The organism is Pseudomonas sp. 31-12 (assembly GCF_003151075.1).
Taxonomy (GTDB): domain Bacteria; phylum Pseudomonadota; class Gammaproteobacteria; order Pseudomonadales; family Pseudomonadaceae; genus Aquipseudomonas.
In genome coordinates, this window is record NZ_CP029482.1 from 1432870 (window position 1) to 1546796 (window position 113927).

The following is a 113927-nucleotide window of genomic DNA, read 5'->3' on the forward strand; positions in this document are numbered from 1 at the left end:
CGGCAAAACACGCGTTGTTTCTGCTGTTTCGCATCGGCAACGAACGTTATGCCTTGCAGGCGCGCGAAGTGGCCGAGGTGCTGCCGCGCCTGCCGTTGAAGCCGATTGCCAAGGCACCGGACTGGGTCGCCGGGGTGTTCGCCTATCGCGGCACGGTGGTGCCGGTGATCGACCTCAGCGCGCTGACGTTTGGCGAGCCGGCGCAAGCCCGCACCAGCACGCGGTTGGTGCTGGTGCACTATTGGCCGGATGAGGAAACCCCTGCACAGTTGCTCGGACTGATTCTGGAGCAGGCCACCGACACCTTGCGCTGCAACCCGGCGGACTTTAAACCCTATGGCCTGGACAATCGCCAGGCGCCTTACCTGGGGCCGGTCCGAGAAGATGCCCAGGGTTTGCTTCAATGGGTGCGGGTGGCCGATCTGCTCGATGATCAGGTGCGCGCACTGCTGTTTCCTTCGCCACCGCTGGACCCGGCGCTGCTTGAGGAGCGGCCATGAGCAGCGATCAGCGTTTTTTCGACTTCCTCAAGGAACGCATCGGCCTCGACGTGACGTCGGTGGGCCCGGCGATCATCGAACGCGCAGTGCGCCAGCGCAGCACCGCTTCCAGGGCGCTGACGGCCGATGAGTATTGGCACACGCTGCAAGGTTCGCGAGACGAACAGCAGGCGTTGATCGAAGCAGTCATCGTTCCCGAGACCTGGTTTTTCCGCTACCCGGAATCCTTCGCGACTTTGGCGAAACTGGCGATCCAGCGCTTGGCCGAGATCAACAACATGCGCGCGTTACGGATTCTCAGCCTGCCGTGCTCCACGGGCGAGGAGCCGTACTCCATCGCCATGGCCTTGCTCGATGCCGGACTCAAGCCGCATCAGTTCAAGGTCGAAGGCATGGACGTCAGCCCGCTGTCGGTGGAAAAAGCCAAGCGCGCGCTGTACGGCAAGAATTCGTTTCGTGGCCAGGACATCGAGTTTCGCGAGCGGCATTTCAGTGCCGAAGAAGAGGGCTACCGCCTCGACGAGCGTGTGCTGGAACAGGTGCGTTTGCAGGTCGGCAATCTGCTCGATCCGGCATTGTTGGCCAGCGAGCCGCCTTACGATTTTGTGTTCTGCCGCAACCTGCTGATCTATTTCGATCTGCCCACCCAGCAGCAAGTCTTCGAAGTGCTCAAACGCCTGACGCATGTCGACGGTGTGCTGTTTATCGGCCCGGCCGAAGGCAATTTGCTCGGCCGTTTCGGCATGCGCTCGATTGGCATCCCGCAGTCTTTTGCGTTCAGCCGCCAGAGCGCGCCGGCGCCCCAGCCTGTGCCGGTTTTTGTACCGGCGCCGCTGCCCGTGCGCCAACCGGTGCGCAGCGTGACACCGCCGCCCGTGCGCAATCGTCCGTTCACCACCGTCGCGCCGCTGCCCAACACGCCGAAAACGGCTATCGCGGACGCTGCCGCGCTGCTGGCGAACATTGCCGCACTGGCCAACGAAGGCAAAAGTGCCGACGCCCGCGCGGCCTGCGAAACGTATTTGCGCAGTCACGAACCGGTGGCCCAGGTGTTTTACTGGCTGGGACTGCTCAGTGATGTCGGCGGCAGAGTCCTCGAAGCCCAGGGTTTTTATCGCAAGGCGTTGTACCTCGAACCGCAACACCCCGACGTGTTGATGCACCTGGCTGCCTTGCTGCAATCCCAGGGCGACTCGGCGGGTGCCAAAAGATTGCAGGACCGCGCCGCCCGCAGCGAGCGCGCCGCCGACAGTGAGCGTAAACGATGAACGCCTCCGACACCTTGAGCGTTACCCGTGAAGATGCCCAGGCCATCGATGACTGCTGGAACCGCATCGGGATCCACGGCGACAAATCCTGCCCGCTGCTGATCGAACACATTCACTGCCGCAACTGCGCGGTGTATTCAGCCGCTGCCACGCGCTTGCTCGACCGCTACGCCTTGCAACAGGACGATCGCGAGCAGGTCTCGGTGGCGGTCGAAATCGACGTGAAAACCCGCTCGCTGCTGATGTTTCGTCTCGGCGAAGAATGGCTGGGCCTGGCCACCCGCAGCCTGGTGGAAGTCGCGCCGCTGCAAGCGATTCACTCGTTGCCGCATCAGCGCTCCCGGGCGTTGCTCGGCGTGGCGAACGTGCGCGGTGCGTTGGTGGCGTGCCTGTCGCTGGTGGAGTTGCTCGGTCTCGATGGCTCCGGCAACGTGGCCTCTGGCGCGCGGGTGATGCCGAGGATGCTGATCATTGCCGCTCACGGCGGGCCAGTAGTGGTGCCGGTGGACGAAGTGGACGGGATTCACGCCATCGACGAGCGCATCCTTGAGGCCGCTTCGCAGTCCGGCACCCAGGCCAGCGCCAGATACACCCGGGGTGTGTTGCAATTCAAGGGTCGCAGCCTGCGTTGGCTGGATGAAGAACAGCTGTTGTCCGCCGTGACCCGGAGCCTCACATGACCCCCGAGCAAATGCGCGACGCCTCGTTGCTGGAGCTGTTCAGCCTCGAAGCCGAAGCCCAGACCCAGGTGCTGAGCGCGGGTCTTTTGGCGCTCGAACGCGATCCGACCCAGGCCGATCACCTTGAATCGTGCATGCGCGCGGCTCACTCGCTCAAAGGTGCGGCGCGGATTGTCGGCGTCGATGCCGGCGTCAGCGTCGCGCATGTGATGGAAGATTGCCTGGTCAGCGCGCAGGAAGGGCGCTTGTACCTGCGGCCCGAGCACATCGACGCCTTGTTGCAAGGCACCGATTTGCTGATGCGCATTGCGACGCCGAATAACAACCCGGGGCCGACGGATATCGAAGCCTATGTGGCGTTGATGGCGCGGCTGCTGGATCCGCTGGCGTTGGCCGCACCGATCAGCACGCCGATCGCACCGTTCATCAGCGAGTCCGAACCTGAAGCGCTCGCGCCAACGGTCGAAGCACTGATTCCGGTCGCCGAACCACCACCGCTAGAGCCAGCGAAAAGAACCCGGCGCACCACAGATACTGGCGAACGGGTGCTGCGCGTCACGGCCGAACGCTTGAACAGCCTGCTCGATTTGTCGAGCAAATCCCTGGTGGAAACCCAGCGACTCAAGCCGCACCTGGCCACAATGCAGCGCCTCAAGCGTATGCAGAACAATGGCCTGCGGGCGCTGGAAAACCTCAATGTGCACCTCAAGGAACACGCCTTGAGCCTCGAAGCCCAGGAAGCTTTGGGCGATGCCCGACGGCTGCTGGCCGAGGCGCAGCAAGTGCTGGTGGAAAAAAACGCCGAGCTGGATGAGTTTGCCTGGCACGCCAGTCAACGGGCGCAGGTGTTGTACGACACCGCGCTGGCCTGTCGCATGCGGCCGTTTGCCGATGTGTTGGGCGGGCAAGTGCGCATGGTTCGCGACCTCGGACGCAGTCTTGGTAAACAGGTGCGGCTGGAGATCGAGGGTGAGAAAACCCAGGTGGATCGTGACGTCCTGGAAAAACTCGAAGCGCCGCTGACGCACTTGCTGCGCAACGCCGTCGATCACGGCATCGAGTCCCCCGAGCAACGTTTGCTGGCGGGTAAACCTGAAGAAGGTCTGATTCGTCTGCGCGCCTCCCATCAAGCTGGCTTGTTGGTGCTGGAACTCAGCGATGACGGCAACGGCGTCGATCTGGAAAAGGTCCGCCGCAGCATCATCGCGCGGCAGTTATCCCCCGCTGAAACGGCTGCCCAGTTGAGCGAAGAAGAGCTGCTGACGTTCCTGTTCCTGCCGGGTTTCAGCCTGCGCGACACGGTGACCGAAGTGTCCGGGCGCGGTGTCGGCCTGGACGCGGTTCAGCACATGGTCCGTCAGTTGCGCGGCGCGGTGGTGCTGGAGCAGACGGCGGGCGAGGGCAGCCGTTTTCACCTCGAAGTGCCGCTGACGCTGTCGGTGGTGCGCAGTCTGGTGGTGGAGGTCGGTGACGAGGCGTATGCGTTTCCGCTGGCGCACATCGAGCGCATGTGCGACCTGGAGCCGGCGGACATTGTTCAGGTCGAAGGGCGTCAGCACTTCTGGTACGAAGGCCGGCACGTCGGGCTGGTTGCCGCCAGTCAGCTGTTGCAGCGCCCGGCGAGCGCGAGCAGCCAGCAAACCCTGAAAGTCGTGGTGATCCGCGAGCGTGAGGCGATTTACGGCGTGGCGGTGGAGCGGTTCATCGGCGAGCGGACGTTGGTCGTATTGCCGCTGGACGAACGTCTGGGCAAGGTGCAGGACATTTCCGCCGGGGCTTTGCTCGACGACGGGGCGGTGGTGCTGATCGTCGACGTCGAAGACATGCTGCGCTCGGTGGACAAGCTGCTCAACACCGGGCGCCTGGAGCGAATTGCCCGTCAAGGCAGCCAAGTCGTCGAGGCGGCTCGCAAACGGATTCTGGTGGTCGACGATTCGTTGACCGTTCGCGAGTTGCAGCGCAAGTTGCTGCTCAATCGCGGTTACGACGTGGCCGTGGCGGTCGACGGTATGGATGGCTGGAACGCGCTGCGTTCGGAGGATTTCGATCTGCTGATCACCGACATTGATATGCCGCGCATGGACGGCATCGAACTGGTGTCTTTGTTGCGCCAGGACAATCGCCTGCAATCGCTGCCGGTTATGGTGGTGTCCTATAAGGATCGCGAAGAAGACCGTCGTCGTGGACTGGACGCCGGAGCCGACTATTATCTAGCCAAAGCCAGTTTTCATGACGACGCCCTGCTTGACGCAGTGGTTGAGCTCATCGGAGGAGCGCGGGCATGAAAATAGCGATCGTCAACGACATGCCCATGGCCGTGGAGGCCCTGCGCCGCGCCCTGGCATTCGAACCGGCGCATGAAGTGGTCTGGGTCGCCAGCAATGGCGCCGAGGCGGTGCAGCGTTGCGCCGAATATACACCGGACCTGATCCTGATGGACCTGATCATGCCGGTAATGGACGGCGTGGAGGCTACCCGGCGGATCATGGCCGACACGCCTTGTGCCATCGTCATTGTTACGGTCGACCGTCAGCAGAACGTGCACCGGGTGTTCGAGGCCATGGGGCACGGCGCGCTGGACGTGGTCGACACCCCGGCCCTCGGTGCCGGCAATGCCCAAGAGGCGGCGGCGCCGTTGTTGCGCAAGATCATGAACATTGGCTGGCTGATTGGTGACAAGGGCAATCGCGAACGACCGGCCCCCAGCCCGCTGCGCAGTTCGGCCTCGCGCCAGCGCCTGATCGCGATCGGCTCGTCCGCCGGCGGTCCGGCGGCGCTGGAAGTCTTGCTCAAGGGCCTGCCACAGGACTTTTCGACCGCGATCGTGTTGGTGCAGCATGTGGACCAAGTGTTCGCCGCTGGCATGGCCGAGTGGCTCAGCAGCGCCAGCGGCTTGAACGTACGACTGGCCCAGGAAGGCGAGCCGCCGCAGGCCGGCACGGTGTTGCTGGCGGGCACCAACCATCATATTCGCTTGCTGAAAAACGGCACGCTGGCCTACACCGCCGAACCGGTCAACGAGATCTATCGGCCCTCGATCGATGTGTTTTTCGAGAGTGTGGCCAGTTACTGGAACGGCGATGCCGTGGGCGTTTTGCTCACCGGCATGGGGCGCGACGGCGCGCAGGGGCTTAAACTCATGCGCCAACAGGGCTACCTGACCATCGCGCAGGACCAACAAAGCAGTGCGGTTTACGGAATGCCGAAAGCGGCAGCGGCCATCGATGCCGCCGTGGAAGTTCGCCCACTGGAAAAGATAGCGCCACGATTGCTGGAGATTTTCCCCAAATGATGACTTTTCGCAGCAATCCTGGCCCAAGCAGTATTCAGGTGACCGCACATGACTGACTTACAGCTCGACGACTTCAAGACCGACGAGAACGCCGCTATGGTGCTGTTGGTGGACGATCAGGCGATGATCGGGGAGGCGGTGCGCCGCGGGTTGTCGAACGAAGACAATATCGACTTCCACTTCTGCGCCGATCCGCACCAGGCCATTGCGCAGGCGATCCGTATCAAACCGACGGTGATCCTGCAGGATCTGGTGATGCCCGGCCTGGACGGCCTGAGCCTAGTGCGTGAATACCGCAACCATCCGGCGACCAAGAACATCCCGATCATTGTTCTCTCGACCAAGGAAGACCCGCTGATCAAGAGCGCGGCGTTTGCGGCCGGGGCCAATGATTACCTGGTCAAGCTGCCGGACAACATCGAACTGGTGGCGCGCATTCGCTATCACTCGCGTTCCTACATGACGCTGTTGCAGCGCGATGCGGCCTACCGCGCGTTGCGGGTCAGCCAGCAGCAATTGCTCGACACCAACCTGGTGTTGCAGCGGCTGATGAACTCCGACGGCTTGACCGGGCTGTCGAACCGCCGGCACTTCGACGAATACCTGGAACTGGAATGGCGCCGTTCGCTGCGCGATCAGAGCCAGTTGTCGCTGTTGATGATCGATGTCGACTACTTCAAGTCCTACAACGACAGTTTTGGCCACCTCGAAGGCGATGAAGCCCTGCGTAAAGTTGCCACCGCGATTCGCGACGCCAGCGCCCGGCCGTCGGACCTGCCGGCCCGTTACGGCGGAGAAGAGTTTGTGCTGGTGCTGCCCAACACCACACCGGGTGGCGCGCGCCTGGTGGCGGAAAAACTTCGCATGACTGTGGAAGCGCTGAAGATTCCGCACATTGTCCCCAGCGAAGGCTCAAGCCTGACCATCAGCATCGGCCTGTCGACCATGATCCCGCAGCCGGGCAGCGATTGCCGGCAACTGATCTCGGCGGCGGACAAGGGGCTGTACCTGGCGAAGAACAATGGGCGTAATCAGGTAGGGATTGAGTGAGGATTGGTTGGGATTTTGTGCTGCGGCTTGAATCCACCCCTCACCCCAGCCCTCTCCCCAGAGGGGAGAGGGGGAAAGGGAGCAGATCTTCAAGCTTTTCAAAGCCTGAGTTCGACTCGGAATTTCAGGTCGATGTAACTCTAAGAACAACTCGGTCAGTCCCCTCTACCCTCTGGGGAGAGGGTTAGGGTGAGGGGAGCGATCTCAAGCCAGGCAAATAACCTCAATCCATTCGCCCCTAAAGCCGCCAGGCGGGCTGCCGTGACAGCTTGATTACGTTATACTCGCCGGCTTTCAAAAGTTCGCCAACGAGTGCTGCCCGCCATGGAAATCAACCCGATCCTTAACAGTATCAAGGACCTGTCCGAGCGCTCCGAAACTATTCGGGGGTATCTTTGACTACGATCAAAAGCATGAGCGTCTGACTGAAGTCAATCGCGAGCTTGAAGATCCGGCTGTCTGGAACAACCCGTCGTACGCTCAGGAACTGGGCCGCGAGCGGTCGCTGCTGGCTCAGATCGTCGAAACCCTCGACGAAATGCACAGCGGTCTGGCCGATGCCAAAGATTTGCTGCTGATGTCCGCCGAAGAAGAAGACCAGGCCGCCGTCGATGACGTCGCTGCCGAAGTCGAGCGCCTGCGCGAGTCGCTGGAAAAACTCGAATTCCGTCGCATGTTCAGCGGTGAGATGGACGCCAACAACGCCTACCTGGACATCCAGGCCGGCTCCGGCGGTACCGAAGCCCAGGACTGGGCCAACATCCTGCTGCGCATGTACCTGCGCTGGGCTGACAAACGCGGTTTCGACGCGACCATCATGGAGCTGTCGGCCGGTGAAGTCGCCGGGATCAAGGGCGCCACGGTCCACATCAAGGGCGAATACGCCTTTGGCTGGCTGCGCACCGAGATCGGCGTGCACCGTCTGGTGCGCAAGAGTCCGTTCGACTCCGGCAACCGTCGCCACACCTCGTTCTCGGCCGTGTTTGTGTCGCCGGAAATCGATGACAACATCGAAATCGACATCAACCCGTCGGACCTGCGCATCGACACCTACCGCTCCTCGGGTGCCGGTGGTCAGCACGTAAACACCACCGACTCGGCCGTACGGATTACTCACGTACCGACCAACACCGTGGTCAGCTGCCAGAACGAACGCTCCCAGCACGCCAACAAAGACACCGCGATGAAAATGTTGCGGGCGCGCTTGTACGAGCAGGAAGTGCAGAAACGCAACGCCGCCTCCCAGGCCCTGGAAGACACAAAGTCGGACATCGGCTGGGGTCACCAGATTCGCTCTTACGTGCTCGATGCGTCGCGAATCAAGGATTTGCGCACTAACATCGAACGCAGTGACTGCGACAAGGTACTCGACGGCGATATCGACGAATACCTGGTGGCGAGCCTGAAACAAGGGCTGTAAACCGTCAGTCAAGACCTTAAGTCCCCTGCCCTCGGTGGGGGCAACGAACCTGTGATGGAATTTTTAAAGACATGAGCGACCTACAACTCGACCCGCAAGCCCTGCAACAGGAAGAAAACTCCCTGATCGCCCTGCGCAAGGAAAAGCTTGCTGCCGAGCGCGCCAAGGGCAATGCCTTCCCCAACGACTTCCGCCGCGACAACTACTGCGAAGACTTGCAGAAACAGTACGCGGACAAGACCAAGGAAGAGCTGGCAGAGGCTGCGATCCCGGTCAAGGTTGCCGGTCGCATCATGCTCAACCGTGGCTCGTTCATGGTGATCCAGGACATGACCGGGCGCATCCAGGTCTACGTCAACCGCAAGACCCTGTCCGAAGACACCCTGGCCGCGGTGAAAACCTGGGACATGGGCGACATCATTGCAGCCGTTGGCACCCTGGCCCGTTCCGGCAAGGGCGACCTGTACGTTGAAATGACCGAAGTGCGCCTGCTGACCAAGTCGCTGCGCCCGCTGCCGGACAAGCACCACGGCCTGACCGACACCGAACAGCGCTACCGTCAGCGCTACGTTGACCTGATCGTCAACGAAGAGGTGCGCCAGACCTTCCGCGTGCGTTCGCAAGTGATTGCGCACATCCGCAGCTTCCTGATGAAGCGCGACTTCCTCGAAGTCGAAACGCCGATGCTGCAAACCATCCCGGGCGGCGCTGCGGCCAAGCCGTTCGAGACGCACCACAACGCGCTGGACATGGAAATGTTCCTGCGTATCGCCCCTGAGCTGTACTTGAAGCGCCTGGTTGTCGGCGGCTTCGAGAAAGTGTTCGAGATCAACCGCAACTTCCGTAACGAAGGCGTTTCGACCCGTCACAACCCTGAGTTCACCATGTTGGAGTTCTACCAGGCATACGCCGACTACGAAGACAACATGGACCTGACCGAAGAACTGTTCCGCGAACTGGCGCAGCTGGTTCTGGGCAGCACCGACGTGCCGTACGGCGACAAGTTGTTCCACTTCGGCGAACCGTTCGTGCGTCTGTCGGTGTTCGACTCGATCCTCAAGTACAACCCCGAGCTGACCGCTGACGACCTGACCGACATCGAGAAGGCTCGCGCCATCGCCAAGAAGGCCGGCGCCAAGGTGCTGGGCTTCGAAGGTCTGGGCAAGTTGCAGGTGATGATTTTCGAAGAGCTGGTCGAGCACAAGCTGGAGCAGCCGCACTTCATCACCCAGTACCCGTTCGAAGTGTCGCCGCTGGCCCGTCGCAACGACGAGAACCCAAGCGTTACCGACCGTTTTGAACTGTTCATCGGTGGCCGCGAAATCGCCAACGCCTATTCCGAGTTGAATGACGCGGAAGACCAGGCCGAGCGCTTCATGGCTCAGGTGGCCGACAAGGACGCGGGCGACGATGAAGCCATGCACTACGACGCCGACTTCGTTCGCGCGTTGGAGTACGGCATGCCGCCAACGGCGGGTGAAGGGATCGGCATCGACCGCCTGGTGATGTTGCTGACCAACTCACCGTCGATCCGCGACGTGATCCTGTTCCCGCACATGCGGCCGCAAGCGTAAGTGTTTCGATAAAAAAGCCGCCTGAAATGGGCGGCTTTTTATTGCCTGTCTGGTACAAACGTATCAAATGGTTACTTTTGAAGTAAGAGAGGAATACCTGTCGTGAACCGTGCAATTGCTCAAGAAGGTGCAGCGGGCGTCGCCACTGCGGTCGCTGAAAGCGTTCAGTACCAGGGTCGCAAGGCCAGCCGACAGGGCAGCGAGCAGCGTCGACAGGAGATTCTCGATGCGGCGATGCGCATTGTCGTGCGTGATGGCGTGCGGGCCGTGCGTCACCGTGCGGTTGCCGCAGAGGCCGGTGTGCCGCTGTCGGCCACCACTTATTACTTCAAGGATATCGATGACTTGCTCACCGATACCTTCGCCCAATACGTCGAACGCAGCGCCGCGTTCATGGCCAAGCTGTGGGTGAACAACGAGGGTCTGCTGCGCGAGATGGTGGTCAGCGGCGACGGCAGCCCCGAGTCGCGCTCGCAACTGGCGGACGACATTGCGCGGTTGATGGCGGACTATGTGCACCGGCAACTGATCAACCGCCGCGAACACTTGATGGCCGAACAGGCGTTCCGCCAGGAAGCGCTGCTGAACCCGCGCCTGGCGCTGTTGGTGCGTTCACATCAGCAAATTCTGCTACAGGGCACGTGCCAGCTTTTCCAGGTATTGGGTTCGCGCGAACCGCAACAGGATGCCAAGGTGTTGACGGCGATTATCGGACGGATGGAATATCAGGGCCTGCTCAACGACGCCGAGCCTGTCGCCGAGGCTGAAATGCTCGGTATCCTGACTCGCTACATGCACCTGGTATTGGCCTCGGTGTAATTCCCTGCGGGACTGCGATCCTGTGGGAGCGGGCTTGCTCGCGAAGGCGGTGTGACAGTCGATGTAAATGTTGAATGTTACATCGCCTTCGCGAGCAGGCCCGCTCCCACATTGGATCGGTGGCCACCTGGGGATCGCGTGTGTTCATAGGGAGTGTTAAATGAAAGCCTGGCGTGTCGTTGTGATCGCCTTGTCGTTCCTGCTGCTCAGTGGCTGTCTGGTGACCTTCAAGGACCCACTGCCCGCCAGCGACCCCGCGCCCAAAGGTTTGCTGGGCAAATGGACCAGCACCAACGCCTGGGGCGAGCCTATGAATCTGGAACTGACGCGCCTGGGCGACAATCGCTATCAGGCAGTCGGCTACTTCAAGGCCACACCCAAGGAGCGCGAAGCCTATCCGTTTACGGTGTCGCGTCATGGCAGCCGCTGGTACTTGTCGGCGAAGGTGCCGGCGCAGTTCGGCGGGCATTTCATCATCGCCGGGTTTGAACTCACCGATAAACACGAATTGGTGATCTACAACCTCGACCTCGAGCAAATCAATCAAGCCCTCGGACAAGAAGCCCTGAGCGGTGAAGGCTTCCAGACCGATGATGGCGACGGCGTCTTGATCAACAACAGCATGGACCAGGTCTTTGCCTACCTCGATGATCCGGCCAATTCCGATGTCTTCGTTGAGGCGGTGCGTTATCAGCGCCTGGCCAAAGCCAAATAGATCCAGCACGTAACGGTTTTTCTACAGGAGTTTCGGGTGGACGATTACCAGCAGACGATACGCATTTTGTCCGATCGCATTGTGCTGGCGCAGACGCCGATTCGCGTCCTCGATGCGGTCAAGTGGGACGACAGCATCCGCAAGGGTTTCCTCAAGGCCAAGGGCAAGGAAATGCCGGCGGTGGACCGCGACTATTACCTCAATCGGCCACTGTCTTTCGATTCCAGCAAAGTGAAGCTGGAATTCCAGAACATCGAGCGTGACATCACCCGTCAGCTCGGCCAGTTCAACCCGGTCGGCCAGATCATGCGGCGCATGTGCAAGGAATACCGGATGGTGGTGCGCATGCTCGAAGCGCGCGGCACCGAGGATTTCGGGCTGATTTCCCAGGAGTTGTACGGCGCCGCGTCCGACGCGTTCCACGCCGGCGACCCGACGCTGTCCGACCTCGGCCTGATGCTCTCCGATTACCTGAACAACATCGATGGCCGGGGCGACCTGAAGGACGAGCCGAAAACCCTCACCGCCAAGGATGCCGTGCATCTGCTGCAAACCCGGCTGAGCAAAGTGTTTGGCGAAGCCGAGGAAACCATTCGGGTGTTCGAGTCCGACGGCATCGTGGCCGATGCGGCGGCCGGTGCCGACTACATCAAGATTCGCACCGACGCGATGTTCAACGAACGTGACGTGCGCGCCCTGGAGGTGCATGAGGGGCTGGTCCACGTCGGCACCACGCTCAACGGGCTGAACCAGCCGATCTGCACTTTCCTGTCCAAAGGTCCGCCGTCGTCGACAGTGACCCAGGAAGGCCTGGCGATCCTGATGGAAATCATCACCTTCGCTTCCTACCCGAGCCGCCTGCGCAAACTGACCAACCGCACCCGAGCCATTCACATGGTGGAGGAGGGCGCGGACTTCTTGCAGGTCTTCGAGTTCTTCCGCGAGCAAGGCTTTGAAATGGCTGAAAGCTACGGCAACGCCAGTCGGGTGTTCCGTGGTTCGATACCGACCGGCCTGCCCTTTACCAAAGACTTGTCCTACCTCAAGGGCTTTATCATGGTTTACAACTACATTCAGTTGGCCGTGCGTAAAGGCAAGCTTGAGCAGATTCCGCTGCTGTTTTGCGGCAAGACCACGCTGGAAGACATGCGCACCCTGCGTCAGTTGGTGGACGAAGGACTGGTGGTGCCACCCAAGTATTTGCCGGATCAGTTCCGCGACCTGAACGCACTGTCGGCGTGGATGTGCTTCTCCAACTTCCTCAACCACCTGAGCCTGGACCGGATCGAAGCGGATTACTCAAACATCTTATAAGGCAGGTAAGGTCCCTGTGGGAGCGGGCTTGCCCGCGATTGCGGTTTAACATTCAACATTGATGTCGCCTGACACACCGCTATCGCGGGCAAGCCCGCTCCCACAGGTTTATTGTTTCTCCACCAGACCCTGTTCCAACCTATTTTTCGCGAGGTTTCAACGGATGAGAATCCTCGGCATCGTCTGCCTTCTCCTGACCCTGAGCGGTTGCAGCTCCCTGCTGTTCTACCCTGAACCCGGCCAGTTGTTCACCCCGGAAAAAGCCAGGCTCGAATACCGTGAAGTAACCCTCACTACCGCCGATGGCCTCCGGCTGAACGCTTGGTGGCTACCGGCGAAAAAAAGCGTCGAGGTCAAAGGCACCGTCCTGCACCTGCACGGCAATGGCGGCAATCTACCGATGCATCTGGGCGGCAGTTGGTGGTTGCCGAAAGAAGGCTATCAAGTGCTGCTGATCGACTATCGCGGATACGGTTTGTCCGAAGGTGAACCGAGTTTGCCGGCGATCTATCAGGACATCGACGCTGCCTTCAAGTGGCTCGACCAGGCGCCGGAAGTCAAAGGCAGGCCGCTGATCCTGCTTGGCCAGAGTCTTGGCGGATCGATGGCGGTGCATTACCTGGTTCAGCACCCCGAACGTCAGAAACAACTCAAGGCCTTAGTTCTTGATGGCGTGCCCGCCAGCTACCGCAGCATCGGCCGCTTTGCCCTGAGCAATTCCTGGCTGACCTGGGCGTTCCAGGTGCCGCTGTCGTGGCTGGTGCCGGACGGCGACAGCGCGATCAATTCCATGGCGCAGCTCAACGGCGTGCCGAAACTGATCTATCACAGCATCGACGATCCGATCGTGCCCCTTTCCAACGGCATCCGTCTGTATCAAGCTGCGCCGCCGCCGCGCGTGCTGCAATTGACCCGCGGTGGTCATGTGCAGACATTTGCCGACCCGGTCTGGCGCAAGGTCATGCTGCGTTATCTCGACGACCCGCAGCATTTCAACGGCCTGCGCCGATTGGGTGAAATACCCAATTACCCGGCCCCCCCGAATTCAAAAGATGAACCCTCAGAGAGTCCGCAATGAGTGAAGAACGTAACGCCATCCCGCTGATCATCACCGGTATCTGCAGCATCCTCGGCACTGTTGGGGCCTTGTGGTACTACGGCTACCTGCACTTCGCCAAACCCGAAGATGCGCTGCTGCTCAGCGACTTCACCATGATCAAGACCGTGCCGGGTGAAGACTACAAAGTCTCCCTGGAGCCTGCCTCGCAGGTGGCCCAGTGCATCGACGGCGTGCTGGTGATGTTCGACACCGAACAGAAAGGTCTGACCGGCGTACTGGTCAACAACAAGAAAAAAGCCGTGCGCTGCATGGGCGAAGAAACCCCGCAGAAACTCGAGGAATAACCAATCCGGAATTCACTAAAGATCCGCTGTGGGAGCGGGCTTGCCCGCGATGAGGCCGGCACTTTCACCCTCATTGTTGCCTGACAGTCTGCTATCGCGGGCAAGCCCGCTCCCACAGTTTCTTTGAAGACCAAAAAAGCCCCGCCTGATCGACTCAGGCGGGGCTTTTGTGTTTCAGCAGGCGAAGCTTAGTTCGAGCTGATGGCCGAACGCGGGATCACGGGCTGGTTGTCGTTGGAAATGGTTACTTCCACACGACGGTTCATTGCACGACCCGAGGTGCTGGTGTTTTCAGCAACCGGGTATTCCTTGCCATAACCCTGAGCAACGATGCGCGCTGGATCAACGCCCATCTTCACCAGCGCCATGCGCACGGAACCGGCACGACGCTCGGACAGCGACTGGTTGTGGCTCGCGGTGCCGGTGCTGTCGGTGTAACCCTCGACGATCACTTTGCGATCAGCGTTTTCCTGAAGGAACTGCGCCAGTTTGTTGATGTTCACCAGACCGCTGGATTTCAGGTCAGCACGGTCGGTGGCGAACAGCACATCACCGAAAGTCACCAGCGTACCGCGATCGGTTTGCTTGGCGTTGAGGCTGTCCTGCAGCTGCTTGATCTGCTGATCGCGAGCATCGAGACGCGCCTGGGCACGTTGCGCCGATGCGTTTTTCAGGTTGGCTTCAGCGGTGCGCAGGGCGATGGTCTGCTTCGCCACTTCAACACGCTGATTGGTCAGGTAGGCCAGCTGATCGACCTCGTTCTGATCTTTCTTGTCCAGATAAGCCTTGTCAGCCTTGTCCAGGTAATCGCTGGCGTCTTTGGTTTCCAGTGCCGCGACCTTACTGGCTTGCGGATTGGCTTGCAGGCCGCTGTAGTTGGTGCGGGCCTGTTCCAGGTTCGCGTTAGGCGGGGTGGAGCAGGCAGCCAGTGCAACGCTTGCGGCCAGGAGAGCGGGGATCATCAATTGTTTACGCATAATAATTCGTCCTTTCTATCGATAAGAGCTTCAGAGGTCTGGATGCGCGCTTACTGCACAGTGCGCTGACTTTCCTGACGCAGTTCCTGAACCCCTTTCTGAGAGTCCTTCACAGCTTGTTCGGCTTTCATCGCCTGAGCTTTGCGTTCAGCTACGCGAGCGTCCCACTCAGCTTGCTCGGCCAGCACTTTGGCCTCGGCATACTTCTCGTCGTGCATGGCGATTTCGGCTTGTTTGAGCTTGTCTTGCGCGGACTTCATTTCCACGGCAGCAAATTCGGTACCGCCGGCGCTGACGGCGCCATTCACTGCTGATTGGGTCACGGCGAATTGCTCGGTCGGCGGGTTGCCGGCACAACCGGCCAGTACGAAGCTGCTGCCGATTGCAAGGGCAGCCAGTTTCAAACCGCGCAGTTGATTGAACGAGGTCTTGGCAGTGCTGATCTTCATGGTCTTCAACTCCATTGGTATAACTCCTGAAAAACTTAAAAATCCATGCTGGGCAAGGAGCCGTAACCGTCAATTTCCGGGGTGTTTTGAAACGGCCGTCCCAGGCGTGGTTACTGGCTGTGACCCGAGGCGTTTTTCAAAAGTTCAGAGAAGATGGCCTATCGCCCGAAAATAATTTGACCGAACGGACAAGGCTCTAAATCGGGAACTTTGGCGATGTGCAGCGGTATACCCGACCTGTTGAAGGCTTGGGGTACGCAATTTTTGAAGGGGGTACGCAGGTCAATGTGGGAGCGAGTCTGCTCGCGATTGCGGTTGAACATTCAACATTTCTGTTGGCTGACACACCGCTATCGCGAGCAGGCTCGCTCCCACAGGTATTGGGGGAAATCAGTGTTTCTGCTTGTCGTCACCGGATGACAAATCGTGCAAGTGACGACGGGACAGCGCGAGGAAACGCGGGGTCGGGCCGACGTCTTCGTACAGCGGATCACCTTCTTCATCGGTGGCCACCACAGTCGATCCTTTCACGTACGGGAAGCTCTTTTCGAGTTCTTCCAGCGCAGCGCCGATCAGCTCGCCAAGCAGTTCTTCGGGCTGGCGTTTGGGGTACATCTCGGTAATCGCCGCCAGCCGTGCGGCCGCTTCCATGTCCAGATGAATCCTGTAACCGGTGTCGGTCAGGCGACCTTTTGCGTTTTCTTCCCAATGCAGGGCAAGTTCGCGGATTTTCATAAAAACCTCAATTCGCTCCTGCTCGTGGCAGGCGGTGTGAGAGCCCGCCAATGGTCGGCGGCAAGCCGTTATACGGCTTACTCTTCAGACTAGCTCGAACCCACAAGGTTTAATGTCCCTTCGTCGTCTGCTTGTAAGAAGCGCTTTAGAGCGGCACTCTCTGTGATCAGAGCATGGCATTCAAAGACACCCGGATTTTCGCTGGAGAACTGCTGATGACCGATATTGATGCACGCTTGCGCGAGGACGTTCACCTGTTGGGTGAGCTGTTGGGCAACACCATTCGTGAACAGTACGGGGACGGCTTTCTCGACAAGATCGAGCAGATCCGCAAGGGCGCCAAGGCCGACCGTCGCGGTTCGATGGACGCTGAACTGAGCGCCAGCCTCAACCAATTGAGCGAAGAAGAGTTGTTGCCGGTGGCGCGGGCGTTCAACCAGTTTCTCAACCTGGCCAATATCGCCGAGCAATATCAGCTGATTCACCGTCGCGAAGAGTCGCAACCGGCCCCGTTTGAAGCGCGAGTGCTGCCTGAACTGCTCGCGCGCCTGCGCGCCGAAGGCCATAGCGCCGAATCCCTGGCCCGGCAACTGGGCAGGCTTGAGATCGAACTGGTCCTCACTGCGCACCCGACCGAAGTGGCGCGCCGCACGCTGATCCAGAAATACGACGCCATCGCCGCGCAACTGGCCGCCCAGGATCATCGCGACCTGAGCACCGCCGAGCGCGAGCAGATCCAGGCGAAGTTGCAACGTTTGATCGCCGAAGCCTGGCACACCGAAGAAATCCGCCGCACTCGACCGACGCCCGTGGACGAAGCCAAATGGGGCTTCGCGGTGATCGAACATTCGCTGTGGCAAGCGATCCCCAATTACATGCGTAAGGCCGATAAAGCCCTGCACGCCGCCACCGGCCTGCATTTGCCATTGGAAGGCGCGCCGATCCGCTTCGCCTCGTGGATGGGCGGCGACCGCGACGGCAACCCGAACGTGACGGCCGCCGTGACCCGCGAAGTGTTGCTGCTGGCGCGCTGGATGGCCGCTGATTTGTACCTGCGCGATATCGATCACCTCGCCGCTGAACTGTCGATGCAACAGGCCAGCGATGCGCTGAAAGCCAAGGCTGGGGACAGCGCCGAACCTTATCGAGCGGTGCTTAAACAGTTGCGTGAACGTCTGCGCGCGACGCGTAACTGGGCGCATGCCTCGTTGACCGCCACCACCCCGGCAACCGCCGATGTGTTGCACAACAACCGCGACCTGCTGGATCCGCTGGAGCTGTGCTACCAGTCTTTGCACGAGTGCGGCATGGGCGTGATCGCGGATGGTCCGTTGCTCGATTGCCTGCGTCGGGCAGTGACCTTCGGCCTGTTCCTGGTACGGCTCGATGTGCGTCAGGATTCGTCCCGTCACACGGCGGCGATGACCGAAATCACCGACTACCTCGGCCTCGGTCGCTACGAAGACTGGAGCGAGGAGGAGCGCATCGCCTTCCTGGTGCGTGAACAGAACAACCGTCGGCCGTTGCTGCCGGCGTATTTCAAACCCTCGGCCGACACCGCCGAAGTGCTGGCAACGTGCCGGGAAATTGCCGCCGCCCCGGGGGCGTCGCTCGGCTCTTATGTGATTTCCATGGCCGGCGCTGCATCGGACGTGCTCGCCGTGCAACTGTTGCTCAAGGAATCCGGCGTGTTGCGGCCAATGCGCGTGGTGCCGCTGTTCGAAACCCTTGCCGACCTCGACAACGCCGGTCCGGTGATTGAAAAGCTGTTGCTGCTGCCGGGCTATCGCTCGCGCCTGCAAGGGCCGCAGGAAGTGATGATCGGTTATTCCGATTCGGCCAAGGACGCCGGCACAACGGCAGCGGCCTGGGCGCAATATCGGGCACAGGAACGTTTGGTCGATATCTGCCGCGAGCAGCAAGTCGAGCTGTTGTTGTTCCACGGTCGCGGCGGCACCGTGGGGCGCGGCGGTGGTCCGGCGCACGCGGCGATTCTGTCGCAGCCACCCGGTTCGGTAGCGGGACGTTTCCGTACCACCGAGCAGGGCGAAATGATTCGTTTCAAATTCGGCCTGCCGGACATCGCCGAGCAGAACCTCAATTTGTACCTGGCGGCGGTGCTGGAAGCGACCTTGCTGCCGCCCCCGCCACCGGAACCGGCCTGGCGCCATCTGATGGACGAATTGGCCGCTGACGGGGTCAAGGCTTACCGCGCCGTGGTGCGGGAAAATCCGCAGTTCGTCGAGTATTTCCGTCAGTCCACCCCGGAACAGGAATTGGGCCGTTTGCCGTTGGGTAGCCGCCCGGCCAAGCGTCGCGCGGGGGGTATTGAGAGCCTGCGCGCCATTCCATGGATCTTCGGCTGGACCCAGACGCGCCTGATGCTGCCGGCCTGGCTCGGCTGGGAAGCAGCGCTGAGCAAGGCGCTGGAACGCGGCGAAGGTGAACTGCTGGGGCAGATGCGTGAACAGTGGCCGTTCTTCCGTACGCGCATCGACATGCTGGAAATGGTCTTGGCCAAAGCCGATGCCGACATCGCCCGATCCTACGATGAGCGTCTGGTCGAGCCGGATTTGCTACCTTTGGGTGCGCATTTACGCGACCTATTGTCGCAGGCGTGCGCCGTGGTCCTCGGGCTGACCGGTCAGTCTCAGCTACTGGCACATAGCCCAGCCACCCTCGAATTCATCCGCCTGCGCAACACCTACCTCGACCCGCTTCATCTATTGCAGGCCGAACTGTTGGCCCGTTCGCGGCAACAGGAAGTGGCGCAGGGCAGCCCGGTAGAACAGGCGCTGCTGGTGTCTGTGGCGGGGATTGCTGCCGGATTGCGAAATACCGGCTAAGGTTTTCGTCGTGGGGGAAGGCGCCCGACGCGAGGTTCGGGTGCCGGCGGGCGAGGGGCGGAAAAGGTCTGCCAGGCGACAGTTAATGATGGGGTTGCGACTTGGGGTACCCCGTCGCAAGGTCACGCAAGGCGCGGGTTTCTCCGACTTTCGGCGGCTTGTGTGGTCCGGGCCTGCTGTGTATCTTGATCAGCCTTTGACCGTTTGGGCGGTCACGACCCTGTTTTTGAGATTGGCCCCACGAGGCGAATCCGTTGTTATCTATATAAAAATTGAGGAGCACATCGATGCGCGTCATTCTGCTGGGAGCTCCCGGGGCCGGTAAAGGTACTCAGGCAAAGTTCATCACCGAAAAGTTCGGCATCCCGCAAATCTCCACCGGCGACATGCTGCGTGCAGCGGTCAAGGCTGGCACCGAGCTGGGCCTGATCGCCAAGAGCGTCATGGACAGCGGTGGCCTGGTTTCCGATGACCTGATCATCAATCTGGTCAAGGAACGCATCAGCCAGGCCGATTGCGCCAACGGTTTCCTGTTCGACGGTTTCCCGCGCACCATTCCCCAGGCTGAAGCCCTGGTGAAAGCCGGCGTCGAGCTGGACCACGTATTGGAAATCGACGTTAAAGACGAAGACATCGTCCAGCGTATCGCTGGCCGTCGTGTTCACGAGGCCAGCGGCCGCGTGTACCACATCGTCTACAACCCGCCGAAAATTGCCGGTAAAGACGACATCACCGGTGAAGAGCTGGTACAGCGCAAAGACGACACCGAAGAAACCGTGCGTCATCGCCTGTCGGTCTACCACGCCCAGACCGAGCCTCTGGTGAAGTTTTACCAGGAGCTGTCCGTCGCTCAAGGCAAACCGAAGTACAGCCACGTCGAAGGTATTGGCTCGGTTGAAGCGATCACCGGCAAGGTGCTTGAAGCGCTGAACTGAAAAGACTGATCCGCTTCATCTTCTACGGCCCGCTTGCGGGCCGTAGTTGTTTATACTGGCGCACTTTTTCTGACCTCTCTTACGGAAACATCGATGAGCACCTTGCTGGCCCTGGACACCGCGACTGAAGCTTGCTCCGTTGCCTTGCTGCATGACGGCAAGGTCACGAGCCATTACGAGGTGATCCCGCGCCTGCATGCGCAGAAACTGTTGCCGATGATCCAGCAGTTGCTCGCCGATGCCGGGACCACCCTGCAAGCGGTCGATGCCATCGCATTCGGTCGCGGGCCGGGTGCATTCACCGGCGTGCGGATCGCCATTGGCGTGGTGCAAGGCCTGGCGTTTGCACTGGATCGCCCGGTGCTGCCGGTGTCCAACCTGGCGGTGCTGGCGCAGCGGGCGTATCGCGAACACGGCGTGAGCCAGGTTGCGGCCGCCATCGATGCGCGGATGGATGAAGTGTATTGGGGTTGCTACCGCGAAACGGCGGGCGAGATGCGCCTGGTCGGTAATGAAGCGGTGTTGGCGCCGGAAGTGGCGGCGTTACCGGCCGATGCCAGCGGTGAATGGTTCGGCGCTGGCACGGGTTGGGGATATGCCGAGCGCATCGCCGTCAACCTGAGCGGGCAGGACGCGGGCATGTTGCCCCATGCTGAAGACCTGCTGACGCTGGCGCGGTTTGCCTGGGAACGCGGCGAGGCGATTGTGGCGGATGAGGCTCAACCGGTGTATCTGCGCGACAAAGTGGCGACACCGAAAGCGCGTTAATCCCAATGCTTTTGTGGCGAGGGAGCTTGCTCCCGTTGGGTTGCGAAGCGACCCCAGGATTCCATCAGCAACACCGAGTCGGCAGGTTTTGCGACTGCTGCACAGCCGAACGGGAGCAAGCTCCCTCGCCACAATGAACATTCCAACTGCAGCCAATCGTCGATTTATCCCCCCGCGTTTAAACCTTTTCGTATTTCTGTGTTCTAGTTATCACTCGGCGGTTTGCGAAGTGGGTTATGTGCCACTAGACTGCCACTACTGATACCGGACATGTACTCCATGCGTATAGACGGCGTTTCCTCCCAGTCCTACCCCATCAAGCGCAAGCCCCGCAAAGGCTCGGTGGCGGATGACGACTACGTCGATATCGACGGCGAGCTGGAAATCCCGTCCGAAGAGCAAATGGCCGCCCGTGCCGCCAAAGCCTCCGCGCAACGCCTGAGCAACCTTCCGGCCCGTCAGCAAGACATGATCTACCACCGCGCCATGAGCAAAAGCGTCGCCACGGCACTCGCCAGCTACCTGAGCACTGCCGGTTTTGTCGATTGGGATACCGATGTAATGGGCCTCGACCTGTACATCTGATGTTGCTGCCTTACTACCTCGGCTGCCCGTCCTGGAGTGAAAACGCCTGGCGCGATTATCTGTATCCGCCGGACGCCAAATCCGCCGACTTTCTGAATCTATATTCCCAAGTATTCAACGCCGTAGAAGGCAATACGACCTTCTACGCGAGCCCGGCTGCCAGCACGGTGCAGCGCTGGGCCGAGACCATGCCCGAACACTTTCGCTTCACCGCCAAGTTTCCCGGCGACATCAGCCACGGCGGTGACCTGCGCGAGCAACTGACCGCCGCCGACACCTTCCTGCAGTTGCTCAGCCCACTCGGTGAGCGGGTTTCGCCGCTGTGGCTGCAACTGTCCAAAAGCTTCACCCCGCACCGATTGCCCGAACTGGCCGGCTTCATCGATGCGCTTGAGCGACCGCTGGCGGTTGAAGTGCGGCATGACGAGTTCTTCGCCAAAGGTGATAGCGAGCGAGTGCTCAATCGTCTGCTGCTGGACCGTGGCGTCGAGCGCATTTGCCTTGATCCACGAGCGCTGTTCAGCTGCACGTCGACCGATCCATCGGTGCTTCACGCCCAATCGAAAAAGCCCAGGGTGCCGCCGCGTCCGGCAGCGTTTACCCAATTCCCGCAGGTGCGTTTCATCGGCCATCCACAGCTTGAGGCGAACGATCCGTTCCTGGAGCCCTGGGTCGAGAAAATCGCCGTGTGGATCGAAGAGGGCCGTACGCCCTACATCTTCCTGCACACCGCCGATAACCTGCTGGCCGCGAAACTGGCGCAACGTTTCCACGCAAAACTGATGCTGCGTTTGCCTGGCTTGCCGCCGTTGCCTGAGCTATACAGAGAGCCCGCCGCCGAGCAACTTGGCCTGCTCTGAGGCGGACTCGTCCCCCATTCAGGAGCCTGCCAATGGATGCGCAAACCCTTCGAGCCCAAGCGTTCAAAGCACTGCACGAACGCGAGGGCGCTTTTGTCATTCCCAATCCGTGGGACGCCGGCTCGGCGAAGATGCTCGCCAGCCTGGGGTTCGAGGCGCTGGCGACCACCAGTGCCGGTTATGCCTTTTCCAACGCGCGGCCCGATGGCGGGTTGACGCTGGACGATACGCTGGCGAACGTCCGGGCGATTGTCGCGGCAACCGACTTGCCGGTGGCGGTGGACCTGGAAAACGGTTTTGCGGACGATCCGGCCGAATGCGCGCAAAGCATTTTGCAGGCTGCGGCGGCCGGTGCTGTTGGTGGTTCGATCGAAGATGCCACCGGCCGTGAAGACGCGCCTATCTACTGCTTCGAACATGCCGTGGCGCGCATTGAAGCCGCCGTTGCAGCGGCACGCAGCTTGCCTTTCCCTTTTATGCTGACCGCCCGTGCCGAGAATTTCCTGCACGGCAATCCTGACCTGGCCGATACCATCCGCCGTTTGCAGGCATTCGCCGAGGCGGGCGCCGACGTCTTGTATGCGCCGGGTCTGCGCAGCGCTGACGACGTGTTGGCGGTGGTCCGCGCCGTAGCGCCGAAACCGGTCAACGTGTTGATGTCCGGCGGACTCAAATTGACGGTCGGGCAGTTGAGCGAGATGGGCGTCATACGCATCAGCGTCGGTTCCGCCCTGGCCTTGGCGGCCTACGGCGAGTTTTTCCGCGCGGCCGAAGAGATCAAGACGTCGGGCACTTTCGGATTCACGTCGCGGTCCATGCCCTATGCGCAGGCCAATCAATTGTTCAAAGGCTGACGATGCGGTTTAGGTGGTGGCTGTTGTTGATGCTGTTGATCATCGGGGCGGCGGGCGTGAGCGTCTGGCGCGGCTGGATTTCGCTGCCGCCCCAGTGGAACCCTTGGGCACCGCTGGACGTGAAGGCCAAGCCGAACGTTCTGACGCGCTACAAACTGATGCGCCTGCGTGATGATCCGCAATTGTGTGATCAGGCCTTGAGCAGTTCCGGGTTGCGGGTCACGCATCAGGCCGACAGCCCCGGCGCGACGTGTCCATTGATCAACACCTTGCGTGTGCAGGGCGGCGATGTCGCGCTAAGCAGCAGCTTCCTCGCCAGTTGTCGCCTGGCGGTGTCGTTTGCCCTGTTCGAACACCATGCCCTGCAACCCGCCGCACAAGCGGTGTACGGGCAGTCCGTCAGCCGGGTCGATCACCTCGGCAGCTTTGCCTGCCGCAACGTCTACGGCCGCGAAAACGGCAGGCGAAGCCAGCACGCCAGCGCCGATGCGCTGGATATTGCCGGTTTCCGCCTGGCGGACGGTCGGGCCATCAGCGTGCTCAAGGATTGGCCGAAGGATAATCAGGACGCACGGTTTCTGCGCCAGGTTCGCGATGGCGCCTGTGGCTTGTTCAGTGTGGTATTGAGCCCGGACTACAACGCCGCCCATCGCAATCACTTTCATGTCGATGTCGGGCCGTGGTGGGTGTGTCGCTGAGGGTTTTTTGTTGAAGGTCAGGCGGCGATGCGCAGGTTCTGCAGGACGATCGGGCGAGCCCAGCCGTTATCGAAGTCGAGTTGTTTCTGTTGCTCCACCAGTTCTTCGGGGGAGAACGGCGGGAACGGTTTGTCCAGCAGGTCCATTTCGAATTCAGCGATCGGCAAACGCAGCGGGCGCGGTTGTGGCGCTGGGCCGGCTTCTGGCAGGGGCTGGCCGGCAGTGAGCACGATCGGACGCACCCAGCCACTTTCGAAGTCTTGTTGTTTCTGTTGCGCGACGATTTCTTCGGCCGGGAACGGCGGGAAAGGTTTGTCGGCCAGGTCCATTTCGAACTCGGCGATCGGCAGGAACAGCGGCTCGGGTGGCTTGACTTCGGTTTCTTTCACATCGCATTCGCGCTGGCTGACGATGTGCGCCAACAGCTCACTGCCGACGGTAGGCTCGACCGGGCTTTCAAGATCAACCGGTGGAAAAGTCCCACACGCCGGCACCACATCGGTCGACTGTTCGGCCAGGGCCTGGGCAAAAAAATCTTGCCACAGGTGACTGACGCCGCTCAGTGCTTGCGAGTTTCGCAGGCCATAATCGCCATGACGCGATAGGTAGCCTACGGATGTGGATTGAATGCCTGACATTTTTCTCGGTCGACGCTCAGCTCTGGCAAAATGCTCGTTAGTTTTGTTATCGGCCGTTTTTGCCGATCATTAATTTTTTGAGCGTGTTTTCCCATGATTGAGCAACCTGCGGCCTGCCGCATCCACGTCGAGGCCTCGGCCCCGGCGTTTCAGCCACAAGCCGAGCAGTGGGCCGAACGCCTTGGCTTGCCTTTGCATGTGGATGACGGCGAGTTTGCCTTGCAGGTGGGCGAACAGGGTTTGCAGCTGCAACAGCTCGGGCCGGACGCACCCGGGCCGGTGCGGGTGGACTTCGTCGAAGGTGGTGCGGCGCATCGCCGGTTGTTCGGTGGTGGCACCGGGCAGATGATCGCCAAGGCGGTTGGCATTGCCCAGGGCGTACGTCCGCGGGTGCTGGATGCCACGGCGGGGCTGGGCAAGGATGCGTTCGTGTTGGCGAGCCTGGGCTGCGAGATGAGCCTGATCGAGCGCCAGCCGCTGATTGGGGCGTTGCTTGAGGATGGGCTTGCCCGTGGCGCGGAAGATTTCGACGTGGCACCGATTGTGGCGCGGATGAAGTTGCTCAAGGGCAATTCGATCGAGGTCATGCGCAACTGGGAAGGCGAGCCGCCACAGGTGATCTACCTCGACCCGATGTTTCCCCATCGTGAGAAAACAGCGTTGGTGAAGAAGGAAATGCGCCTGTTCCGGCCGTTGGTTGGTGATGACCCGGATGCGCCGGCACTGCTCGAAGCCGCGTTGGCACTGGCCAGCCATCGGGTGGTGGTCAAGCGCCCGCGCAAGGCGCCGTGTATTGCGGGGCCCAAGCCGAGTCATGCGCTGGATGGCAAATCCAGTCGGTATGACATTTATCCGAAGAAAGCGCTCAAGCCCTGAGACCGCGTCGCCCCCTTCGCGAGCAAGCCCGCTCCCACAGGGATCTATGCAACGCCGTAGATCCCTGTGGGAGCGGGCTTGCCCGCGAAGGCGCCAGACCAGACAACCAAAATCTATCAGGCTGTCTCAGGCCTATAGGCCCGCATAAACAACCCCACCACTTCCCGCACATGCTCCTCGGCCGCATCGCCGGTCACCGGCTCGCCGCAGCCATACAGCAAGCGGAAATTCCCGGCGCCCTTGAGCAGGCAGAAGAAATGCTCGGCTGCATTGCGCGGTTTATCAATGCTCAACGCGCCGCTCTGATCAACCTTGGTCAGCAACCGCTCCATGCCATGCAGCATGCGTTGCGGTCCGGCCTCGAAGAAGATCAGCGAGAGTTTCGGGTCCTGGCTGCCCAGGGCCATCATCAGCCGATGCAGGTTCACCGATTCATCGCTGTTGATCAGCTGATGAAAGCCGCGCGCGATGTTCAGCAGCACCGTTTCTACCGAAATGCCGTCCGGCAACTCAAAAAACAGCGTGGGCAACTGCTCTTCGCACTTGGCCATTACGGCGGCGGAGAACAGCGTCTCCTTGTCGTTGAAATGGCTGTAGACCGTCAGCTTCGACACGCCGGCTTCAGCCGCCACGGCATCCATGCTGGTGCTGGCGTAGCCATTACTCAGAAACAGAATTTTCGCCGCATCGAGGATGGCCTGGCGCTTGGCCAGATCCTTGGGACGGCCCGGACCGTTGGGTGCTGAAAGATTGTTCGACATTCTTCGCTTTAATACTGGACTGGTGAGTTTGCTATTAATAACATACTCGCCAGTATAATTATTCCAAGCACCATTAGCGAAAGGTCCTTCACCATGTTCCGCTATGCCTTGCCCCTCGCGTTGCCAGTCAGCCTGGCGTTTTTATTGTCTGCGTGTGGCCACGAAGAGGCGCCCCAAGTTACCGTTCGCCCGGCCATGGTCGTGCAGCCAGAGCCTTCGGCCCAGGCAATGGAAAGTTTTCCCGGTGAAGTACGGGCTCGTTATGAGCCGGACCTGGCGTTTCGCATTGGCGGCAAAGTCAGCCGACGATTGGTTGAAGAGGGGCAGCGGGTCAAGGCCGATCAGCCACTGGCCGAACTCGATCCTCAGGACGTACGCCTGCAACTGGAAGCCACCCGTGCCCAAGTGGCCGCCGCCGAGGCCAATCTGAGTCTGGTGCGCGCCGAGCGTGATCGCTACAAGACCCTGATGGACCGTCAGATGGTCAGCCGTTCGCAGTACGACAATGCCGAAAACCTTTACCGATCCGGTGAAGCGCGCCTCAAGCAAATCAAAGCCGAATTTAACGTGTCGACCAATCAGGCCAGCTACGCGGTGCTGCGTGCACCCCAGGATGGAGTGGTTGCTAAACGCGCAGTTGAAGTCGGACAAGTGGTGGCGGCCGGGCAAACCGTGTTTACCCTGGCCACCGATGGCGAGCGCGAAGTGTTGATCAGCCTGCCGGAACAAAGCTTTGGCCGCTTCAAGGTCGGTCAGCCGGTCTCGGTAGAGCTCTGGACCCAACCCGATCAGCGTTTCGCCGGACGCATCCGGGAGCTGTCGCCGGCTGCCGATCCAAAGTCGCGCACCTTCGCTGCCCGGATTTCATTCACTGGCGGCAAGGTCCCGGCCGAACTGGGCCAGAGCGCCCGGGTGTTCGTCCAGACCGCTGACGTGATACCGCTGTCTGTGCCGCTGTCGGCACTGACGGCGGAAAACGGCGCGACCTACGTCTGGGTCGTCAACGCCAACAATACCTTGAAGAAAACTCCGGTCCGGGTCGGTGCCTTCGGCGAGAAAACCGTCCCGGTGCTCGAAGGTCTGAGTGCCAGCGACTGGGTGGTGGCCGCTGGCGTCCATGTCCTGCTCGAAGGGCAGCAAGTGCGCCCGGTGGATCGCTCCAACCGCGTGGTCAATCTGGCGGACAAGGAGTAATCCCCGATGGGTTTCAATCTTTCCGAATGGGCGCTGCGCAATCGCCAGATCGTACTGTTCCTGATGCTCTTGCTGGCCGTCGTCGGCGCGCTTTCCTACACCAAACTCGGCCAAAGCGAAGACCCGCCGTTCACCTTCAAAGCCATGGTGATCCGCACCAACTGGCCGGGCGCCACGGCGCAGGAAGTCTCGCGCCAGGTCACCGAGCGCATTGAAAAGAAGCTGATGGAAACCGGCGAATACGAGCGCATTGTCTCTTTCTCGCGCCCCGGCGAATCCCAGGTGACCTTCATTGCCCGTGACTCCATGCATTCGGTGCAGATTCCGGACCTGTGGTATCAGGTCCGCAAAAAGGTCAGTGACATTCGGCACACTTTGCCGCCGGGCATTCAGGGGCCGTTTTTCAACGATGAGTTTGGCACTACCTTCGGCAATATCTACGCGCTGACCGGCGACGGTTTTGATTACGCGGTGCTCAAGGATTACGCCGACCGCATCCAGATTCAGCTGCAACGGGTCAAGGATGTGGGCAAGGTCGATCTGCTCGGGCTGCAGGACGAGAAGATCTGGATCGAGCTCTCCAACGTCAAACTCGCCACACTCGGTTTGCCATTGGCCGCCGTGCAGCAAGCACTTGAAGAGCAGAACGCGGTGTCCACGGCCGGGTTCTTTGAAACCACCAGCGAGCGATTGCAGCTTCGGGTTTCGGGGAATTTTCAGACCGTCGACGAGATCAAGAACTTCCCGATCCGCGTTGGTGATCGCACCTTCCGCATCTCCGATGTGGCCGACGTGCGTCGCGGCTTCAACGATCCGCCGGCACCGCGCATGCGTTTCATGGCGGAGAACGCCATCGGTCTGGCCGTGGCGATGAAGGATGGCGGCGACATTCTGGTGCTGGGCAAGGCGCTGGAAATCGAGTTCGACCGCATCCAGAAAAACCTCCCGGCCGGCATGCAGCTGCGCAAGGTTTCCGATCAGCCTGCCGCAGTGAAAACCGGCGTTGGCGAGTTCGTTCAAGTGCTGGTGGAAGCCCTGGCGATTGTGTTGCTGGTGAGTTTTTTCTCCCTCGGCGTGCGCACCGGCATGGTGGTGGCGCTGGCGATTCCGTTGGTGCTGGCGATGACCTTCGCCTGCATGTATTACCTCGGCATCGGCCTGCACAAGATTTCCCTCGGCGCGTTGGTTCTGGCACTGGGCTTGTTGGTGGACGACGCAATCATCGCCGTGGAAATGATGGCGATCAAAATGGAGCAGGGCTTCGACCGCATCAAGGCGGCCAGTTACGCCTGGACCAGCACCGCGTTCCCAATGCTCACCGGCACCCTGATTACCGCTGCCGGGTTTCTGCCGATCGCCACTGCGCAGTCGGGCACCGGCGAATACACGCGCTCGATCTTCCAAGTGGTGACCATCGCGCTGTTGGCCTCATGGATTGTCGCGGTGGTTTTCGTGCCATACCTGGGGGAAAAACTTCTGCCGGACCTGGCGAAAATTCATGCCGCCAAACATGGCACCGGTCAGCCCGACCCTTACGGCACGCCGTTCTATCAGCGGGTCAGGCGTTTGGTGGAGTGGTGCGTGCGCTGGCGTAAAACCGTCATCGTGCTGACCGTGGTGTTGTTCATCGGCTCCATCGTGCTGTTCCGCTTTGTGCCGCAACAGTTCTTCCCGGCTTCGGGGCGGCTCGAGTTGATGGTCGATCTGAAACTCGCTGAAGGCGCGTCCCTGAGCAACACCGCCGACGAGGTCAAACGCCTTGAAGCGCTTCTGAAGGATCACGCCGGCATCGACAACTACGTGGCCTACGTCGGCACCGGTTCGCCGCGTTTCTACCTGCCGCTGGATCAGCAACTGCCGGCGGCGAGCTTTGCCCAGTTTGTCGTCCTGGCCAAGACCATCGAGGAGCGCGAAACCCTGCGCACCTGGCTGATCGAAACCCTCAACGAACAATTCCCGACCCTGCGCTCACGGGTTACACGCCTTGAAAATGGTCCGCCGGTTGGCTATCCGGTGCAGTTCCGGGTGACCGGCGAGCACATCGAGGAAGTCCGCGCGCTGGCCCGCAAAGTGGCGGCCAAGGTTCGCGAAAATCCGCATGTGGTGAACGTCCATCTGGACTGGGAAGAGCCGAGCAAAGTCGTCTACCTGAACGTTGACCAGGATCGCGCCCGGGCGCTGGGCGTGAGCACGGCGAACCTGTCCAAGTTCCTGCAAAGCTCCCTGACCGGTTCCAGCGTCAGCCAGTACCGCGAAGACAACGAGTTGATCGAGATCCTGCTGCGCGGCACCTTGCACGAGCGCACCGAACTGTCATTGCTGCCGAGCCTGGCGGTGCCGACTGACAATGGCCGCAGCGTGGCGCTGTCGCAGATCGCGACGCTGGAATATGGCTTCGAAGAAGGCATCATCTGGCACCGCAACCGCCTGCCGAACGTGACGATCCGCGCTGACATCTACGGCAAGGAACAGCCGGCGACGCTGGTGCAGCAAATCATGCCGACCCTCGATCCGATTCGCGCCGAACTGCCGGACGGTTACTTGCTGGATGTCGGCGGCACGGTGGAAGACTCTGCCCGTGGCCAGAACTCGGTGAAGGCCGGCGTGCCGCTGTTCATCGTGGTGGTGCTGACCTTGCTGATGCTGCAATTGCGCAGCTTCTCACGCACGGTGATGGTGTTCCTGACCGCGCCGCTGGGCTTGATCGGCGTGACGCTGTTCCTGATGGTGTTCCGCCAGCCGTTCGGATTTGTGGCGATGCTCGGGACCATCGCGCTGTCCGGGATGATCATGCGTAACTCGGTGATCCTGGTGGACCAGATCGAGCAGGACATCGCCGCCGGGCTCAAGCCGTGGCAAGCAATTATCGAAGCCACGGTGCGGCGTTTCCGGCCGATCGTGTTGACGGCACTCGCGGCAGTGCTGGCGATGATCCCGTTGTCCCGCAGCGTGTTCTTCGGGCCGATGGCGGTGGCGATCATGGGCGGGTTGATCGTGGCGACGGCGCTGACGCTGCTGTTTTTGCCGGCGTTGTATGCGGCGTGGTTCAGGATCAAGAAAGAGTCGGTGTAATCTCGGCGGCCTTCGGGCCGCCCGCTCTCTTGCTGACGTTCACCGCTCTAAATTGTGGGAGCGAGCCTGCTCGCGATGGCGTCGTGTCAGGCAATACAATTTCGCAAATGGACGACCGCTTTCGCGAGCAGGCTCGCTCCCACAGTTAATCTTCTGAATACAAATACCGTGTACGACACAAAACCCTGTGGGAGCGGGCTTGCCCGCGATGGCGATCTGGCAGGCGACTATGTTTAAAGATCTGCCAAAACATCAGAACCTTCCCACGAAATTTTCAGGTTGTCTGTCGGAAGCGCGATCTCTAGGCTTTTGGGTGTCGCTGCAAAAAGCAGCGACCGGGTTTCGCAGCCCGGTTAAACTTCAGACGCACAGCGTCCACCATCCGAAAGCGGGCGTTTTTTTATGCCTGTGTTATGGCGGCTGTGCGCGGGAGATCTTCGGGTCTGCCGGGTTCCTGAAGTCCCGGTCTGCGAACCTGCGTACAGCTGCCACCTTATGTTCGTTTCGCAGCGAACGGTGACAGCTCCACTACTTCAGGAGTTACACGATGATTAAAGACAGCCCAAATCCTCCATACACGGAAGCAGAACTGGAAAAAGAAACCGACCCGGTTTCCCCCCTACGCCTTTCTCGATTCCAAAAAACTCCACGACGCGGCAATTCGCGCTCTTGATCACTATTTGGCGCCACCACCCGAAAAAAAGGCTAAAGCTGACCGTCGTTCCAGCTCGGTTTCCGTCATCGCCCCCAACGTTGATTCCGAAACCCTTTTGGCTCACGCCTGCGAAACCCTCGCTTCGGCAAATGGGATGGCCAGTGAGTTAGCCTTCGGTCTGAACGGACCGAAATGCAATCTTATGTTGGCGGTTCAACAGATGATTTCGCTGGCGGAGTTATCGGTAAATCGCGTTCTGGATCAGGTTGATCCGCACCAGTAGCGCAAACGGAAAAAGCCCACTGACCTGTAAAGACCAGTGGGCTTTTTTGCGAGTTTCAATTGCCTGGAATTAAAGCGTACCAAAGACCTTCTTCGCCAGACTCGTCGCCGCAGCCGCCGGATTCTGGCGGATGGTTTCTTCCTGTTTACCGATCATCTCGAACAAACCGTTCAACGCCTGCTCGGTCACGTAGCTTTCGATGTTGGCGTTCTTCGCATCCAGCACGCCCATGGTCGCTGCCTGGCCCGCGAAGGTGTTGTATTGCTTGGCCAGGCCGACCTGGTCGGTGGCTTGTTTGACGATAGGGAGGAACTTGACGCGAATCTGTTCGCGGCTGGTTTTGCTCAGGTATTGGGTGGCCGAATCGTTGCCGCCGCTGAGAATCCCTTTGGCGTCCTCGACGCTCATCTTCTTGACCGCGTCCACCAGAATTGGCTGGGCTTGGGTCACGGCGGTTTCCGCCGCTTTGTTCATGCTGGTTTCCAGCTGAGTGACCTGGTCGCCCATGCCGAACTGTTTCATTTTGCTGGCGACTTTGCCCAGTTTGCCCGGCAGTTCGATTTTCACGTCCGGGTTGTTGCTGAAGCCGCCCGGCGTGCCGAGTTGTTTGACGGCCAGCTGCGCGCCTTGGGTCAGGGCGTCTTTGAGGCCGCCGGTAGCGTCCTTTTGCGACAGGTCATTGAGCGACAGCGCCAGCGCGCTGGCGGAGATCATCAAGCCTGCGAAAAGGCCGGCGAAGCGAAGGGTAGGGCGGAGCATGGCGGCTTCCTTGTTCAAAAAGAGAAATTAGCGAACGGCGTCGACGCGGATTTTCAGGGGTTGCGGATCGCGGCCATCAAGCTGCACGGCGTGGTGTTCGGTGGTGATGAACATCAGCTTGCCGTCGACTTCGATGCGCGCGCTGACCGAATAGCGATGACCAGGTTTGACCTGGGCCGGATCGTAACTCAGATGAAACGGCAGTGGCACCTGGCCTCTGACCGGGCCTTTCTGTTCATTGAGGATAACGGCGGGCGCATCCGCGAGGGACACGTCCTGCAGGCTGATGCTCAAGGTGGCGCTCGCCGGCAGGGCGATGCGTTGGAGGTAGAAGACTTCGCCATCGAGGCTGGTTTTCGCGGCAGGTTGCAGGGTCTGGCAGGCGCTGAGCAAAGCAGCCAGTCCCAGAAGCGAGCATTTTTTCATGAATTTGATCCTTGTCCCTGGCGCCCGAAGAAGACCGGCGCCAATGACAATTTAACGGATTTTTTCAGCTCAAGACTTAGAAGTTACTGTCTGGTTTCGTACGAACGTTGCGGACAATAACGTCCTCGGGACGGAGGTGGTCGACACCCAGTTGCACTGCGTGATCCTTCGTGGTCGCGAAGATCACTTGTTCGGTGGTTTCGATCCGCGCACGGATGGCATAGCGGTGATCAGGCAGGACATCGGCAACCTTGTAAAGCAAGTTAAAGTCCAAGCCCGTTGTCTCTGCGTTAGGGATGACTTGCCTTGCGAGTTCTTTGGCCGGAACGTCTGTGGAAGTGACATCCAGCAGATTGACGTGAAGTGTCGAGTTGGGCGGTAATTGAATTCTCAGTAGATAGTGCACGGTACCACCGATGCTCTTTTCATATTCGTTGCTCATTTTGATTTCCTTATCAGATTAATCGTCGGGAATGACGAATTGCCAGCATATCGTCGAGAGCCGCGAACGCTATGTAGGGTATTTCCTTACTTGTTGAACGAATAGGCTGCGAAATAGATGGCGCGCGACAAATTACATTTTTCGACTGTCTTTCAAGTCGTGCTGAAGGGCTTCAATACAACGGAGCCCGGATAGACCGCTATTGAATTCAGGTATTCGTTTTCAGTGGCGGTCAGGGTGTAGCGTTTACCGGGGACGACAGTGGCTGGATCGTATTCCAGGTAAAACGCCTGCGCCTGATTTTCGCTGATATGTATCTGAGTGACGAGGGCTTGGGTGTCGTCGTGCTCGTGGGCGGCAACGGTGACGGCGTGTTCGGGTTCGACCGTTCGAGGTGCTTGCGCCTGTATGTAGAGACGGCCTATCGGGCTCAGGTGCAGGATCTGTCGGTGCGGCGCGTGGTGGACGATCACGAAGTAGTCCAGGTCAATCAACAGGGGAACTCCGTTATGGGTCATGTTGATGGTCACAAGGTATTTGACGCTGATATCGGAATAGTTGTGTGGGAACGAAAAGTTCCAGGATCCGCTGTACAGGTTTGGTGTACGCGATTGCGCCACGTTGATGGGGAAGGAGGAGTTGGCAGTTTGCACGCCTATAAAGGTTTCGCCGTTGCCATCGTCTGGGGGCAGAAAGTCTTCAGGCAAACTGAAAGTGAGGGTGACGTAGTTGCTAGTGTTTTCAAGCGGGGTCATCGCGATATCTATATCGGAACTTAAGAGGGTCTCTATTAATTCATAATTGACAGATTATAAGAACATCCGTGTTCTTATAGTCATTGTCAGAAAGTTACAGCCGACTGCAACTAAGCCTGGTCCGCCGCATCTTCACTTCGATGCAAGGCCACCTGGCGGATCGACAACCGGATCTCCGCAGGCAGCACCCGTTTGGCCGCACCTTCCGCCAGTTCACCCAGCAACTCGTGATAGCTCAACTTGCCGGCTTCGTCGCGCTTGAGCACGTCGAGATCCAGCATCGTCTGAATGAAGTGGCGGAACAGACTCTTGTCGAAGAACTCCGGGGCATTCAGGCCATGGAGGATCGACAGGCGCTGAGCCATGACGGTGCACAGGTCTTCCAGTTCTTCGGCGCTGATGCTGTTCTGGCCGCTGTTGAGCAGCAGGGACACGGTCATGTAGAAGCGTTGCAGCGTCTGGGCGATGCTCTTCGACAACAACGTCAGCAAGACAAAATGCCGTGAGCTTGGTGCCGGGCGCAGGTAAACGTCGTTCTCGAAACGCAGCAGACCTTGCTCGACGAACGCGTCGAGCCATTGATCGATCACGCCATCCAATTCATCCAGCGTCCAGCGAATGAACAGCTCCGATTGCAGGTACGGATACAGCGCCCGGGTGTAGCGCAGGATCTGTTCGCGGCTCATGCGCGACGCGCTCTGGAAGAAACTCGCGAGCAGCGCCGGCAAGGCGAAGATGTGCAGCACGTTGTTGCGGTAGTAGGTCATCAGGACGGCGTTCTGCTCGTCCAGATACAGAATCTTGCCCAGCGCATCGCTCTGTTCGGACAGCAGGTCCATGTCCTTCACATGCTCGATCAGCGCCCGGCCATCTCCTTCCGGCAGCGTAGTGTGCGGCGAGTACGGAACCTTGCGCAGCAGCGCCAGATACAAATCCAGCACCCGCGCCATGGCGCGATCATCCAGGGCCAGACGGGTGGTGGACAGCAGCGCCAGGGCCACCAGATTCACCGGGTTGATCGCCGCCGCTTCGTTCAGATGCTGCGCGACTTTCTCGCCGAGACGGTTGGTGGTTTCGTTGAGCCAGGCCGGTTTGAACTGCGGGCCGAGTTCCTGTTTACGCCAGTCGGGCTGTTCGCTGTCGAGGAATTCCGCGAGTTTGATCGGCTCGCCGAAGTTCACCGCCACTTGGCCGAAGCGCTGCTTGAGCGCGCCGATGACTTTGAAGATGTCGAAGATCGATTCTTTCTTCTTGCTCGCGCCGCGCAGTTCGCCGAGGTAGGTCCGGCCTTCCAGCACACGCTCGTAACCGATGTACACCGGAATGAAGACGATGGGCATGCGCGACGAACGCAGGAAACTGCGCAGGGTAATCGCCAGCATCCCGGTCTTCGGTTGCAGCATGCGCCCGGTGCGCGAGCGGCCGCCCTCGACGAAGTACTCGACCGGGAAACCTTTGGTGAACAAGGTGTGCAGGTATTCGTTGAACACCGAGGTGTACAGCGGGTTGCCCTTGAAGGTGCGGCGCATGAAGAACGCGCCGCCACGCCGCAGCAGGCTGCCGATCACCGGCATGTTGAGGTTGATCCCGGCGGCGATGTGCGGCGGGGTCAGGCCGTTGCGAAACAGCAAGTAAGACAGCAGCAGGTAGTCGATGTGGCTGCGATGGCACGGCACGTAGATCACTTCGTGACCCTGAGCAACTTTCTGCACGCCTTCGATGTGGTTGACCTTGATCCCGTCGTAGATCTTGTTCCAGAACCAGCTCAGCACCACTTCCAGGAAACGGATTGCGGTGTAGGTGTAGTCCGAGGCGATCTCGTTGCCGTAGCGCAGGGCCTGGGCCTTGGCTTTCCCCGGGGAGATGTTTTCCCGTTCGGCTTCGTCGAGGATCGCTTGCTTGACCAGCGGCTGATTGAGCAAGCCTTTGACCAGGTTGCGACGGTGGGAAATGTCCGGGCCTATCACCGCGGCCTTGAGGTTGCGGAAGTGCACGCGCAGGATCCGCTGGGCCATGCGCACGGTGCGCTCGTGGCCTTTGTTGTGGTCGATCAGTTCGCGCAAGTGAATCGGTGCCGAGAACTGCACGCGGGTCTTGCGCCCGAGCACGATGATGCTGAGCAACCGACGCAGGCGCCCAGTCACGGCCCAGCTGTCGGCGAAGAGCAGTTTCCACGGGCTCGATTCGCTGTCCGGCGACTGCCCCCAGAACACGCTGACCGGAATGATCTGCGCGTCTTCGGCGGCATTCTGGCTCAGGGCGCTGACCAGGCGGGTCAGGGTGGGCGGCGCACCGCGTTTGTCCTGGCGGCCGAGCCAGTCGGGCTCCGGCGTGAGGTAGAAAAACGCGGCGGGTTCCACCAGGTTGCCTACCGACACGGGCAGCACCGGGCGGGGCAGGCCGGCCTTGCTGCATTCGGTGTCGACCACGGCCAGGTCGGTCAGCGAAGGGTTTTGCAGGACGTAGAACACCGGACGGCTGCGGTCGAGGTTGAGGGTGAACGACGACTGATTGATCGTCTCCGAGCGAACCCAGAGATAGAGCAGTCGGCGCAGGGTGCCAAACACAAGACGGCGGAACGGGGAACGGGTCATACGGCTTCTGCGTGAGTGGATAAAACCAAGCAAATGCTTGGGCGGGCGATAGTGTGCCGGATTCGCCGAAAATCGGCAAAAAAGCGGCTAAGTAAAGTTGGGTTGAGAGTTTTGGCGCCTGTCATATACTCGGCGGCTCAACAATAAAAAGAAGGGGGTATCGACTCATGGCTACGCGCGAAACCGGCAATGTGAAGTGGTTCAACGACGCCAAGGGCTACGGCTTCATCCAGCGCGAGGACGGGGTGGACGTGTTCGTGCACTACCGCGCGATTCGAGGCGAGGGGCATCGTTCGCTGGCTGAAGGTCAGCAGGTTGAATACGCCGTGGTGACGGGCGAGAAGGGGTTGCAGGCTGAGGATGTGGTGGGGCTGTAACCCCACCCTCCAGATCACCGAAACCCCTGTGGGAGCGGGCTTGCCCGCGAAGACGGCTGCACATTCGATATTGATGTGACTGACACACCGCAATCGCGGGCAAGCCCGCTCCCACAGGTTTTGTGTACAGACTTTAAACAGTTTTCCAGGTGATCTCTTCTTCACCGTCGGCGCTGATGCGCATCCAGCGATCCGCTGTTTCCTCACCTTCTTCCTCGACCCACGTACCCGGCGCACAACGCACTTCGACGTTCAGCGCGGCAAACGCAGCGCGGGCGCAGGCGATGTCGTCTTCCCACGGGGTCTGGTCGCTGTCCAGGAACAGGCTGTTCCATTTGCCGACGGCTTTTGGCAGCCAAGTGACGGGCACGTTGCCGGCCTTGCACTTGTAGGTCTGGCCCTTCTTGACCCATTCACTGCACTGGCCCAACGCTTCGCTAAGCCAGTCTGCGACGGCCTTGTAGTCGACGTCGGCGTCTTTCAGGTAAATCTCGATATCGGGTTGGCGCATGGATGTCCTCACTGCGGGTCTGAAAAATCCATTCGCGGATTTAGCCGGCCTCGAGCCGTTGCTCAAGACCAAAAATTATTGAAGTACGAAATAATCGTAGCGCATCGACACGGTGACCTCGAACGGCTCAACCTGCTCGATGACCGCCGCTCGGCGTTCGGCACTGGCGCGCCAGCCATGGGGCGTCATGGCCAACAGGTTGGCGCGATCCTGACCCTTTGAAAGCGTCAGTTTGAATTCCAGGGTTTCGCTGTGTTGCAGCGCCATGCCTTCCGGCACTAGGGCCAGATGCTTGTCGTCGGTGTATTCACGGACTTCGTCGTACAGCCGCTCGCGCAATTCCATCAGATGGCCGCTGGTCGGCCCGACTTTCATCAAGCCGCCGCCGGGGCTGAGCAAGCGCTTGGCTTCCTCCCAATCCAGCGGACTGAAAACGCTGGCGAGAAACTGGCAACTGCCCGAGGCCAACGGGACCCGCGCCATGCTGGCGATCAACCAGGTCAGCTGCGGGTTGCGTTTGCAGGCGCGTTTGACCGCTTCCCGGGAGATATCCAGCGCGTAACCGTCAGCGTTGGGCAAGGCCTCGGCGATTTGCGCAGTGTAGTAACCCTCGCCACAACCGATGTCCAGCCAGCGCTGCGGCGCATATTCAGCAGCCAGCTCTGCCAGGCGCTTTGCCACCGGTGCGTAATGGCCGGCGTTCAGGAAGTCGCGACGGGCTTCGACCATGGCGAGGTTATCCCCAGGGTCGCGGCTGTTCTTGTGCTGCACCGGCAGCAGGTTCAGGTAACCCTGCCGCGCACGGTCGAAACGATGCCCGGCGGGGCAGGCCACGCCGTTGTCCACCGCGTTCAGCGGTTCGCTGCAGATCGGGCAGGCGAGCATCAGGCGAGCAACTTGATCAGGGTCTGGTAGTAGATTTCGGTCAGCACGTCGAGGTCGGCAGCCAGTACGCGCTCGTTGACCTGGTGGATCGTCGCGTTGACCGGGCCCAGTTCAACCACCTGAGTGCCCATGGTCGCAATAAAGCGTCCATCGGAGGTGCCACCGCTGGTGGAGGCTTTGGTGTCGCGACCGGTTACGTCCTTGATGCTTGAAGCGACGGCATCCAGCAACGCACCCGGTTCGGTCAGGAACGGTAGGCCGGACAGCGCCCAGTCGATGTGCCAGTCCAGGCCATGTTTGTCGAGAATGTCGGCGACACGCTTTTGCAAGCCTTCAACGGTGGATTCGGTGGAGAAGCGGAAGTTGAACACCGCCACCAGATCGCCCGGAATCACATTGGTCGCGCCAGTGCCGGAATTGACGTTGGAAATCTGGAAACTGGTCGGCGGGAAGAAATCGTTGCCATGGTCCCAATGCTCGGCGGCCAGTTCGGCCAGGGCTGGGGCGGCGAGGTGGATCGGGTTCTTCGCGAGATGTGGATAGGCCACGTGACCCTGCACACCGCGTACGGTCAGCTTGGCGCCGAGGGAGCCACGACGGCCGTTCTTGACCACGTCACCCACCAGGGTGGTGCTCGACGGTTCGCCGACGATGCACCAGTCCAGACGTTCCTTACGGGCGGCGAGGCGTTCGACCACTGCCTTGGTGCCGTGGTGCGCCGGGCCTTCTTCGTCGCTGGTGATCAGGAAAGCGACCTTGCCTTTGTGGTCCGGGTAGTCGGCGACGAAGCGCTCGGCCGCCACTGTCATCGAGGCGAGGCTGCCTTTCATGTCCGCCGCGCCACGGCCGCAGAGCATGCCGTGTTCGTCGATCAGCGCGTTGAACGGGTCGATCTGCCAGGCGGACACCGGGCCGGTCGGCACCACGTCGGTGTGACCGGCGAAGCACAGCACCGGACCGTCGTGTTTGCCGTGGGTGGCCCAGAAGTTATCCACATCTTCGATGCGCATCGGTTCCAGGGTGAAGCCGGCATCGCCCAGGCGCTGCATCATCTGCTTCTGGCAATCGGCGTCAACCGGCGTCACGGACGGACGGCGGATCAGGTCGATGGCGAGTTGAAGGGTCGGCGAAAGGTCGGCGTGGGCCGTCATGGAAAACTCCGGAAATCTTGAATATGGGCGCGGACTAAATGTGGGAGCCAGCCTGCTGGCGATGGCGGTGTGTCAGTCAACATAAACGTTGATTGTTACATTGCCATCGCCAGCAGGCTGGCTCCCACAGGGATGGATATCACGCCAAGCCCTGCAAAATGGCGGTTATCTTAAAGCAAAACGGCGACCATTGGCCGCCGTTTAGTGCATCTGTAGAGATTTAGACTGCCGGTGCCGTCTCTGTCGCGACCACCGGTTTCGGCAGCGAAGACAGGAACGCCATGATCAGCGCCGCCAGGTACGGCAGCGACTGAACCAGCAACATGGTCACCCAGAAGCGCATGTCGTTGCTCGGCATGCCGTTCACCAAGTAAATCCCCAGTGCCGCGCCCCACAACAGCAGCATGATGAACACCTCTTCGCGCGCCTCCGAGATCGCCACCCAGAAACCGTGGTTATCGGCGTTCTTCGGTGTGCGGAAAAACGGAATGCTGCTGGTGAAGAAGCCGTACAGCACCGCTTTGGCGATGGTGTGCGACAACGCCAGGCCGGCCAGTGCCGCGCAGAACGCATCCTTGAGGTTGACCCCCACTGCACGGCGGTAGAGGAAGATGATCTTGCCGACCTTGAACACGAACAGCGCCAGTGGCGGGATCGCGAAAATCAGCAACGGCGGATCGACCCGCTGCGGCACGATGATCATCGCCGCCGACCACAACAAGGCGCCCACGGTGAAGAAGATGTTCATGCCGTCCGCGACCCACGGCAACCAGCCCGCGAGGAAGTGGTAACGCTGGCCACGGGTCAGCTCGGTGCCCTTGCCGCGAAGCAAGCTGGTGGTGTGACGCTTGATGATCTGAATCGCGCCATAGGCCCAGCGGAATCGCTGTTTCTTGAAGTCGATAAAGGTATCGGGCATCAGGCCTTTGCCATAGCTGGTGTGGTAATACGCCGCCGACAGGCCTTTCTCGAACACGCGCAGACCCAACTCGGCGTCTTCACAGATGCACCAGTCGGCCCAGCCCAGTTCCTCGAGCACAGAGCGTCGGGTCATCGTCATGGTGCCGTGCTGGATGATCGCGTCACGGTCGTTGCGGGTGACCATGCCGATGTGGAAGAAGCCTTTGTATTCCGCGTAGCACAGCTTTTTGAAGGTGCTTTCGTTCTGGTCGCGGTAATCCTGTGGCGACTGCACCACGGCGATTTTCGGATCGGCGAAGTGCGGCACCATGTGCTTGAGCCAGTTCGGGTCGACGCAGTAGTCCGAATCGATCACCGCAATGACTTCGGCATCCTTGGCGGTGTGCGGAATCAGATAATTCAGTGCACCACCCTTGAAACCGGCCAACGGCGCGACGTGGAAGAACTTGAAGCGCGGGCCGAGGGTTTCGCAGTAATCGCGCACCGGTTCCCAGACCGCCGGGTCCTTGGTGTTGTTGTCGATGATCAGGACTTCGAAGTCCGGATAGTCGAGGTTGGCCAAGGCGTTGAGGGTCTGTTTGACCATCTCCGGCGGCTCGTTGTAGCAAGGGACGTGGATCGATACCTTCGGTCTGTAGTCCGATTCGCCGACCACCGGCAGGAATTCACGCCGGCGCTTGTGGGTCCAGACCGCCTCGGCCAGTTCATGCGCCTCGGTCAGTAGCACGATAAAGACCCCGAGTGCGCCGAGTGCGAGTAGGCCCCCGACCGTCAGGCTGAACCAGGTGCTGTATTGCAGGCTGTAGTCGTAACCGATCCACACCAGCACCGATCCGCAAAGGAAGGCGATAAAGGTCAGGAAGGTGCGGCCGCGTTGACGCAGGGCCGAGCCGTCGATCATCAGCAGGGTCAGGGACAGCAGCGCCAGGACCACCGAACCGACCGCCAGCACGCGCCATTGCGGGATCGCAACGACCGGGCCTTCGAAGTTGAATTTCTGCTGGCGTGCGGCGTTGAAAACACCCCAGTAAGCGCCCACCGAACCTTCGTCGCTGGCCTTCCATGGTTGGTCAAACGCTTCGATCACGAAGTAGTTGAAACCCTGGCGGTTGAGCTTGTTGACCAGTGTGCGCAGGTAAATCGCCTGGTCTGCCGGCGATGCATCGGCACCGCCGCGCATACGACCGTTGCTCGGCCAGCCGACTTCCGACAGCAACAGCGGTTTTTTCGGGAACATTTTTTTCAGATCACGGGCACGGTCCAGTACGAACTGCCCGGATTGCTCCATCGGCACATGTTCCCAGTACGGCAGGACGTGGGCAGCGATCAGGTCGACGTGCTTGGCCAGGCTCGGGTTTTCTTCCCAGACGTGCCATTGCTCGGACGTGGTCACCGGCACTTTCACCGCCGCGCGAACGCGATCCAGAATAATGCTGAGTTCTGCAGCGGTAATTTCCTTACGGAAGATCGCCTCGTTGCCTACAACCACGCGAACCACGCTGCGGGAGGTGTTGGCGAGTTCGATGGCGCGCAGGATCTCACGCTCGTTGCGCTCCTCGTCCGGGCTGATCCAGATACCGAGGGTGACCCGCAGACCGAATTCTTCCGCCAGTTTGGGGATGTCTTGCAGGGAGCCGTCGACCGAGTAAGTACGGATGTTGTCCGTCAGCTTGCTCATGATCTCCAGGTCGCGACGCATTTCATCGTCGGTCGGATACTGCTCTTTTTGTGGGTACTGACCCTGCTGGAACGGCGAGTACGAAAAGCCGGAGATCTGCTCAGGCCAGTTGGGAGCGGTGACCGGGCGATTGATCAGCGCCCAGAAGCCGGTAAACAAGGCTGCGATGGCGAGCACCACGACCAGGTTGAGTCCAAATTTACGCGATGACATAGTTATTTCAGGTTCCAAAGGCTGTGGAACGAAGGACCGGTCGGCGTGTGCCAAGGGGCGCGCATCCTACACCGGGCATTCCTTGAGCGTATAGCTGGCAGGGAAATGCCCTACGTTTGGCAATCCCGTTTCGCATAAGTTCTTTCGCTTGTCGCGGTAACTTAGATCTTGTTGCAGTACTAGCCCTATAATGCGCGCCGGTTTTTGGGGTAATGGTCATGAGTACAGAAGATCCGCGGTTTGCAGGCATCGCCCGTTTGTATGGCATCGACGGCCTGGAGCGCCTGCGCGCAGCCCATGTGGCGATCGTCGGCGTCGGTGGCGTCGGTTCCTGGGCGGCGGAAGCCATCGCCCGGTGTGGCGTGGGCGAGATTTCGCTGTTCGACCTCGATGACGTCTGCGTCAGCAACGCCAACCGTCAGTTGCACGCGCTGGACAGCACCGTCGGCAAACCCAAGGTCGAGGTGATGGCCGAGCGTTTACGCGGTATCAACCCGGACTGCACGGTGCACGCGGTGGCGGATTTCGTCACGCGCGAAACCATGGCCGAGTACATCACGCCGAACATCGACTGCGTGATCGACTGCATCGACAGCGTGAATGCGAAAGCGGCGCTGATTGCATGGTGCAAACGCCGCAAGATCCAGATCATCACCACCGGCGGGGCGGGCGGGCAGATCGACCCGACGTTGATCCAGGTCTGCGACCTGAACCGGACTTTCAATGATCCACTGGCGTCGAAAGTGCGCTCGACCCTGCGCCGGGACTACGGCTTCTCGCGCACCGTCACGCGTCATTACAGCGTGCCGTGCGTGTTTTCCACCGAACAACTGCGCTACCCGAAGCCGGATGGCAGCATTTGTCTGCAGAAGAGTTTTGTCGGCGATGGAGTGAAGCTCGACTGCGCCGGCGGGTTTGGCGCGGTGATGATGGTGACGGCGACGTTCGGCATGGTCGCGGCGACCAAGGCTGTGGATAAGATTGTGGCGGGTGTGCGGCGGCCGGCGGATCGGGTCAAACCTCAAGTTTGATGGTGTGGTTGATGGCCCTCTTCGCGAGCAAGCCCGCTCCCACGTTGGAATGCATTCCCCTGTGGGAGCGGGCTTGCTCGCGAAGGCGATTAGCCTGCCAACTCATTCATTCGCTGTAATACAGCATTGAGACCATTACTGCGCGAAGGCGACAGTTGCCGCGAAAGCCCAAGCTGACTGAACCACTCCGGCAAATCCACCTGCCGCAACTCATCCGCCGACAACCCGTTGACCCGCGCCAGCAGCAAGGCCACCAACCCGCGGATCAACCGTGCATCGCTGCTCGCCGCAAACTGCCAGTGACCGTCATCCAGCGAACCCACCAACCACACCTGGCTTTCACAGCCATGCACACGGTTGGCGTCGATTTTATCCACATCGTTCAAGGCAGGTAGACGGTCGCCCCATTGCATCAGCAACCGCGCCCGCTGTTCCCAGCCCGGCGCATTCTGAAAGGTTGCTAGTGCGATAGCGGCATCGGCCGGCAAGCTCATCGCAACAACTCCAGCGCCTGATCCAGCGCTTCAAAGAATCGCTCCAGATCTTCAGAGTCGTTGTACAGCGCCAACGACACCCGGATCGCCCCGGCCAGCTCGAAGCTTTTGAGCAACGGCATCGCGCAGTGATGTCCGGCGCGCACCGCGATCCCCTGTTCGGTCAGCAAATGCGCCAGATCAGAGTTATGCACACCCTCGACGACAAAACTGGCCAACGCCAGTTGCGGCCTGCCCAGCAGCCGAATGCCATTGCGCGCTTCAAGACCTTTCAACAAATAGTCATGCAGCGCCGCTTCATGGGCAGACACGGCGTCCTGATCAAGCCCCGCCAGATAATCCAGCGTTGCCCCCAGACCGATCACGCTGGCAATCGGGGGTGTGCCTGCCTCGAAACCCAATGGGGCAGGGCGAAAGCGTGAACTGTGGTAATCCGCATCCAGCACCATCTCGCCGCCAAACTGCCAATGGCGCAGTTGTTTGAGCGCTTCATGGCGACCGAACAGCACGCCCAGACCATCGGGGCCATAGAGCTTGTGGCTGGAGAACACATAAAAGTCGCAACCCAGCGCCTGCACGTCATGCCGGCCATGAACCACGCCTTGCGCGCCATCGACCACGGTCAATGCGTCGTGCGCCTTGGCCATCGCCAGCAAGGCGGGCAAGGGCTGCCAGGCGCCGAGCACGTTCGATAGCTGACTGACCGCCAGCAAACGGGTGTGCGGAGTGATCAATTGCGCGGCGGCATCAAGGTCGATCAAACCGTCAGCGTCCAGCGGCAGAATCACCAGTTTCAAGTCGCGACGCAGAGCCAGTTGTTGCCACGGCAGCAAGTTGGCGTGATGCTCCAGGGCGCTGATGACAATCTCATCGCCCGGGTTTAATAAGTGCTCCAGGCCATACGCCAGGAGGTTCAGCGCGGAAGTCGCGCCGTGGGTAAAGATGATTTGCCCGCAATCGCCGGCATTCAGCCATTGGGCGACTTTGCTGCGGCTGGCCTCGAACGCCTGGGTGGCATGGGCGCCGGGCAAGTGTTGCGCCCGGTGCACGTTGGCCGCGCCATTGGCGTAGTAATGCGCCAAAGCGTCCAGCAGGGCTTGAGGTTTTTGCGTGGTAGCGGCGTTGTCCAGATAGGTCTGGTCTTGCCGTTGCAGCGCGGCGATGGCCGGGAAGTCGGCGCGCCAGGGAGAGGGAATCATCATGGTGTTCGGCCCTGTTGAACATGGGCGGATATGCGCCGGACCTGTGGGAGCGGGCTTGTGTGGCGAGGGAGCTTGCTCCCGCTCGGCTGCGGAGCAGTCGCAAAGCTTTTGGGGCCGCTTCGCGATCCAGCGGGAGCAAGCTCCCTCGCCACACAAGCCCGCTCCCACAGGTGTTTATGTGACGCTTAGTTGTGAGCGTGCAGCGCTTCGTTCAGTTCGATCGCCGATTTGTGGGTTTTGCATTCCACGGCACCGGTTTCCGAATTGCGGCGGAACAGCAGGTCAGGCTGACCCGCCAGTTCACGGGCCTTTACGACTTTGACCAGCTGATTTTTTTCATCCAGCAGCGCGACTTTGGTACCGGCAGTCACGTACAGGCCCGACTCGACGGTGTTGCGATCGCCCAACGGAATGCCGATACCGGCGTTCGCGCCGATCAGGCAGCCTTCGCCGACCTTTATCACGATGTTGCCGCCGCCCGACAGGGTGCCCATGGTCGAGCAACCGCCGCCCAGATCCGAGCCCTTGCCGACGAAGACGCCAGCCGATACACGGCCTTCGATCATGCCCGGGCCTTCGGTGCCGGCGTTGAAGTTGACGAAACCTTCGTGCATCACGGTGGTGCCTTCGCCGACGTAAGCACCCAGACGAATACGCGCCGCGTCAGCGATACGCACGCCGGCCGGAACGACGTAGTCGGTCATTTTCGGGAACTTGTCTACCGAGAACACTTCCAGCAACTCACCGCGCAGACGGGCTTCCAGCTGATGCTCGGCCAGTTCGGCCAGGTCGATGGCGCCCTGGCTGGTCCAGGCCACGTTCGGCAGCAGCGGGAACACGCCCGCCAGGTTCAGGCCATGCGGCTTGACGAGACGGTGGGACAGCAGGTGCAGTTTGAGGTAAGCCTCAGGCGTGGAGGTCAACTGAGCGTCTTCGGCCAGAATGGTCGCGACCAGCGGCTTGTGGCTCTCGGCCAGACGGGTCAGCAAAGCAGCTTGTGCAGCGTCGACGCCTTTCAGCGCTTCTGCCAGTTGCGAAGCCTGAGCGGTGGTGAAGGCGATAGCCTGATTGCCTTCGGCGTAGCCCAGAACTGGTGCGATAGCCGCGACCAGTTCGGCCGATGGGTTAAGCAGTGGCTGTGCGTAAAACACTTCCAGCCATGCGCCTTGACGGTTTTGAGTGCCGACACCAAAGGCCAGGCTGAACAGGGTAGTGGACATGTTGATACCTCTAACAAAATGGAACGGGCTGCCTTACTTGAGCGCTGCCGCGTAGATATCTGGCTTGAAGCCAATCAGGGTTCGGTCACCGAGATCGAGCACCGGGCGCTTGATCATCGAGGGTTGTGCGAGCATCAGTTCGATCGCTTTCGCTTGGTCGAGATCGGCTTTGCGTTCGTCGTCGAGTTTGCGAAAGGTTGTGCCTGCACGGTTCAACACCACTTGCCAGCCGTGCTCGTCGCACCATTGGTTCAGGTGTTCACGGTCGATTCCGGCCGTCTTGTAATCATGGAAGTCATAGCTGACAGCGTGTTCATCGAGCCAGGTGCGCGCCTTTTTCATGGTGTCGCAGGCTTTGATGCCGAAAAGGTGCAACGTTTTGCTTGAAACGGTCAAGGAATTGCCCCCTTTGCAGGTGCTGGAAATTAAAGGTGACGGATTATGCCATGACCGAGCGGTTTCGCGTCGGCCGTGGTTGTCATGCCACCGCAAAACCTGTGGGAGCGGTGTGTCAGGACGATGCGGCATGGGCTCAACAGCCAGCCCGCAGTCTAAGTAGCTAATATGGCACTTCAATGCTGTCAATCGCCTGGGCGCCGCGTTTTATGCAAACCGCCTGCAACGTCCGGGTTCGCTTTGGTTGGCAATAACAGGCGTGTATCACTGGCCAACGCCGATGTGGCGTTCGTAAAAGGCGCCGCGGGCGCAGCGCCTGGAGTTGTATAGTCTCTGTCGTCATCACCAGATGGGTGATGACGTATTACAAGAGGTGTCGTGTGGGCCGGATTTGAGTGAGACCAATCCAGGATCGGTCAAATAGGCCTCCAAGGCCAATAGCGAGGTGACTCAGGCTGCTGGGCCTGAATCAGACGGCGTCGATCGATCGAAACTTCGGATAGGCTTTGCGCATGACTCGCCTGTCCAGCATGCTGATTTTTGTGTTGATACCCACCTCCCAATCCTCAGTCGTCAACTCGTTCGGAACCGGGTAGTGCATGATCGAATCCTTATCGTAGGGGCCCGATAAATAGTCGCTGCCTTGAAGGGGCGTCAGGACATTAAGGTCCGTGTCTTCATCGGTCCACCCATAGTTGGTTTTATAAAATTCGTAGACTTTCGGTTTGTCCCAGGGAATGTTTGCCTTTGGGTGTTGCTGCTCGTGCTTTAGCCCCAGTGCGTGACCGAACTCGTGCAGCACGGTTGCTTCGAATTCTGGATGGTCCATTTCAATGTTCAGATTCAGCGTCGGCTGGTGTTGTTCGTACAACAGCGCATCGGTTCCCACTGCGGAGTCGTTGGTTGCGCTGTATGTGGAAATCCTGATCTCGCTTTCACCGTCATCAACAAATTCGAAGTGCAAGTTGACTGAGGGTTGCCATTGTTTGATCAACGCTTCGATGGCTAGCCGTTTCGTTTGAGTTGGAGTATCCACGAACGCGATTCTTAACGTCCGGCCGTTACCCCAGAATTTGCTCCAGATGCCGATGGCGCGCTTGGTACGTCGACCCGCAGAAGAGGGTTGGGCGTTGCGGGGGTTTTCCAGGATGGCTGCGTCGTAAGAGGCGAGTTCATCAATGGGGTGGATTGTTTTGCATGGAGTAATAGAGTGCATGATTAACTTACTTGTCGTTCGCTTGCTGAGGTTTTGTCCGTTGGCGTAAGAACAGGGACTTTGTTTTTGATGGCCATAACAAATTAACTGCGTTCTGTGAAAGCCGGCAACTTACTCATTGTCAGGATGCGGATAAGCCTTCGCCATGAAAGCCTTGTCTTTTTCGCTGAGATCAAAATTGAGAAAAACCTGGAAGTCACCTTCGGTCCAGGATTGCTGGATGACGTAGTGCATGATTGACTTTCGGTCGTACTCTGAATAAACGCTTGCGTCGGGGGCTGCGCGATCCAGGTACCATTGGTGCAGTCTTTCTCGCGTCACTCTGGCGCGGTAGTTGTCTTCTTCAGGGTTGTCGGTTATTCCATGTTGCGCATAAAGGGCTGACGTGTTCCAGGGGATGTTTGCCGTCGGGTGGGTCTGCTCATGTTCTGCCCCCAGCATATGTCCGAATTCATGCATCACATTGGCTGCAAAATAACGAGCGTGGATGGGTGAGTGTGGCCAGAGCCTCATTGTCGGCTCATCTGCAGATAACAGTGCATCTGTGCCGACTTTAGACGAGAACGTTCCTTCCTCGCTCAGTATGCGGATGTCGCCTTCTTTACCTTCGACGAATTCGAATTTCAAGTTGATGTGCGGCAGCCAATGGTTGGCTGCAAAGATGGTCGCGGCTTTAAATTCTTCGGTGCCATTGAGAAAGGCGATGCGAAGAGTGCGGCCGGGAGGCCAGAACTTGGAAGGATTTTTCTTGGCCCACATTATTTTGCAACTCCTGGGGAAACCTGAGTTGGCGTGTGTGCTGTATTTGCAAAGTGACAGAGGGCGTCGAAGTCTTTGGGCGCTGTTATAGAAAAAGTTACGCTGTAATCCATGGTCTAACTTCCTTGTTTGATTAATAGGGGTGCGGCTTTTTACGGAAGTAGAATTTAGTATTGGTGACAGGTTTAGTAAAGTGGAAAACTTGCGGGTGTGTTACTTGGTGTTGTTAGAATTGTCGGGTATTGCACTCGACAAACAATATGGCTTTGTAAACGCTGTAGTGTCTTATGATGGAGTAGAGCTGGTTGTATTGAAGTCGGATCTGGTCATACAAGTTGCCGTGCCAGATTGACTGGCACGGCTTCATGGATTACTGCTTGCGGGTAATAAACGCGCGAATACGTTCGGCGGCTTCCACGCATTCCGCCAGAGGCGCGACCAGCGCCATCCGCACCCGACCGGCGCCTGGGTTGACGCCATCCACCTCACGGGACAGGTAAGAACCCGGCACTACCGTCACATGTTCTTCAACAAACAGATCACGGCAAAACGCTTCGTCGTCGCCTTCAACATTCGGCCACAAGTAAAAACCGCCGTCTGGACGCTGCACGTCCATCACTGGACCGAGGATCTCCAGCACCGCATCGTACTTCTCGCGGTACAGCGCTCGGTTGGCGCGTACATGCACTTCGTCATTCCACGCGGCGACGCTGGCCAGTTGGGTCTGAACCGGCATGGCGCAGCCGTGGTAGGTGCGATAGAGCAGGAAACCTTTGAGGATGTCGGCATCACCGGCGACAAATCCTGAGCGCAGGCCTGGCAGATTGGAGCGCTTGGACAAGCTGTGGAACACCACGCAGCGCTTGAAGTCCTTGCGGCCCAGTTCCACGCAGGCACTGAGCAGACCGGCCGGCGGGGTCTGTTCGTCGAAGTACAGTTCGCTGTAGCACTCGTCGGCGGCAATCACGAAGTCGTATTCGTCAGCCAAGGCGATCAGCTTCTTCAGGGTGTCGACTGGAATCAGCGCGCCGGTCGGGTTGCCTGGTGAGCACAGGAACAGGATCTGGCAGCGTTTCCAGATGTCTGGCGAAACAGCGTCGAAATCCGGGTTGAAGCCGTTTTCGTCCAGGCATGGCAGGTAATGCGGCTTGGCCCCGGCGAGGAACGCTGCGCCTTCGTAGATCTGATAGAACGGGTTCGGGCTAACCACCAGGGCGTCTTCGCCACGGTTGACCACGGTCTGGGTGAAGGCAAACAGCGCTTCGCGGGTGCCGTTGACCGGCAGCACGTTGCGCGCCGGGTCAAGCCAGCCGGTCGGAACGTTGAAGCGGCGTTCGCACCATGCAGCGATGGCTTCACGCAAAGCCGGGATGCCGAGAGTGGTCGGGTACACGGCCATCTGATCCAGATTGCTTGCCAGGGCTTCGGCGACGAAGCTTGGCGAACGGTGCTTCGGCTCGCCAATGGACAGCGCGATGGCGCGCTTGTCCGGGTTTGGCGTGACGCTGCCGAGCAGGGCGCGGAGCTTCTCGAAGGGGTAGGGCTGCAACTGGTTCAGAGCGTTGTTCATGGGGGCCTCTTCTAATGTGGGATCGAGCTTTTGTGGTGAGGGGATAAATTCCCTCACCACAAAAGCTCGATCCCACAGGGAAAGTTGGTTAGTTCAAATACTCAAGCGTGACAATTTGATATCGGGTTCGTTACTGACAGTCAGCTGTTCAACGATCGCATCCTGCAAGCGGGTGCACAGCAACGGGTCGGACAGCGGATGGTTGTTCGCGTCGGTGATGAAGAACACGTCTTCCACGCGTTCGCCGAGGGTCGCAATCTTGGCGTTCTGCAGCGACAGGTCGAACTCGAGGAAGATCGTGCCGATTCGCGCCAGCAGCCCCGGGCGATCCGGCGCGCTGAGTTCCAGCACTGTCACCGGGCGCTGCGCGTCATTGTGGATCGTCACCTGTGGCGCAAACGCAAAATGCTTGAGCTGGCGCGGCACGCGGCGCTGGATGATGGTCGGGTAGTCGTCCGGATTGCGCAACGCTTCGGTCAGGCCTTCGCGGATCTGTTTGACCCGTGCCGGGTTATCGCCGATCGAGTCGCCGTCAGTGTCGAGCACGATGTAGGTGTCGAGGGTGAACTGGCTGCTGGAGGTGATGACCCGGGCGTCGTGAATGTTCAGGTTGAGCTGATCCATCGCGGCCACAGTCACGGCGAAGAAGTCATGCTGGTCAGGTGCGTAGATGAAAATCTGCGTACCGCCCTCGAATTCGCGCTGGGTGGTTTCCTTGATCAATACCAGCGGCCCGCCATCGGCTGGTTGCTGGAGGATCGCGTCACTGTGCCAGGCGACGTCGCCGGCGGTGTGACGCAGGAAATAGTCATCGCCCAATTGCGACCACAGCTGTTCGACATCGTCCGGATCGGTGCCGCCGCGCACCAGAATGTCCAGGGCGGCGCTTTGGGTCTGACGGATCTGCATTTCGCGGTCCACCGGGTTTTCCAGGCCGCGGCGCAAGGCGCGCTTGGTCTCGGTGTAGAGCTGGCGCAGGAGGCTGGCACGCCAGGAGTTCCACAGCGTCGGGTTGGTGGCGTTGATATCGGCGACGGTCAGCACATACAGATAGTCGAGACGGGTTTCGTCGGCGACGGCCTGTGCAAAGTCGTGGATCACCTGCGGGTCGGACAAGTCCTTGCGCTGGGCGGTGGTCGACATCACCAGGTGGTTCTGCACCAGCCAGACGATCAGGCGGCTGTCCCACACCGGGAGCTGGTGGCGCTGGCAAAAGGCTTCGGCATCCACCGCACCGATTTCCGAGTGATCGCCATGCCGACCCTTGCCGATGTCGTGGTACAGCCCGGCCAGATAAATCAGCTCGGGTTTGGGTAGCTTGGCCATGAGCTTGCTGGCCAGCGGGAATTTTTCCGACACTTGCGTGTACTGCAACTTGCGCAGGTGCTTGATCAGATTCAGGGTGTGGGCGTCGACCGTATAAATGTGAAACAGGTCGTGCTGCATCTGCCCGACAATGAAGCCGAACTCCGGCAGATAACGCCCAAGGATGCCGTAGCGGTTCATTCGGCGCAGGTTGCGGTGGATGCCGATCCTGCACTTGAACAGCTCGATAAACAGACTGGTGTTGCGGATGTCATTGCGGAAATCGTCATCGATCAGGTGACGGTGTTCGCGCAGCAGACGAATGGTATCGGCGCGCACGCCTTTGATTTCCGGCTGCTGGGCCATCAGCACGAAGATCTCGAGCATGGCGAACGGCGTGCGGCGGAACACGTTGTCGTTGCGCGCTTCGATATAGCCATCGTGCAGCTGGAACCGCGAGTTGATCGGCTGCGGCGGCGCTTCGTCCTCCGGGGCGAGGATGACTTCTTCGAAGTGCTGGATAATCAAGTCGCTGAGCTGGGCAATGCTCATGACCACCCGGTAATACTGCTGCATGAAGTTTTCGATGGCTTGCTTGGCGTCATCGCCCTCGAAACCCAGCAGCCCGGCAATCGATCGCTGGTGGTCGAACAGCAGGCGGTCTTCGGAGCGCCCGGCGAGCATGTGCAGCGCGTATCGGACCTTCCACAAAAACTCCTGGGACGAGGCCAGCAGGGCGTTTTCGCTTTCGACCAGGAAGCCTTCACCGGCCAGGGCCCGCAGGTTCAGGGTGCCGTATTCGCGGCGGGCCACCCACAGAATCGTCTGAATATCCCGCAGGCCGCCAGGCGAGCCTTTGACGTTGGGTTCCAGGTTGTATTCGGTATCGTTGTATTTGTGGTGACGGGCCTTTTGCTCGGCGCGCTTGGCCAGGAAAAAGTCCTTGCTCGGCCACATGTGCGCGGTACTGGTGACGTCGAGCATGCGCTGGCGCAAACGCTCGGGGCCGCAGATGGTACGGCTCTCCATAAGGTTGGTGACGACTGTCAGGTCGGCGCGGGCCTCGACGGCGCATTCGTCGACCGAGCGAACGCTCTGACCGACTTCCAGGCCGATGTCCCACAACAACGTCAGAAAACGCTCGATGGAGTCACGGAAAACTTCGTGATCGGCGCTGTCCAGCAGGATCAGCAGGTCGATGTCGGAATAAGGGTGTAACTCGCCGCGACCGTAGCCGCCGACCGCGACCAGCGCGATGTCGGCGTCTTCGCTCCAGTTGAATTGCTCCCAGGCCTTTTGCAGGATGTTATCGACGAACCAGGCGCGATCCTCGATCAGCCGGCGAATGTCCCGGCCGCTGCGAAAGCGCCCGTCGAGCACCTCGCGGGCCTGGCGGATCGCCTTCTTGAAGGCCGCGATCGGGCTTGCCTTCAAGGCCAGTTCAGCCTGGAACTGGCCGCGGTCGAAGAGTTCGGGATCCACCTGCGGCATCGATTGGCTTTCCTATCTATCTATAAGGCTGGGAGCTGCCTGGGGGCGGATCAGGCCGAAACGCGCGGGATGGTGTCATCGGCGCGCAGGGTGAAGATCTCGTAACCGGTGTCTGTCACCAGCAGGGTGTGTTCCCACTGGGCCGACAATTTGCGGTCCTTGGTGATCGCGGTCCAACCGTCGCCCAAGACCTTGGTGTCAGCCTTGCCCTGGTTGATCATCGGCTCGATGGTGAAAGTCATGCCTGCTTTCAGTTCCATGCCGGTGCCGGCGCGGCCGTAGTGCAGGATCTGCGGCTCTTCGTGGAATACCTTGCCGATACCGTGACCGCAGAACTCACGAACCACCGAGAAACCGTTCTTTTCAGCGTGTTTCTGGATGATTTCACCGATGTCGCCCAAGCGGCAGCCGGGTTTGACGATCTCGATGGCCTTGTACATGCATTCCTGAGTCACCTGCGACAGGCGCTCGGCCCAGACCGGCACAGTGCCGACGTGGAACATGCGGCTGGTGTCGCCGTGGAAACCGTCCTTGATGACGGTGACGTCGATGTTCAGGGTGTCGCCATCCTTCAGCGGCTTCTCGTTCGGGATGCCATGGCAGACCACGTGGTTGATCGAGGTGCAGATCGACTTCGGGTAGCCTTTGTAGTTGAGCGGGGCGGGGATGGCTTTCTGCTCGTTGACGATGTAGTCGTGGCAGATGCGGTCCAGTTCTTCGGTGGTGATCCCCGGCTTGACATGTTCGGCAATCATTTCCAGCACATCGGCGGCCAGTTTGCCGGCGACACGCATCTTTGCGATGTCCTCGGGGGTTTTGAGGGTGACGGTCATACAGGCTCTCTCTGCGCTCGATGGCGCTTGCTAAAACGAAATGGGCATTGCGCGTTCGATCTTCGCGGCCCTGAAAAACGCGATTCTAACAGACGATCAGCGCAAATCTGAGCCTCTGTGCATCGCTTCTCTCTATAGATTGGCGCATTCTTGGGCGATTCCAAGGGCCCTGTTGAAGTCACGCACCAGGAATCGAGAATCCGGGTTCCGTTTTTGCAAGCCTTGTGATATAAAATGCGCCGCTTTCCGGGGATACCCCGAAAGGCTTAAATCCACACACGTGTCGACACGATGACCTGGGTGCCTTCAGCTGATGCTGCTGGTTGGTCATTGGGATACGTGGAGGCCAAACCCGACTTATTAAGGAACTATCATGTCCCAAGTCAACATGCGCGATATGCTGAAGGCCGGTGTGCACTTCGGTCACCAGACCCGTTACTGGAACCCGAAAATGGGTAAGTACATTTTCGGCGCGCGTAACAAGATCCACATTATCAACCTTGAAAAAACCCTGCCAATGTTCAACGAAGCTCTGACTTTCGTAGAGCGTCTGGCCCAGGGCAAAAACAAGATTCTGTTCGTCGGCACCAAGCGTTCCGCTGGCAAGATCGTTGCTGAAGAAGCAGCACGTTGCGGTTCGCCGTACGTCGATCACCGCTGGTTGGGCGGCATGCTGACCAACTTCAAAACCATCCGTGCTTCCATCAAGCGTCTGCGTGACCTTGAAGTGCAAGCCGAAGACGGTACTTTCGCCAAGCTGACCAAGAAAGAAGCGCTGATGCGCACTCGCGATCTTGAGAAGCTCGATCGTTCCCTGGGTGGTATCAAGGACATGGGCGGTCTGCCAGACGCTTTGTTCGTTATCGACGTTGATCACGAGCGCATCGCGATCACCGAAGCCAACAAGCTGGGTATCCCGGTTATCGGCGTAGTCGATACCAACAGCAGCCCGGAAGGCGTTGACTACATCATCCCAGGCAACGATGACGCAATCCGCGCTATCCAGTTGTACATGGGTTCGATGGCTGACGCAGTCATCCGCGGTCGCAACCACGTTGCTGGCGGCACCGAGCAGTTCGTTGAAGAAGCTCCGGCAGCTGCAGCTGAGTAATTGACGCCCTGGCGTTGACTCAGTAAGCAAAAAGGGGGCTTGGCCCCCTTTTTGCCACCTCGAAAACCGTTTGTGAGCAGCGCAGCTACAGCCTTTGTAACGTGCAGCCGCTAACAAGTGGGGTCGGGAAGAATTGATCGCCCGTTCGATCGGGTGGAATGGTTGAAAACCTATCCAAGAGGAATTTTAAAATGGCAGAGATTACTGCAGCGTTGGTTAAAGAACTGCGTGAGCGTACTGGCGAAGGCATGATGGACTGCAAAAAGGCCTTGACCAAGGCCGGCGGCGACATCGAAAAAGCCATTGATGATATGCGTGCTTCGGGCGCCATCAAGGCTGCCAAGAAAGCAGGCAACGTAGCTGCTGAAGGCGCGATCGCTCTGAAAGAAGACGGTAAATCCGCCGTTCTGCTGGAAGTGAACTCGCAGACCGACTTCCTGGCTCTGCAGGACGACTTCAAGGCATTCGTTGCTTCCAGCGTTGAAAAAGCATTCGCTGACAAGCTGACTGATGTTGCTCCGCTGATCGAAGCACAAGAAGCTGATCGCCTGGTTCTGGTCGGCAAGGTTGGCGAAAACGTCAACATCCGTCGCCTGGCTCGCGTTGAAGGTGATGTTGTTGGTGGTTACCTGCACGGCAACAAGATCGGTGTTGCAGTTGTCCTGAAAGGCGGCAACGTTGAGCTGGCCAAGGACATCGCTATGCACGTAGCGGCCACCAACCCTGAATTCCTGCTGCCATCGGAAGTTTCCGCTGAAGCGGTCGAGCGCGAGAAAGGCGTGTTCCTGACCCTCAACGCTGACAAGATCGCCGGCAAGCCGGAAAACATCGTTGAAAACATGGTCAAAGGCCGTATCAGCAAGTTCCTGGCTGAAGCGAGCCTGGTTGAGCAGGCGTTCGTCAAGAACCCTGAAATCAAGGTTGGCGAACTGGCCAAGAAAGCCGGTGCAGAAATCGTTTCTTTCACCTACTTCAAGGTAGGCGAAGGCATCGAGAAGCCGGTCGACAACTTCGCTGAAGAAGTTGCTGCCCAGCTGGCTGCCGCCAAGCAATAAGACGGTTTTTAACTGTCGCCCTGAAGAGGCTGCCCGCTAACGCGCGCAGCCTCTTTTCAGATGGGGCACCAATTTTTATTGGTTTCCCTTTGGAACTGGCTTACAAAGCCATGTTCCGATGGCGCTGAAGCAGCGCCAAGCTAGAGTGAACGCCAGCTGTAAACAGCTCGCAAAGAATTTTTAAAATACGCCGCAGGAGAGATTCGCAATGGCTCAGCAGGGCAGTGGTTATCAGGCTCGCTATAAACGCATTCTACTCAAGCTTAGCGGCGAGGCCCTGATGGGCTCGGAAGAGTTCGGGATCGATCCGAAAGTTCTGGATCGCATGGCGCTTGAAGTCGGCCAACTGGTCGGCATCGGTGTTCAGGTCGGTCTGGTGATCGGCGGTGGCAACCTGTTCCGCGGTGCAGCGCTGAGCGCGGCCGGCATGGATCGGGTAACTGGCGACCACATGGGCATGCTGGCCACTGTGATGAACGCCTTGGCGATGCGCGATGCGCTGGAACGTGCCAATATCTCGGCCATCGTGATGTCGGCCATTTCCATGGTGGGCGTGACCGATCATTACGATCGCCGCAAAGCCATGCGTCACCTGAACGCCAAGGAAGTGGTGATTTTCGCGGCCGGTACCGGTAATCCGTTCTTCACTACGGATTCGGCAGCCTGCTTGCGAGCGATCGAAATCGATGCCGATGTCGTGCTCAAGGCGACCAAGGTCGATGGCGTCTACACCGCTGACCCATTCAAAGACCCGCATGCCGAGAAGTTCGATCATCTGACTTACGATGAAGTGCTGGATCGCAAGCTGGGCGTGATGGATCTGACGGCCATTTGCCTGTGCCGCGACCACAAGATGCCGTTGCGTGTCTTTAACATGAACAAGCCCGGCGCCCTGCTGAACATCGTGCATGGCGGCGCTGAAGGGACCCTGATCGAGGAAGGCCAACAATGATCAATGAAATCAAGAAAGACGCTCAAGAGCGCATGAAGAAATCCGTGGAATCGCTGCTGCACAACTTCGGCCGTATTCGTACCGGCCAGGCGCACCCAAGCATTCTTGAAGGTGTGATGGTGCCGTATTACGGTTCCGACACCCCGATCAAGCAAGTGGCGAACATCACCGTCAAAGACGCCCGTACCCTGCAAGTTGTTGCCTTTGAGCGCAACATGCTCGGTGCCGTCGACAAAGCCATTGGTAGCGCGGGTCTGAACCTCAACCCGACCAACCTGGGTGAGTTGCTGCTGATCTCCATGCCGGCCCTGACTGAAGAAACCCGCAAGGGCTTCACCAAGCAGGCTCGCGATGTCGCTGAAGATGCCCGTGTTGCCGTGCGCAACATCCGTCGCGATGCCAACAGCTCGCTGAAGGATCTGGTCAAGGAAAAAGAAATCAGCGAAGACGAAGAGCGTCGCGCCACTGGCGAGATCGACGATTTGACCAAGAAGTACGTGGCTGAAATCGACTCGCATCTGGCACAGAAAGAAAAAGACCTGATGGCCGTATAAGGGTCGCGTTTTCATGGAAAAGACTAAGCAGACTGTGCCGTCCGCGGTGCCGCGCCATGTCGCGATCATCATGGATGGTAATAATCGCTGGGCGAAAAAGCGCTTTATGCCGGGTGTTGCCGGGCATAAAGCGGGCGTGGATGCGGTTCGCGCAGTGATTGAAGTGTGCGCCGAGGCCGGGGTCGAGGTATTGACCCTGTTCGCCTTCTCCAGTGAGAACTGGCAGCGCCCGGCCGATGAGGTCAGTGCCTTGATGGATCTGTTCTTCAAGGCGTTGCGTCGTGAGGCCAAGCGCCTCAATGACAACAACATCAGTCTGCGCATCATCGGTGATCGTTCGCGCTTTCATCCCGAGCTTCAGGTCGCCATGCGTGAAGCCGAGGCGATGACCGCCGGTGCCAACCGCTTTGTCTTGCAGATCGCCGCCAACTACGGCGGTCAGTGGGACATCGCGCAAGCCGCGCAGCGTCTGGCGCGTGAAGTTCAGGCCGGGCATCTGCGTCCGGAGGACATCACGCCGGAGCTGTTGCAGACCTGTCTGGCCACCGGTGACCTGCCGTTGCCGGACTTGTGCATCCGCACCGGTGGCGAACACCGCATCAGCAACTTCCTGCTCTGGCAACTGGCTTATGCCGAGTTGTACTTCTCCGACCTGTTCTGGCCGGACTTCAAACACGACGCCATGCGTAACGCGCTGGCCGATTTCGCTTCTCGCCAGCGTCGCTTCGGTAAAACGAGCGAGCAGGTCGAGGCTGGAGCCCGGGTTTAATGCTCAAACAACGAATCATCACCGCGCTGATCCTGCTGCCGATCGCTTTGTGCGGGTTTTTCCTGCTTGAAGGCACGGGCTTTGCGCTGTTCATCGGGCTGGTCGTGACCCTCGGCGCATGGGAGTGGGCTCGCCTGGCAGGCTTCAATGCCCAGCCGATGCGCGTTGCCTACGCGGTTGTGGTCGCATTGATGCTGTTTGTCATGCACATCCTGCCGGGGCTCGCGCCCTGGGTGTTGGGGGCTTCGGTGCTCTGGTGGGGCGTGGCGACCTATCTGGTGCTGACCTACCCGAGTTCCAGCGAACACTGGTCCAGCGCCGCCTGCAAGCTGGTGATCGGTTTGCTGATCCTGCTGCCGGCCTGGCAAGGTCTGGTCCAGATCAAGCAGCAACCCTTGGGTAACTGGCTGATCATGGCGGTGATGGTGCTGGTCTGGGGGGCCGATATTGGCGCGTACTTTTCCGGTCGTGCATTCGGCAAGCGCAAGCTGGCGCCAATGGTCAGTCCTGGCAAGAGCTGGGAAGGCGTGTACGGCGGCTTGCTGCTGAGCCTGGTGATTACGGCGATCGTTGGCTTTGTGCGCGACTGGAGTTTCGTGCAGATGCTGATGGGCCTGATCGGTGCGGCAGTGATCGTATTCATCTCGGTCGTGGGTGACCTCACTGAGAGCATGTTCAAGCGTCAATCCGGGATCAAGGACAGCAGTAATCTGCTGCCGGGGCACGGCGGTGTGCTGGATCGCATCGACAGCCTGACGGCCGCGATCCCCGTATTTGCCGTGCTGTTGTGGATGGCCGCACCGTGAGCCGCCCACAGCAGATTACCGTTCTGGGGGCGACCGGCTCGATCGGTCTGAGCACCCTGGACGTAATCGCTCGTCATCCCGAGCGCTATCAGGTGTTCGCGTTGAGTGGTTTCACGCGCCTGAGTGAGTTGCTGGCCTTGTGCGTGCGTCATACGCCACGGTTTGCCGTCGTGCCGGAGGTGGGCGCTGCCCGGACCTTGCAGGACGACTTGCGTGCTGCAGGCCTGTCGACCCGCGTATTGGTGGGGGAAGAGGGCCTGTGTCAGGTGGCTTCCGACCCTGAGGTCGATGCGGTCATGGCGGCCATCGTTGGTGCGGCGGGCTTGCGTCCGACCCTGGCGGCGGTCGAGGCGGGCAAGAAGATCCTGCTGGCCAACAAAGAAGCGTTGGTCATGTCGGGTGCGCTGTTCATGCAGGCGGTGCGCAAAAGCGGTTCGGTGCTGCTGCCGATCGACAGCGAACACAATGCGATTTTTCAGTGCATGCCACAGGATTTCGCTCGCGGGCTTGGCGCGGTCGGTGTGCGTCGGATTCTGCTGACAGCCTCTGGCGGTCCGTTTCGACAGACGCCGATGGCCGAGTTGGTGCATGTTTCCCCTGAGCAAGCGTGCGCGCATCCGAACTGGTCCATGGGTCGCAAGATTTCGGTCGATTCGGCCAGCATGATGAACAAAGGCCTCGAGTTGATTGAAGCCTGCTGGTTGTTCGACGCCAAGCCGTCCCAGGTCGAAGTGGTGATTCACCCGCAGAGCGTGATTCATTCGCTGGTCGACTATATCGATGGCTCGGTGCTCGCACAGTTAGGCAATCCGGACATGCGCACGCCGATCGCCAACGCCCTGGCCTGGCCGGAGCGTATCGATTCGGGTGTAGCGCCGCTGGATCTGTTTGCCATCGCGCGCCTGGACTTCCAGGCGCCCGATGAAGAACGCTTCCCTTGCCTGCGCCTTGCGCGTCAGGCCGCCGAAGCCGGCAATAGTGCGCCGGCCATGCTCAATGCGGCGAATGAAGTGGCTGTCGCGGCGTTTCTCGACGAGCGGGTTCGCTACCCGGAAATCGCGAGTATCATCGAGGAAGTGCTAAACCTCGAGCCAGTCGTTGCGGTGGATGATCTCGAGGCGGTGTTTACGGCCGACGCGAAAGCGCGAGAACTGGCCGGGCAATGGTTGAGCCGTCACGGGCGGTAAGTGCTGCAATACGTTGGCCCATGCGGCACTGGATAGGATTGCGGAGAAAGTAGATGAGCGCGCTCTATATGATTGTCGGCACCCTGGTTGCATTGGGCGTGCTGGTCACCTTCCACGAATTCGGCCATTTCTGGGTCGCACGTCGCTGTGGGGTCAAAGTGCTGCGTTTCTCCGTGGGCTTCGGCATGCCGCTGCTGCGCTGGCACGACAAGAAAGGCACGGAGTTCGTAGTGGCCGCCATTCCGTTGGGCGGCTACGTGAAGATGCTCGACGAGCGCGAAGGCGAAGTGCCGGTTGATCAGGTCGATCAATCCTTCAATCGCAAATCTGTCCGTCAGCGTATTGCCATCGTGGCGGCTGGGCCGATCGCCAACTTTCTATTGGCCATGGTGTTTTTCTGGGTGTTGGCCATGCTCGGCAGCGAGCAGGTGCGCCCGGTCATCGGCGCGGTCGAATCCGGCAGCATTGCCGCCAAGGCCGGTCTGAGCGCAGGGCAGGAAATTATTGCCATCGATGGCGAGCCGACATCCGGCTGGGGCGCGGTGAATTTGCAGCTGGTCCGTCGTCTTGGCGAGAGCGGTTCTCTTCAGTTGTTGGTGCGTGAGCAGGGCTCCTCGGCGGATTCGCCTCGTGAGCTGATGCTGGATAAATGGCTCAAGGGCGCTGACGAGCCGGATCCGATTCGTTCGTTGGGTATTCGTCCATGGCGTCCGGCATTACCGCCGGTGTTGGCTGAACTTGATTCGAAAGGCCCGGCCCAGGCTGCCGGCCTGAAGACCGGTGATCGGCTGTTGGCGCTTGATGGCAAGTCACTTGATGACTGGCAGCAGGTGGTCGACACCGTTCGTATGCATCCAGATACCAAAATCATGCTGCGTGTTGAGCGCGATGGTGCTCAAATCGACGTCCCTGTGACCTTGGCTGCTCGCGGCGGGAGCAAGGCACCCACCGGTTATCTGGGCGCAGGGGTGAAAGCGGTCGATTGGCCGCCAGAGATGATTCGCGAAGTCAGTTATGGTCCTGTGGCCGCAATTGGCGAGGGTGCTCGACGCACCTGGACCATGAGCGTACTGACGCTCGATTCGCTCAAGAAAATGTTGTTCGGCGAGCTCTCGGTAAAAAACTTGAGTGGACCGATAACCATTGCTAAAGTGGCGGGCGCTTCTGCCCAGTCGGGTGTCGCTGATTTCCTGAATTTCCTTGCTTATCTGAGTATTAGCCTGGGGGTTCTGAATTTGTTGCCCATTCCTGTACTGGATGGGGGGCATTTGTTGTTTTATCTGATCGAGTGGGCGCGTGGTCGTCCCTTGTCAGATCGGGTGCAGGGTTGGGGGATACAGATCGGTATCAGTTTGGTGGTCGGGGTGATGTTGCTTGCTCTGGTCAATGATTTGGGCCGTCTGTAACACTTCGCTGAATTGCGAATCTGCCGCATTTTGCGGCAGTTTGTTTATTGCCAGTTGGAATAAGAAAGGACTTCATGAAACGTCTGCTGCTAACTGCGGTTCTCACCGTATTGATGATCGCCGAAGTTCACGCCGAGTCCTTCACTATCTCTGATATTCGCGTCAATGGCCTCCAGCGGGTCTCCGCGGGTAGCGTCTTTGGTGCTTTGCCGTTAAACGTCGGTGAACAGGCGGATGATCGTCGCCTGGTGGAATCCACTCGTGCGCTGTTCAAAACCGGGTTCTTTCAAGATATCCAGCTGGGCCGCGATGGCAACGTCCTTGTCATTACGGTAGTCGAGCGTCCGTCGGTCGCCAGTATCGAGATCGAAGGTAACAAGGCGATCTCTACTGAAGACCTGATGAAGGGCCTCAAACAATCCGGTCTGGCCGAAGGCGAGATCTTCCAGCGTGCCACCCTCGAAGGTGTCCGTAACGAACTGCAGCGTCAATATGTCGCACAGGGTCGCTACTCGGCTACCGTTGACACCGAAGTGGTGCCGCAGCCGCGTAACCGTGTCGGCCTGAAGGTCAACATCAACGAAGGTACCGTTGCGGCTATCCAGCACATCAACGTGGTGGGTAACACGGTCTTCCCTGAGGAAGACCTGATCGACCTGTTTGAATTGAAGACCACCAACTGGTTGTCGTTCTTCAAGAACGATGACAAGTACGCTCGTGAAAAACTGTCCGGTGACCTGGAGCGTCTGCGCTCCTACTACCTGGACCGTGGCTATATCAACATGGATATCGCTTCGACCCAGGTGTCCATTACCCCGGACAAGAAACACGTCTACATCACCGTCAACGTCAACGAAGGCGAGAAATACACCGTTCGTGACGTCAAGCTGAGCGGCGACCTGAAGGTTCCTGAAGACCAGGTCAAGTCCCTGCTGCTGGTTCAGAAAGGCCAGGTGTTCTCGCGCAAGCTGATGACCACCACGTCCGAACTGATTACCCGTCGCCTGGGTAACGAGGGCTACACCTTCGCCAACGTCAACGGCGTGCCTCAGCCGAACGATGAAGATCACACCGTCGATATCACGTTCGCCGTCGATCCGGGCAAACGTGCTTACGTCAACCGCATCAACTTCCGTGGCAACACCAAGTCCGAAGACGAAGTGCTGCGCCGCGAAATGCGTCAGATGGAAGGCGGTTGGGCTTCGACCTACCTGATCGATCAATCCAAGACCCGTCTTGAGCGTTTGGGCTTCTTTAAAGAAGTGAACGTTGAAACCCCTGCTGTACCGGGTGTCGATGACCAGGTTGACGTGAACTACAGCGTTGAAGAACAGGCTTCCGGTTCGATCACTGCCAGCGTCGGCTTCGCCCAGAGCGCCGGTCTGATACTCGGTGGTTCGATTACTCAGAACAACTTCCTGGGTACCGGTAACAAGGTCAGCGTCGGTTTGACCCGCAGTGAATACCAGAGCCGCTATAACTTCGGTTATGTCGACCCGTACTGGACTGCTGATGGCGTGAGCCTGGGTTACAACGCGTTCTATCGCACCACCGACTACAAAGACCTTGATGTCGACGTAGCCAGCTATGCCGTAGACAGCCTGGGTGCTGGCGTTAACGTTGGTTACCCGATCAGCGAGACGTCGCGCCTGACCTTTGGCCTGAGCGCGCAACAGGACAAGATCAAGACCGGTCAGTACACCGTTGACGAGATTTTCGACTTCGTTAACCGTGAAGGCGACAGCTACCTGAACTTCAAGGCGTCGGCCGGGTGGTCCGAGTCGACTTTGAACAAAGGTGTGCTGGCGACCCGTGGCCATTCCCAGAGTCTGACTCTGGAAACCACGACGCCGGGTAGCGACCTGTCGTTCTTTAAACTGGATTACCGTGGTCAGCTGTTCCAGCCAATCACCGAAAACTACACCGTTCGTCTTCACACCGAACTGGGCTACGGCGACGGCTACGGTTCCACCGATGGCTTGCCGTTCTATGAAAACTACTATGCTGGTGGTTTCAACTCGGTTCGTGGCTTCAAGGACAGTACCCTGGGGCCGCGCAGTACACCTAGCCGTGGTCAGGCTGAAACGGGTAACGCCGGTACACTCGCCGACCCGGACCAGGATCCGCTGCCGTTCGGTGGTAACGTTCTGATCCAGGGTGGTGTCGAGTTGCTGTTCCCGCTGCCATTCGTCAAGGATCAGCGTTCACTGCGTACTTCGGTATTCTGGGACGTGGGTAACGTATTCGATTCCAAGTGCGACAAAACGACGAACGCCAATGTCGGTTCGACCTCTCAAACAGAGTGCAACGACATCAGCTTGAGCAACGTTGCGAGCTCTGTCGGTGTGGGCGTGACCTGGGTCACCGCACTGGGTCCCCTGAGCTTCGCGTTGGCCATGCCGATCAAGAAGCCGGATGACGCTGAGACTCAAGTGTTCCAATTCTCTCTCGGCCAGACGTTCTAAGCGTCTGCCTCAAAATAACGACAATGGATTTTGTAGGAGTACATCGTGCGTAAGTTGACTCAATTGGTTCTCCTGGCGACCGTACTGGTAGCAGGACCGGCTTTTGCCGACATGAAAATCGCCGTTCTGAACTATCAGATGGCCCTGCTGGAATCCGACGCGGCCAAGAAATACGCTGTGGATGCCGAGAAGAAGTTTGGTCCGCAACTGTCCAAGCTCAAGACGCTGGAAAGCAGCGCCAAAGGTATCCAGGACCGTCTGATGGCCGGCGGCGACAAGATGCAGCAAGGCGAGCGTGAACGTCTTGAGCTCGAGTTCAAGCAAAAGGCCCGCGACTTCCAGTTCCAATCCAAGGAACTGAACGAAGCCAAAGCCGTTGCCGACCGTGAAATGCTGAAGCAGCTCAAGCCGAAACTGGACAGCGCTGTGGAAGAAGTCATCAAGAAAGGTGCTTTTGACCTGGTCTTCGAGCGTGGCGCAGTGATTGATGTCAAACCTCAGTACGACATCACTCGCCAGGTTATCGAGCGCATGAATCAGCTGAAGTAATCCATGACAGCGACTATAAAGCTCGGCCAGTTGGCCGAGTTCCTCGGCGCCACACTACGTGGCGACCCGGAGAAAGAAATTACTGGGCTAGCCACTTTGCAAGAGGCTGGCCCAGCTCAGTTGAGCTTTCTCGCAAACCCCCAATACCGTAAATACCTGGTGGACTGCCGGGCCGCAGCCCTGTTGCTGAAGGCTGCAGACGCTGAAGGTTTTGCCGGCGATGCCTTGGTGGTGCCTGATCCGTACCTGGCCTACGCACGTATTTCCCATCTGTTCGATCCCAAGCCCAAGGCGCCTGCCGGTATTCACCCGACAGCGGTAGTGGCTGTGGACGCAGTGGTTGACCCGGCGGCGAGCATCGGTGCCTTTGCGGTGATCGAAAGCGGCGCGCGTATCGCTGCCGGTGTCACCGTGGGGGCGCATTGCTTCATCGGGGCTCGGTGCGAAATCGGCGAGGGCGGCTGGCTGGCCCCTCGGGTCACGCTGTACCACGACGTGCGCATCGGCAAACGGGTCGTGATTCAGTCCGGTGCCGTACTTGGCGGCGAAGGCTTCGGTTTTGCCAACGAGAAAGGTGTCTGGCAGAAAATTGCCCAGATCGGTGGTGTATTGGTCGGTGATGATGTGGAGATTGGCGTGAATACCGCTATCGACCGCGGCGCGCTGGCCGATACCGTATTGGGTAACGGCGTGAAGCTCGACAATCAGATTCAGATCGCCCACAACGTGCAGGTCGGCGATCACACCGCCATGGCCGCGTGCGTGGGAATCTCCGGCAGCACCAAAATCGGCAAGCATTGCATGCTCGCCGGTGGCGTAGGGCTGGTGGGGCATATCGAAATCTGCGACAACGTATTTATCACCGGGATGACCATGGTGACCCACTCGATTACCGAAAAGGGTTCCTATTCTTCCGGTACGGCGATGCAACCAGCAGCCGAATGGCGCAAAAGCGCGGCCCGTATCCGTCAGCTCGATGACATCGCGCGACGTTTGCGACAGCTGGAAAAGCGTGTAGGGGACGTGACCCCTGACGGTAATGCTTCATCAGATGGCTGATACCATTTCCATATCAAGTGTGCACAGCCGCTAGACTGCCTCCTTGATTTGCTAGAGGGGTGCGCGTCAGTCGCGCGCTCCCAATCTTTACATAGGCTTCCCCCCGAAATGATGGACATCAACGAGATTCGCGAATACCTGCCTCACCGTTACCCGTTCCTGCTGGTGGACCGGGTCGTGGATCTGGATGTGGAAGGCAAGCGCATTCGCGCCTACAAGAATGTCAGCATCAACGAACCGTTCTTCAATGGTCACTTCCCTGCGCATCCAATCATGCCGGGCGTACTGATCATCGAAGCGATGGCTCAGGCTGCCGGTATCCTTGGCTTCAAAATGCTCGACGTGAAGCCTGCCGACGGCACGCTCTACTACTTCGTCGGCTCCGACAAGCTGCGTTTCCGCCAGCCCGTCACTCCAGGCGACCAATTGATCCTCGAAGCCCGCTTCATCAGCTGCAAGCGTCAGATCTGGAAGTTCGAGTGCCAGGCTTCGGTCGATGGCAAGCCAGTCTGCTCCGCTGAAATCATCTGCGCGGAACGCAAACTATGAGTTTGATTGACCCTCGCGCAATCATCGATCCGACGGCCGTTCTGGCCGAAGGTGTCGAGGTCGGCCCATGGTCGATCGTCGGCGCAGGTGTGGAAATCGGCGAGGGGACAGTGATCGGGCCGCATGTGATTCTCAAGGGCCCGACCCGAATCGGTAAGCACAACCGCATCTACCAGTTTTCTTCGGTAGGTGAGGACACGCCCGATCTGAAATACAAAGGCGAAGAAACCCGTCTGGTCATCGGTGACCACAACATCATCCGTGAAGGCGTGACGATTCACCGCGGGACCATTCAGGACCGCTCGGAAACGACTCTGGGTGATCACAACCTGATCATGGCCTATGCCCACATCGGCCACGACAGCGTGATCGGCAATCATTGCATCCTGGTCAACAACACCGCGTTGGCTGGCCACGTGCATGTGGAAGACTGGGCGATCCTCTCCGGTTTTACCCTGGTCCACCAGTATTGCCACATCGGTGCCCACAGCTTTTCCGGCATGGGGACCGCCATTGGCAAGGACGTTCCAGCGTACGTCACGGTGTTTGGCAACCCCGCCGAAGCCCGCAGCATGAACTTCGAAGGCATGCGCCGTCGTGGTTTCAGCGAAGACGCGATCCACGCCCTGCGTCGTGCCTACAAGGTGGTTTACCGCCAGGGCCTGACGGTTGAGCAGGCGCTCGCCGAATTGGCCGAGCCCTCGGACCAGTTCCCGGAAGTCGCGGTGTTCCGTGATTCCATCCAGTCTTCGACCCGCGGCATCACACGTTAATCATGGCTAATCTGCGTATTGCGCTGGTGGCGGGTGAGGCTTCCGGTGACATTCTGGGTGCGGGCCTCATGCGCGCACTCAAGGCTCAGCATCCGGCGGTGGAGTTCATCGGTGTCGGTGGCCCGCTGATGCAGGCCGAAGGCCTGACTTCTTATTTTCCGATGGAACGTCTTTCGGTCATGGGCCTGGTGGAAGTGCTGGGTCGATTGCGCGAGCTGATGGCGCGTCGCAAAAAGCTGATTGCCGACCTGATCGCCGAAAAGCCGGACGCGTTCATCGGCATCGATGCTCCGGACTTCAACCTCAATATCGAACTCAAGCTGCGTCAGGCCGGTATCAAGACCGTGCATTACGTCAGCCCGTCGGTGTGGGCGTGGCGGCAGAAGCGGGTATTGAAGATTCGCGAAGGCTGCGACCTGATGCTGACGCTGTTTCCGTTCGAAGCGAAGTTCTATGAAGAGAAGGGCGTGCCGGTGCGGTTTGTCGGGCATTCCCTGGCGGATGCGATCCCGCTTGAAGCCGATCGCGCCGCCGCGCGGGCTGAACTCGGTTTGCCCGACGGGCCGCTGGTTGCGTTGATGCCGGGCAGTCGTGGCGGTGAAGTCGGCCGTCTCGGTGCATTGTTCCTCGATACCGCTCAACGCCTGCGGGCCTTGCGCCCAGGTGTGCGGTTCGTCATGCCTTGCGCCAGTCCGGAACGCCGCGTGCAGCTTGAAGAGTTGTTGGCTGGTCGCGATCTGCCGCTGACCCTGCTCAATGGCAAATCCCACCTGGCCCTTGCAGCCTGCGACGCCGTGTTGATTGCCTCCGGCACGGCGACCCTTGAGGCGCTGTTGTACAAGCGGCCGATGGTGGTCGCTTATCGCCTGGCGCCGCTGACGTTCTGGATTCTCAAGCGCATGGTGAAAAGCCCTTACATCTCCCTGCCAAACTTGTTGGCCCAGCGCCTTTTGGTGCCCGAGTTGCTGCAGGACGATGCGACGGTTGAAGCCCTGGCCCAGACCTTGTCGCCGTTGATCGAGGGCGGCGCAGAACAGACCCGCGGCTTTGACGAAATCCACCGGACCTTGCGTCTGGATGCCTCCAACCAGGCGGCGGATGCCGTGCTGAAACTGATCGGCCAAGTACAATGAGTAAGACAAGTATGCAGATGGGGCTGGATTTCACCTTGGTCGCTGAAGTGGAAGATTTGGTTGCCGGTGTCGACGAAGTTGGTCGCGGTCCGCTCTGCGGTGCCGTGGTCACGGCTGCGGTGATTCTCGATCCGAATCGGCCGATCCTCGGCCTGAACGACTCGAAGAAGCTCACTGAAGCCCGCCGCGAAAAGCTCTACGACGAAATCTGCGAAAAAGCCCTGAGCTGGTGCATTGCCCGGGCCGAAGTCGAAGAAATCGACGAGCTGAACATCCTGCATGCCACTATGCTGGCCATGCAGCGCGCCATCGAAGGCCTGCACATCCAGCCGAAACTGGCGATGATCGACGGCAACCGTTGCCCGAAACTGTCCATGCGCGCCGAAGCGGTGGTGCAGGGCGACGGCAAGGTGCCGGCTATCGCTGCCGCATCGATCCTGGCCAAGGTCAGCCGCGATCGTGAAATGGCTGCTTTCGAATTGATTTACCCGGGTTACGGGATCGGCGGCCACAAAGGCTACCCGACACCCGTTCATCTGGAAGCCCTGGCCCGCCTGGGGCCGACGCCGATTCATCGCCGTTCGTTCGCCCCGGTGCGCCTGGCTTACGAGGCTCGCGAAAACCTGATCGAGAGTTAGCCGCAAGGCTGATGTTTTTACCAAGGCCCGGTACAATCCGGGCCTTGTTGTCTTCATGTTCACAGACAGGATCACTATGCCGGCTTCATTCGTTCATCTACGCCTGCACACTGAATATTCCCTGGTCGACGGTCTGGTGCGGATCAAGCCGCTGGTCAAGACCCTGGTCGGCATGAACATGCCCGCCGTTGCGGTCACCGACCAGAACAACATGTGTTCTCTGGTCAAATTCTATAAAGCGGCCATGGGCGCAGGCATCAAGCCGATCTGCGGCGCCGACCTGTGGCTGTCGAACAAGGATCCGGACAACGCCCTGAGCCGGATCAGCCTGCTGGCGATGAACGCTGTCGGCTATCGCAACCTCACCGAACTGATTTCCCGCGGCTTCATCGACGGCCAGCGCAATGGCTCGGTCATCATTGAGCGCGAGTGGGTGGCCGAGGCCAGCGAAGGCCTGATCATGCTGTCGGCGGCGAAAGAGGGCGAAATCGGCCTGGCCATGCTCAGTGGCAATCCGGCAGAAGCGGAAATCCTCGCCCGCGAATGGATGGCCGTGTTCCCGGATCGTTTCTATCTGGAAATCCAGCGTACCAACCGCCCCAACGACGAAGAACAGTTGCACGGCGCCGTGGCCCTGGCCGAAAAAATCGGTGCGCCGCTGGTCGCGACCAACGACGTGCGCTTCATCAAGCAGGAAGACTTCGCCGCTCACGAAACCCGCGTCTGCATCGGTGAGGGCCGTGCCCTCGACGATCCGCGGCGTTCGAAGAATTACAGCGATCAGCAATACCTCAAAAGCGCCGAGGAAATGGCCGAGCTGTTCAGCGACATTCCCGAGGCGCTGGCGAACACCGTCGAGATCGCCAAGCGCTGCAACATCGAAGTGAAGCTGGGCACTCACTTCCTGCCCAACTTCCCGATCCCTGATGGCATGACCATCGACGAGTATTTCCGCAAGGTCTCGTTCGACGGTCTGGAAGAGCGCCTCAGCGTTCTGCTGCCCAAAGACACCACCGAAGATTACGAATCCAAGCGTCAGGTCTACGTCGACCGGCTGAATTTCGAGCTGGATATCATCATCCAGATGGGTTTCCCGGGTTATTTTCTGATCGTTATGGACTTTATCCAGTGGGCCAAGAGCAACGGCGTGCCGGTGGGGCCTGGCCGGGGGTCGGGTGCCGGGTCGCTGGTGGCCTATGTGCAGAAGATCACCGACCTCGATCCGCTGGAATATGACCTGCTGTTCGAACGTTTCCTTAACCCGGAACGGGTCTCCATGCCCGACTTCGACGTCGACTTCTGCATGGACGGCCGTGACCGCGTGATCGATTACGTGGCCGAAAAATACGGTCGCAACGCGGTGAGCCAGATCATTACCTTCGGTTCCATGGCCGCCAAGGCTGTGGTCCGTGACGTGGCGCGAGTACAGGGCAAGTCCTACGGTCTGGCGGATCGTCTGTCGAAGATGATTCCGTTCGAAGTCGGCATGACCCTGGAAAAAGCTTACGAGCAGGAAGAAATCCTCCGCGACTTCATCAAGGTCGATGAGGAAGCCGCGGAAATCTGGGAAATGGCGCGCAAGCTTGAAGGCGTTGTGCGTAACGTCGGCAAGCACGCCGGGGGAGTGGTAATCGCCCCGACCAAGCTGACTGACTTCTCGCCAATCTATTGCGATGAGGCCGGCGACGGTCTGGTGACCCAGTTCGACAAAGACGACGTTGAAGCTGCCGGCCTGGTGAAGTTCGACTTCCTCGGTCTGCGGACCCTGACGGTCATCGACTGGGCACTGAAAACCATCAACCGCGACCGCGCCAAGGTCGATGAGCCGCCGCTGGATATCGCGTTCATCCCGCTGGATGACAAACCGACGTACCAGTTGCTGCAAAAAGCTGAAACCACCGCGGTGTTCCAGCTCGAGTCACGCGGCATGAAAGAGCTGATCAAAAAGCTCAAGCCCGACTGCCTGGAAGACTTGATCGCACTGGTGGCCCTGTTCCGTCCGGGCCCGTTGCAATCGGGCATGGTGGACGACTTCATCAACCGTAAGCACGGCCGCGCCGAACTGGCGTACCCGCACTCGGACTACCAGTACGAAGGCCTCAAGCCCGTATTGGCACCGACTTACGGCATCATCCTGTATCAAGAACAGGTGATGCAGATTGCCCAGGTCATGGCCGGTTACACCCTCGGCGGTGCGGACATGCTGCGTCGGGCCATGGGTAAGAAAAAGCCTGAGGAAATGGCCAAGCAGCGCGGCGGTTTCATTGACGGTTGCAAGACCAACAATATCGACGCTGACCTTGCCGGTAACATTTTCGACCTGGTGGAAAAGTTCGCCGGTTACGGTTTCAACAAATCCCACTCCGCCGCGTATGGCCTGGTGTCGTACCAGACCGCGTGGCTGAAAACGCACTACCCGGCGCCGTTCATGGCCGCAGTACTGTCGGCGGATATGCACAACACCGACAAGGTCGTGACCTTGATCGAAGAAATTCGCACCATGAAGCTGCGTCTCGACGCGCCGGATGTGAATACTTCGGAGTTCAAGTTCACGGTGAATGACGAAGGCCGGATTATTTACGGCCTCGGCGCGATCAAGGGTGTCGGCGAAGGGCCGGTGGAAGCGATCACTGAGGCGCGTCAGGACGGCCCGTTCAAGGACCTGTTCGATTTCTGCGCCCGTGTCGACCTCAAGCGAATCAACAAACGCACCCTGGACGGTTTGATCCGCAGCGGTGCTCTGGATCGTCTCGGGCCTTACTTCCATGACGAGCAGAAAGCCTATCAGGCCAATATCGACCGCAACCGCGCGGTCCTGCTGAACGCCATGGAAGGGGCGATCAAGGCCGCCGAACAAACCCTGCGTACCAAAGACAGCGGCCACGTCGATCTGTTTGGCGGTCTGTTCGTCGAAGAAGACGCCGATGTCTACGCCAATAACCGCAAGGCCAAGGAACTGACCCTCAAGGAACGCCTGAAAGGGGAGAAAGACACCCTGGGCCTGTACCTGACCGGTCACCCGATCGACGAATACGAAGGCGAGATCCGCCGTTTTGCCCGCCAGCGCATTATCGACCTGAAGCCGGCTCGCGATACGCAGACCGTCGCGGGCATGATCATCGCCTTGCGGGTGATGAAGAACAAAAAGGGCGACAAGATGGGTTTCATCACCCTCGATGACCGCTCCGGTCGGATCGAGGCTTCGCTGTTTGCCGAGGCGTTCCATTCCGCGCAGTCGCTGTTGCAGACCGACGCGATGGTGGTGGTCGAAGGTGAAGTCAGCAACGACGACTTCTCCGGCGGCCTGCGGCTGCGGGTCAAGCGGGTGATGAGCATGGAAGATGCGCGCACCAACCTCGCCGAAAGCCTGCGCCTGAAACTGCAGACCAAGGATTTGAAGGGCGATCAGCTACGCTGGCTGGGTGAGTTGTTCAAGCGTCACCGCGGCGCGTGCCCGATCACCATGGAGTACACGAGCCCCGATGCAAAGGCCTTGCTGCAGTTTGGCGAGACCTGGCGAATCGATCCGGCGGATGCGTTGATTCAAGCCTTGCGTGACCAGTTCGGGCGAGACAACGTCTTCCTCCAATACCGTTGACGGTCAGGTTCCGCCGAAGGCCCTGATCTCGACCTGAATTTTTAATCTCGACCTGAACGCGCCTGTCCCTTAAGGTAGGGCGCGAATAGACAACCGGCCGGCCCAAGCTCTCTTGGACGTCGACCCAAGACGGACGCCTATGAACCCGAATTTTCTAGATTTCGAACAGCCGATCGCCGACCTGCAAGCCAAGATCGAAGAGTTGCGCTTGGTCGGTAACGACAATTCGCTGAATATCGGCGATGAGATCTCCCGCCTGCAGGACAAAAGCAGCACGCTGACCGAAGACATCTTCGGCAAGCTGACCAGCTGGCAGATCGCACGTCTCGCGCGTCACCCGAAACGTCCGTACACCCTGGACTACATCGAACACATCTTCACCGAGTTCGACGAGCTGCACGGCGACCGTCACTTCTCCGACGACGCTGCGATTGTCGGTGGCATTGCCCGTCTGGACGATCAGCCGGTGATGATCATCGGTCACCAGAAAGGCCGTGAAGTGCGCGAGAAGGTTCGCCGCAACTTCGGCATGCCGCGTCCGGAAGGCTACCGCAAGGCGTGCCGCCTGATGGAAATGGCCGAACGTTTCAAAATGCCGATCCTGACCTTCATCGACACCCCGGGCGCTTACCCTGGTATCGACGCTGAAGAGCGCAACCAGAGCGAAGCGATTGCCTGGAACCTGCGTGTCATGGCCCGCCTGAAAACTCCAATCATCGCCACCGTGATCGGTGAAGGTGGTTCCGGTGGTGCTCTGGCGATCGGCGTTTGCGATCAACTGAACATGCTGCAGTACTCGACTTACGCGGTGATCTCGCCGGAAGGTTGCGCTTCGATCCTGTGGAAAACCGCCGAGAAAGCACCGGACGCCGCAGAAGCCATGGGCATCACCGCCGAGCGCCTGAAAGGCCTGGGCATCGTCGACAAGGTGATCGGCGAGCCATTGGGCGGCGCACATCGCGATCCGGCGGCGGCGGCTGCTTCGATCCGTGCCGAGCTGAGCTCGCAACTGGCGATGCTGAAGAAGTTCGATAACGAAGCGCTGCTGGCCCGTCGTTACGAACGTCTGATGAGCTACGGTCTCTGATCTGACCTCGGCTTGAATGTGGGAGCGGGCTTGCTCGCGAAGGCGGTGTGTCAGTCAACGATGATGTTGAATGTGATGGCCTCTTCGCGAGCAAGCCCGCTCCCACATTTGTTTTGTGTGGAGTGATCGATATGAGTCGGCCCATGATTGATCTACCGGCCAGGCTGCTCCTGAACCTGAAACCGTGGCGCAACGCTCAGGCCTGGCGCATCGCCTTCAGTGGCGGTCTCGACTCCACCGTCCTGCTGCACCTCCTCGTCCATCTCGAAAAAACCGAATCCCTGCCCGCGATCAGCGCCATTCATGTCCATCACGGCCTGCAGGCTGCGGCTGATGCGTGGCCACAACATTGTCAGTCGGTCTGTGACGCGCTGGGTGTGCCGCTACAGGTGGTTCGCGTTCAGGTTCAGCCCGGCGCCAGCCTTGAACGTGCCGCCCGGGATGCGCGCTATGGCGCCTTCGTTGAAGCCACTCAGGCCAATGAACTGCTGCTGACCGCGCAACACCGCGACGATCAGGCGGAAACCCTGCTGTTCCGGCTGTTGCGCGGGGCAGGGGTGAGAGGGTTGTCGGGCATGCCTCGCGAGCGGGTCCTGGGTCGCGGGCATCTTCTACGTCCGTTGCTTGATGTCGCGCGCGCCGAGCTTGAGGCTTACGCGACTGAGCATCAGTTGAAGTGGGTTGAGGACCCATCGAACCAGGACCACCAGTTCTCGCGCAATTACCTGCGGTATCAAGTGTTCCCGGTCCTGACCGAGCGCTGGCCGCAAGCCATGGCGACCATGTCCCGCAGCGCCTCGCATCTGAGCGAAGCGCAGGAGTTGCTCGATGAACTGGCACAAATCGATCTGGCCAGCGCCAGCACCGTCAGTGAGTTCGATTGGCTGGGTGTGCCGTCTCTGGAGCTGGCGCCGCTGGCAAAACTCTCTGCCGCGCGCCAGCGCAACGCACTGAGTCACTGGCTCACAGCGTTGACGCGGCTACCGGACAGCGACCATTGGTCGGGTTGGGACGATTTGCGCGATGCCACTGGAGATGCCCGTCCAGTCTGGCGGCTGGCCGATGGCGAATTGCATCGGGCGGGGGGGCGTATTTGGTGGCTCTCCGGCGCATGGCTGCGCAATCCGCCACACGCCGGCGCATGGGCTGATCCCTCGATAGCGCTGGTGTTACCGGAAAATGGCGTACTGACGTTCACTGGCCAGATCCCCGATGGCCCGCTGCAGATCCGCTATCGTGAGGGGGGAGAGGTCATGACTCTGCCTGATCGCGGCCACCGGGATCTCAAGCGTTTGCTCAACGAACGCGGTGTTCCAGGCTTCGTCCGTGGCAGATTGCCGCTGCTCTACCGAGACACGCAATTGCTGGCGGTGGCCAGCCTGCGGGGTCTCGATGGCTGTGAGCCGCAGGGCTGGCATTTGCATTGGGACCCACTGAGCGAAGATCAAGGTTTGAGCTGAAAGGGGCTTTCCGGTAGACTACGCTCCCTTCTTGATACAACTTCTGTGGATTCGCCTGAATTACAGAAGTTGCCGATTACCAAGCAGTCTTTGCTGGGCGATTCCAAAAAATGTGTAGCGAGCAACGTACCGGTGTTTCATCTGCCGGTCTGTCCCAACGCGGCGGTTTTTTTGAAAGGTGCACTGTGATTAATGCAGGTGATCGGGGGCTTCGGCCTTCCTTCGCTTTCCCCGGCGGCTCGGACCGCTTTAACGCAGACTTCTAGGGTTTTTCATGACGCGCTACATATTCGTCACGGGCGGTGTTGTTTCTTCATTGGGGAAAGGCATTGCCTCGGCTTCATTGGCGGCCATCCTGGAGGCGCGGGGACTTAAGGTCACCATGCTGAAGCTGGACCCGTACATCAACGTTGACCCGGGCACCATGAGCCCGTTCCAGCACGGTGAAGTGTTCGTCACCCACGACGGCGCCGAGACCGACCTGGACCTGGGCCACTACGAGCGGTTCATCCGCACGACCATGACCCAGAACAACAACTTCACCACCGGCCGTGTCTACGAACACGTCCTGCGCAAAGAGCGCCGTGGTGACTACCTGGGTGCAACCATCCAGGTGATCCCGCACATCACCGACGAAATCAAGCGCCGCATCATCAAGGGCGCGGGCGATGCCGACGTGGCCATGGTCGAGATCGGTGGCACCGTGGGTGACATCGAGTCGCAACCGTTCCTCGAAGCCATCCGTCAATTGCGTTTCGAAGTCGGCGCCAAGCGCGCGATGCTGATGCACCTGACACTGGTGCCGTACATCGCCACGGCCGGCGAAACCAAAACCAAGCCAACCCAGCATTCGGTCAAGGAACTGCGTTCCATCGGCCTGCAGCCAGACGTGCTGGTGTGCCGCTCTGATCACCCGATCGACATCTCGTCGCGTCGCAAGATCGCGCAATTCACCAACGTTGAAGAACGTGCGGTGATCGCGCTGGAAGACGCCGACACCATCTACAAGATCCCGGGCATCCTGCACTCCCAGGGCCTGGACGATTTCGTTGTCGAACGCTTCGGCCTGCAATGCGGCAGCGCTGATCTGTCCGAGTGGGAAGCCGTGGTTGACGCCAAGCTGAACCCGGAACACGAAGTCACCATCGCGATGGTCGGCAAGTACATGGAACTGCTGGACGCCTATAAGTCGCTGATCGAAGCGATGAGTCACGCCGGCATCAGCAACCGCACCAAGGTCAACCTGCGCTACATCGATTCCGAAGACATCGAAAACCAGGGCACTGCGCTGCTGGAAGGTGTCGACGCGATCCTCGTACCGGGCGGCTTCGGTCTGCGTGGCGTGGAAGGCAAGATCACCGCCGTTCAATACGCTCGCGAAAACAAGGTTCCGTACCTCGGCATCTGCCTGGGCATGCAAGTGGCCGTGATCGAGTTCGCTCGCAACGTGCTGGGCTGGAAAGACGCCAACTCCACCGAGTTCGATCGCGCCAGCGGTCACCCGGTCGTGGGTCTGATCACCGAGTGGGAAGATGCCACCGGTGCCGTCGAAACCCGTACCGAAGCGTCCGACCTGGGCGGCACCATGCGCCTCGGCGCTCAGGATTGCCTGCTTGAGCCGGGTTCCCTGGTGCACGATTGCTACGCCAAGGACGTGATCGTCGAGCGTCACCGTCATCGCTACGAAGTGAACAACAACCTGCTGCCGCAAATCATGGAAGCCGGCCTGAAAATCTCCGGTCGTTCCGGTGATGGCGCGCTGGTCGAAGTGGTTGAAGCCCCGGATCATCCATGGTTCGTCGCTTGCCAGTTCCACCCTGAGTTCACCTCGACACCGCGCGACGGTCACCCGTTGTTCAGCGGTTTCGTCAAAGCAGCTTTGGTTCAACACCAGAAGAAGGCGTAACTCCAATGGCGCAGAAGATCATCCGTGTAGGCGATATCGAGATTGCCAACGACAAGCCAATGGTGCTTTTCGGTGGCATGAACGTGCTGGAAAGCCGCGACATGGCGATGCAGGTCTGCGAAGAGTACGTAAAGGTTACCGAGAAACTCGGTATCCCTTACGTGTTCAAGGCCAGCTTCGACAAGGCCAACCGTTCCTCCGTGACCTCCTACCGTGGCCCCGGCCTGGAAGAGGGCATGCGGATTTTCCAGGACATCAAGCAAGCCTTCGGCGTGCCGATCATCACCGACGTCCACGAGCCTGAGCAGGCCGCGGTCGTCGCTGAAGTCTGCGACATCATCCAGTTGCCGGCCTTCCTGTCGCGCCAGACCGACCTCGTGGTCGCGATGGCCAAGACCGGCGCAGTGATCAACATCAAGAAAGCCCAGTTCCTCGCGCCTCAGGAAATGAAACACATCCTGAACAAGTGCGTGGAAGCGGGTAACGATCAGTTGATCCTCTGCGAACGTGGTTCGAGCTTCGGCTACAACAACCTGGTCGTCGACATGCTCGGCTTCGGCATCATGAAGCAGTTCGAATACCCGGTGTTCTTCGACGTGACCCACGCGCTGCAAATGCCCGGTGGTCGCTCCGATTCCGCTGGCGGCCGTCGCGCCCAGGTCCTCGATCTGGCCAAGGCCGGCATGAGCCAGTCGCTGGCCGGTCTGTTCCTCGAGGCCCACCCGGACCCGGACAACGCCAAATGCGACGGCCCTTGTGCCTTGCGCCTGGACAAACTGGAGCCATTCCTGGCCCAGCTCAAAGCTCTGGACGAACTGGTGAAGAGTTTTCCGACGGTAGAGACCGCGTAAACCTCATTTCTCCGGTAAAGTACCGCACGATTTGTTGCTCAGGCCCTCGGGCCTGAGCCTTATCGTCCGCAAGTCTGCCCGCTGCATACCACTTGCCGACGGTAAAAGATTTCCTCTAGCTGCGTCGTTTTCGTCAACTTTGGAGTGTTTACAACAATGGCAAAAATCGTCGACATCAAAGGTCGTGAAGTTCTCGACTCCCGTGGCAATCCCACCGTGGAAGCGGACGTGCTTCTCGATAACGGCATCATCGGCAGCGCTTGCGCGCCGTCCGGTGCTTCCACTGGCTCGCGTGAAGCGCTCGAGCTGCGTGATGGCGACAAGAGCCGTTACCTGGGCAAAGGCGTACTCAAAGCCGTTGCCAACATCAACGGTCCGATCCGCGACCTGTTGAAAGGCGCAGACCCAAGCGACCAGAAAGCGCTGGATCACGCGATGATCAAGCTCGACGGTACTGAAAACAAAGGTTCCCTGGGCGCCAACGCGATCCTCGCCGTTTCCCTGGCCGCGGCCAAGGCAGCAGCACAGGACCAGGACCTGCCGCTGTACGCGCACATCGCCAACCTGAACGGCACCCCGGGTGTTTACTCGATGCCGGTTCCGATGATGAACATCATCAACGGTGGCGAGCACGCCGATAACAACGTCGACATCCAGGAATTCATGGTTCAGCCGGTTGGCGCCAAGTCTTTCTCGGAAGGCCTGCGCATGGGCACCGAGATTTTCCATCACCTCAAAGCCGTTCTGAAGGCCCGTGGCCTGAGCACTGCAGTTGGCGACGAAGGTGGTTTCGCACCGAACCTGGCTTCCAACGAAGACGCTTTGAAAGTGATCTCCGAAGCCGTGGCCAACGCCGGTTACAAACTGGGCACCGACGTGACCCTGGCACTGGACTGCGCGGCCAGCGAATTCTACGAAGACGGTAAATACAACCTGTCCGGCGAAGGCCAGGTGTTCACCGCTGAAGGTTTCGCTGATTACCTGAAAGGCCTGACCGAGCGTTATCCGATCATCTCGATCGAAGACGGTCTGGACGAGTCCGACTGGGCTGGCTGGAAAATCCTCACCGACAAGATCGGCGAGAAAGTCCAACTGGTCGGCGACGACCTGTTCGTGACCAACACCAAGATCCTGAAAGAAGGCATCGACAAAAAGATCGCCAACTCGATCCTGATCAAGTTCAACCAGATCGGCACCCTGACCGAAACCCTGGAAGCCATCCAGATGGCCAAGGCCGCTGGTTACACCGCTGTGATCTCGCACCGCTCCGGCGAAACCGAAGATTCGACCATTGCCGACCTGGCCGTGGGCACCTCGGCTGGCCAGATCAAGACCGGTTCCCTGTGCCGTTCGGACCGCGTATCCAAGTACAACCAACTGCTGCGTATCGAAGAGCAGTTGAATGGCAAAGCCAAGTACAACGGTCGCAGCGAATTCCGCGGCTGATTGCTACAGCGTAAAAAAGACACCGGATTGTGTCGGAAAAATCGCTACAGCGACGTTTTTGCCACTAATCTGATGCCTTAAGAGCACAAGCCTGGGTCTTCCAGGCTTCGTGCTATCAGAAGCTTCATAGTTTTGGCATGGCTGTCTTTTTCCACTGGATACCTGATATTCGATGCGCAGTCCCAATTGGTTGTTCCTCGTCTTGCTCTTGCTGCTGGCTGGCCTGCAATACCGCCTGTGGGTGGGTAATGGCAGTCTGGCGCAAGTGGCCGAGCTGACTCAGCAGATCGCGGATCAACACGCTGAGAACGAAGGATTGCTGGAGCGCAATCGGGTCATGGACGCTGAAGTCAGCGAGTTGAAAAAAGGCATGGAGACCGTTGAAGAGCGGGCTCGCCATGAGTTGGGCATGGTCAAGGACGGTGAAACCCTTTACCAGTTGGCCCAATGATCCAGTCGTTACCGGCCTTCTGGGCCGTGATTCCTGCCGCGGGCGTCGGTGCCCGTATGGCTGCGGACCGTCCCAAGCAATACTTGCAACTGGGCGGGCGCACTATTCTCGAACACAGCCTCGGCTGTTTCCTTGATCATCCTGCCCTGAAGGGGTTGGTGGTCAGTCTTGCTGTTGATGATCCTTATTGGCCAAACCTGGCGTGTGCTGCCGATCCGCGTATTCAGCGGGTTGACGGTGGCGACGAGCGTTCCGGCTCGGTGCTCAATGCCTTGCTGCATTTGCATGCGCAGGGTGCGGACGATGAAGATTGGGTGCTGGTGCACGATGCTGCGCGGCCCAACCTGAGCCGTGATGATCTGGACAAGCTGCTAAGCGAATTGGCGGATGATCCTGTCGGCGGACTGCTGGCAGTGCCGGCACGCGATACCTTGAAACGGGTCGACAAGCACGGTCGCGTGGTTGAAACCGTGGATCGCAGCGTGATCTGGCAGGCGTATACGCCGCAGATGTTTCGCCTTGGTGCGTTGCACCGGGCATTGGCGGACAGTCTGGTGGCGGATGCGTTGGTGACGGATGAAGCTTCGGCCATGGAGTGGGCGGGTCTGGCTCCTCGTTTGATCGAAGGTCGATCCGACAATCTCAAAGTCACACGCCCTGAAGACCTCGAATGGCTGCGACAGCGTTGGGCTAATCGCCGCTGAAAGGTTCGTTTGCTTTTCTACCGCCATCGCGAGCAGGCTTACCCCTACACTTGTTAGCGTTACCCACTTTTTTGGTGTTCGCCTGGATCCACTGTGGGAGCCTGCTCGCGATAGCGGCCGGTCAGGCAACTCATCACTAAGCCCGGTACTCCGGCCTTTGCGCCAAACCTTCCTTCAAATAATCCACCAGCTTGCGCACCTTCGGCGACAGATGCCGCTGCTGTGGATAAAGCGCCCAAACCGCCGTATTCGGCGGCTGATGCGCTTCCAGCAGTGAAATCAAAGCACCGCTGTTCAAATGTTCCAGCACGTAGTAATCCGGCAGCTGGCACAACCCAACCCCCTGCAGCGCCGCATCCAATACTGCTTGCCCACTGTTGCAGCGCCAGTTTCCCTGCACCCGTTGCGAAAATTCCCGCCCGTTCTGTTCCAGTTGCCACATGTCCGAACTGCCGATCAGGCAATTGTGCCGGCTGAGCTCCGACAAACTGTGTGGGCGGCCATACCGTTCCAGGTAGGACGGTGATGCGCACAAATACATGCGCCGCGGTGCCAGCCGTGTGGCGACCAGTCGTGAGTCCTGAAGACGACCGAGGCGGATCGCCAGGTCCAGCCCTTCGTGCACCAGATCGAGAGGGCGGTTGCTCAGTTCAATGTCGACGCGCAGTTGCGGATAGAGCGCCATGAAGCGCGTCACCAGCGGCACGATGAAGCGTTCGCCGTACGCCACCGCGCAGGTCATGCGCAGCATGCCCTTGGGTTCGCTGGTCAGGTCGCCGACTGCGCGCAAGGCTTCTTCGCGACCATCCTGCAAACGCTGGCAATGCTGCAAAAAGGTTTGCCCGGCTTCGGTCAGCGTGACCCGACGGGTGCTTCGGTACAGCAGCCGCGTCTGAAGGCGTTCTTCGAGGCGTACGATTTGTCGGCTGACGTGAGAGGACGAAACCCCAAGCCGTTCCGCAGCCGCGGTGAACTGGCTGCACTCGGCCACGGCGACGAACTCGTCAATCCCTTCCCAGCGGTTTTCGGACATTAGGATTATCCCTGTATGGCAATAATGTTTTGCTTTTGTCCGGATTATTCCTCCTAAGGCGGTGTATTACACTGCCTGTCTCGTTTTTATTCACTGGAGAATCCACATGATCAAGTCGCGCGCTGCCGTTGCCTTCGAGGCCAAGAAACCCCTCGAGATCGTCGAAGTCGATGTCGCCATGCCCAAGGCCGGTGAAGTTCTGTTGCGTGTGGTGGCCTCCGGTGTTTGTCATACCGATGCCTACACCCTGTCGGGCGCTGACCCGGAAGGCATCTTTCCGTCGATCCTCGGTCACGAAGGTGGCGCCGTGGTTGAAGCGATCGGCGAGGGCGTGACCTCCGTCGCCGTCGGCGATCATGTGATCCCGCTGTACACCCCGGAATGCCGCCAGTGCAAATTCTGCCTGTCGGGCAAAACCAACCTGTGCCAGGCGATTCGTGCCACGCAAGGCAAGGGCCTGATGCCAGATGGCACCTCGCGTTTTTCCTACAAAGGCCAGCCGATTTTCCACTACATGGGCACCTCGACGTTCTCCGAGTACACCGTGTTGCCGGAAATCTCGGTCGCCAAGATTGCGAAAGAAGCGCCACTGGAAAAAGTCTGCCTGCTGGGCTGCGGTGTCACCACCGGCATCGGTGCGGTGCTCAATACCGCCAAGGTAAAACCGGGTGACACCGTGGCCATTTTCGGTCTCGGCGGCATCGGTCTGTCAGCTGTGATCGGCGCGGTCAAAGCCAAGGCAGGGCGGATCATTGCCATCGACATCAACCCGGCCAAATTCGAAATCGCCAAGCAACTCGGTGCAACCGACTGCGTGAACCCGAAAGGCTTCGACCGTCCGATCCAGGAAGTTATCGTCGACATGACTGACGGCGGCGTCGACTTTTCCTTCGAGTGCATCGGCAATGTGCAATTGATGCGCGCCGCACTTGAGTGCTGCCACAAGGGTTGGGGTGAGTCGGTGATCATCGGCGTGGCCGGTGCCGGCCAGGAAATCTCTACCCGTCCATTCCAACTGGTCACCGGTCGCGTCTGGCGCGGTTCGGCGTTCGGTGGCGTGCGCGGTCGTACCGAGTTGCCAAGCTACGTCGAGATGGCCGAGACCGGCGAAATCCCGCTGGATACGTTCATCACCCACACCATGGGTCTGGAAGACATCAACAAGGCTTTCGACCTGATGCACGAAGGCAAAAGCATCCGTAGCGTCATCCATTTCTGAGGTCGGTCATGAGCCTGGAAAATATCTCCTGCCAGAAAAGCTTTGGCGGCTGGCACAAACGCTACAAGCACCGCTCCGATGTGCTCGGCTGCGACATGGTGTTCGCCGTGTACCTGCCGCCGCAAGCGGAGCAGGGCGGCAAGTTGCCGGTGCTGTATTGGTTGTCCGGCCTGACCTGCACCGACGAGAATTTCATGCATAAGGCCGGCGCGATGCGTATGGCCGTCGAGTTGGGGTTGATCATCGTCGCGCCGGACACCAGCCCTCGCGGCCCTGATGTGCCCGGCGATCCGAACGGTGCCTGGGACTTCGGTCTCGGCGCCGGGTTTTATCTGAATGCCACGCAGGAACCTTGGTCGCGGCACTATCGGATGCATGACTATGTCGTGCAGGAATTGCCGGCATTGGTCGAAGCCCATTTCCCCGCTTCGGACAAACGCGGCATCAGCGGTCACTCCATGGGTGGTCACGGTGCGCTGGTCTGCGCGTTGCGCAATCCGGGGCGATATCAATCGGTGTCGGCGTTCTCGCCGATCAACAATCCGATGGATTGCCCTTGGGGTCAGAAGGCCTTTTCCCGTTACCTGGGCGAAGACCGCTCGAAATGGCGTGAATGGGATGCTTGCGCGTTGATCGCCGAGGCCGACGAGAAGTTGCCACTGCTGGTCGATCAAGGTGATCGCGATGATTTCCTCGCCACCCAGCTCAAGCCTGAAGCCTTGCAACAGGCTGCCAAACTGGCCGGTCATCCGCTGACGTTGCGCCTGCAACCGGGCTACGACCACAGCTATTTCTTCATCGCCAGTTTCATCGACGACCACTTGCAACATCATGGGCGCGCCCTAGGCGCCTAATGCAGGTAGAATCACGCCCTGACAAAAATCGGGGCGTTTTTTTATGCGTATTGGCCACGGCTATGATGTGCACCGTTTCGCTGAAGGCGATTTCATTACTCTGGGCGGCGTGCGTATCGCACACGGCTTCGGGCTGCTCGCTCATTCCGACGGTGACGTCCTGCTGCACGCCTTGAGCGATGCCTTGCTCGGCGCTGCTGCGCTGGGTGATATCGGCAAGCACTTCCCGGACACCGACCCGACATACAAGGGCGCCGACAGCCGCGTGCTGTTGCGTCACGTCGTCGCACTGATCCACGCCAAGGGCTGGAAGGTCGGCAACGTCGATAACACCATCGTCGCCCAAGCGCCGAAAATGGCCCCGCATATCGAATCGATGCGCGCGCTGATTGCTGCGGATCTTCAAGTTGAGTTGGATCAAGTGAACGTGAAAGCTACCACCACCGAAAAGCTCGGCTTTGTCGGTCGCGAAGAAGGCATTGCCGTGCATTCCGTTGCCTTGTTGCTGCGCGCATGAACGAGGCGCAATTGCTCGGCCCGCGTGCCTACGGCGATGCCCTCGGCACGGCGGTTCTGAAAGCCACGGCGGAAGATTTCCAGGTTGATGAAGTGCTCAACATCCCCCTTAGCGGTGATGGCGAGCACCTGTGGATCTGGGTGGAAAAGCGCGGCCTGAATACTGAAGAAGCCGCACGGCGGATTGCCAAGGCCGCGGGTGTGCCATTGCGCACCGTCAGTTATGCGGGCCTCAAGGATCGCCAGGCGTTGACTCGCCAATGGTTCAGCGTGCAACTGCCGGGCAAGGCGGATCCTGATTTGTCGGCGGCGGAAAACGACACGCTGAAGATCCTCAAGACCGGTCGGCACAAGCGCAAACTGCAGCGCGGTGCCCACTCGGCAAATGGCTTCACCTTGCGCCTGACGCAATTCGCTGGCGACAAAGCTGCGATAGACGAGCGTCTACAACTGATCGCCAAGCATGGTATTCCCAATTATTTCGGCGCACAGCGTTTCGGCTTTGACGGCGGGAACGTGGTCGACGCCCGAGGTTGGGCCGCGCGCAAGGCATTGCCGGAGCAGCGCAACGTGCGTTCGCGGCTGCTCTCCACTGCCCGCAGTTTTCTGTTCAACCAAGTCCTGGCGGCACGTGTGGCGGATGGCACCTGGCAGCAAGCGCAGGTCGGCGATCTACTGGCCTTCACCGACAGCCGCAGCTTTTTCCCGGCAGGTGAAGCCGAATGCAGCGACCCCCGCCTGGCGATTCTCGACCTGCACCCGACCGGTCCTCAGTGGGGCGAAGGTGACTCGCCGGCGACCGGCGCTGTCCATGTACTGGAGCAGGCAATCGCCGCTCGCGAAGCGGATCTGCGCGATTGGTTGATTAACGCCGGAATGAGCCACGAACGTCGCATCCTGCGACTGCCCATTGGTGGGTTGACGTGGCATTATCCCGAGCCTGACATTCTGCAACTGGAATTCGTCCTCCCGGCCGGATGCTTTGCCACCGTATTGGTGCGCGAGCTTGTTGATCTGGTGCCGGTGGGGCAGACGGACAGCCCATGCGTATTCTGATTTCTAACGACGATGGGGTAACCGCACCCGGTCTCGCCGCGCTTTATGCTGCGCTGGCGGATTACACCGAGTGCGTGGTTATCGCCCCGGACCAGGACAAAAGCGGCGCCAGCAGTTCGCTGACGCTCGACCGTCCGTTGCACCCGCAAACTTTGGCCAACGGCTTTATCAGCCTGAACGGCACACCCACCGATTGCGTGCACCTGGGCCTTAACGGCTTGCTGGAGTGCCAACCGGACATGGTGGTTTCCGGCATCAACCTGGGCGCCAACCTGGGGGACGACGTGTTGTATTCCGGCACTGTCGCGGCAGCACTTGAGGGTCGTTTCCTCGAGCGTCCTTCGTTCGCCTTTTCGTTGGTCTCACGGCAAGTGGAGAACCTTCCCACAGCCGCTTACTTTGCGCGCAAACTGGTCGAGGCCCACGCCGACCTCGACTTGCCACCGCGCACGGTATTGAACGTGAACATTCCCAATCTGCCGCTGGATCACATCCGCGGTATTCAGCTGACCCGCCTCGGGCACCGCGCACGTGCGGCGGCGCCGATGAAAGTGGTCGACCCGCGTGGCAAATCCGGATACTGGATTGCCGCCGCCGGGGATGCCGAAGACGGCGGCCCGGGCACCGATTTCCATGCGGTGATGCAGGGCTATGTGTCGATTACCCCGCTGCAACTGGATCGCACCTTCAATGATGCCTTCAGAAGTCTCGATGGCTGGTTGGAGGGGCTGCGCTAATGGCTCGTGAACAAGACGATATTCTGCGCCGCGGCATCGGGATGACTTCGCAACGAACCCGCGAGCGCCTGATTCAACGCCTGTATGAGGAAGGGGTTTCCAACGCCAAGGTGCTGGAAGTCATCCGCCGTACACCGCGCCACCTGTTCGTCGACGAAGCGCTGGCTCATCGCGCCTACGAAGACACGGCGCTGCCGATTGGACACAACCAGACCATCTCCCAGCCTTATATGGTGGCGCGCATGAGCGAGTTGCTGCTGGAAGCAGGTCCCTTGGACAAGGTGATGGAAATCGGCACCGGCTCGGGCTACCAGACGGCGGTACTGTCGCAACTGGTTGAACGGGTGTTCTCCGTGGAGCGCATCAAGGTTTTGCAGGACCGGGCCAAGGAACGCCTGGTGGAGCTGAACCTGCGCAATGTGGTTTTCCGTTGGGGCGATGGCTGGGAAGGGTGGCCGGCACTGGCGCCATACAACGGCATTATCGTGACGGCAGTGGCCACTGATGTCCCTCAGGCGCTGCTCGATCAGTTGGCGCCAGGCGGACGATTGGTGATTCCTGTCGGCTCCGGTGAGGTGCAGCAACTGATGCTGATCATCCGCGAAGAACACGGTTTTTCACGTCGTGTTCTGGGGTCGGTGCGCTTCGTGCCGCTACTCAATGGGCCGCTGGCCTGAGCATTTGTTCAGGCGCGCTGAATTCTCTTCGATTGCCCGGGTCTTACAGCGGCATCGATGAGTTAAACGGGATTCATCGGCGGGCAGCAAACGTGTGCGCGAAGCGATTTCGCTTCATTAAAGGTAAAGCCTGTTTGGCCCGTTATACTTGCGACATTTCGTGCCGGAACACGGCAATCCACATTTTCAGCCACCACAAAGGGAGCGGCGGGTGAGTCTCACAGTCATTGCGCAGCGTATGGGTACAAAGAGCTTTCAGCGCCTGGTGACTGGCCTCGTTTTGAGCACCTTGCTGGTTGGTTGCTCCAGTTCCAAAACGAGCGATGTGCGTGTCGTCGATCGCAATAAAGGCGTCGCCCAGCGTCCGGCGGTGACCACGGGTCAGTACGTCGTTCGACCAAAAGATACGTTGTTCTCGATCGCTTTTCGCTACGGCTGGGACTACAAAGCCCTCGCCGCACGGAACAATATTCCTACGCCGTACACGATCCATCCGGGTCAGACAATTCGCTTCGATGGTCGCTCCGGTTCAACCCCGGCACCGATGGCCAGCGCTACCGATTCAACGCCTTCGTCATCGCTGAAAACCACGGTAATCCGACGCCAACCGAATGGCGCAACTACCAGCACAGCAGTGGTTGCACCGTCCGTCGCCAACAAGCCGACCCCTGCTCCGATGCCTCCAGCCGGTCCGGCCCCGACCGGCTGGGGATGGCCATCTAATGGCATTCTGATAGGAAAGTTCTCCTCAAACGGTAGTTTGAATAAAGGAATTGATATCGCCGGGGATTTGGGACAGCCTGTTTTAGCTGCGTCTGATGGGACGGTGGTATACGCCGGGAGTGGCTTAAGGGGCTACGGCGAATTAGTCATCATCAAACACAGCGACACCTACGTCAGTGCCTACGGACATAACCGCAGGCTGTTGGTTCGGGAGGGGCAGCAGGTCAAGGTCGGACAGACAATTGCCGAAATGGGGTCAACGGGTACAGACCGGGTGAAGCTGCATTTTGAGATTCGCCGACAAGGTAAACCTGTAGATCCGCTGCAGTTCCTGCCGCGTCGTTGATTTGTTACCAGCCTGTTCCGTCACGTAGAGGGAACAGGCTCCAGCGTTGCCAGGGATAAAGGCGCCGCTTGAGCTTGAGGTCGAACTCACCAAAGGACTATAACAATGGCTCTCAGTAAAGAAGTGCCGGAGTTTGACATCGACGATGAGGTTCTCCTTATGGAGACCGGCATCGGTACGGATTCGATGTCGAATGATGAAGGGGCTGCTCCACCTTCCGTTCGTGCCAAATCCAAACACTCCGCTACGTTGAAGCAACACAAATACATCGATTACACGCGGGCACTCGATGCCACGCAGCTGTACCTCAATGAAATCGGCTTTTCCCCATTGCTCTCCCCGGAAGAAGAAGTTCATTTTGCGCGCTTGTCGCAAAGTGGTGATCCGGCCGGGCGCAAGCGCATGATTGAAAGCAACCTGCGGCTGGTGGTGAAAATCGCCCGACGTTATGTCAATCGTGGCCTGTCGCTGCTGGACCTGATCGAAGAGGGCAACCTCGGGCTGATCCGGGCAGTGGAGAAATTCGACCCTGAACGCGGCTTCCGCTTTTCGACTTACGCTACCTGGTGGATTCGTCAGACCATCGAGCGCGCAATCATGAATCAGACCCGGACCATCCGGTTGCCGATCCATGTGGTCAAAGAGCTCAACGTGTACCTGCGGGCTGCACGAGAGCTGACTCAAAAGCTCGATCACGAACCCTCACCCGAAGAAATCGCCAACCTGCTGGAAAAACCAGTGGCAGAGGTCAAGCGCATGCTCGGCTTGAACGAGCGGGTTTCTTCGGTCGACGTCTCGCTGGGTCCGGATTCGGATAAAACCCTGCTGGACACCCTTACGGATGACCGACCAACCGATCCATGTGAGCTGTTGCAGGATGACGACCTGTCCCAGAGCATCGATCAATGGCTTTCGGAGCTGACCGACAAGCAACGCGAAGTGGTGGTACGCCGCTTCGGCTTGCGCGGCCACGAGAGCAGCACGCTTGAAGATGTGGGCCTTGAGATCGGACTGACCCGGGAACGGGTCAGACAGATTCAGGTGGAAGGCCTGAAACGTCTTCGGGAAATTCTCGAGAAGAACGGCCTGTCGAGCGAGTCGCTGTTTCAGTAAGCGACGAGCTTGAGTGGCATTAGAAAACCCCGACTGGTTCGGGGTTTTTTATTATCTGGGAAATGAATGCCGATTGGCTCAGGTTTGTAGTCTCGCGCTGTAAGTCTTTGCTTACTCTTTCGTAAGTGTTCGTTATTTTTACAGTGTGGCAGTCCTCTATCTTCTCTCGTTGCTCACTCTATATATTTGATTTATATGATTATTTTTTAATATTTAAAGCGTGTGACAGACAGTTTCGGCGATTTTTGGCGATTGCTCTCGGTGGGGAATTCTCTAGTATCTGAACTGTGTCAACGGACAGACACGCCCTTCAAGGATGAGGGGAAAGGACATCGCAGGGAGCGATTCATCAGGACGATGAAAAGGAATACAGGGAATAGGGAAAAAATGTGGGCGGGTCAAACCGCCCCTTTTTTTTGCCTGCAGAAAAGCAAAAAGGCCCGCGAGGGGCCTTTTCAAGAACGCGGGGGTAATCAGCGTTCGAGGTGTTCGATCTTGCCTGGCTTGCCATCCCAATCAGCGGAATCGGGCAATGGATCTTTGCGCTCAGTGATGTTTGGCCAGATTTCGGCCAGCTCAACGTTCAGCTGAATGAAGTTTTCCATACCAGCCGGTACTTCATCTTCAGAGAAGATGGCCACGGCAGGGCATTCTGGTTCGCACAGTGCGCAGTCGATGCACTCATCCGGGTGAATCACCAGGAAATTCGGGCCTTCGTAAAAGCAGTCCACCGGACAGACTTCTACGCAGTCGGTGTACTTGCACTTGATGCAGTTGTCGGTGACGACGAAGGTCATTCTAATTCTCTCCTCAGGCGGCGGCAGCGGAGCCCCTTCACGTTGGGGTCGCCAGGTTTGGGAGCGATAGTCTGCAGGCCAGGCTATTAGCCTGCAGCATCCCAAACCGCGCGAGATTCTAACAGCTTGCAGGCAAGTGCGTTAGATCCGTGTCTTTAGTGTATAGAGCATTTCTAGCGCGCGACGCGGTGTCATGTCGTCCAGATCCAGTTTGGCCAGTTCATCCAGCACCGGATGCGGCAGGCTGGCGAACATATCGCTTTGCTGCGGCGCGGCCGGTTTGCCTTTAGTTGGTTTCGGGACTTCATGGGGCAGGGCAGTCGCTTCCAGTCGACCCAGGTGCTCGCGAGCACGCACGATCACTTCGCTCGGCACGCCGGCCAACTGTGCAACCGCCAAGCCGTAGCTCTGGCTGGCAGGTCCGGGCAGCACGTGGTGCAGGAACACGATGCGCTCGTTGTGCTCGGTGGCATTGAGGTGAACGTTGGCCACCAGCGGTTGCGCTTCCGGTAGCACCGTCAGCTCAAAATAGTGGGTGGCAAACAGCGTATACGCCCGCAGATGGGCCAGGCGTTCGGCGGCGGCCCAGGCCAGGGAAAGGCCATCGAAGGTGCTGGTGCCGCGACCGACTTCGTCCATCAGCACCAGGCTGCGTTCGGTGGCGTTGTGCAGAATGTTCGCGGTTTCGCTCATTTCGACCATGAAGGTCGAGCGCCCGCCCGCCAAGTCATCGCTGGAACCGATCCGGGTGAAGATCCGGTCAACCAGCGACAATTCGCAACTGGCCGCCGGCACGAAACTGCCGATGTGCGCCAACAGTACGATCAATGCGGTCTGACGCATGTAGGTGGATTTACCGCCCATGTTCGGACCGGTGATCACCAGCATGCGCGTGTTGTCGTCGAGGCTCAGGTCGTTGGCCACAAACGGCGTGGTCAGCACTTGCTCGACCACCGGGTGGCGACCCTGGGTGATGCGCATGCATGGCTCGTCGACGAATCGCGGGCAGTTAAGGTCGAGGTTCAGGGCGCGCTCGGCAAGGTTGCTCAGCACGTCCAGTTCAGCCAGGGCCGCGGCGGTATCTTGCAGCGGTGGCAATTGGGCGATCAGGTCTTCGAGCAGCGCTTCGTACAGCATCTTCTCGCGGGCGAGGGCACGGCTCTTGGCTGACAGCGCCTTGTCCTCGAACGCTTTCAGTTCCGGCGTGATGAAACGCTCGGCACCTTTAAGCGTCTGGCGACGGATGTAGTCGGCCGGTGCCGACTCTGCCTGTTTGCTCGGCAACTCGATGAAGTAGCCGTGAATTCGGTTGTAGCCGACCTTCAGGTGCGACAGACCGGTGCGCGCCTTCTCGCGTGCTTCCAGATCGATCAGGAACTGCCCGGCGTTTTCGCTCAGCGATTGAAGGTCGTCGAGTTCGCTGTCGTAGCCTGTCTTCAACACACCGCCGTCACGGATCACCGCTGGCGGGTTGTCGATGATGGCTTTCTCCAGCAACGCCGCGAGCTCCGGGTAGGTGCTGGTGGTCTTCGCCAGTTGAATGATGTGCGGCGCTTCCAGCTCGGTCATCGCCACTTGCAACTCAGGCAGTGCACCGAGGGCATCGCGCAGACGAGCGAGGTCGCGAGGACGGGCATTACGCAAACCGATTCGCGCCAGGATCCGCTCGATGTCACCGATTTCCTTGAGCTGCGGTTGCAGCTTTTCGAAACGGTAGCCGTCGAGCAGGCACGTGATCGAGGTCTGGCGCGCCAGCAAAACCTTCAGATCGCGCAACGGCCGGTTCAACCAGCGGGTCAGCAGACGACTGCCCATCGCCGTCTGGCAACGATCAACCACCGATTGCAGCGTGTTGTCACGCCCACCGGCCAGGTTGGTGTCCAGTTCCAGGTTGCGACGGCTCGCGCCATCCAGCACCACGGTGTCGTCCAGGCGTTCATGCCGCAGGCTGCGCAAGTGCGGCAGGGCGGTGCGCTGGGTTTCCTTGGCGTAGCTGAGCAGGCAACCGGCGGCACCGATGGCCAGGGTCAGGTTCTCGCAGCCGAAACCTTTGAGGTCCTGTGTGGAGAACTGCTGGCAAAGGCTTTTCAGTGCCGAGTCGCGTTCGAAATCCCACGGCGCACGGCGACGAACCCCACGGCGTTTCTCTGCCGGCAAGTCCTTCGGCCAGTCATCCGGAATCATCAGCTCCACCGGATTGACCCGCTCCAGTTCCGCCAGCAGGTTTTCCCAGCCTTTGATTTCCAGCACGGTGAAGTTGCCGCTGGTGATGTCCAGCACGGCCAGGCCGAACAGACGTTCGTCACCCAGCACCGCCGCGATCAAGTTATCCCGACGCTCATCCAGCAACGCTTCATCACTGACCGTACCCGGCGTGATGATCCGCACCACCTGACGATCTACCGGCCCTTTGCTGGTCGCCGGATCGCCGACCTGCTCACAAATCACCACCGACTCGCCGAGCTTGACCAGTTTCGCCAGGTAACCTTCCGCTGCGTGGTAAGGAATCCCGCACATTGGTATCGCCTGACCAGCCGACTGCCCACGGGCGGTCAGGGTGATGTCCAGCAACTTGGCGGCCTTCTTCGCGTCTTCATAGAAGATCTCGTAGAAGTCGCCCATGCGATAGAACATCAGCTGGTCGGGGTGCTGGTTCTTCAGGCGCCAGTATTGCTGCATCATTGGCGTGTGCGAGGACAGATCGGACAGTGCTTTATTCATCGGGTATCAGGCAAATTCGTTGAAAGGTGTAGGGCAAAGGAGGGGCATCGGCCCGGCTTTTCCGCGATGGGCGCAAGGTTAACATGAGCGCTCTGCCCGACGCAGGCATGAAAGCCTCGCGGCATCTGTTCTGCTGTTTATGCACGAATTATGCAAATCAGCATTTGCCTCCCGAAAAAAGATCAAGCACTATGCCGGTTATGCAAAAACGCAATGTTTCTTCCGTCTTAAGAGCGCTGCTCGATCAGCACGGGATCTCCCCCACGGAGCTTCACCGTCGCACCGGCGTGCCTCAATCCACTCTCTCGCGGATCCTCAGCGGGAAGATCGTCGATCCTTCGGATAAACACATCTCGAAGATCGCCGAGTACTTCTCCGTGAGCACCGATCTGTTGCGGGGGCGCGCGGATGTCGCTGCCATCGCCAATACCGGGCGCGATCAAGTGCATTCCGAACTCAAGGACATAAGTCTGTGGGACGACGATACACCTATCGATGATGACGAGGTGTCGGTCCCCTTTCTTCGCGAGGTTGAATTGGCTGCTGGATCAGGAAGATTCGTCATCGAGGAAAGCGAGCGCTCTAGCCTGCGTTTCGGCAAACGCAGCTTGCGCCATAACGGTGTGCAGTTCGATCAGGCCAAATGCGTGACGGTGCGCGGCAACAGCATGTTGCCGGTGCTGCGCGATGGCGCCACCGTTGGGGTGAATGCGGGCAAGTGCGGGATTGGCGACATCATTGATGGCGACCTGTATGCCATCAACCACAACGGCCAGTTGCGGGTGAAACAGCTTTATCGTCTGCCGACGGGTATTCGCCTGCGCAGCTTCAATCGCGATGAACATCCGGACGAGGACTACACCTTTCAGGAAGTCCAGGAAGAGCAAATTGTCATCCTGGGTCACGTCTTCTGGTGGGGCATGTACGCCCGTTAACCTCACCGCTCTGCATTAAAACCCGCCTCCGAGCGGGTTTTTTTCGTCTGCCAAAAACCGTCAGCGCCTTTGTTTGCGGGGCTTTCATGCATCAGTGCATTTATCTCGCATAATTAAATGCATTTATGCATTGACTGTATATGCATCCATGCATAATCTTTGTCTCAAGCCGCTCAACAAAGCAGCTCGAAACGACGCTCTTTAGTTCCACCACAAAGGCAGCGATGAACCGGCCTCAACGGTTCAGAGGGTTGGCAACTGACCCGGGTGTGCAGCGTAAAGCACCAGAAGCAGTTATCCGGCGGGCAGGGACCGCGGTCGGAAAAACAATTTGAATGGACTCGTACCGCGCCAGTAGCGCCGAAAAGTCAGCAGGACCGCATTACTGAAAAGCCCGGAACGCTCCGGGCTTTTTGGAATGCCTACCTTCAACACCCCAAGAGACACCGTTTGAAAGAACCACACATCACTCATCAATCACCCCGGGAGGCGTGACATGACAAACGAGCAACAAGCGTTGCTGGACATGCCGATCTGGCTGGTCATCGTGCTCGCCCTGGTGGGCGGGGTGTCCGGCGAAATGTGGCGTGCCGACAAGGACGGTGCCCGCGGCTGGTCACTGCTGCGACGTCTGGCCTTGCGTTCCGGGGCCTGCGTGATCTGCGGGGTCTCGGCCATCATGCTGCTGTACGCCGCCGGCGTGTCGATCTGGGCCGCTTGCGCGTTTGGCTGCCTGACGGCGATGGCCGGGGCGGACGTCGCGATCGGTCTTTACGAACGCTGGGCGGCGAAGCGGATTGGCGTTTGCGAAGTGCCACCGCGCGACACAAGCCAGGATCACTGAAACCCAAGACCAATGGATTGGCGAACAGCGATGCCGACCGGCATCCGACCTGCAAGGACGCGGGTTTCCAATGGCCAGTACCTTTAAATCAAACCCGCCCTCAGCGGGTTTTTTAATGCCCGGTGAAAATCCATGAAGATCACTCCACTGGTTTCGCAACTGCGTGATCACTGCCCAACCCTCGCCAATCGCGTGGCCGCCGGCATCGACCTCACCACACTGCAAGCCAACAACCCACTGCAAACCCCTTGCGCCTACGTCGTAGCGATCGACGATGTTGCGAGCAAAAGCGTGGCACAAAACCTGAACCTGCAACCGATCCGCGACCGTTTCGAAGTGACCCTGGTGCTCGACACCACGGACGCTACAAAAGCGCTGGATCTGATGCACGACCTGCGGGCCGAACTGTGGCGCGCGCTGGTGGGTTTCAAGCCCGGCAGCGACTACGACGCCATCGCCTACGACGGCGGCGAACTGGTTTCCATCGACAGCAACCGTGCGCTGTATCGCCTGCGCTTTTTTACCGAGTTCCAGCTCGGCCGCAATCTGCCTGGTCAGCCTGCGGAAAGCTGGCACGAACGTGAACTGGACGGATTGTCGTCCTTTACCGGGGTCACCGTACGGGTCGATGCAATCGATCCGGCGGACCCCAATCTGAAACGCCCGGGGCCCGACGGGCGCCTGGAACTGACTTTCTCTGGAGACGTAACCCCATGAGCAAACGCATCACCGTGCTGCCGGCCCCTGGCCGTGCCGTGCCCGACCCGGAAGCGGGCGATCTGTTGCCCCTCGAGGGCCGTGAAGTGCCGGACAACGCCTGGTGGCGTCGACGTCTGGCCGATGGCGATATCACTACCAAAGCCGTGAAAGCGGCAAAACCACAGGGAGCCCAATAATGGCGATCGGATTCAGCAGCATCCCCGCGGACATTCGTGTTCCGCTGTTCTATGCCGAGATGGATAACTCGGCGGCCAATAGCGCATCGTCGGCCATGCGCCGTCTGATCGTCGCCCAGGTCAACGACAACATTGCGCCGGCCGACGTCGGCAAACTGGTGCTGGTGTCCAGCGTGGCACTGGCCAAAAGCATCGGCGGCCAAGGCTCCATGCTTGCCTCTATGTATGAGACGTTTCGCAAGACCGATCCGGTTGGCGAGATCTGGTGCCTGCCGCTGCACAACACTGAAGGCAGCATTGCCAAAGGTGTGCTGACCCTGACTGGCACGGCCGCCCAAAGCGGTGTGCTCAACCTCTATGTAGGTGGCGTGCGCGTTCAAACGGCCATCGTCAACGGTGCGACGGCGACTCAAGCGGCAACGGCGCTGGCGCTGAAAATCAACGCTGCCGTCGATCTGCCAGTCACCGCTGCTGCGGTCGAAGGCGTCGTGACCCTGAGTGCCAAATGGACCGGCGACAGCGGCAACGACATCAGCCTGCAATTCAATCGCCTGGGCAAGAGCAATGGCGAAGAAACGCCGGCCGGCCTGACTTCGGCAATCACCGCCATGACCGGCGGCGCCGGTGTCCCGGATCAGGTTGGCGCCGTGGCAGCGCTGGGCGATGAACCGTTCGAGTTCATCTGCATGCCGTGGTCGGACCTGTCGACCCTCAACACCTGGCAAGCCGTCATGGATGACAGCACCGGTCGTTGGTCCTGGGCCAAGCAATTGTTCGGTCACGTCTACAGCGCCAAGCGCGGCACCCTCGGAGCACTGGTTGCCGCTGGCCAGGCGCGTAACGATCAGCACATGACCCTTCAGGCGCTGGAACCGGGCGTACCGCAACCGTTCTGGGTTCAGGCTGCTGCACTGGCTGCACGCACGTCGGTGTTCATCTCCGCCGATGCCAGTCGTCCGACTCAAAGCGGTAGCCTGCCAGGTCTCGACCCGGCGCCTGCGAGCGAGCGGTTTACCCTGACTGAGCGTCAGTCGCTACTGAACTACGGCATCGCCACTGCCTACTACGAAGGCGGCTACGTGCGCATCCAGCGCTCGATCACCACCTACCAGAAGAATGCCTACGGCCAGGCCGACAATTCCTACCTGGACAGCGAAACCATGCACCAGTCGGCGTTCATCGTGCGTCGTCTGCAAAGCGTGATCACCAGCAAGTACGGTCGCCACAAACTGGCTTCCGACGGCACCCGTTTCGGCGCCGGCCAGCCGATCGTGACCCCGAGCACTATTCGCGGTGAACTGATCGCCCAGTACGCCAAGCTCGAACTGGAAGGCCACGTCGAAAACGCCGAGCTGTTCGCCCAGCATCTGATCGTCGAGCGCGACGTGCAGGACCCGAGCCGGGTCAACGTGCTGTTCCCGCCGGATTACATCAATGGCCTGCGCGTGTTCGCGCTGCTCAACCAATTTCGTCTGCAGTACGACGACGCGGCGTGATCGCTGCCGTTCTCTGACTGCAATGACTGTGTGAATTCAGCCCACCGCGCGTGGGCTTTTTATTTGAAGGGAGAAACACCATGGGTCAACTGATTGCGGGCACCTGCTACGTCAAAGTGGACGGCGCTCAACTGACCATCAACGGCGGCTGCGAAGCGCCACTGATGGCGGTGAAACGGGAAACCGTCGTACCCGGCTTCTACAAGGAAACCGACATCGCCCCGTCGTTCAAAGTCACGGCGCTGCACACCGCGGATTTCCCGCTCAAGCAGCTGGTGGCCGGTTCGGACATGACCGTCACCTGCGAATTCAGCAACGGCAAAGTCTACGTGCTGGCCGGCGCCTACCTGGTTGAAGAGCCAGCCTCCAAGGGCGATGACGCCACCATCGAACTGAAGTTCGAAGGCATCAAGGGGACCTGGCAATGAGCGGCGCCGTGAAGCTTCAGGTTGCGATCGAAGCTCACGGCGAGCCCTTGACCGAACTCAACCTGCGCCGTCCGACGGTGCAGGAAGTTCGAGCGATCAAGGCGCTGCCGTACAAGATCGACAAGAGCGAGGAGGTGAGCCTGGACATGGATGTCGCGGCCAAATACATCGCGGTCTGCGCCGGCATCCCGCCGTCGTCGGTCAACCAGTTGGACCTGGCTGACCTCAACGCGCTGAGCTGGGCCGTCGCCAGTTTTTTCATGAGTGCGGCGTCGGCGCCATCACCGACCTGATCGCAGTCGCCTATGACCTGGCCTGGTTCTGGAAGGTTGACCCCGAACAGATGATGGCCAGGCCACTGGATGTGCTTCGCGAATCGCTGGAGCACGCGCAACGGATCAATGCGATGCAGCAGGTGCAGTGATGGCGGATAAAGATGAGAAAGAAACGAAGTCGGTGCTCCTGACGGGCATCGATGAACTGTCACCCAAGCTCAAAAGCCTTCGTACAAAGGTTGAGGGCTTCAGACAAAATCTCGAACAGGCCGGCCTCGGCAAGCTCGATATCAGCGGTCTGTTCAAGGGCGGTAGTGTGATCACGCCGTTCGTGGAGGCCATCAAGGCGTCTGACGCGTTCAAGGGCAAATTGACTGAGGTCGGCGAGTCAGCCGAAGGCATTGATTTGCCGAAAGCGCCGGCAAGCGCGACGCAATCCATGAATGTGTTCAGTCGGTCGATGGAGCAGGTATCGGTCGCCGCCAACAGCGCTTTGCAGCCTGCTGTCGTTACTGTTACGGCAGGTCTGCAACCGTTGTTGAGCGGATTCGGCAGCCTGCTTGCAGATAGCCCGAAGCTGGTCGAGGGACTGGCGGCGAGCGCCATCGCGTTTTCGGCGATGCAAACCGCTGTGACTGGCGCGACCCAGGTGTTCGATCTGATGAACATGGTGCTCAAGACCAATCCGGTCATGCTGATTGCCACGGGCATCGCTTTGGCAGCCGGTTTGATCATCGCCAACTGGAAGCCGATTTCGACGTTCTTCGCTGGCCTCTGGCAGAAGATTTCGCCGGTGGTGATACCCATGGTCGAGTTCTTCAAGACGATGTTCGCCTTCACGCCAATTGGGCAAATCATCAGCCATTGGAGGCCGATTACTACAGTCTTCGCGGCGATCTGGGAGGTCATCAAGGCCACGGTGTCGATTCTGTTCGTGGCATTGGAAAGGGCTTTCAGATGGAGCCCGATCGGGTTGGTGATTGCTAACTGGACACCCATCAGTGAGGTGCTTGTCGCGGTCTTTGGACGGATAAAGGAAGTCGTGGCTTCAGGGTTCGCCTTCGTTGAGGCGTGGTTCGCCTGGACACCGCAGGGCATGATCCTGAATAACTGGGGGCCAATTGCCGGGATGTTTGCAGCCATCTGGGACTTGCTGGTGGCGCTGATCGTGCCTGTGAAAGAGGTGCTACGCGGCGTGTTCGACTACTTGCCGCTGGAGGCGATTGCCGAAATCTGGGGCAAGGTTCCTGAGTTCTTTGCCGGAGTTGTGGAAAACATTCGCAATGTGATGCTGATTTTGTCTGCCATTTTCAGCAGCCAGTTCGGTTGGTCGCCTCTGGACGAATTTACCCGGCAATGGGACCCGCTGACGAAAGGGATCAGCGAGTGGGTAGACAAGATTCAAGCCATCATGGCACCGGTCAAGGAAATGCTTGGCGGCAGCTTCGGTGGTTTTATCACCAAGGTCACCGGCAAGATCGAAGGCCTGACCGAAGCGCAAAACAAAACCAACGCTGAAGGCAAGGGCGAGCTGGCACCCGCGTTTTTTGGCGCCGATTCCAAGACGCCGCCCGGGGGCCTGTCGGTGCCCGGCAATCAGGCGCAGCACGCTTCGATACAACCCGGGTCCCTGACTCAGAACTCCAGCGCCCTGATCCAGCAAACCGCGACCAACAACCGCACGCAACTCGAAGGTGGCCTGACCGTACGCTTCGAAAATGCGCCGGCCGGCCTGCGCACCGATCAACCACAAACCAATCAACCGGCGCTGGCGCTCACTTCGCGCATCGGCTACCGCTCACTTTCCCTTGGAGGTTCCAATGAGCTGGCGTGACCGTTTGATGCCGGCGTCCTTTCGAGGTGTCGGATTCTGGGTTGACCAGGCGAAATCCCCGGTCGGCCAAAAAGGCCAGCTGCACGAGTATCCGCAGCGAGACCTGCCGTACTTCGAAGGCCTTGGCCAACAGGCGAAGGTCCACGATCTGACGGCGTTCATCGTCGGCCCCGATTGCCTGGAACAGCGTGACAAGTTGCTCAAGGCGCTGGAGCAGGGCAGTGGCGAACTGGTCCATCCGTGGCTTGGACGTCTTCAGGTCAAGGTCGGCGAATGCGACATGACTCATACCCGCCAGGACGGTGGGTTGGTGACGTTTGCCTTGAAGTTCTACCCGGATGTGCCGGTGCCGTTTCCGATCGCGGCGGTCAGTACGCAGAAACTGTTGCTGGCGTCCGCGGACACTTTCCTGGGCTCGGCGGTGGCGCGCTTCGAAGATGCCATGAGCCTGATACAGGCGGCGCGGATCGGCATTGCCGACCTGCGCAACAGCATCAAGGACATTTACGGGGTGATCCAGCAACAGCTGCAACCGTTGATCGACCAATACCGCCAGATCAGCGACCTGGTCAAAGCCGTGAAGGAATTGCCCAAGGAAGTGGCGGCGGAGTTCAAGGCTTTGCTCGGCGACATCAAGGAGCTCAAGGACTTTGCTCGTGAGGGATATCGTGGCGTGATTGCCAACGTCTCCCAGCAGGTCGAAGCAATCCGCAAAGCCGATGCGCCAAAACTGACCACCGGCAAAGACACCATGGCAGCGGCTCAGGCACTGACCAATCTGGTGCAGGATGCCCTGGTGGTGCAGGCCGCCAAATGGGTGGCCCTGTTGCCGATTGCAACGTTGCCGGTGAAGGTTTCTCCGCCACCGCTGGATCTGCAGGTGGAGCAGCCGGTCACCCGCCCGGAAGTGCCGGTGATTGATGATGTGCTAAGGACGCTCAAGGAAATTGAAGAGGCGATCAAACTGGTCGAGGACAAGGCCAATCCTGCGCACTATCAGGCCGCCGCTGATCTGCGTCAGAAGTTGAAAGCGCATCTCAAGGCCGTTGCATCGTCTGGCATCAGGCTGGTGAGCAAGTCATTTCAGGACAGTCTGCCGGCGCTGGTTGCGATCTACAGACAGGTGGCTGACGCCACTCGGGTCCTGGAAGTGACTCAGCGCAACGGTGTTGTCCACCCGGGTTTTCTCCCGCCGCGCGAACTCAAAATCTCCGGGGAGTAGCCATGAACGAGCAGGATAACAGTGTCACCCTGACCGTCGACAATCTGGAATACGGCGGATGGAAAAGCGTAGAAATCACGGCGGACCTGGAGCGTCAGTTTCGCACCTTCAAACTCGACATCACCTGGCAATGGCCGGGGCAGACCGAGGTGCGCCGGATTCAACCCGGCGCACCCTGCGAAGTGCACATCGGCAGTGATCTGGTGCTGACCGGTTATGTGTTCAAGGCACCGATCAGCTATGACGGGCAACGCATCAGCCTGAGCATCGAAGGCAGCTCAAAAACCCAGGACCTGGTGGATTGTGCCGCGACCAACAAACCCAACCAGTGGCACCAGCAATCGCTACTGCGAATCGTGCAAGACCTGGTCTCGTCATACGGCGGTTATGTCGTCAGTGAAATCCCGGAAACGGCTCGGCGAGACAGCCACACCATTGTGCCCGGCGAGACGGTTTTCCAGTCCGTCGACCGGTTGCTGTCGTTGTTCCGAGTGTTTTCCACCGACGATGCGCAAGGCCGGGTCGTGCTCGCGCGGCCGGGCAGCGGTGGGCGTGCCAGTGAAGCGCTGGAGTTGGGCAAGAACATTCTCTCGGCCAATGCGCCGACGGACTACAGCCAGGTGTTCTCCGAATACCGGGTGATTGGTCAGCAGAAGGGCAACGACCAGAAAAGCGGGGCGGCGGTCAGCGAGGTCGAGGCGGTTTCCACCGACCTGGGCTTCAAGCGACGGCGGACCACCGTGATCAATGAAGGCATGCAGATCACGCCCGAACTGGCCCTGCAAAGGGCTAACTGGGAAAGCGCCACCCGCATCGGCAAAGCCCTGACCACGACCTATCAAGTGCAGGGTTGGCGGCAAGCGAATGGCGATTTGTGGCGACATAACACGCTGGTACGGGTCAAGGATCCGGTGCTGGAAGTGGATGGCGACATGCTGATTTCCAAGGTCACTTACTCGCTTTCGCAGCAAGGCTCGATCACAACCCTGCAAGTCGCGCCACCTCACACGTTCGACGCCAACCCGACGCTGCCGAAGAAAACCTGAACTCGGCGCCGGATCTCCCGTGCGCCCTCATTCTGTGAATGATCGCGATCCAATGTGGGAGCGAGCCTGCTCGCGATTGCGCACTGATATTCACCGTTGATATCGACTGACAGACCGCTATCGCGAGCAGGCTCGCTCCCACTATTGATCGCGTTCGGGCCGATTATCCGAAGGACACCCAATGAGCCTACTGACACGCCTCCTGGCGCGCGGCACTGTCGTGCTCGCCAACTCGGCCACCCAGCTTCAATCGCTGCAAATGCGCCTCACCGCCGGCGAAGTGAACGACGACATGGAGCACTTCGAACCCTACGGTTTCACCAGCAATCCGCTGGCCGGCGCCGAAGGTATCGCCACGTTTCTGGGCGGTGACCGCTCCCACGCCATCGTGCTGGTGGTCGCCGACCGTCGCTATCGCCTCAAGGCCCTGGCCCAGGGCGAAGTGGCGATCTACACCGACGAGGGCGACAAGATCCACTTCAAGCGCGGGCGGGTCATCGACATCGAAACCGCGACCCTGAACATCCGCGCCAGTACCGCCGTAAATATCGACACGCCGGTGATCAATCAGACGGGCAAGGTCGTCTCCACCGGCGATCAGATTGCCGGAGGCATCAGCCAGATCAAGCACGTGCACATCGGCGTGCAGGCGGGCAACGGCCAGACCGGTGTACCGGCAGGAGGGCAGTGATGTTCATCAGCCAGAACCTCCACGCCGCGCTGACCCGTTCAGTGCTGATCAGTCTGTTCACCTGGCGTCGCGCCGCCGATGACGATGCCCTCGATGACGAAGAACGTTTCGGCTGGTGGGGCGACACCTTTCCGACAGTGGCGGACGACCGGATCGGCTCGCGGCTGTGGCTGCTGCGTCGGGTCAAGTTGACCCGCCAGACCCAGATGGACGCCGAGTTCTATGCCCGTGAAGCCTTGCAATGGCTGCTCGATGACGGCCATTGCAGCGCCATCGATATCATCAGCGAACGCCTCGACGCCCAGCGCCTGAACCTGCGCACGGTCCTGACCCTGGCCGACGGCGAGCGCCTGGACATCAACCCTGATAACAGTTGGCAGGTGATCTATGCCGTTTGAAACCCCTTCGCTGCCGGTGCTGATCAAACGCGCCCAAAGCGACCTGGCCAGCGATTCGCTGCGCCAGTCCGATGCGCAAGTACTGGCCCGAACCCTCGGCGGCGCGGCTTATGGTCTGTATGGCTACCTTGACTGGATCGCCGAGCAGATTCTGCCAGACAAGGCCGACGAGTCGACACTGGAGCGGATCGCCGCACTGCGTCTGAACCAGCCGCGTAAAGCGGCGCAAGCGGCGACAGGCAGTGTCAGTTTCAGCGCCGGCGCCGGTGCCGTGCTGGACGTCGACACGCTGCTGCAATCGAGCGACGGTCGCACGTATAAAGTCACCGCTTCACGCACCACCAGCAATGGCCTCAACAGCACCACCATCGCAGCGCTCGATGCTGGCAGCCTGGGCAATGCCGATGCCGGCCTGACACTGATACCGGTGCAGCCGATTCTGGGCATTGTCGGCAGCAGCTTCACTGTTCAGGCACCGGGATTGATCGGTGGGGTCGCTCGGGAAAGTCTCGAATCCCTGCGGTCCCGAGTGATCAGTTCCTACCGCATCATCCCCCATGGCGGCTCGGCGCAAGATTACGAAACCTGGGCGCTGGAATTTCCCGGGGTGACCCGTGCCTGGTGTCGCGGCAGTTACCTGGGCCCCGGCACCGTTGGCCTGTTCATCATGCGCGATGATGATCCACAACCGTTGCCAACCCCCGCGCAACTGGCTGAAGTCCAGGCCTACATCGAACCGCTGCGCCCGGTTACCGCCGAGTTGCACGTATTGCCACCGGTACAAAAGCCAGTCACCTATCAACTGAGTCTCACGCCCGATACCAGCGCTGTCCGCGCCGCTGTCGAGGCGCAACTTCGCGATCTGCACAACCGCGAAGCTGGCCTGGGCGACACCTTATTGATCAGCCACATTCGTGAAGCGATCAGCAGCGCTACGGGTGAAAGCGATCACGTACTGGCCAGTCCGTCGACAAATGTGCAAGCCGCCGTCAACCAGTTACTGATTTTCGGAGGTTGCGTATGGCAGTGATCAGAACCGCCGCGCAGTACCTGGTGCAACTGCGCAGTTTGCTGCCCAGCGGCCCGGCCTGGGATCCCGAGCGGGTGCCGGAACTCGAAGAGGTCCTCAAAGGCGTTGCTCAGGAACTGGCTCGCCTCGACGCTCGCGCCGCCGACCTGCTTAACGAAATGGACCCGGCCGGCGTCAGCGAACTGGTGCCGGACTGGGAGCGAGTGATGAACCTGCCCGATCCGTGTCTTGGTGCCACGCCGCTGTTCGACGACCGACGACTTGCCGTGCGCCGTCGACTGCTCGCGGTCGGCAGCCAGGCCGTCAGCTACTACATCGAAATCGCCCGCACCCAAGGCTACCCGAACGCCACCATCACCGAACACGAAGCCCCGCGGATGGGCCGCGCGCGATTCAGCGCGGCGCATTTCGGTACCTGGGAGGCGCAGTTCATGTGGACGCTCAACACCGGTGGGCGATTGCTGCTGGGCCGACGCTTTGGCGCTAGTTACTGGGGGGAACGCTTCGGCATGAACCCGGGTTCTGCCCTGGAATGCCTGATCCATCGCAGTGCACCGGCGCATACCAAGGTGCACATCAATTATGACTAAGGAGTAGTGGGATGGATTACCCGAGCAGTGTGCCCAGCGCCGGGTTGGTGAATGGGAAGTTTGTTGATGAAGACCCGTTGGCCGGGACGCCGGGGTCGTTGATTCCGGCGAGCTGGGGGAATGGGGTTACTGAAGAAATATTGGGTGTAATTGGTGCTGCAAATCTTACGGCCACGGAAGGCAACAACAAGCAGTTGTTGGAAGCGATCAAAAAATTGCTGAGTGACGCTTCGAAGCGCTCTGGAATCCTTTCCGGACTGCTGGTGAATGCGAGTTTCTCGATTACCGTTGCCTCACAGACTGGAACCTTCAAGGCTGATGAGTTGAGCGTTCAATCGGCACCGAGTGGTGTGGGCTATCGGTTGCAGAACTTCAGCAAGGTTATCAATCTCGCTACTACCGGTGTGGGAGGGATGGATGTAGGGCCGGCACCGGTTAATGGTTATGTTGCGCTTTACGCTATCTATAATTCCGTCACCGGTGAACAGAATATTCTTGCTGTAAACAGTACGTCTACGATTGCACCTGGTGTGTACGGCGGCGGCAAAATGCCGAATGGCTATGACGCCTCGGCGTTGATCAGCGTCTGGGCAACTGACGTATCAGGGAAGTTGAAAGTTGGTGCGCAGCGGGGGCGGAAAGTTTTCATACCGCTTTTTCAAGCCTTTAGGGGAACTGTTCTGCTGAATGCGTCACCCTTGTCAATTGCAGGGGTTGTTCCTCCGAATGCATTTGAGATCAATGGAGAAATGATATTGCTTAACAATACTGGCGTATTGTCGTTCTTCAATATGGTATTGAGCACTAATGGCGGATTAGGACAGCAGATCACTTCTATTAAGCTCGATTCAGGAGGGTCGCTAGGTAGCAACTACTCAATGCCTGTGATTGCACCTCAAACGATTACTATAACTTGCCAGAGTGATTCTACGGCTCCGGTTTTTGAAGTGTATATCGGCAGCTATTCATTCAGCTGAGCAGGAGTGTGTTATGGATGTGATCAATGTTCAGTTCGACAGTGAAGAAAGAAAAGTTGTTGTTGCGGAGTTTTCTTCTGTGCAAGATACGAGCTTCTGGCCAAATCAGGGTGCCGTTTCAATAGATGATGAAAGGTATAAGGACTTCAAGGAAAAAACGAGAAGCAACATCAGCTCCGCCCCGTCCACTTCAACGCCCGCCCTCAAGCGGGCGTTTTCATTTCTGCGTTCTTAGTTTCGGCATTGTTATGACAATTCGAAACTCCATGGAGTAAATAATGGATTACCCAAATAGTGTTCCCAGCGCAGGGCTGGTGAATGGAAAGTTTGTCGACGAAAACCCCCTGGCCGGGACGCCGGGATCGTTGATTCCGGCGAGTTGGGGCAACTCGGTGACTGAAGAGATTTTGACAGTTATTAGAGCCGGAGCGTTAACACCATCGGAGGGTGATGACAGTCAGTTGAAGCAAGCTATCTCAAAATTGATATCCGATAAGGTGCCAGGATCTGCTTCCGAGTTGATCTCGGGTGTACTGAAGTTAGCGACTCAGGCTCAAGTCACTGCCGGTACTGATGACGCTACTGCGATAACGCCGAAGAAGCTGAAGTCGGGTTTTACACTGTATGTCAACTCGTACGGGAATATCGGGTATTTAGCGTTTCCGTCATGGTTGGGTGGTTTTGTGATCCAGTGGGGGGCGATTAACAGTCTTGCAACCGACGTGATAACCACATTGCCAGTGAGTTTCAATAGCCAGTTCATGTCAGTCGTTGTTTGTAATGGCTACACAGCGAGCTCTGGTTCGATTGGCTATGTGGCGGCGTCGCCTTATACCCAAGGGTCGTTTGTGTCCCGAGGCTCCAGTCCGTCGTTAGGCGGCAATTTTATTGCGTTGGGCAGGTAAACAATCATGAAGATTTATTGGAGCAGTTCAGCAAGAAGTTTCTTTGATTCACGAATCAATACGGTATTGCCACACGATGCCGTTGAAATCTCCAGCGAGCATCGCGACCAGTTGCTGGCAGGAGAGCAGCGAAACGGCCGGATCGTGGCAGACGTTGATGGCCGACCGATGCTTGAGGAGTCCCCTGATCGAGCATCTGAATTCGAAGCAGGCGTTGAACGGACATGGCGGGATGCACGACTCCTTGAGACAGATGCAATCGTCGCGCGTCATCGGGATCAGTTAGAGGCTGGCCTCGAAACCACACTGTCAACGGCAGGGTATGAGGCATTGCAGGCCTATCGACTTGCATTGCGAAACTGGCCGGCATCGCATGGCTTCCCTTCGATGGCCAACCGGCCAGTTTTGATGGCTGAAGAACAAGCGGTCCCTGTTAGAAAGAAGAGAGTCAGGAAGCCAGCCCGGTCAAAAGCATCATCCAGTGCTTGAATAGGGCTTTGAGTGAAGAGCCTTGGGTTGTGCAGTGGTGTAGCGTGCCGCTCGCTCAAGGCACTGACACAAAAACTGCTCTCACTTTTTTGAGCCAATCAACAGTAAGTCGAGGACGTGTCATGCCGCTAACTGAAGGGCAACTGCTGAAGATCTTGCCCAACGCCCGCACCCAAGCGGGCGTTTTCATTTCCGCTTTCAACAAAGCCATGCTTCGTTTCAGCATCAACACCCCGAAACGCGCCGCCGCCTTCCTTGCGCAAGTCGGTCATGAGTCGGGGCAATTGCAGTACGTGCGTGAACTCGGCAGCGAGCAATACTTGAGCAAGTACGACACCGGCACGTTGGCTATACGTCTGGGCAATACACCCGAGGCCGACGGCGACGGCCAGAAGTACCGCGGCCGAGGCCTGATCCAGATCACCGGTCGCGACAATTACCGCCAATGCAGCCTCGGACTGTTCGGCGATGACCGTTTGTTGTTTTTGCCTGAACTGCTGGAAAAGCCCCAATGGGCCGCCGAGTCAGCCGCCTGGTTCTGGCAACAAAACGGCCTGAACGAACTGGCCGATCGCGACCAGTTCAACAGCATCACCCGCCGCATCAATGGCGGCCTGAACGGTTTGCAGGATCGCTTGCAACTCTGGGCGCGGGCGAGGGCGGTGTTATGCCAGCCCTCGGTCTGATGCCGGTTAATTACCAGGCAATCGGCCTTGTTGTGTTACTGGCGGTGTTGGTCGGCGGTTCGGCCGCGCTGGCCTGGCAATTTCAGGATTGGCGTTATGGCCGACAACTCGCGGAACAGGCCCGGCTGCATGCCGATGCACTGAATCAGTTGACGCTGGCCGCCGCAACGCAGCAACAGGCCGAGCAGGACAAGCGTCTGGCGCTGGAGCAGCGTCTGTCAGCCAGTGAACAAACCCATTACCGAGCGCTTAGCGATGCCCGACGTGATCAAGGTCGCCTGCGCGATCGTCTTGCCACTGCTGATGTGCGCTTGTCAGTCCTCCTCGATGCCTATGACGCTGCCTCAGGCTGTTCAATGTCTGCCACCTCTGGCGCCGGCGGCGTGGATCATGGAGCGGCGCGAGCCCGACTTGACCCGGCGCATGCTCAACGAATTATCGCCATCACCGATGCCGGCGACAGCGGACTGATTGCCTTGCAGGCCTGCCAGGCCTATGTCAGAGCCGTCGCGCGCTAACATTTTGATCGATCCTGCGCCTTGCAAGCGCAATCTGCTCGTGTACGGTAGTGCTCATTCCGCTCGCTCAGGAGATGACCGTGAAAGAAATCACTCAACTGGCCGCTGAACTTGGCAGGCGCTTGCAGGTTCTCAACGCCCACGTCACTGCGGCCGAGTCCTGTACCGGCGGCGGGATCTCGGAAGCGATCACTCGCATTCCGGGGAGTTCGGCGTGGTTCGAGGCCGGTTATGTGACGTATTCCAACCGGCAGAAAACCGAGCAGTTGAACGTGCCTCCCGAATTGTTCCCAGCGGTAGGCGCGGTCAGTCGAGAGGTGGTCGAGGCGATGGTTCGCGGCGCTCAGGAAAAAAGCCAGGCGCATTTTGCCGTGGCGGTCAGCGGTGTGGCCGGCCCGGATGGCGGGTCGCCGAACAAACCGGTCGGCACGGTCTGGCTGGCCTGGGGCGTCGGTGAGCAGGTGTTCAGCGAGGTGCAGCACTTCGCCGGTAACCGCGATGAGGTCCGCCGACAAACGGTTAAGGCCGCGCTAGAGGGGCTGCTGCGCCATGCCGCTGGAGAAATCTCAAATCAGGGGTAGGCGATCCTGAAACGCTGTGGAATAATACTGGCTACTTATACAGGTGTTGGCCGTCAGGCCTTATTGATTACGTGAGGACTTTAATGGACGACAACAAGAAGAAAGCCTTGGCTGCGGCCCTGGGTCAGATCGAACGTCAATTCGGCAAGGGTGCCGTAATGCGTATGGGCGATCAGGACCGTCAGGCGATCCCGGCTATCTCCACTGGCTCTCTGGGTCTGGACATCGCGCTCGGCATTGGCGGCCTGCCGAAAGGCCGTATCGTTGAAATCTACGGTCCTGAATCCTCCGGTAAAACCACGCTGACTTTGTCGGTGATCGCCCAGGCTCAAAAAGCCGGCGCGACCTGCGCATTCGTCGACGCTGAACACGCCCTCGACCCTGAATACGCCGGCAAACTGGGCGTCAACGTCGACGACCTGCTGGTTTCCCAGCCGGACACCGGCGAGCAGGCCCTGGAAATCACCGACATGCTGGTGCGTTCCAACGCCGTTGACGTGATCATCGTCGACTCCGTGGCCGCGCTGGTTCCGAAGGCTGAAATCGAAGGCGAGATGGGTGACATGCACGTGGGCCTGCAAGCCCGTCTGATGTCCCAAGCGCTGCGTAAAATCACCGGTAACATCAAGAACGCCAACTGCCTGGTGATCTTCATCAACCAGATCCGCATGAAAATCGGCGTGATGTTCGGCAGCCCGGAAACCACCACCGGTGGTAACGCGCTGAAGTTCTACGCTTCGGTTCGTCTGGACATCCGTCGTACTGGCGCGGTGAAAGAAGGTGATGAAGTCGTCGGTAGCGAAACCCGCGTCAAAGTCGTCAAGAACAAGGTGGCTTCGCCGTTCCGTCAGGCCGAGTTCCAGATTCTTTACGGCAAGGGCATCTACCTCAACGGCGAGATGATCGACTTGGGCGTGCTGCACGGTTTTGTTGAGAAGTCCGGTGCCTGGTATGCCTATGAAGGCACCAAGATCGGTCAGGGCAAGGCCAACTCGGCCAAGTTCCTGGCAGACAATCCGGAAATCGCCGCCAAGCTCGAGAAGCAACTGCGTGACAAGCTGCTGACCCCGGCGCCGGACGTCAAAGCATCGCCAGTCAAAGAGACGGCTGATGACCTGGCTGACGCTGATATCTGATTGATCCGATGACCGCCGTACTCGATACACTCGTCGCGGTGCGGCGAACCGCCATGGACCTGCTCGCGCGACGCGAGCATGGTCGAGTCGAGCTGACGCGTAAACTGCGTCAGCGCGGCGCTCTCCCTGAAATGATCGACACTGCACTCGACCGGCTGGCGGAAGAGGGCCTGCTGTCCGAAGCCCGTTACCTCGAAAGCTTTGTTTCCTACCGTGCTCGCTCCGGATACGGCCCTTTGCGTATTCGCGAAGAACTGAGCCAGCGCGGCCTGCAACGTAACGACATCGAGCTCGCCTTGCGCGAGAGCGGTATCAACTGGCAGGAACAACTGGAAGAGACCTGGCGACGCAAATTTGCCGGGCATCTGCCGATAGACGTCCGGGAACGCGCCAAGCAAGGGCGTTTCCTGAGTTATCGGGGATACTCCATGGAAATGATCGGCCGCTTGTTCAGCGGTCGAGGAATGGATGATTAATAAAAACGGCCCGCTATTTCGATAGCGGGCCGTTTTTTTTTTGCCTCGATTTTGCCTCACGTCACCTTGGACGGTTCTCGCGTGCGCTGTTGCGCCTGGGGTTTGGAATGGGCCCAGTTTTCCGGCAGGTTGATGTAGTCCACCAGCTCCCGCAGGCGCCCATGATCCCTGGCGTTGAAGTTGAAGGCCAGTCGTGCCAGATGACTGAACTGCGCGTCATCGTGCTCCTCGCCGCTATAGGCATGCTGATGAAAGTGATCGCTCAGGCACAGGTCGGCGAACGTTTCCTGCATGACTTCGAGCGCCTGATCGCTGAGCTTGTGGTTCATGCGGATCACGAACTGGTGCTTGAGCCAGCGACTGGAGTGGAAGTTGCCGTAGAACTGATTGATCTGCTCCACCGCTTCTTCGGCGCTGTAGACCAGGCTCACAAGCTTCATGTCGGTCGACAGGATGTAGCGATTTTCCTCCAATTGATGGTGAATGAAGTCCAGCGCGCCTTGCCAGAACTTGCCGCCCGGCGCGTCCAGCAGCACCACCGGCACCAATGGGCTTTTGCCGGTCTGAATCAACGTCAACACTTCGAGCGCTTCATCCAGGGTGCCGAAACCGCCCGGGCACAGGACCAGCGCATCGGCTTCTTTGACGAAGAACAACTTGCGGGTAAAGAAGAAATGGAAGGGCAGCAGGTTGCCTGTGCCCTGGACGGTGGGATTGGCATGCTGCTCGAAGGGCAGGGTGATATTGAACCCCAGACTGTGTTCCAGGCCGGCACCTTCATGGGCCGCCGCCATGATGCCGCCACCGGCTCCGGTGATGACCATCAGGTCCGAGCGCGCCAGTGCGGCGCCGAGTTCCCGGGCCAGGCCATACAGCGGGTGTTCGATCGGCGTGCGCGCCGAGCCGAAAACCGTGACCTTGCGTCGTCCCCTGAACTGCTCGAGCACGCGGAATGCATGTTCCAGTTCGCGCAGGGCTTGAAGGGTGATCTTGGCATTCCAGCGGTTGTGATCTTCCTGGGCCATGCGCAGCACGGTCAGGATCATGTCGCGGTAAATCGGGATGTTCGGGCTGTTGGGTGAAACCAGGTTGAGTTGCTCTTCGACCTTGCTGATGAGGTCGTGGCCGCTTTCTTCGAAATGACGGCTCAGGAGGTCATTCGGTTGGTAAGGCATTCAACTTCTCCTTCTGCACAGAACCCTTGGCACCGACAAAACAGTCGCCAGCGCCGCGACACCTCATGTGTCGCTATCAGCCCAAGCCCATGCCTGGGCGCTCCACCCGACTCGGTTCGAGTCGTCCATACAGGCTCTGTTTTTCCCTTGGATGAAAGAAACGTTCGCACAACAAGACACGCGACGGGCAGCCCCTTTCCTGCCCAGAAAAGTGATCGTGAACACTCTGAATCTAGACCCTTGCAGAGATTCTCGCTGACTTGATCATTGCGCCGCAAAGTCTTTCCTGGCAACCGCTTATTGACGATTTGCAAGGTGAATTGGCCGTTCGTCTGAACGCGTGCCGCGTACCCGGCGCTCTGATTTACTAAGTTACAGACGTGACACGACAACTTTGCGTCAAAGGCAGGACGCACAGTCCAAGCGGTTCAAGGATTTTTCGCTCAAACAGGGCGAGGTGCAGGGAGGCTGTAAACCATGGCCAGAATCATTCTGGAAATCGATACGCAGCTGTATCGATTACTGAAGTCATCCGCCGAGACCAATCATTTGAGTCTCGAAGAGGAGTGCTGCCGGCGTCTGGAGGGCGGCGAGCGGCGTTCGCGTTATTTGCAGGCGTTGGTGGCAGAACTGCGCGCCGAGGATGAACAGCGGCGCGCCAATTCCCGATGATTACTTCTTCTTGACCGGTGCTGCTTTCGGGCAATCCGATTCCTGATAGCTGGCGGAACCGACCGAGCGATTGGACTTCACTTCTGTGAAGTCGTAGCGCATGACCGCGCCCTTGGCCATCAGTTTGCGGAACGATGGGTTGTTGCATACCGAGGCACCCAGCTGGAAATACACGGCTTTTGGGTCGGCACGCATTTTGTTGGCGTGGCTGCTTTGTACGCTCAGATGATTGATCAGCGTGTTGCCTTCGACGGTGTAGCCCTGATCAAGAATGTCTTCGTTGATCGCCCGTGGAGTGCCTGCACTGCTTTGTGCGGCGACGTTTCGCAGTTCTCGGTTGAGATTCTGCTCACTCAAGGACGCAGCCTGAGCGCTGAAAGACGACGCCAGCAAAATGGCAGCGGTGGGAACGATAAGGCGCAGCATGAAACTCTCCTGGTTCAGTGACTGGTGGTTCGACCCGTCACATGACTGTGCGTTCAGTGGCGGCGAATTATAGGGGACGAGGCCTGGACGGTACAGGCTTGCGCCGGTTGCTCTGATAAACTGCCGCCACTTTCTGACTTGCCGAGTGATTTACGTGTCGATTTTCTTTCCCCTCCGGTGCTGCCTGCGATGAACCCAGTAACCCCGGTTTTTGCTGCAAACGCCGTCGCCCGCTTGCGCGACCAGCGAGAGGAGGAGGGCATCAAGCCGATTCAGGCCCGTGGCTGGAGGGCGCCGCGGTGCCGTGCTTGCCGCGTGATCGAGAGTCACTGTCTGTGCGCCTGGCGCCCGCAGGTCGAGGCCCGCTCGGGCGTGTGCCTGATCATGACCAATAAAGAAGTGTTCAAGCCGAGCAACACCGGTTGGTTGATCGCCGACGTGGTGCGCGACAACCATGCCTTTATCTGGTCCCGCACGGAAACGGATCCGCAGTTGCTGGCGCTGTTGGCCGACCCTCAATGGCAGCCGTATCTGGTCTTTCCGGGTGAATACGTCGAGCCTGAGCGAGTGACGAACACCGTCGAAGCCGATAGAACCAAGCGGCCGTTGTTCATTCTGCTCGACGCGACCTGGACCGAGGCCCGGAAGATTTTCCGCAAGAGCCCGTATTTTGATCGTTTGCCGATTTTGAGCCTGCTGCCCGAAAAGCTTTCACGCTATCGACTGCGCCGGTCGACCCGCAGCGAACATTTGTGCACCGCCGAAGTGGCGGCGTTGTGTCTGGATCTAGCAGGCGATACCGCAGCGGCCTCGGCGCTGGACGCTTATTTCGACGTATTCAGCCAGCATTACCTGGACGCGAAACATCAGTTGGACATGAACGTTGCAACGCCGGCCCACACCGAACTGATGCCTTTCGTGCAGAACGCGGCTCCGGTCATCTGCTGATTGTCGCCCATACTGCAAAGAACTGTACCGGCCATGCACCTTGACCACCCCGGTTTCGCTGGGCATGCTTGGCGCCGATTAGGGCGCGGCCAAAGTTTGATACGCCGTATTCTTTGCGTGATAACCACGTAATTGGCGTTGAACGTGCCCTGTTGGTGCAGCTCCGTGGCTGTGCCTTGAGTTGTTAGAAAAACAGGATCATTTGAAAAATGGCCACATACGAAATCCTGATTGCCGATGACCACCCTCTTTTTCGTAGCGCCCTGCATCAAGCGTTGACCCTGGGCCTGGGTCCGGATGTCCGTCTGGTGGAAGTGGCGAGCATTGCCGAGCTGGAAACCCGACTGGACGAAAAGTCTGACTGGGATCTGGTGCTGCTAGACCTCAACATGCCGGGGGCCTACGGTTTTTCCGGGCTGGTGCTGCTCCGCGGTCAGTACCCGCAAATTCCGGTGGTGATGGTATCGGCCCAGGAAGAAGCCTCGATCATGGTGAAGTCCCGTGAATTCGGCGCCAGCGGCTTCATTCCCAAGTCCAGTGACCTGAGTGTCATTCAGAAAGCCGTGCGTGCGGTGCTCGATGGCGACGTGTTCTGGCCGCCTCAGGCATTTGAAGCCGTGAGCGTTTCCGCTGAAGCCAAGGCCGCCAGCGAAGGCCTTGCCAGCCTGACGCCGCAGCAGTTCCGGGTGTTGACCATGGTCTGTGAGGGTTTGCTGAACAAGCAGATCGCTTACGAGCTGAGCGTTTCCGAAGCGACCATCAAGGCGCATGTCACGGCTATATTCCGTAAGCTGAATGTGCGGACTCGCACCCAGGCTGCGTTGCTTCTGCAACAACTTGAGTCAATTTCGAGCCACTAAGAGTTGGCCTGTTCACGCTTTTTTGACTTGGGTTGATCTAGCTTTCCCACTCCTTTTTGGTCAGTTGCCTACTCTATGTCTCCTTTCAAAGGCCAAACCGGCCTCAAACGCATCCTCAACGCATCCGGCTATTCGCTGGACGGCTTGCGCGCAGCCTTCACCGGGGAGGCGGCTTTTCGGCAACTGGTGTTGCTCAACGTCATCCTGATCCCGCTGTCGTTCTTTTTGAACGTCAGCCGTGTCGAACAGGCGTTGCTGATCGCGGTCTGCCTGTTGGCCTTGATCGTCGAGTTGCTGAATTCGGCCGTGGAAGCGGCCATCGACCGCATTTCCCTTGAGTTGCACCCGCTGTCCAAGAACGCCAAGGACATGGGCAGCGCCGCTCAGTTCGTGGCGTTGAGCATGATCGCGCTGGTGTGGGCGGTGATTCTGCTTTAAGCGATGCTGGGCAACACGATCTCGTCGCTGCGCTGAACCCCGGCGGTGAAGGCGCGGCACAGGTCGAGAAATTCGCGCATCGCCGACGTCTGATATTTCTGTTTGTGCCAGATGAAATAGAACTGCCGCGCCAGGTCCAGATCCGGCGTCTCCACCGGCACCAGGCTGCCGCGGCGGAACGCATCGCGCAGCGCCAAGCGTGA

Annotated in this window: 112 protein-coding genes and 1 pseudogene (2 of these 113 only partly in view); 84 read left to right on the forward strand and 29 right to left on the reverse strand. The window is 59.2% G+C overall.

What is annotated here, in order from left to right; genetic code table 11:
• The 13 genes from DJ564_RS06520 to DJ564_RS06585 all read left to right on the forward strand — a co-directional run.
• Positions 1–500, forward strand: the 3' portion of a protein-coding gene (locus DJ564_RS06520; RefSeq protein ID WP_109628162.1) for a chemotaxis protein CheW. Its footprint begins 37 nt before the window's first position; the window shows 500 of its 537 coding nt (coding positions 38–537); the start codon falls outside the window, past its left edge; its stop codon occupies positions 498–500.
• Positions 497–1768 (forward strand): CheR family methyltransferase, encoded by a 1272-nt coding sequence (locus DJ564_RS06525; protein ID WP_109628163.1) that lies wholly within the window; start codon positions 497–499, stop codon positions 1766–1768. Before DJ564_RS06520 ends, DJ564_RS06525 begins: the two co-directional genes overlap by 4 nt.
• The gene (locus DJ564_RS06530) at positions 1765–2448 is read left to right on the forward strand and encodes a chemotaxis protein CheW (protein WP_109628164.1); all 684 of its coding nucleotides are present in this window, start codon (positions 1765–1767) and stop codon (positions 2446–2448) included. Before DJ564_RS06525 ends, DJ564_RS06530 begins: the two co-directional genes overlap by 4 nt.
• On the forward strand, positions 2445–4733 hold the full coding sequence (locus tag DJ564_RS06535) for a hybrid sensor histidine kinase/response regulator (RefSeq protein ID WP_109628165.1): 2289 nt from the start codon (positions 2445–2447) through the stop codon (positions 4731–4733). Before DJ564_RS06530 ends, DJ564_RS06535 begins: the two co-directional genes overlap by 4 nt.
• On the forward strand, positions 4730–5740 hold the full coding sequence (locus DJ564_RS06540; RefSeq protein WP_109628166.1) for a chemotaxis response regulator protein-glutamate methylesterase: 1011 nt from the start codon (positions 4730–4732) through the stop codon (positions 5738–5740). The genes DJ564_RS06535 and DJ564_RS06540 overlap by 4 nt, the downstream gene beginning before the upstream one ends.
• Positions 5741–5788: 48 nt before the next feature.
• Positions 5789–6790 carry a diguanylate cyclase domain-containing protein gene (locus DJ564_RS06545; RefSeq protein WP_109628167.1) on the forward strand — a complete coding sequence of 334 codons (1002 nt, stop codon included), beginning with the start codon at positions 5789–5791 and terminating at the stop codon, positions 6788–6790.
• Between the two features lie 324 nt (positions 6791–7114).
• Positions 7115–8210 (forward strand): peptide chain release factor 2 gene (gene prfB / locus DJ564_RS06550; protein ID WP_102593528.1). Its coding sequence is split into 2 segments (ribosomal slippage): positions 7115–7186 and positions 7188–8210, totalling 1095 coding nucleotides; the frame shifts between segments, so codons are not numbered across the junction.
• Positions 8211–8281: 71 nt separating this feature from the next.
• A complete protein-coding gene (gene lysS / locus DJ564_RS06555) occupies positions 8282–9784 on the forward strand; it encodes a lysine--tRNA ligase (RefSeq protein WP_109628168.1) in 1503 nt (500 codons plus the stop codon).
• Between the two features lie 102 nt (positions 9785–9886).
• A complete protein-coding gene (locus tag DJ564_RS06560; protein WP_109628169.1) occupies positions 9887–10603 on the forward strand; it encodes a TetR/AcrR family transcriptional regulator in 717 nt (238 codons plus the stop codon).
• A 160-nt stretch (positions 10604–10763) separates the two neighbouring features.
• Positions 10764–11318 carry a hypothetical protein gene (locus DJ564_RS06570; RefSeq protein WP_109628171.1) on the forward strand — a complete coding sequence of 185 codons (555 nt, stop codon included), beginning with the start codon at positions 10764–10766 and terminating at the stop codon, positions 11316–11318.
• Positions 11319–11354: 36 nt separating this feature from the next.
• Positions 11355–12632, forward strand: coding sequence for a flavohemoglobin expression-modulating QEGLA motif protein (locus tag DJ564_RS06575; protein WP_109628172.1), 1278 nt, complete (start codon positions 11355–11357; stop codon positions 12630–12632).
• A 163-nt stretch (positions 12633–12795) separates the two neighbouring features.
• Positions 12796–13710 carry an alpha/beta hydrolase gene (locus DJ564_RS06580; protein ID WP_109628173.1) on the forward strand — a complete coding sequence of 305 codons (915 nt, stop codon included), beginning with the start codon at positions 12796–12798 and terminating at the stop codon, positions 13708–13710.
• On the forward strand, positions 13707–14036 hold the full coding sequence (locus DJ564_RS06585) for a hypothetical protein (RefSeq protein WP_109628174.1): 330 nt from the start codon (positions 13707–13709) through the stop codon (positions 14034–14036). The genes DJ564_RS06580 and DJ564_RS06585 overlap by 4 nt, the downstream gene beginning before the upstream one ends.
• 188 nt (positions 14037–14224) lie before the next feature.
• Here DJ564_RS06585 and DJ564_RS06595 read toward each other — a convergent pair whose 3' ends face one another.
• The 3 genes from DJ564_RS06595 to DJ564_RS06610 form a co-directional block, all read right to left on the reverse strand.
• Positions 14225–15013: an OmpA family protein gene (locus DJ564_RS06595; protein ID WP_109628175.1), complete on the reverse strand. Its 789-nt coding sequence runs from the start codon at positions 15011–15013 to the stop codon at positions 14225–14227.
• A 50-nt stretch (positions 15014–15063) separates the two neighbouring features.
• On the reverse strand, positions 15064–15477 hold the full coding sequence (locus tag DJ564_RS06600; protein WP_109628176.1) for a DUF4398 domain-containing protein: 414 nt from the start codon (positions 15475–15477) through the stop codon (positions 15064–15066).
• A gap of 375 nt (positions 15478–15852) precedes the next feature.
• Complete coding sequence (locus DJ564_RS06610; protein ID WP_109628178.1) at positions 15853–16197, reverse strand: pilin assembly protein; 345 nt, start codon at positions 16195–16197, stop codon at positions 15853–15855.
• A 215-nt stretch (positions 16198–16412) separates the two neighbouring features.
• On the opposite strand from DJ564_RS06610, the gene ppc reads away from it, so the two are divergent.
• The 7 genes from ppc to DJ564_RS06645 all read left to right on the forward strand — a co-directional run bounded on the left by ppc (position 16413) and on the right by DJ564_RS06645 (position 23743).
• Positions 16413–19043 carry a phosphoenolpyruvate carboxylase gene (ppc, locus tag DJ564_RS06615; RefSeq protein WP_109635960.1) on the forward strand — a complete coding sequence of 877 codons (2631 nt, stop codon included), beginning with the start codon at positions 16413–16415 and terminating at the stop codon, positions 19041–19043.
• 287 nt (positions 19044–19330) lie between these two features.
• On the forward strand, positions 19331–19978 hold the full coding sequence (gene adk, locus DJ564_RS06620) for an adenylate kinase (protein WP_109628179.1): 648 nt from the start codon (positions 19331–19333) through the stop codon (positions 19976–19978).
• 93 nt (positions 19979–20071) lie between these two features.
• A complete protein-coding gene (tsaB, locus tag DJ564_RS06625; RefSeq protein WP_109628180.1) occupies positions 20072–20746 on the forward strand; it encodes a tRNA (adenosine(37)-N6)-threonylcarbamoyltransferase complex dimerization subunit type 1 TsaB in 675 nt (224 codons plus the stop codon).
• Between the two features lie 279 nt (positions 20747–21025).
• Positions 21026–21331 (forward strand): hypothetical protein, encoded by a 306-nt coding sequence (locus DJ564_RS06630; RefSeq protein WP_109635961.1) that lies wholly within the window; start codon positions 21026–21028, stop codon positions 21329–21331.
• The gene (locus tag DJ564_RS06635) at positions 21331–22191 is read left to right on the forward strand and encodes a DUF72 domain-containing protein (protein ID WP_109628181.1); all 861 of its coding nucleotides are present in this window, start codon (positions 21331–21333) and stop codon (positions 22189–22191) included. Before DJ564_RS06630 ends, DJ564_RS06635 begins: the two co-directional genes overlap by 1 nt.
• Before the next feature lie 32 nt (positions 22192–22223).
• The gene (locus DJ564_RS06640; RefSeq protein WP_109628182.1) at positions 22224–23045 is read left to right on the forward strand and encodes an isocitrate lyase/phosphoenolpyruvate mutase family protein; all 822 of its coding nucleotides are present in this window, start codon (positions 22224–22226) and stop codon (positions 23043–23045) included.
• Between the two features lie 2 nt (positions 23046–23047).
• Entirely contained in the window at positions 23048–23743 is a 696-nt protein-coding gene (locus tag DJ564_RS06645; RefSeq protein ID WP_109628183.1) for an extensin family protein, read from the forward strand.
• Between the two features lie 17 nt (positions 23744–23760).
• On the opposite strand, the gene DJ564_RS06650 is transcribed toward DJ564_RS06645, so the two are convergent.
• The gene (locus DJ564_RS06650; RefSeq protein ID WP_109628184.1) at positions 23761–24381 is read right to left on the reverse strand and encodes an energy transducer TonB; all 621 of its coding nucleotides are present in this window, start codon (positions 24379–24381) and stop codon (positions 23761–23763) included.
• Positions 24382–24474: 93 nt separating this feature from the next.
• Between DJ564_RS06650 and DJ564_RS06655 the strand changes: the two genes are divergently transcribed.
• Positions 24475–25257, forward strand: coding sequence for a class I SAM-dependent methyltransferase (locus DJ564_RS06655; RefSeq protein WP_010462878.1), 783 nt, complete (start codon positions 24475–24477; stop codon positions 25255–25257).
• Positions 25258–25373: 116 nt separating this feature from the next.
• On the opposite strand, the gene DJ564_RS06660 is transcribed toward DJ564_RS06655, so the two are convergent.
• Entirely contained in the window at positions 25374–26018 is a 645-nt protein-coding gene (locus DJ564_RS06660; RefSeq protein ID WP_109628185.1) for a TetR/AcrR family transcriptional regulator, read from the reverse strand.
• Between the two features lie 93 nt (positions 26019–26111).
• On the opposite strand from DJ564_RS06660, the gene DJ564_RS06665 reads away from it, so the two are divergent.
• From DJ564_RS06665 to DJ564_RS32315, 3 genes and pseudogenes are all read left to right on the forward strand, one after another.
• A complete protein-coding gene (locus tag DJ564_RS06665) occupies positions 26112–27212 on the forward strand; it encodes an efflux RND transporter periplasmic adaptor subunit (protein ID WP_109628186.1) in 1101 nt (366 codons plus the stop codon).
• 6 nt (positions 27213–27218) lie between these two features.
• The gene (locus DJ564_RS06670; RefSeq protein WP_109628187.1) at positions 27219–30284 is read left to right on the forward strand and encodes an efflux RND transporter permease subunit; all 3066 of its coding nucleotides are present in this window, start codon (positions 27219–27221) and stop codon (positions 30282–30284) included.
• A gap of 547 nt (positions 30285–30831) precedes the next feature.
• Positions 30832–31222, forward strand: a pseudogene (locus tag DJ564_RS32315) (DUF6124 family protein).
• Positions 31223–31291: 69 nt separating this feature from the next.
• On the opposite strand, the gene DJ564_RS06685 reads toward DJ564_RS32315, so the two are convergent.
• The 5 genes from DJ564_RS06685 to plsB form a co-directional block, all read right to left on the reverse strand.
• On the reverse strand, positions 31292–31981 hold the full coding sequence (locus DJ564_RS06685) for a DUF4197 domain-containing protein (protein ID WP_109628188.1): 690 nt from the start codon (positions 31979–31981) through the stop codon (positions 31292–31294).
• Positions 31982–32008: 27 nt separating this feature from the next.
• Positions 32009–32407, reverse strand: coding sequence for a YbaY family lipoprotein (locus DJ564_RS06690; protein WP_109628189.1), 399 nt, complete (start codon positions 32405–32407; stop codon positions 32009–32011).
• Between the two features lie 76 nt (positions 32408–32483).
• Positions 32484–32849 carry a YbaY family lipoprotein gene (locus DJ564_RS06695; protein ID WP_109628190.1) on the reverse strand — a complete coding sequence of 122 codons (366 nt, stop codon included), beginning with the start codon at positions 32847–32849 and terminating at the stop codon, positions 32484–32486.
• A 152-nt stretch (positions 32850–33001) separates the two neighbouring features.
• Entirely contained in the window at positions 33002–33604 is a 603-nt protein-coding gene (locus tag DJ564_RS06700; protein ID WP_109628191.1) for a hypothetical protein, read from the reverse strand.
• 110 nt (positions 33605–33714) lie between these two features.
• Positions 33715–36198: a glycerol-3-phosphate 1-O-acyltransferase PlsB gene (plsB, locus tag DJ564_RS06705; RefSeq protein ID WP_109628192.1), complete on the reverse strand. Its 2484-nt coding sequence runs from the start codon at positions 36196–36198 to the stop codon at positions 33715–33717.
• A gap of 167 nt (positions 36199–36365) precedes the next feature.
• Between plsB and DJ564_RS06710 the strand changes: the two genes are divergently transcribed.
• Complete coding sequence (locus DJ564_RS06710) at positions 36366–36575, forward strand: cold-shock protein (protein ID WP_010462862.1); 210 nt, start codon at positions 36366–36368, stop codon at positions 36573–36575.
• Positions 36576–36708: 133 nt separating this feature from the next.
• On the opposite strand, the gene DJ564_RS06720 is transcribed toward DJ564_RS06710, so the two are convergent.
• From DJ564_RS06720 to DJ564_RS06735, 4 genes are all read right to left on the reverse strand, one after another.
• Entirely contained in the window at positions 36709–37086 is a 378-nt protein-coding gene (locus tag DJ564_RS06720) for a hypothetical protein (protein WP_109628193.1), read from the reverse strand.
• Between the two features lie 75 nt (positions 37087–37161).
• Positions 37162–37971, reverse strand: coding sequence for a putative RNA methyltransferase (locus DJ564_RS06725; RefSeq protein WP_109628194.1), 810 nt, complete (start codon positions 37969–37971; stop codon positions 37162–37164).
• Positions 37971–39122, reverse strand: coding sequence for a succinyl-diaminopimelate desuccinylase (gene dapE, locus DJ564_RS06730; RefSeq protein WP_109628195.1), 1152 nt, complete (start codon positions 39120–39122; stop codon positions 37971–37973). Before dapE ends, DJ564_RS06725 begins: the two co-directional genes overlap by 1 nt.
• A gap of 220 nt (positions 39123–39342) precedes the next feature.
• Positions 39343–41934: a glycosyltransferase gene (locus tag DJ564_RS06735; protein ID WP_109628196.1), complete on the reverse strand. Its 2592-nt coding sequence runs from the start codon at positions 41932–41934 to the stop codon at positions 39343–39345.
• 218 nt (positions 41935–42152) lie between these two features.
• Between DJ564_RS06735 and tcdA the strand changes: the two genes are divergently transcribed.
• Entirely contained in the window at positions 42153–42965 is an 813-nt protein-coding gene (tcdA, locus tag DJ564_RS06740) for a tRNA cyclic N6-threonylcarbamoyladenosine(37) synthase TcdA (RefSeq protein ID WP_371922057.1), read from the forward strand.
• Between the two features lie 89 nt (positions 42966–43054).
• Here tcdA and DJ564_RS06745 read toward each other — a convergent pair whose 3' ends face one another.
• The 9 genes from DJ564_RS06745 to map form a co-directional block, all read right to left on the reverse strand.
• Positions 43055–43459 (reverse strand): SufE family protein, encoded by a 405-nt coding sequence (locus DJ564_RS06745; protein ID WP_109628198.1) that lies wholly within the window; start codon positions 43457–43459, stop codon positions 43055–43057.
• Positions 43456–44661 carry an aminotransferase class V-fold PLP-dependent enzyme gene (locus DJ564_RS06750; RefSeq protein ID WP_109628199.1) on the reverse strand — a complete coding sequence of 402 codons (1206 nt, stop codon included), beginning with the start codon at positions 44659–44661 and terminating at the stop codon, positions 43456–43458. The genes DJ564_RS06745 and DJ564_RS06750 overlap by 4 nt, the downstream gene beginning before the upstream one ends.
• 185 nt (positions 44662–44846) lie before the next feature.
• Positions 44847–45881: a 2,3,4,5-tetrahydropyridine-2,6-dicarboxylate N-succinyltransferase gene (dapD, locus tag DJ564_RS06755; protein WP_109628200.1), complete on the reverse strand. Its 1035-nt coding sequence runs from the start codon at positions 45879–45881 to the stop codon at positions 44847–44849.
• Between the two features lie 33 nt (positions 45882–45914).
• Entirely contained in the window at positions 45915–46277 is a 363-nt protein-coding gene (locus DJ564_RS06760) for an ArsC family reductase (protein WP_109628201.1), read from the reverse strand.
• A gap of 469 nt (positions 46278–46746) precedes the next feature.
• Positions 46747–47493 carry a M12 family metallopeptidase gene (locus DJ564_RS06765; protein WP_109628202.1) on the reverse strand — a complete coding sequence of 249 codons (747 nt, stop codon included), beginning with the start codon at positions 47491–47493 and terminating at the stop codon, positions 46747–46749.
• A 111-nt stretch (positions 47494–47604) separates the two neighbouring features.
• Positions 47605–48252: a hypothetical protein gene (locus tag DJ564_RS06770; protein WP_109628203.1), complete on the reverse strand. Its 648-nt coding sequence runs from the start codon at positions 48250–48252 to the stop codon at positions 47605–47607.
• Between the two features lie 370 nt (positions 48253–48622).
• Positions 48623–49822, reverse strand: coding sequence for a succinyldiaminopimelate transaminase (gene dapC / locus DJ564_RS06775; RefSeq protein WP_109628204.1), 1200 nt, complete (start codon positions 49820–49822; stop codon positions 48623–48625).
• A 93-nt stretch (positions 49823–49915) separates the two neighbouring features.
• On the reverse strand, positions 49916–52618 hold the full coding sequence (locus tag DJ564_RS06780; RefSeq protein ID WP_109628205.1) for a [protein-PII] uridylyltransferase: 2703 nt from the start codon (positions 52616–52618) through the stop codon (positions 49916–49918).
• 50 nt (positions 52619–52668) lie between these two features.
• Positions 52669–53451: a type I methionyl aminopeptidase gene (map, locus tag DJ564_RS06785; RefSeq protein ID WP_109628206.1), complete on the reverse strand. Its 783-nt coding sequence runs from the start codon at positions 53449–53451 to the stop codon at positions 52669–52671.
• A gap of 373 nt (positions 53452–53824) precedes the next feature.
• On the opposite strand from map, the gene rpsB reads away from it, so the two are divergent.
• The 23 genes from rpsB to ispD all read left to right on the forward strand — a co-directional run bounded on the left by rpsB (position 53825) and on the right by ispD (position 79960).
• The gene (gene rpsB / locus DJ564_RS06790) at positions 53825–54562 is read left to right on the forward strand and encodes a 30S ribosomal protein S2 (protein ID WP_007907989.1); all 738 of its coding nucleotides are present in this window, start codon (positions 53825–53827) and stop codon (positions 54560–54562) included.
• Positions 54563–54753: 191 nt separating this feature from the next.
• The gene (gene tsf, locus DJ564_RS06795) at positions 54754–55617 is read left to right on the forward strand and encodes a translation elongation factor Ts (protein WP_063342635.1); all 864 of its coding nucleotides are present in this window, start codon (positions 54754–54756) and stop codon (positions 55615–55617) included.
• Positions 55618–55825: 208 nt separating this feature from the next.
• Complete coding sequence (gene pyrH / locus DJ564_RS06800) at positions 55826–56569, forward strand: UMP kinase (RefSeq protein WP_003172271.1); 744 nt, start codon at positions 55826–55828, stop codon at positions 56567–56569.
• Positions 56566–57123: a ribosome recycling factor gene (frr, locus tag DJ564_RS06805; RefSeq protein ID WP_109628207.1), complete on the forward strand. Its 558-nt coding sequence runs from the start codon at positions 56566–56568 to the stop codon at positions 57121–57123. Before pyrH ends, frr begins: the two co-directional genes overlap by 4 nt.
• Before the next feature lie 13 nt (positions 57124–57136).
• A complete protein-coding gene (uppS, locus tag DJ564_RS06810) occupies positions 57137–57892 on the forward strand; it encodes a polyprenyl diphosphate synthase (protein WP_109628208.1) in 756 nt (251 codons plus the stop codon).
• On the forward strand, positions 57892–58698 hold the full coding sequence (locus tag DJ564_RS06815) for a phosphatidate cytidylyltransferase (RefSeq protein WP_109628209.1): 807 nt from the start codon (positions 57892–57894) through the stop codon (positions 58696–58698). The genes uppS and DJ564_RS06815 overlap by 1 nt, the downstream gene beginning before the upstream one ends.
• Positions 58695–59885, forward strand: a complete 1191-nt coding sequence (ispC, locus tag DJ564_RS06820) for a 1-deoxy-D-xylulose-5-phosphate reductoisomerase (protein WP_109628210.1) — start codon at positions 58695–58697, stop codon at positions 59883–59885. The genes DJ564_RS06815 and ispC overlap by 4 nt, the downstream gene beginning before the upstream one ends.
• Before the next feature lie 53 nt (positions 59886–59938).
• Positions 59939–61291: a sigma E protease regulator RseP gene (gene rseP, locus DJ564_RS06825; protein WP_109628211.1), complete on the forward strand. Its 1353-nt coding sequence runs from the start codon at positions 59939–59941 to the stop codon at positions 61289–61291.
• A 74-nt stretch (positions 61292–61365) separates the two neighbouring features.
• Positions 61366–63756 carry an outer membrane protein assembly factor BamA gene (gene bamA, locus DJ564_RS06830; RefSeq protein WP_109628212.1) on the forward strand — a complete coding sequence of 797 codons (2391 nt, stop codon included), beginning with the start codon at positions 61366–61368 and terminating at the stop codon, positions 63754–63756.
• A gap of 45 nt (positions 63757–63801) precedes the next feature.
• Positions 63802–64305 carry an OmpH family outer membrane protein gene (locus DJ564_RS06835; protein ID WP_010462812.1) on the forward strand — a complete coding sequence of 168 codons (504 nt, stop codon included), beginning with the start codon at positions 63802–63804 and terminating at the stop codon, positions 64303–64305.
• A gap of 3 nt (positions 64306–64308) precedes the next feature.
• Complete coding sequence (gene lpxD / locus DJ564_RS06840) at positions 64309–65364, forward strand: UDP-3-O-(3-hydroxymyristoyl)glucosamine N-acyltransferase (RefSeq protein WP_109628213.1); 1056 nt, start codon at positions 64309–64311, stop codon at positions 65362–65364.
• 108 nt (positions 65365–65472) lie between these two features.
• Positions 65473–65913, forward strand: a complete 441-nt coding sequence (gene fabZ, locus DJ564_RS06845; RefSeq protein WP_008154051.1) for a 3-hydroxyacyl-ACP dehydratase FabZ — start codon at positions 65473–65475, stop codon at positions 65911–65913.
• On the forward strand, positions 65910–66686 hold the full coding sequence (lpxA, locus tag DJ564_RS06850; RefSeq protein WP_109628214.1) for an acyl-ACP--UDP-N-acetylglucosamine O-acyltransferase: 777 nt from the start codon (positions 65910–65912) through the stop codon (positions 66684–66686). Before fabZ ends, lpxA begins: the two co-directional genes overlap by 4 nt.
• 2 nt (positions 66687–66688) lie before the next feature.
• Complete coding sequence (gene lpxB, locus DJ564_RS06855; protein WP_109628215.1) at positions 66689–67819, forward strand: lipid-A-disaccharide synthase; 1131 nt, start codon at positions 66689–66691, stop codon at positions 67817–67819.
• A gap of 11 nt (positions 67820–67830) precedes the next feature.
• Positions 67831–68457 (forward strand): ribonuclease HII, encoded by a 627-nt coding sequence (rnhB, locus tag DJ564_RS06860; protein ID WP_010462803.1) that lies wholly within the window; start codon positions 67831–67833, stop codon positions 68455–68457.
• 76 nt (positions 68458–68533) lie between these two features.
• Positions 68534–72055, forward strand: coding sequence for a DNA polymerase III subunit alpha (gene dnaE, locus DJ564_RS06865; RefSeq protein WP_109628216.1), 3522 nt, complete (start codon positions 68534–68536; stop codon positions 72053–72055).
• A 139-nt stretch (positions 72056–72194) separates the two neighbouring features.
• On the forward strand, positions 72195–73142 hold the full coding sequence (locus DJ564_RS06870; protein WP_010462799.1) for an acetyl-CoA carboxylase carboxyltransferase subunit alpha: 948 nt from the start codon (positions 72195–72197) through the stop codon (positions 73140–73142).
• 131 nt (positions 73143–73273) lie between these two features.
• Positions 73274–74602, forward strand: coding sequence for a tRNA lysidine(34) synthetase TilS (tilS, locus tag DJ564_RS06875; protein ID WP_109628217.1), 1329 nt, complete (start codon positions 73274–73276; stop codon positions 74600–74602).
• Positions 74603–74876: 274 nt separating this feature from the next.
• Entirely contained in the window at positions 74877–76508 is a 1632-nt protein-coding gene (locus DJ564_RS06880; RefSeq protein ID WP_109628218.1) for a CTP synthase, read from the forward strand.
• Between the two features lie 5 nt (positions 76509–76513).
• Complete coding sequence (kdsA, locus tag DJ564_RS06885) at positions 76514–77359, forward strand: 3-deoxy-8-phosphooctulonate synthase (protein ID WP_084322286.1); 846 nt, start codon at positions 76514–76516, stop codon at positions 77357–77359.
• A 156-nt stretch (positions 77360–77515) separates the two neighbouring features.
• The gene (eno, locus tag DJ564_RS06890; protein WP_033059918.1) at positions 77516–78805 is read left to right on the forward strand and encodes a phosphopyruvate hydratase; all 1290 of its coding nucleotides are present in this window, start codon (positions 77516–77518) and stop codon (positions 78803–78805) included.
• Positions 78806–78977: 172 nt separating this feature from the next.
• Entirely contained in the window at positions 78978–79256 is a 279-nt protein-coding gene (gene ftsB / locus DJ564_RS06895; protein ID WP_008028992.1) for a cell division protein FtsB, read from the forward strand.
• Entirely contained in the window at positions 79253–79960 is a 708-nt protein-coding gene (ispD, locus tag DJ564_RS06900; RefSeq protein ID WP_109628219.1) for a 2-C-methyl-D-erythritol 4-phosphate cytidylyltransferase, read from the forward strand. Before ftsB ends, ispD begins: the two co-directional genes overlap by 4 nt.
• A gap of 136 nt (positions 79961–80096) precedes the next feature.
• Here ispD and DJ564_RS06905 read toward each other — a convergent pair whose 3' ends face one another.
• Positions 80097–80993 carry a LysR substrate-binding domain-containing protein gene (locus DJ564_RS06905; protein ID WP_109628220.1) on the reverse strand — a complete coding sequence of 299 codons (897 nt, stop codon included), beginning with the start codon at positions 80991–80993 and terminating at the stop codon, positions 80097–80099.
• Positions 80994–81099: 106 nt separating this feature from the next.
• Between DJ564_RS06905 and DJ564_RS06910 the strand changes: the two genes are divergently transcribed.
• The 8 genes from DJ564_RS06910 to rpoS all read left to right on the forward strand — a co-directional run bounded on the left by DJ564_RS06910 (position 81100) and on the right by rpoS (position 88234).
• Positions 81100–82212 (forward strand): S-(hydroxymethyl)glutathione dehydrogenase/class III alcohol dehydrogenase, encoded by a 1113-nt coding sequence (locus DJ564_RS06910; RefSeq protein WP_109628221.1) that lies wholly within the window; start codon positions 81100–81102, stop codon positions 82210–82212.
• 8 nt (positions 82213–82220) lie between these two features.
• Complete coding sequence (fghA, locus tag DJ564_RS06915; protein WP_109628222.1) at positions 82221–83066, forward strand: S-formylglutathione hydrolase; 846 nt, start codon at positions 82221–82223, stop codon at positions 83064–83066.
• A gap of 43 nt (positions 83067–83109) precedes the next feature.
• The gene (gene ispF, locus DJ564_RS06920) at positions 83110–83583 is read left to right on the forward strand and encodes a 2-C-methyl-D-erythritol 2,4-cyclodiphosphate synthase (protein WP_008154023.1); all 474 of its coding nucleotides are present in this window, start codon (positions 83110–83112) and stop codon (positions 83581–83583) included.
• Entirely contained in the window at positions 83580–84638 is a 1059-nt protein-coding gene (truD, locus tag DJ564_RS06925; protein WP_109628223.1) for a tRNA pseudouridine(13) synthase TruD, read from the forward strand. The genes ispF and truD overlap by 4 nt, the downstream gene beginning before the upstream one ends.
• Positions 84626–85375: a 5'/3'-nucleotidase SurE gene (gene surE / locus DJ564_RS06930; protein ID WP_109628224.1), complete on the forward strand. Its 750-nt coding sequence runs from the start codon at positions 84626–84628 to the stop codon at positions 85373–85375. The genes truD and surE overlap by 13 nt, the downstream gene beginning before the upstream one ends.
• Positions 85376–85416: 41 nt before the next feature.
• The gene (locus DJ564_RS06935) at positions 85417–86052 is read left to right on the forward strand and encodes a protein-L-isoaspartate(D-aspartate) O-methyltransferase (protein ID WP_170948756.1); all 636 of its coding nucleotides are present in this window, start codon (positions 85417–85419) and stop codon (positions 86050–86052) included.
• Between the two features lie 211 nt (positions 86053–86263).
• A complete protein-coding gene (locus tag DJ564_RS06940) occupies positions 86264–87121 on the forward strand; it encodes a peptidoglycan DD-metalloendopeptidase family protein (protein WP_109628226.1) in 858 nt (285 codons plus the stop codon).
• Between the two features lie 105 nt (positions 87122–87226).
• On the forward strand, positions 87227–88234 hold the full coding sequence (gene rpoS / locus DJ564_RS06945; protein ID WP_046816537.1) for an RNA polymerase sigma factor RpoS: 1008 nt from the start codon (positions 87227–87229) through the stop codon (positions 88232–88234).
• A 473-nt stretch (positions 88235–88707) separates the two neighbouring features.
• Here rpoS and fdxA read toward each other — a convergent pair whose 3' ends face one another.
• Together fdxA and mutS are read right to left on the reverse strand one after the other, a co-directional pair.
• A complete protein-coding gene (gene fdxA / locus DJ564_RS06950; protein ID WP_109628227.1) occupies positions 88708–89031 on the reverse strand; it encodes a ferredoxin FdxA in 324 nt (107 codons plus the stop codon).
• Between the two features lie 141 nt (positions 89032–89172).
• Complete coding sequence (gene mutS, locus DJ564_RS06955) at positions 89173–91740, reverse strand: DNA mismatch repair protein MutS (RefSeq protein ID WP_178082340.1); 2568 nt, start codon at positions 91738–91740, stop codon at positions 89173–89175.
• A gap of 212 nt (positions 91741–91952) precedes the next feature.
• Between mutS and DJ564_RS06960 the strand changes: the two genes are divergently transcribed.
• From DJ564_RS06960 to recX, 23 genes are all read left to right on the forward strand, one after another.
• Complete coding sequence (locus tag DJ564_RS06960) at positions 91953–92687, forward strand: XRE family transcriptional regulator (RefSeq protein WP_109635963.1); 735 nt, start codon at positions 91953–91955, stop codon at positions 92685–92687.
• Positions 92688–93183: 496 nt separating this feature from the next.
• Positions 93184–93531 carry a phage holin family protein gene (locus tag DJ564_RS06965; protein WP_109628229.1) on the forward strand — a complete coding sequence of 116 codons (348 nt, stop codon included), beginning with the start codon at positions 93184–93186 and terminating at the stop codon, positions 93529–93531.
• A gap of 132 nt (positions 93532–93663) precedes the next feature.
• Positions 93664–94248: a hypothetical protein gene (locus tag DJ564_RS06970; protein ID WP_109628230.1), complete on the forward strand. Its 585-nt coding sequence runs from the start codon at positions 93664–93666 to the stop codon at positions 94246–94248.
• A complete protein-coding gene (locus DJ564_RS06975) occupies positions 94245–94427 on the forward strand; it encodes a DUF2635 domain-containing protein (RefSeq protein ID WP_010462758.1) in 183 nt (60 codons plus the stop codon). The genes DJ564_RS06970 and DJ564_RS06975 overlap by 4 nt, the downstream gene beginning before the upstream one ends.
• Positions 94427–95923, forward strand: a complete 1497-nt coding sequence (locus DJ564_RS06980) for a phage tail sheath subtilisin-like domain-containing protein (protein WP_109628231.1) — start codon at positions 94427–94429, stop codon at positions 95921–95923. Before DJ564_RS06975 ends, DJ564_RS06980 begins: the two co-directional genes overlap by 1 nt.
• Positions 95924–96003: 80 nt before the next feature.
• Positions 96004–96351 (forward strand): phage tail tube protein, encoded by a 348-nt coding sequence (locus tag DJ564_RS06985; protein ID WP_109628232.1) that lies wholly within the window; start codon positions 96004–96006, stop codon positions 96349–96351.
• Complete coding sequence (locus DJ564_RS06990; protein ID WP_109628233.1) at positions 96348–96644, forward strand: phage tail assembly protein; 297 nt, start codon at positions 96348–96350, stop codon at positions 96642–96644. The genes DJ564_RS06985 and DJ564_RS06990 overlap by 4 nt, the downstream gene beginning before the upstream one ends.
• A gap of 130 nt (positions 96645–96774) precedes the next feature.
• Positions 96775–98460: a phage tail protein gene (locus DJ564_RS06995; RefSeq protein WP_109628234.1), complete on the forward strand. Its 1686-nt coding sequence runs from the start codon at positions 96775–96777 to the stop codon at positions 98458–98460.
• Positions 98447–99682: a DNA circularization protein gene (locus DJ564_RS07000; protein WP_109628235.1), complete on the forward strand. Its 1236-nt coding sequence runs from the start codon at positions 98447–98449 to the stop codon at positions 99680–99682. Before DJ564_RS06995 ends, DJ564_RS07000 begins: the two co-directional genes overlap by 14 nt.
• 2 nt (positions 99683–99684) lie before the next feature.
• Positions 99685–100728, forward strand: a complete 1044-nt coding sequence (locus DJ564_RS07005; protein WP_109628236.1) for a phage baseplate assembly protein — start codon at positions 99685–99687, stop codon at positions 100726–100728.
• A 181-nt stretch (positions 100729–100909) separates the two neighbouring features.
• The gene (locus DJ564_RS07015; RefSeq protein ID WP_109628238.1) at positions 100910–101419 is read left to right on the forward strand and encodes a phage baseplate assembly protein V; all 510 of its coding nucleotides are present in this window, start codon (positions 100910–100912) and stop codon (positions 101417–101419) included.
• Positions 101419–101817, forward strand: a complete 399-nt coding sequence (locus DJ564_RS07020) for a phage GP46 family protein (protein ID WP_010462743.1) — start codon at positions 101419–101421, stop codon at positions 101815–101817. Before DJ564_RS07015 ends, DJ564_RS07020 begins: the two co-directional genes overlap by 1 nt.
• Positions 101807–102847, forward strand: coding sequence for a baseplate J/gp47 family protein (locus DJ564_RS07025; protein ID WP_109628239.1), 1041 nt, complete (start codon positions 101807–101809; stop codon positions 102845–102847). Before DJ564_RS07020 ends, DJ564_RS07025 begins: the two co-directional genes overlap by 11 nt.
• The gene (locus DJ564_RS07030; protein WP_109628240.1) at positions 102838–103437 is read left to right on the forward strand and encodes a YmfQ family protein; all 600 of its coding nucleotides are present in this window, start codon (positions 102838–102840) and stop codon (positions 103435–103437) included. Before DJ564_RS07025 ends, DJ564_RS07030 begins: the two co-directional genes overlap by 10 nt.
• Before the next feature lie 11 nt (positions 103438–103448).
• Complete coding sequence (locus DJ564_RS32320) at positions 103449–104414, forward strand: hypothetical protein (protein ID WP_256597478.1); 966 nt, start codon at positions 103449–103451, stop codon at positions 104412–104414.
• Between the two features lie 13 nt (positions 104415–104427).
• Positions 104428–104649 (forward strand): hypothetical protein, encoded by a 222-nt coding sequence (locus DJ564_RS07040; RefSeq protein ID WP_109628241.1) that lies wholly within the window; start codon positions 104428–104430, stop codon positions 104647–104649.
• 43 nt (positions 104650–104692) lie between these two features.
• Positions 104693–105319: a hypothetical protein gene (locus tag DJ564_RS32770; RefSeq protein WP_371922058.1), complete on the forward strand. Its 627-nt coding sequence runs from the start codon at positions 104693–104695 to the stop codon at positions 105317–105319.
• Between the two features lie 6 nt (positions 105320–105325).
• Positions 105326–105808, forward strand: coding sequence for a phage tail assembly chaperone (locus DJ564_RS07050; protein ID WP_109628242.1), 483 nt, complete (start codon positions 105326–105328; stop codon positions 105806–105808).
• 122 nt (positions 105809–105930) lie between these two features.
• Entirely contained in the window at positions 105931–106494 is a 564-nt protein-coding gene (locus DJ564_RS07055; RefSeq protein ID WP_109628243.1) for a glycoside hydrolase family 19 protein, read from the forward strand.
• Complete coding sequence (locus DJ564_RS07060; RefSeq protein ID WP_109628244.1) at positions 106476–107012, forward strand: lysis system i-spanin subunit Rz; 537 nt, start codon at positions 106476–106478, stop codon at positions 107010–107012. The genes DJ564_RS07055 and DJ564_RS07060 overlap by 19 nt, the downstream gene beginning before the upstream one ends.
• A gap of 80 nt (positions 107013–107092) precedes the next feature.
• Complete coding sequence (locus DJ564_RS07065; protein ID WP_109635965.1) at positions 107093–107593, forward strand: CinA family protein; 501 nt, start codon at positions 107093–107095, stop codon at positions 107591–107593.
• 83 nt (positions 107594–107676) lie between these two features.
• Positions 107677–108729: a recombinase RecA gene (gene recA / locus DJ564_RS07070; protein ID WP_007907270.1), complete on the forward strand. Its 1053-nt coding sequence runs from the start codon at positions 107677–107679 to the stop codon at positions 108727–108729.
• Between the two features lie 8 nt (positions 108730–108737).
• Positions 108738–109205 (forward strand): recombination regulator RecX, encoded by a 468-nt coding sequence (gene recX / locus DJ564_RS07075; RefSeq protein ID WP_109628245.1) that lies wholly within the window; start codon positions 108738–108740, stop codon positions 109203–109205.
• Between the two features lie 56 nt (positions 109206–109261).
• On the opposite strand, the gene DJ564_RS07080 is transcribed toward recX, so the two are convergent.
• Positions 109262–110380, reverse strand: a complete 1119-nt coding sequence (locus DJ564_RS07080) for a TIGR00730 family Rossman fold protein (RefSeq protein WP_109628246.1) — start codon at positions 110378–110380, stop codon at positions 109262–109264.
• A 477-nt stretch (positions 110381–110857) separates the two neighbouring features.
• On the opposite strand from DJ564_RS07080, the gene DJ564_RS07085 reads away from it, so the two are divergent.
• Positions 110858–111052, forward strand: a complete 195-nt coding sequence (locus tag DJ564_RS07085; protein WP_109628247.1) for a hypothetical protein — start codon at positions 110858–110860, stop codon at positions 111050–111052.
• Here the strand turns inward: DJ564_RS07085 and DJ564_RS07090 are convergent, their stop codons facing one another.
• Positions 111053–111478: a PA3611 family quorum-sensing-regulated virulence factor gene (locus DJ564_RS07090; protein ID WP_109628248.1), complete on the reverse strand. Its 426-nt coding sequence runs from the start codon at positions 111476–111478 to the stop codon at positions 111053–111055.
• A 189-nt stretch (positions 111479–111667) separates the two neighbouring features.
• Here DJ564_RS07090 and DJ564_RS07095 point away from each other — a divergent pair, with 189 nt between their 5' ends.
• The 3 genes from DJ564_RS07095 (at position 111668) to DJ564_RS07105 (ending at position 113724) form a co-directional block, all read left to right on the forward strand.
• A complete protein-coding gene (locus DJ564_RS07095) occupies positions 111668–112426 on the forward strand; it encodes a tRNA-uridine aminocarboxypropyltransferase (protein WP_109628249.1) in 759 nt (252 codons plus the stop codon).
• 209 nt (positions 112427–112635) lie between these two features.
• Positions 112636–113286, forward strand: a complete 651-nt coding sequence (gene erdR, locus DJ564_RS07100) for a response regulator transcription factor ErdR (protein ID WP_010462704.1) — start codon at positions 112636–112638, stop codon at positions 113284–113286.
• A gap of 75 nt (positions 113287–113361) precedes the next feature.
• Positions 113362–113724: a diacylglycerol kinase gene (locus tag DJ564_RS07105; protein WP_008010143.1), complete on the forward strand. Its 363-nt coding sequence runs from the start codon at positions 113362–113364 to the stop codon at positions 113722–113724.
• On the opposite strand, the gene DJ564_RS07110 is transcribed toward DJ564_RS07105, so the two are convergent.
• A protein-coding gene (locus DJ564_RS07110; protein WP_109628250.1) for a LysR family transcriptional regulator crosses the window boundary here: on the reverse strand, positions 113721–113927 show its end. It continues 720 nt past the right edge of the window; 207 of the gene's 927 nt are visible here — the last part of the coding sequence; its start codon lies beyond the right edge, outside the window; its stop codon occupies positions 113721–113723. The genes DJ564_RS07105 and DJ564_RS07110 overlap by 4 nt on opposite strands.

Coding starts and splice junctions, on each gene's coding strand:
- DJ564_RS06525 (WP_109628163.1), top strand. CDS start 497: ATGAGCAGCGATCAGCGTTTTTTCGACTTCCTCAAGGAACGCATCGGC.
- DJ564_RS06530 (WP_109628164.1), top strand. CDS start 1,765: ATGAACGCCTCCGACACCTTGAGCGTTACCCGTGAAGATGCCCAGGCC.
- DJ564_RS06535 (WP_109628165.1), top strand. CDS start 2,445: ATGACCCCCGAGCAAATGCGCGACGCCTCGTTGCTGGAGCTGTTCAGC.
- DJ564_RS06540 (WP_109628166.1), top strand. CDS start 4,730: ATGAAAATAGCGATCGTCAACGACATGCCCATGGCCGTGGAGGCCCTG.
- DJ564_RS06545 (WP_109628167.1), top strand. CDS start 5,789: ATGACTGACTTACAGCTCGACGACTTCAAGACCGACGAGAACGCCGCT.
- lysS (WP_109628168.1), top strand. CDS start 8,282: ATGAGCGACCTACAACTCGACCCGCAAGCCCTGCAACAGGAAGAAAAC.
- DJ564_RS06570 (WP_109628171.1), top strand. CDS start 10,764: ATGAAAGCCTGGCGTGTCGTTGTGATCGCCTTGTCGTTCCTGCTGCTC.
- DJ564_RS06580 (WP_109628173.1), top strand. CDS start 12,796: ATGAGAATCCTCGGCATCGTCTGCCTTCTCCTGACCCTGAGCGGTTGC.
- DJ564_RS06585 (WP_109628174.1), top strand. CDS start 13,707: ATGAGTGAAGAACGTAACGCCATCCCGCTGATCATCACCGGTATCTGC.
- DJ564_RS06595 (WP_109628175.1), bottom strand. CDS start 15,013: ATGCGTAAACAATTGATGATCCCCGCTCTCCTGGCCGCAAGCGTTGCA.
- DJ564_RS06600 (WP_109628176.1), bottom strand. CDS start 15,477: ATGGAGTTGAAGACCATGAAGATCAGCACTGCCAAGACCTCGTTCAAT.
- DJ564_RS06610 (WP_109628178.1), bottom strand. CDS start 16,197: ATGAAAATCCGCGAACTTGCCCTGCATTGGGAAGAAAACGCAAAAGGT.
- ppc (WP_109635960.1), top strand. CDS start 16,413: ATGACCGATATTGATGCACGCTTGCGCGAGGACGTTCACCTGTTGGGT.
- adk (WP_109628179.1), top strand. CDS start 19,331: ATGCGCGTCATTCTGCTGGGAGCTCCCGGGGCCGGTAAAGGTACTCAG.
- tsaB (WP_109628180.1), top strand. CDS start 20,072: ATGAGCACCTTGCTGGCCCTGGACACCGCGACTGAAGCTTGCTCCGTT.
- DJ564_RS06630 (WP_109635961.1), top strand. CDS start 21,026: ATGCGTATAGACGGCGTTTCCTCCCAGTCCTACCCCATCAAGCGCAAG.
- DJ564_RS06635 (WP_109628181.1), top strand. CDS start 21,331: ATGTTGCTGCCTTACTACCTCGGCTGCCCGTCCTGGAGTGAAAACGCC.
- DJ564_RS06640 (WP_109628182.1), top strand. CDS start 22,224: ATGGATGCGCAAACCCTTCGAGCCCAAGCGTTCAAAGCACTGCACGAA.
- DJ564_RS06645 (WP_109628183.1), top strand. CDS start 23,048: ATGCGGTTTAGGTGGTGGCTGTTGTTGATGCTGTTGATCATCGGGGCG.
- DJ564_RS06650 (WP_109628184.1), bottom strand. CDS start 24,381: ATGTCAGGCATTCAATCCACATCCGTAGGCTACCTATCGCGTCATGGC.
- DJ564_RS06655 (WP_010462878.1), top strand. CDS start 24,475: ATGATTGAGCAACCTGCGGCCTGCCGCATCCACGTCGAGGCCTCGGCC.
- DJ564_RS06660 (WP_109628185.1), bottom strand. CDS start 26,018: ATGTCGAACAATCTTTCAGCACCCAACGGTCCGGGCCGTCCCAAGGAT.
- DJ564_RS06665 (WP_109628186.1), top strand. CDS start 26,112: ATGTTCCGCTATGCCTTGCCCCTCGCGTTGCCAGTCAGCCTGGCGTTT.
- DJ564_RS06670 (WP_109628187.1), top strand. CDS start 27,219: ATGGGTTTCAATCTTTCCGAATGGGCGCTGCGCAATCGCCAGATCGTA.
- DJ564_RS06685 (WP_109628188.1), bottom strand. CDS start 31,981: ATGCTCCGCCCTACCCTTCGCTTCGCCGGCCTTTTCGCAGGCTTGATG.
- DJ564_RS06690 (WP_109628189.1), bottom strand. CDS start 32,407: ATGAAAAAATGCTCGCTTCTGGGACTGGCTGCTTTGCTCAGCGCCTGC.
- DJ564_RS06695 (WP_109628190.1), bottom strand. CDS start 32,849: ATGAGCAACGAATATGAAAAGAGCATCGGTGGTACCGTGCACTATCTA.
- DJ564_RS06700 (WP_109628191.1), bottom strand. CDS start 33,604: ATGACCCCGCTTGAAAACACTAGCAACTACGTCACCCTCACTTTCAGT.
- plsB (WP_109628192.1), bottom strand. CDS start 36,198: ATGACCCGTTCCCCGTTCCGCCGTCTTGTGTTTGGCACCCTGCGCCGA.
- DJ564_RS06710 (WP_010462862.1), top strand. CDS start 36,366: ATGGCTACGCGCGAAACCGGCAATGTGAAGTGGTTCAACGACGCCAAG.
- DJ564_RS06720 (WP_109628193.1), bottom strand. CDS start 37,086: ATGCGCCAACCCGATATCGAGATTTACCTGAAAGACGCCGACGTCGAC.
- DJ564_RS06725 (WP_109628194.1), bottom strand. CDS start 37,971: ATGCTCGCCTGCCCGATCTGCAGCGAACCGCTGAACGCGGTGGACAAC.
- dapE (WP_109628195.1), bottom strand. CDS start 39,122: ATGACGGCCCACGCCGACCTTTCGCCGACCCTTCAACTCGCCATCGAC.
- DJ564_RS06735 (WP_109628196.1), bottom strand. CDS start 41,934: ATGTCATCGCGTAAATTTGGACTCAACCTGGTCGTGGTGCTCGCCATC.
- tcdA (WP_371922057.1), top strand. CDS start 42,153: ATGAGTACAGAAGATCCGCGGTTTGCAGGCATCGCCCGTTTGTATGGC.
- DJ564_RS06745 (WP_109628198.1), bottom strand. CDS start 43,459: ATGAGCTTGCCGGCCGATGCCGCTATCGCACTAGCAACCTTTCAGAAT.
- DJ564_RS06750 (WP_109628199.1), bottom strand. CDS start 44,661: ATGATGATTCCCTCTCCCTGGCGCGCCGACTTCCCGGCCATCGCCGCG.
- dapD (WP_109628200.1), bottom strand. CDS start 45,881: ATGTCCACTACCCTGTTCAGCCTGGCCTTTGGTGTCGGCACTCAAAAC.
- DJ564_RS06765 (WP_109628202.1), bottom strand. CDS start 47,493: ATGCACTCTATTACTCCATGCAAAACAATCCACCCCATTGATGAACTC.
- DJ564_RS06770 (WP_109628203.1), bottom strand. CDS start 48,252: ATGTGGGCCAAGAAAAATCCTTCCAAGTTCTGGCCTCCCGGCCGCACT.
- dapC (WP_109628204.1), bottom strand. CDS start 49,822: ATGAACAACGCTCTGAACCAGTTGCAGCCCTACCCCTTCGAGAAGCTC.
- DJ564_RS06780 (WP_109628205.1), bottom strand. CDS start 52,618: ATGCCGCAGGTGGATCCCGAACTCTTCGACCGCGGCCAGTTCCAGGCT.
- map (WP_109628206.1), bottom strand. CDS start 53,451: ATGACCGTCACCCTCAAAACCCCCGAGGACATCGCAAAGATGCGTGTC.
- rpsB (WP_007907989.1), top strand. CDS start 53,825: ATGTCCCAAGTCAACATGCGCGATATGCTGAAGGCCGGTGTGCACTTC.
- tsf (WP_063342635.1), top strand. CDS start 54,754: ATGGCAGAGATTACTGCAGCGTTGGTTAAAGAACTGCGTGAGCGTACT.
- pyrH (WP_003172271.1), top strand. CDS start 55,826: ATGGCTCAGCAGGGCAGTGGTTATCAGGCTCGCTATAAACGCATTCTA.
- frr (WP_109628207.1), top strand. CDS start 56,566: ATGATCAATGAAATCAAGAAAGACGCTCAAGAGCGCATGAAGAAATCC.
- uppS (WP_109628208.1), top strand. CDS start 57,137: ATGGAAAAGACTAAGCAGACTGTGCCGTCCGCGGTGCCGCGCCATGTC.
- DJ564_RS06815 (WP_109628209.1), top strand. CDS start 57,892: ATGCTCAAACAACGAATCATCACCGCGCTGATCCTGCTGCCGATCGCT.
- rseP (WP_109628211.1), top strand. CDS start 59,939: ATGAGCGCGCTCTATATGATTGTCGGCACCCTGGTTGCATTGGGCGTG.
- bamA (WP_109628212.1), top strand. CDS start 61,366: ATGAAACGTCTGCTGCTAACTGCGGTTCTCACCGTATTGATGATCGCC.
- lpxD (WP_109628213.1), top strand. CDS start 64,309: ATGACAGCGACTATAAAGCTCGGCCAGTTGGCCGAGTTCCTCGGCGCC.
- fabZ (WP_008154051.1), top strand. CDS start 65,473: ATGATGGACATCAACGAGATTCGCGAATACCTGCCTCACCGTTACCCG.
- lpxA (WP_109628214.1), top strand. CDS start 65,910: ATGAGTTTGATTGACCCTCGCGCAATCATCGATCCGACGGCCGTTCTG.
- lpxB (WP_109628215.1), top strand. CDS start 66,689: ATGGCTAATCTGCGTATTGCGCTGGTGGCGGGTGAGGCTTCCGGTGAC.
- rnhB (WP_010462803.1), top strand. CDS start 67,831: ATGCAGATGGGGCTGGATTTCACCTTGGTCGCTGAAGTGGAAGATTTG.
- dnaE (WP_109628216.1), top strand. CDS start 68,534: ATGCCGGCTTCATTCGTTCATCTACGCCTGCACACTGAATATTCCCTG.
- DJ564_RS06870 (WP_010462799.1), top strand. CDS start 72,195: ATGAACCCGAATTTTCTAGATTTCGAACAGCCGATCGCCGACCTGCAA.
- tilS (WP_109628217.1), top strand. CDS start 73,274: ATGAGTCGGCCCATGATTGATCTACCGGCCAGGCTGCTCCTGAACCTG.
- DJ564_RS06880 (WP_109628218.1), top strand. CDS start 74,877: ATGACGCGCTACATATTCGTCACGGGCGGTGTTGTTTCTTCATTGGGG.
- kdsA (WP_084322286.1), top strand. CDS start 76,514: ATGGCGCAGAAGATCATCCGTGTAGGCGATATCGAGATTGCCAACGAC.
- eno (WP_033059918.1), top strand. CDS start 77,516: ATGGCAAAAATCGTCGACATCAAAGGTCGTGAAGTTCTCGACTCCCGT.
- ftsB (WP_008028992.1), top strand. CDS start 78,978: ATGCGCAGTCCCAATTGGTTGTTCCTCGTCTTGCTCTTGCTGCTGGCT.
- ispD (WP_109628219.1), top strand. CDS start 79,253: ATGATCCAGTCGTTACCGGCCTTCTGGGCCGTGATTCCTGCCGCGGGC.
- DJ564_RS06905 (WP_109628220.1), bottom strand. CDS start 80,993: ATGTCCGAAAACCGCTGGGAAGGGATTGACGAGTTCGTCGCCGTGGCC.
- DJ564_RS06910 (WP_109628221.1), top strand. CDS start 81,100: ATGATCAAGTCGCGCGCTGCCGTTGCCTTCGAGGCCAAGAAACCCCTC.
- fghA (WP_109628222.1), top strand. CDS start 82,221: ATGAGCCTGGAAAATATCTCCTGCCAGAAAAGCTTTGGCGGCTGGCAC.
- ispF (WP_008154023.1), top strand. CDS start 83,110: ATGCGTATTGGCCACGGCTATGATGTGCACCGTTTCGCTGAAGGCGAT.
- truD (WP_109628223.1), top strand. CDS start 83,580: ATGAACGAGGCGCAATTGCTCGGCCCGCGTGCCTACGGCGATGCCCTC.
- surE (WP_109628224.1), top strand. CDS start 84,626: ATGCGTATTCTGATTTCTAACGACGATGGGGTAACCGCACCCGGTCTC.
- DJ564_RS06935 (WP_170948756.1), top strand. CDS start 85,417: ATGACTTCGCAACGAACCCGCGAGCGCCTGATTCAACGCCTGTATGAG.
- rpoS (WP_046816537.1), top strand. CDS start 87,227: ATGGCTCTCAGTAAAGAAGTGCCGGAGTTTGACATCGACGATGAGGTT.
- fdxA (WP_109628227.1), bottom strand. CDS start 89,031: ATGACCTTCGTCGTCACCGACAACTGCATCAAGTGCAAGTACACCGAC.
- DJ564_RS06960 (WP_109635963.1), top strand. CDS start 91,953: ATGCAAAAACGCAATGTTTCTTCCGTCTTAAGAGCGCTGCTCGATCAG.
- DJ564_RS06965 (WP_109628229.1), top strand. CDS start 93,184: ATGACAAACGAGCAACAAGCGTTGCTGGACATGCCGATCTGGCTGGTC.
- DJ564_RS06970 (WP_109628230.1), top strand. CDS start 93,664: ATGAAGATCACTCCACTGGTTTCGCAACTGCGTGATCACTGCCCAACC.
- DJ564_RS06975 (WP_010462758.1), top strand. CDS start 94,245: ATGAGCAAACGCATCACCGTGCTGCCGGCCCCTGGCCGTGCCGTGCCC.
- DJ564_RS06980 (WP_109628231.1), top strand. CDS start 94,427: ATGGCGATCGGATTCAGCAGCATCCCCGCGGACATTCGTGTTCCGCTG.
- DJ564_RS06985 (WP_109628232.1), top strand. CDS start 96,004: ATGGGTCAACTGATTGCGGGCACCTGCTACGTCAAAGTGGACGGCGCT.
- DJ564_RS06990 (WP_109628233.1), top strand. CDS start 96,348: ATGAGCGGCGCCGTGAAGCTTCAGGTTGCGATCGAAGCTCACGGCGAG.
- DJ564_RS06995 (WP_109628234.1), top strand. CDS start 96,775: ATGGCGGATAAAGATGAGAAAGAAACGAAGTCGGTGCTCCTGACGGGC.
- DJ564_RS07000 (WP_109628235.1), top strand. CDS start 98,447: ATGAGCTGGCGTGACCGTTTGATGCCGGCGTCCTTTCGAGGTGTCGGA.
- DJ564_RS07005 (WP_109628236.1), top strand. CDS start 99,685: ATGAACGAGCAGGATAACAGTGTCACCCTGACCGTCGACAATCTGGAA.
- DJ564_RS07015 (WP_109628238.1), top strand. CDS start 100,910: ATGAGCCTACTGACACGCCTCCTGGCGCGCGGCACTGTCGTGCTCGCC.
- DJ564_RS07020 (WP_010462743.1), top strand. CDS start 101,419: ATGTTCATCAGCCAGAACCTCCACGCCGCGCTGACCCGTTCAGTGCTG.
- DJ564_RS07025 (WP_109628239.1), top strand. CDS start 101,807: ATGCCGTTTGAAACCCCTTCGCTGCCGGTGCTGATCAAACGCGCCCAA.
- DJ564_RS07030 (WP_109628240.1), top strand. CDS start 102,838: ATGGCAGTGATCAGAACCGCCGCGCAGTACCTGGTGCAACTGCGCAGT.
- DJ564_RS32320 (WP_256597478.1), top strand. CDS start 103,449: ATGGATTACCCGAGCAGTGTGCCCAGCGCCGGGTTGGTGAATGGGAAG.
- DJ564_RS07040 (WP_109628241.1), top strand. CDS start 104,428: ATGGATGTGATCAATGTTCAGTTCGACAGTGAAGAAAGAAAAGTTGTT.
- DJ564_RS32770 (WP_371922058.1), top strand. CDS start 104,693: ATGGATTACCCAAATAGTGTTCCCAGCGCAGGGCTGGTGAATGGAAAG.
- DJ564_RS07050 (WP_109628242.1), top strand. CDS start 105,326: ATGAAGATTTATTGGAGCAGTTCAGCAAGAAGTTTCTTTGATTCACGA.
- DJ564_RS07055 (WP_109628243.1), top strand. CDS start 105,931: ATGCCGCTAACTGAAGGGCAACTGCTGAAGATCTTGCCCAACGCCCGC.
- DJ564_RS07060 (WP_109628244.1), top strand. CDS start 106,476: ATGCCAGCCCTCGGTCTGATGCCGGTTAATTACCAGGCAATCGGCCTT.
- recA (WP_007907270.1), top strand. CDS start 107,677: ATGGACGACAACAAGAAGAAAGCCTTGGCTGCGGCCCTGGGTCAGATC.
- recX (WP_109628245.1), top strand. CDS start 108,738: ATGACCGCCGTACTCGATACACTCGTCGCGGTGCGGCGAACCGCCATG.
- DJ564_RS07080 (WP_109628246.1), bottom strand. CDS start 110,380: ATGCCTTACCAACCGAATGACCTCCTGAGCCGTCATTTCGAAGAAAGC.
- DJ564_RS07085 (WP_109628247.1), top strand. CDS start 110,858: ATGGCCAGAATCATTCTGGAAATCGATACGCAGCTGTATCGATTACTG.
- DJ564_RS07090 (WP_109628248.1), bottom strand. CDS start 111,478: ATGCTGCGCCTTATCGTTCCCACCGCTGCCATTTTGCTGGCGTCGTCT.
- DJ564_RS07095 (WP_109628249.1), top strand. CDS start 111,668: ATGAACCCAGTAACCCCGGTTTTTGCTGCAAACGCCGTCGCCCGCTTG.
- erdR (WP_010462704.1), top strand. CDS start 112,636: ATGGCCACATACGAAATCCTGATTGCCGATGACCACCCTCTTTTTCGT.
- DJ564_RS07105 (WP_008010143.1), top strand. CDS start 113,362: ATGTCTCCTTTCAAAGGCCAAACCGGCCTCAAACGCATCCTCAACGCA.